Consider the following 110383-nt stretch of genomic DNA (forward strand, 5'->3'; position numbering starts at 1 on the left):
TCAGGAAATGGAGTCACGCGAGGATAGTCGCCGATCCCGTCGAAGGCGGCTTTCACGTCGCCAATGGCGCTTCCCGGCAGTTCAAGTAAGTGTTCGCCGTGGCGCGAATTGTTCTGTTGGCCAAACGACTGGCCCGCCGTTGCCTTCATCTCCACATGCCCACCGAGCAGCCAGTCGATCTGATGAGTCTCCGCAAAACTCGCGACACGGTCGATGGATGCCGCATACTCGCCAGCCTTTTCACATACAAAGAACAGCCGCCCCGGATAGATGGCGTCCCCCGAGAACAGGATGCGCGTCACCGCGTCATAAACCATGACGTGCGAGGCATGGTGCCCCGGCGTCGGCAGCACATCCACTTTGCGGCCGCCCAGATCAAAAGCGCCATTATCCACCGGCCACTGATCGATACCGAAGAACCCGGCCACATCCTCAGCCGTATGCCCGATGATAATTGTATCAGGTCGGTCGGCAAATTGTGCATCGCCACCAACATGATCGCCATGACCATGCGTGTGCATGACTACGAGTGGCATTCCGGCGCGTCCGCTGGCCGCAAGCAACCTGTCCACTTCGGCGCGAAGGTCCACGCCTTCAACGCCCGTGTCGATGAGTAACGCCTTGTCCTCTCCAAGGAGGAGGTAAAGGAATGGTGCCTCGAAACTGGTCCGCAGCGACTGACGCAGGACGAACGTGTCCGCAACTATCTCCTGAACCTGGACGGCGGGCTCATGCGGATCAATGCCGCTATTCCACGCGTGCGCGAACAGCACGGATGGCTTGGGCGATTCCTGCGTTTCACAGGCCGAGAGGCTGGCGAGCAGCATTGCAGACACGAAGAGGATTATCAGTCTGGTCATGTCAGTTGTCTTCCATGCGAGAGAGAAGTGAGGTGCCGAGAAGCGACTCTGTCGCGCGCTGGATGACGGCGGGAAGATCACACCCGATTTCGTCGAAGAGGGCTCCGAAGACCTGGCCGGCTTTCGCGAGCTTTGCCGTCAGAATCTGGAATTGGTTCTTACCCTGACGGGTCAGACGTAGTAGTTTTCGGCGGCCGTCGTCGGGATCGTCGACGCGCTCAACGATACCGAGACGGATCAGGATATCCACGCGCTGGGTGGCAACCTGATGGGGCTGGCCAAGGGCACGGGCGATGTCTGCCGTCGAGGTCGGCTGGTGTTCGCCGATATACAATACAGTCGAGACAGCGCGGGACGGGAATGTGATCCCGGCCGCGTCCAGCATATCGTTTCCCTGGGCGACGATCAGTTCGGTCAGTTGCTCAAGCTGGAACGCGATGAACGCTGAGCCCAGCATGTGTCTGTCGATAAAATCATCGTCGCTCATGTCCGTGGCGCCTTTTATGCAATTAATTGTACAATTGATTGTATTTTTGCTCCTGTCAAGCCGGACGCCGTGCTCTTCCAACAGATCTGGTTGTGCCGGTTGCCTGCGACAGGCTCGCGGATTAGGCTGGCACCATGACAGTCGTTGTGGAAATGGTATCGGATCTGGTTTGCCCGTGGTGCTGGCTGGGTCTTCGCAGGATCGAGGCGGCGCGGGAACTCGCCCCCGAGGTCGATGTTCAACTCATCTTCCGGCCTTTCGAGCTGGATCCGACAATCCCGGCGGCAGGTGTCGACTACAAGGAGTACATGAAAGAGAAGTTCGGCGGTTCGGATGAGAGCCGCGAACGATCCGGCCAGATGCGGCAGGCGCTGATCGACTATGGCGCGGCCGAGGGCATTCCCTATCAGTTTGACAGGATCACCCGCCGGCCGAGCAGTTTCGATGCGCACCGCGTGGTGCGCTGGGCGCAGGGCCAGGACAAGGGCGCGGCGGCCAAGGAGGCCCTGTTCAAGGCTTTCTTCGAGGACGGGCGCGACATTGGCGACCATAAGGTCCTGGTCGATATCGCCCGCGAGATCGGGCTTGATGCTGAGATCGTCGCAGACCTGCTGAAGACCGATGCCGATGTGGCGAATGTGCGCGAGGAGGCCGAGGCCTTCCGCCAGATGGGCGTCAGCGGCGTGCCGACCTATATCGCCAATCGCAAAGTGGCCGTGCAGGGCGCCGAGAGCGCAGAGAAACTGGCAAAATTCCTGAAGCATGCGGCGGCGCAACTTCCGCAGGAACGCAAGGCAGGCGACGCCTGAATGAGCGCCCTTGTCAGCGTCACGCGCGAAGGCCGGATTGCGACCGTCAGGTTCGATACGGGCAACCGCGCCAATGCGCTGAGCCAGGAATTGATGCGCCAGCTGACCGAGACGGCGCAGGGCTTCCATGACTGCCCGGATATTTCCGCCGTCATCCTGACCGGCCGCGACGACCAGTTCTGCATGGGCGCGGACCTGAAGGACCCCGACGGCACGGCGGCGGCGCAAGCCTCTCTGAGCCAGCGCCGGGTGATGCTGCGCCGGGGGCCGCGGATGTGCCAGGCGTGGGAGGATGTCGATGCCATCACGATCTGCGCGGTCGAGGGGTGGTGCGTGGGCGGCGGCGTGGCCCTGGCGACGGCCTGCGACCTGCGCGTGGCGGCGGACAATTCAACCTTCTACGTGCCCGAAGTCGAGCGCGGCATGAACATGAGCTGGGGCTCCATCCCGCGCTTCGTGGCGCTGGTAGGACCGGCGCGGACCAAGCGCATCGCGGCGCTGTGCGAGAAGATCACTGCAGGGTTGGCGCTGGACTGGGGCCTTGCCGACCATGTCGTTGCCGCAGGCACGGCCATGGCAAAGGCGCGCGAGATTGCCGAAGCGGCCGCGGCCCTGCCTCCGACCGCATTGAAAAGCGTCAAGCAGGACGTGAATGTCGCTGCGCTGGCACTGGCCCGGGCGACGGGGCACCGAGACCTCGAAGCGTTTGCCCTGCTGCAGCAGTCTGATGATTTCAAGGAAGGCGTCAGCGCGTTCCTCAAGGGCCGCAAGCCAGATTTTACCGGCGACTGAGCGGTGCAGCGCGTCGCATTGATCCTTTAGCTCAGCTGCAAGTCCACCAGCCGGCGATAGGCGCCGTTCCTGTCCATCAGGGCGGCGTGGGTGCCGTCTTCAACGGCGCGGCCATCTTCCATGACAATGATGCGATCAGCGGCGCGCACGGTAGACAGACGGTGGGCGATGATCAGTGTCGTGCGACCCGCGGAGAATTTCGCGAGCGCGTCCTGCACCTTGGCCTCGCTTTCGGCATCGAGGGCGGATGTTGCCTCATCCAGCAACAGGATCGGCGCGCCGCGCAGGATCGCGCGGGCAAGCGCCACGCGCTGGCGCTGGCCGCCGGAAAGGTTCCGCCCCATTTCGCCCGCAGGGGCATCATAGCCGCCCGGCAGCGCACGGATGAATTCGTGAGCATTCGCGAACCTGGCGGCAGCCTCGATCTCTTCATCGCTGGCGCCGAGGCGGCCAAGCGCGATATTGGCGCGGATCGTGTCATCGAACAGGGCCGCATCCTGGGCAACGATTCCCATGCTGGCCCGAAGGCTGGCTCCGCTGACATCGCGCACATTCGTTCCGTCTACGGAAACTGCGCCGCCGGTCGGGTCATAGAGGCGCAGGAGCAGGTTGAACACAGTGGACTTGCCCGCGCCCGACGGACCGACCAGTGCGATCGTCTCGCCGGGCGCGGCCGTGAAGGACAAGCCTTTCAGGGCTTCAGTACCATCGGGATAGGCGAAGCGCACATCGTCAAACGCGATGGCGCCGGTAACCTTCGCGATCGCCAGCGCGCCGGGCATGTCGGCGATCTCGGGCTCGGCGTCGGTGATCTCGAACACGCGGTCGGCTGCCGCGCCGCCTTCCTGCGCGACGGAGTTCAGCGTGCCAAGGGCGCGCAGTTCCGGGGCCGCAACAGCGATGGCGCCGACAATGCCGACAAAATTGCCGAGCGACGTATCGCCCTGTGCGATACGCCATGCGGTGAGTGCCAGGATGCCGACAAGGGCAAGCCCGCCGGTGATCTCGAGGATCGGATCGACGGCGGCGCGGTCTGTCAGCACTTTGAGGAACAGGCGCGAGCGTTCGCGGAATCCCTTCGCCGCGCGGGCCTTCTGGTAGTCTTCCAGACCATAGGCCTTGACCACGCGGGCCGACTGGAAGGCCTCGCCCAGCAAGGAGGTGACTTCGCCGATCTGCTGCTGCGACTGGCGCGAGCGTTTGCGCACCCGGTTGCCGAGGGCGAGGACCGGCGCAAAGGCGATGGGATAGATGACCAGCAGGATCAGGGTCAGCTTCCAGTCCATGACGAGCATGGTGATGAACACGCCGATGACGGTCAGCACGCCCTTGGTGAGATTGTTGGCGATGCGCAGGCCGGCATCGCGCAGGGCGTTCACATCATTGATGAAGCGCGAGACGAAGCCGCCGGAGGCTTCCGCCGCGATGCGCGCATAGTCGCCATCGGTCAGGGCGCCGAACTGGTCCTGCTGGATGTCGACAATCGCCCGTTGCACGCCGGTATTGTTGAAGATCGTCATGCCATAGAGGGCGAGCGAGCGGACAATGGCCGCGACGCCGATGATGGCGATCAGCCACCACAAGCTGACGGGAACGGTGACTTTGTCAGGCCCGGCAAGCGCTTCGAGCCCCTCGACGACGAGTTTCAGGAGGTAACCGTAGGAGGCCGCCGCAATCGAAGTCAGCGCGGCGCACAATGTGCCAGCCGCGAACCACCGCCAGTGCGCGGCGAACCGCTCCCTGCCAAGACGCGTCAGGGCGCCGGATCGGCGCACCGGTTTGGCCCGGTCAGACGTGATGGTGTTCCCCCGTCTCCGGGTCCAGCAGCCGGTGGGCATGGAGGATGAAATAGCGCGTTTCGGCATTGTCCACCGTGCGGTGGGCAGCAGCCTTCCACGCGTCATAGGCATCCTTGTAGCTGGCGAACGCGCCAACGAAATCGACTTTCGTGAGATCCTCGAACTCGACTTCCCGCACGTCTTTCAGTTCACCACCAAACACGATGTGAAGAAGCTGTTTTTGCGCCTTTGGGGCGTCACCCATTTTTTCTGGCTCCGTTTTTACTGTTGCTGCGACCGGGGCCGCCTTTTCCTGTGGGTCAGGTATAGCCACAAATCCTGACCGGCGCACTAACAGAGGATGCAGGCGTTTTCCAGACGCGATCATGCTGCGTTGTGCAGCAATCGGGCGATTGAAGTGCATGGGCTCACCCGTGTGCGTCGTCGCCATGCCGCCCGCCTCATTGACCAGGATGGTCCCTGCCGCCAGATCCCAGTCCGATTTATGGCTCAACACAAGGGTCGCATCCCATGCACCGGACGCGACAAAGGCCATGCGCAGGAGGGTGGAATTGGGCTTTGGGCGCGGTACGGTGACAACGGGCCACGGCTCGGGCCAGCCCTTGTGATTAAGCATCTCTTCAGCCGCGATCAGGCGGCATCCGGCCTCCGAATCGCATTCCGACACCCGGATCAGGTTTCCGTTGAGATAGGCCCCGCCGCCAATGCGCGCCTCATATAGCTGGCCGAGCGCCGGAGCATAGAGAACGCCCGCGACCGCCTGGCCGGCCTCGACGATTGCCAGGCCGACACACCAGTTCGGGTCGCCGCGCATGAAGGCACGCGTGCCATCTATCGGGTCGACCACCCAGCACCGGTCTTTCTGGCGAGCCGCCGGATCATCCAGCGTCTCCTCCGACAGCCAGCCATATTCAGGGCGGGACGCCGACAGGCGCTGGTCGCAGAGATGGTTGACCGCCATGTCGGCCTCAGTGACGGGACTGCCGCCGGTCTTCTCCCACGCGCGGGCCGACTGGCCTTCCAGCGTATAGGACAGCGCCAGATGCCCTGCCTCAATGGCAAGGCTGCGCAGGGTCACCAGGTCTTCGACCAGCGTGCGTTCAGCTGCCGGCAAGGCTCATGTCCTCGACGAGGATGCTTGGCGCATCGCGCGTCCCGCGAAATTCGAGGTCGGAGGCCGGGATCAGGCGTGCGAAAATGGCTGGCAGGTCACCTGCAATCGTCACTTCCGATACGGGATAGGCAATCTCGCCATTTTCGAACCAGAACCCGGCCACGCCAACGGAATAATCGCCCGTATTCGGATTGATCGAGGGGCCAAACATGTCGGTCACGAGCAGGCCCTCGCCCGCCTGGACCATCAGTTCAGCGGGTGTTTTCTCACCCGCCTGCAGGTAGAGGTTCGACGTGGTGACGCCCGGCGGATCGCCAAAGCCTAGGGCGGAAAAGCCATTGGGCCTGAGGCCGAGCTGGCGCGCTGACGGGCCATTCAGCAGCCATTCGGTCAGGCGGCCATCCTCGATCAGGTAGGTTTCCTTAACCGGCAGGCCTTCGCCATCATGGCAGCGCGATCCCATGCCCATGGGGCGGAACGGATCGTCAATCACATTGATGCCTTTCGCAAAGACCTGTGTGCCCATGCTGTCCTTCAGGAAGCTGACACCGCGCGCAATGGACGGGCCGGAAATCGCGCTCATCAGGGCCCCGAGAAGGCCGCCGGACACGCGCCGGTCATACAGCACAGCCGCTTTGCGGGTATTGAGCTTGCGGGCACCGAGACGCGCGATCGTGCGTTCGCCTGCCGTGCGACCGATGGTTTCGGCGCTCGGGCGGTTGCGCGTGCGGCGCACCGACCAGCTTTCATAATCGCGCTCCATCGCGCCGTCCTTTTCGGCAACCGAGGCGAGGCCGAGGCTGGTGCTCGTGCCGGTCTTGTAGGCGGAAAAGCCGTTCGATGCGGCGACCCAGCGCGAGGAGCGGTTCCACGAGGCGCCGCAGCCGGCCACCGTCTTGATACCCTTCACGGCCAGGGCCGCGGCCTCGGCGGCCAGCGATTCCTGCTCGAGCGTTTCGGCCGATATCTCCGGCTCGCCGGTCAGGTCCATGTCGAGCGGGCCCGTGGCCAGTTCGATGGCGTCCGGCAGGCCGCAATACCTGTCTTCCGGCACGGCTCGGGCCATGGCGGCGCACCGCTCGGCCAGGGCGTGGAGGCCTTCGGTCGAGAGATCGGAGCCTGAGACATGGGCCTGCCGCTTGCCGTAGAAGGCGCGCAGGGCCACGTTCGTGCTCTCTTCACGCTCAATGCTTTCCATCCTGCCGTCTCGGACAGAGACGTTGACGCCTTCTGTCGCGCCAATACGGGCATCTGCAGCGTCGGCGCCTGCTTTCAGGCACTGGTCGAGGAGGCCGGCGAGCAAATCAGCCGGTGGAGTCTTGAATTCAGCCATTCCGGCTAAATGGACCGCCCCGCCGGGCCGTGCAACTGCTCAAATCAGACAATGGCGTGATAAATCAGCATGCCTGCGGTCAAGGTCATGGCGATCCATGTCAGCAGCATGCCCGTCACGCGGGCTGGCAGGATTGTCTGTGACAGCCCGATCACGTGCAGAATGCGGCCAAAGGTGAACCCGGCGCCGAGAATGTGGATCCACAGCGCCGGGATGCCCATATAGGCCGCCGTCACGAGGCCGACCATCATGGCCGGGATGTATTCGGTCGCATTCCCATGCACGCGCGTACGCAGTTCCAGTTCGGCATTTCCGCCATGCCCGACCGAAATCTGGGCCGATCGGCGCACGAAAACGACACGCGATGACAGGTAGATAAGCAGTAAAATGTTGATGCCGATATAGACGGCAGCGGCTTCCAAAGGTGGCATGTCTCAGTCCTTCCAGAAAAAATGCCGCCGGTGATTCCCGGCGGCATTGCATGATTTTCTCGGTTTCATCGACCGGTCAGTCGTCGCGGCGCGCGTCCGGCAGGCGATCATTGATATCGTCGCGAATGTCCATCAGCGTGACGATCAGGCCGCAGACAAGGCTGGCAGCAATCCAGCCGGCTGCGGTGAAGATGGCGAAGTCTGCCACCTGGGACAGGCCACCAGCCAGGCCGAGCATTTCATTGCTGAATTCGCCCTTATTGTAGAGGCCGAGCGCAATGCCCCCGACAATGATTGCGATATAGGCCACGTAGACCATGATACGGAAACTGTTGATGATTAAGAACTTCATGGGTGTCCCCTTCCTGTTTCGAAGCCGAATTTAGGCGGATAAAGGCGCGCCGTCACGCGATTACACGTATGAAACGAAACTCACCTGCGGGCCGGTGCGGATTTGCACCAGTCCGGGCGGGCCCATTAGCTCTTTGGCGGCGACAGTTTGCAGGTGAACATGTCGGTCACGACGCTGGCAAACTGCATCTGCTCTTCTCCGGTCAGCGACGTGACGAACGCCTCGACATCGCGTTTTTCGCGCCCGATCGACTGGGCCGTCCGCTTGAACAGGTCCGGATCGAGCTTGGCCTCCATCGCGTCGGCAATGCACGAACAGGTCTCGGCGCTTTCACCATCGACCGTGCAGGCGGTCACGAGGGCCTTGTGATCGCTGTTGCCGCTACAGGATGCGAGCATGGTCAACGCCGCAACTGAAAGGATTATGTGGCGCATTCCGGCATCTCCGTGATCAGGTCAGGTGCCAAGGCAATCATGAATCTGGTGACAGGGGAAGCGCCTATTCCCGCCCGATAATCTTGTCGAACTGCACTTTGCTGCCGAAGGATTCGAGGAATTCGGCTTTTACGGCAACACGGTCATAGTCTTCCGCGACCCAGTCGAGGAAGGGTTTCCAGTCCGCTCGCGCCCGACCCGCATTGAACCGCGCATAGGCATCAAAAAACCAGTCCAGCATGCCGGTCTTGCCATGCTTGATGTGCAGGTACTTGAACGAGAGCTGCTCGCGCGCCTCCTCGAACGGCACCTTCTCGTGCAGCAATTTGTAAAGGACAGCCATCAGGCCGGCCCGGTCAGCGCCTGACTTGCAGTGCATCAGGGCCGGATATGCTATTTGCTCGAACAGGTCGCGGGCAGCGAAGATGGCTTCGCGCGTGGGCGTGTCGCGCGAAAAGACCTGGAAATCGACCAGTGCGATGCCCGCCGCCTCGCAGGCCTCCTTTTCCAGCAGGTAATACCCCTTGGTACTGGCCCCGCGCAGGTTGATGATGGTCCGGATGCCGCGTTCCCTGGCATGGGCCACGACCTGGCGCGGCGAGGGCTGGTTCGCGCGCCACATGCCGGGCGCAATCTGGTGCAGGTTGCTGAACCGCGTCCGCAGGAAGCCATGATCGCCCCATACAAGCTCGCGCCGCGCCCGTTTGCGCCCGGAAGGCGTGGCGAGATCAGCTGCCACATGCGGGCGCTTTTTGGCTTTGGGCGTGAGTTTCACCATGTCGCCACCGCGATTACAGGCCTGTTCCGGCCCCTGCAAGCAATCGCGGCAGGAGTTTTTTTTACCCGGCTGCATCCAAACGCCTGCCTCGCGGCATCTACCTAACGAAGCCGGGCAAAAGGATCCGGTGAAACTGTAAGAAAGATATCATCATGGAAGACGTCCTCGTCCCAATCGTCCTGTTTTCTGTCGTGCCGGTCTGCGTCTGGCTGGTCAGCTATTTCAATTATCGCAAGCGCCTGACGGCGCATGAAACCGTCCGCCATGCCATTGATGCCGGCCAGACCGTTTCACCGGAACTGATCGAAAAAATGTCGCTGCTGGTTGATCCGGTACGGGCTGACCTGCGCCGCGGCGTCCTGTTCATTGCCTTTGGCGCCGCCTTTGGCGTGCTCGGCACGATGATCAATTTCGAGGAAGGCGATGCCCTTCTGCCGATGCTTGGTGTGGCGTCATTTCCGGTTTTCCTCGGACTGGCCTATCTTGGTCTCTGGGCATTCGGTCATGGCCGCAAACCGGCCTGATCTCTGGATCGTCGCTGCGGGAGGCACCGACATGCGCACCGACCCTGACCTGGCAGCTGATGCCGCACGCGGCAGCGAAAGCGCCTTTGCCGAACTAGTGCGGCGCCACCAGGCCAGGGTGCGGGGCATGGCCCGGCGCCTGACGGGCACAGCCAGCGACGGGGACGATATTGCTCAAGCCACGTTCCTGACCGCCTGGCAGAAAATCGGCACCTATGCCGGGGGCACCTTCGCGGCGTGGATCTGCACGATCTGCTACCGCGAATTCCTGCAGGTCAGACGGCGCCAGAAGCAGGAGATCGTGTTCGATGAAACGGCCGAGATCATTCCGTTCGACCGATCCACGGCGGACACGGGTGACAAGATGGATCTGTCGCGCGCCCTCGCCAGGCTGCCCGAAGCCCAGCGCATATGCGTCACCCTCTGTGTCGCCGCCAGCCTGAGCCACCGGGAAGCCGCCGAAGCGACCGGATGGCCGCTTGGCACGATAAAATCCCATGTGACGCGCGGCGTGGCCGCACTTCGCAAAGACCTTGCCGCAACCCAAGTGGCGTGATGGAGTAAAAACCATGCGAGACGAAGACACTTACGCAGACCTGACAGCCCTGTTCACAGCCGAAGACCGCGAACAGGCGGCCAAGCCGTTCATGGATCAGGTGATGGGCCGCATCCAGGCACAAGCTCGCCTGCGCAAACTGCTGTTGGCCGTAACAGGCCTGGGCGGCGCACTTCTGGCCGCATCGCAAATGCCAAAATTGCTGGCCGATTCCGTAGGGCTTGATGCGTCGCTGACAACATCGATCATACAGGCGCAGGCAGATGTCAGCGCGCTCGCCAGTGCCAATCCGCTATGGCTTGGCGTCGGCGCTGTCGTGATGCTCAGCCTGATGGCCGTCGCCGCGATGGAGCGGACCTAGGACACAAGGGCGAGGGCGATCACATGATACACCTGCGTGACATGCAGACCGGTGAGTTCGCCGATTTCCTCGCCTATTTCATTCCCGACTACGCAGCAGAGATTTCTGCCAATTATGATGAAGACATGGCCAATGCCCGCGCGCGCGCCCAACGCGAGATCAAAGCGGATTTACCGTCCGGCGTGGATACGCCGGGTCAGACCCTGCTTTGCATGGTGAGAGACGGCGATGACAGCGACGCGCCGGTTGGATACCTGTGGTGCAAGCCCGAAGAGTCCGGAAAGACCGTTTTCATCAGCGAGTTTTACATACTGCCAGGTCACAGGGGGCAAGGGTATGCCAAATCCGCCTTGATTGCCCTGGAGGACATGTTCGCCAAAACCGGGCACCGGGAAGCCAGATTGCGCGTGGCCGCAGACAATGAAAAGGCGCAGCGCCTGTACCTGGCAGCAGGATATCGCGCGACGGGCATCAACATGAGAAAGTCCTTCGGCGGATGATCTGCGAACGCTGTAGCCGTAGCGCAATCACTCGCACCCTGGCCAGGACGGTGCGAGACTGTATGCGGCCATCCGGCGCCGGAAGAGCTAGCCAAGAAAGACTTCGCCTTCAGGATACTTGACCCGCGGTGGTGCCTTGGAGGCAAGAAAGAATCCGAGCGTCAGTGGCCCCAGCCGCCCCAGAAACATGATGGTGCATATCACCAGACGCCCGACATCGTTCAGCTCACCTGAGGCACCGCGACTGAGCCCCACCGTCCCGAATGCTGACGTCACTTCGAAGGCCGCGTCCAGAAAATCGATGTGGTGATGCGTTCCCACCAGAATGAACAACCCTATCAGGATCACGAACAGGCTGACGGTCAACAGGGCCATCACCTTCAGCCCCTGCTCCAGCCCGACGCTGTAACCAAAGGCCCGCATTCGTCCGGAATTCTTGAAGAAGGCGATCGTGGCCATCAACAGCACCACCGCTGTCGTGACCTTTATCCCGCCGGCCGTTGATGTGCTGCCCGCACCAATCACCATCAGGACCATTGTGTACAAGGTGGTGCTGTCATGCATTCCGGCCGTATTCATGGAATTGAAGCCTGCCGTGCGTGGCGTGACCGATTCAAACCAGATCGCCTGCAGTTTGGCCTGCATCGAGTGCAGTCCGCCAAGGGTCTCGGGATTGGACCATTCAAGAAGCCCGTAGACGACGCAGCTCGTGCAAATCAGCACCAGTGTTCCGACAAGCATGAGGCGTGTATGCAGCGAGAACCGCCCCCATTTCCGGAACAGCAAAACATCCGACAAGACGGCGAAGCCCAGCCCGCCAATAATGAACTGGACCGAGATCGTGAAGATGATGAGGGGATTGTCGACATACCCCATCAAGCTGTCGGGGAACAAAGAGAACCCGGCATTGTTGAAGGCCGATATCGAGTGGAACGCCGCCTGCCAGAGCCCTTCGCGCCAGCCAAATTCAGGAACGAACACGATTGCCATCAGCATCATGCCAAGCAGTTCGCAGACAAGCACAATTCGGAAGATGACCCAGACCAGGTCAATCAAACCGGAAAACGAAGCAAGCCCCATTTCCTGCCGCAGATAGCGCCGATGCGTCATGCCGATCTTGAGACCAAGAGATGACAGCACCATCACGGCGAAGGTCATCAGGCCCATGCCGCCCAGCTGAATCAGGAGCATCACAACGCCTTGCCCGAACAGAGTGTACGCGCTGCCAGTATCGACGACGACCAGCCCGGTCACCGTGACGGCGGAGGTCGACGTGAAAAGGGCTTCGGAGAGAGAGATGCCGTGTGTCGACGAAATGGGCAGCATCAACAATGCCGCACCGACGGCGATCCAGCTGAGATAGACCAGCACAAGCAAAGCGGGCGCCGGCAAATTCAGAAGCCACTTCATAGCGGGTTAGAACCCGTCAGCGAAACGGCGCAGGTCCGGCCGTTTCCCGTAGATCAGCAGTCTGTCGCTTGCGGCTAACTCGATGGTTTCCAGCTGAGCGTCCAGCAGGGCACCCGTTCTGAACACGCCAAGGCATCTCAGATCAAAGTGTGCGAGCTTTAGCTTTCCCACACAATGGCCAGAGAGCTGCTCCGGCACCTTCATCTCGGCAACGTATTGTCCACCACCGAGGGCGAGGTAGTCCGTAACGCGGGGATTGTGGATCACCTGCGCAATCCGCAGCCCGAAATCCTGTTCCGGTCGCACGATGTCCCGGATTCCGATGGCCGTCAGAATCTTGAGGTGCGCTTCACTCTGCGCCTTGACCCAAATCTGCCTGCATCCGATTTCCTGTACATTCATCGAAGCCAGAATGTTGGCCTGCATGTTCTCGCCAATCGACACGACGACGCTATCGCATGCGTCGAGGCCGCATTCCTTGAGCGCTTTCAGGTCGGTTGCATCAACCTGCATGGCCGAATCAATTTCGTCGGCCAGATTGCTCACACGCCTTGCGTCGCTATCGAGCCCGAGGACCCTGTCGCCCATCCGGGTCAGCTCGCGCGCCAGAACGGTTCCGAACAGCCCCAATCCGATAATGCCAACGGTTCTGCGTTTATTGGCCATTCTGTTCTCTTTATCTGTTTCGGATCAGCTGAGCGTTCAGATACTGGCCGCAAACACATTCAAAGTTCGACGGTTAGATCGCACAAATACCACCAATTCGGCATCGCGCAACACGTCACCCGCGCCAGCCCATCCCGTCGAGCAGCGACTTGGTTTCGTACAGCGGTAAGCCGACAATCGCCGAATAGCTGCCATTGATATGCGTGATGAAAGCGCCGGCCATGCCCTGGATGCCGTAGCCGCCCGCCTTGCCCTGCCATTCGCCGCTGGCGACATAGGCGGCAATTTCTTCATCGGTGAGGCGTTTCATCCGCACCCTGGCCAGGACGGTGCGCGACTGTACACGGCCATCCGGCGCCTTTACTGCGATCCCGGTGATGCACTGGTGCGACCGGCCGGACAGCCGGCGCAGAAAGGTCTCAGCTTCGGCTTCGTCCTCGGCTTTTTCCAGGTTACGTGTGCCCAGCGCAACGACCGTATCAGCCGCCAGAACGAAGCCGTCAGCCTCGCACGCCGCCGCCTTTTCCCGGGCGAGGCGTTCGGCCAGTACGCGCGGCGACTCGTCCTTGCGGCGCGTTTCGTCAATGTCGGTGGGGGCGATGCGGGCCGGGACAATCCCGATCTGCGCGAGCAGTTCCCGGCGGCGGGGACTGGCGCTCGCAAGGATGAGCGGCGCGTGTCCGAAGCTCGCCATGGGATACTACTTGAAGCGGTAGGTGATGCGACCCTTGGTCAGGTCGTAGGGGGTCATTTCAACCATGACCTTGTCGCCAGTCAGCACGCGGATACGGTTCTTGCGCATCTTGCCTGCCGTGTGGGCGATGATTTCGTGCTCGTTCTCGAGTTTGACGCGGAACGTCGCGTTCGGCAGCAGTTCGACGACCGTGCCTTCAAATTCGATCAGTTCTTCTTTCGACATGAAGTCTCCAAATTCAGAGCGGTCCGTTGCGCCGCCGAAACATATGTAGGGCGCGCCATAGCCCTTTGCACAGATTCCGGCAAGCTTGGAAGGTCAGATGGCTTAGTGGTTGTTCGGCGGGCCATGCAGGCTTACGACTGTCGGCCTTGGAGGATACCATGCTTGATCTTGATCGTTTCGTCGAAGATTGTCGCGCGGCGGCGCGTGCGGACCCAACTCACAGGGCGGTAACCGAGATTGTGGCACGCGCGCTGAACGAGCCGTCAAATGTGCTGGCGGCGGTCGGCGAACCGACGGCAGGGGGCATTTTCCCGATCTATCAGGCAGATGACCTCACGATCCTGAATGTGGTCTGGAAGCCGGGCATGACCCTGATGCCGCATAATCACGAAATGTGGGCGGTGATCGGCATCTATGGCGGCCGCGAGGACAATATCTTCTGGCGGCGAGTCAAGGATGATCCGGACGGCCGAATCGAGGCAGCTGGCGCCAAAGCAATGTCGACAGGCGATGTCACGCCGCTCGGCAAGAACATCATTCATTCGGTGACGAACCCTATTGAGAAACTGACCGGGGCTATCCACGTCTATGGCGGCGACTTCTTCGGCATCCATCGCAGCGAATGGGACCCCGGGGACCTGACCGAACGGGCTTATGACGTGGAAAGAGCCAAAGCCCTGTTTGCCACCTGAGCCGGATGCGGCCTACCGCGTCTGCCCGGCATGCAATGCGCAGATCAGGGTGAACAGGCGCCTCGCGGTGGTGAAATCGACCGCGACCTTGCCTTCCAGTCGCTCGGCGACGAGCTCCGAGCCTTCGTTGTGAACGCCGCGCCGCGCCATGTCGATCGCCTCGATCTGGTGCGGGGTCTGGTTGCGGATGGCGTCATAATAACTGTCACAGATCATGAAATAGTCGCGGATCACGCCCCGGAACGGTCCCATCGACAGGATGAACGTGTGCACGTCCTCGCCGGCCTCGTCGCGGACCGCAAAGACCAGCTTACGCTCGACCTGCGACAGGGTCAGTGCATACGGGCCCCGATCATGGTCCAGCAGGGCAAAACTGTTTTCCTCGATCAGGTCGAAAATCGCCACGCGGCGCTCGTGTTCGGCATCGGGGCTGGTCGCACCCAGCGTGTCTTCGTCAATACTGACCGATATCAGCCGGTTATCACCCATCGCCCTCCCCCCGATTGGTGCGGATCGAGACCGAGCGCGCGTGGGCCGGCAGGCGCTCCGCCTCTGCCAGCCTGATGGCGGCGGGCGCAAGCGCGGCAAAGCCCCTTGAGCTGACGCGCTGGACGCTCATCCGTTTGAGGAAGTCATAGAGGCCAAGGCCGGAACCGAACCGGGCCGCCCGGCTCGTCGGCAGGACGTGGTTCGAACCGGTGACATAGTCGCCGAGCGCTTCCGGCGTCAGGTGGCCGAGGAAGACTGCTCCGGCGTGCCGGATGTGCGGCAGGAGCGCGTCCGGATCACTGATGGCGAGTTCGAGGTGTTCCGCCGCGATCTGGTTGGCAATTCCTGCGGCGACATCAAGATCCGGCACCGTGATGATCGCGCCATGGCGTTCCCAGGAAACCCGGGCGCGTTCGCCGGTCGCCAATTCCTTCAACTGGTTTTCCACAGAGATTTCCACAGCCTTTCCCACAGCTTCGTCCACAGTGATCAGGATCGACTGGCTGGAAGGGTCATGCTCGGCCTGGGAGAGGAGATCGGCCGCGATCCAGTCCGGGTTGGCCGTGTGGTCTGCGATAATCAGGATTTCCGACGGGCCTGCAATCGTATCGATACCGACGCGGCCGAAAACCTGGCGCTTGGCCTCTGCCACGAAGGCATTGCCCGGGCCGACAATCTTGTCGACGGGTTTCAGCCGTCCGGCCCCGAATGCCAGCGCGCCAACGGCCTGCGCCCCGCCGATCGGGTAGAATTCATCGACGCCCGCTTTCAGCGCGGCATAGGCCACAGCCGGCGCCAGCTCACCGCCCGGTGCCGGCGCAACCATGACGATACGCTCCACACCGGCAATCTTCGCCGGGACCGTGTTCATCAGGACAGACGAGGGGTAGCTCGCCCGCCCACCGGGAACATAGACACCGACGCTTTCCAGCGCTGTCCATCGCCAGCCCAGCTCGACGCCTGCGCTGTCGGTAAAGGAATGGTCTGCCGGGCGCTGGGCCGCGTGATAGGCCGCAATCCGGTCATGCGCGAAATCGATGGCTTCACGAAGGTCTGCCGGGCAGTCGGCCGCCAGCGCATGCAGGTTCACATTGTCGGATTCCAGCGTGGTTGGATCGATCTGCAGCTCGTCATACTTGGCCGTGTAATCAGCCACCGCCTTGCCACCATGCCCTTCGACATCATTCAGGATCCTGGCCACGATGCTGGCCACGTCATGCCCCGTTCCCCGGTCTTCAGCGAGGAAAGCGGTAAACGCATCCCTGAATCCAGGTGCGTTGGAATCGAAACGGCGCGCCACCTAACGACGCCTCCGCTCATGGCTCGGCAGGTTGCGCGTCGGCCAGACATAATCGCTGTCGAGCAGGGTGGCGTCGAGCACTTCAGCGTCCAGCGTAATCTCGCCATCTCCTGCAAACAGCAGCGTGACGATGCCGCCCGGCGGCTCGTCTGCAGGGGTAAAGGTCACGTCAAGCAGGGACAGGATCAGTTCCGGATCGGCCTTGGTAACGGCCCGCGTCTTCGCGCCCAGAACGCCGTCAAAGGCGAGCAGTGAGCGCACGCGCGCGCCCTCTTTCGCGCGGGGCTGACCGGCTTCCCAGCGAAAGCGGTTGAGTTCCAGCGAGAAGCGGTTCTTGCGAGCTTCGTATTTCAGGCTGCCAGCCTTCACGACGGAGTCCTGGACAGCCGCCGCAATGACCTGAAGGTCCTCGGCCGTTTCGGCCAGGAGACGCAGCGCTTGTGGTTCAGACATCCCAGTCCCTTACTCGTCCTCGCCCGACAGGCGCTGGATAGTTGCGCCACAGGCATTCAATTTTGCTTCCAGCCGCTCAAAGCCACGGTCCAGATGGTAGATACGGTTCACCACAGTCTCACCCTCTGCGGCAAGCCCCGCAATGACAAGCGAAACCGACGCGCGCAAATCGGTTGCCATGACGGGTGCGCCTGTCAGGTGCGGCACGCCTTTGACCACGGCCTCCTGTCCCCGAACATTTATGTCGGCGCCAAGACGCGACAATTCGGGCGCATGCATGAAACGGTTCTCGAAAATCGTCTCGCGGATGATGCTGGTGCCGTCGGCAAGGCTCATCAGAGCCATGAACTGGGCCTGCAGGTCTGTCGGGAAGCCCGGATGCGGCTGGGTCGAGACACTGACAGCCTTCAGGCGCGTGCCATTGCGGCGAATGCGCAGCGTGTGGGCCGCCTCGTCAGCGTCCACCGTGACGCCCGCTTCGCGCAGCTTGGCGATCATCGCACCCAGCGCCTCGACCGGGCAACCGTCCAGCGTGACGTCACCACCCGCCGCCGCGGCCGCCATGGCATAGGTGCCTGCCTCGATACGATCGGGCATCACCGCATGGGTCGTACCGTGCAGTTTTTCGACACCCTGGATGCGAATCATGGACGTGCCAGCGCCGGATATCTTCGCGCCCATCTTGTTGAGGCAGTCAGCGAGATCCTCGATCTCGGGCTCGCGCGCTGCGTTTTCGAGGATCGTCTCTCCGGATGCCAGCGTCGCCGTCAGCATTGCGTGTTCGGTCGCCCCGACACTCGGCATCGAGAACACGATATGCGCGCCCTTGAGGCCCCGGATCGCAGCGGCCTTCACATAGCCCTGCTCCACTTTCAGGTCCGCGCCCATGGCTTCCAGCGCCTGCAGGTGCAGGTCTACCGGCCGCGCGCCGATGGCACAGCCGCCGGGCAGCGACACCGTCGCATGGCCCGACCGGGCGATCAGCGGGCCAAGCACGTTGAAGCTCGCCCGCATCTTGCGCACCTGTTCATATGGCGCGATCGTGCTTTTCAGCTCCGCCGCATTCAGGTGACAGGTCGACTCACCCTTCGGCCAGTAGACCTCGACGCCCAGTGTTTCCAGCAATTGCGCCAGGAACCGCGTGTCCGCGAGGCTTGGCATATTGGTGAGTGTGATGGGCTCGTCGGTCAGCAGGCATGCAACCATGAGCTTCAGCGCCGAGTTCTTGGCGCCGGAGACGGGAATGCGGCCATTCAGCTGAGCGCCGCCAATGATGTTCAATCTATCCATGGCGCGCACTTATAGTCTTGTTCACGGCGCGGGAAAGGCGTGATTGTGGAACCATGCGGCGCAAACGCAGCAGGTTCAGGGCGCCCCCGCCTCAGGACAGGCCGACGGGCAGAGTCTCAAGCCCCCGCAGACCGGATCGTTTGATCCATTTGAGCGCATCCGGCGGCGCTTGCAGCGTCATGTTCGGCGCCCGCCGGAACAGTTCGGCCAGCGCGATCTCGGCCTCAGCCCGGGCAAGGTGCAGGCCGAGACACATGTGCGGTCCGCTGCCCCAACCGAGATGACGGTTGGGACGCCGCGCAAGGTCCAGCGCCAGCGGATTGTCGAACACGTCCGGGTCGACATTTCCTGCGGCCAGCAGGCCCACAACCTTCCAGCCCTTTTTCAGCGCCCGGCCCTCGAATGCCATGTCCTGGCGCACGAAACGCGGCTTCGTCATCTGCACCGGACCAGTGAATCGCATCAATTCATCGACAGCGACCGACAGGGCCTCGCCCTCAAGGCTGCGAAAGGTCTCTGCGGCGCAGGGTTCGGTCAGCAGGGTATAGATGCTGGCCGAGAGCAGATGCGTGGTCGTTTCATGGCCCGCGACGAACAGGATGAACACCATCGTGACCAGCTCGTCCTCGCTCATCTGCTCGCCCGCGTCCCCGGCATGGACAAGCTCGCTCATCAGGCCGGGGCGCGGATTATCACGCAAGTCGGCAAGCTCGCTGCGCAGGGCCTTCAGCAGGGGGCTGAGCGAAAAGGCCGCGCGCAGCAGCATCAGGGGCGATTCGCCCCCGCTGAACGCGCCCATTGCAACATCAAACCGGGCGCGCGTCGTCTCGCTCATGCCCAGCACCGTATAGATCACCTGGAGCGGCAGTTTGCGGCAGAAACCGGCCACAAGGTCCGGGTCGCCGCTGGCCATGTGTTCCTCGAGCAGCCGGTCGACCTCGTGCTGGATCTGCGGCCGCATCGCCTCGATGCTGACCCGCCGGAACGGGCCGTCCGCCAGCTGCCTCAGCCGCCTGTGGTCCGGATCGTCGAGCGAGAGGACATTGTTCGCGAGCGTGCGGAAAACCTTTGGCAGGAACGGCAGGCCAAAGGCCGACCTGTGCCCCGCATTGCGCGCATCTACCGCGAAATGGTCTGCATCCTTCAGCAGGGCCTGAATGGCTGAATGACGCGTTGCGCACAGCACAGGCCCGAAAAAGGGCAGCCTGATTTCGCAAAATGGCCCATCTGCAACCAGCCGCGCCAGCGTCGCGTGGGGCGAGCGCCTGAACGCCTGCGACGACAGGTCCGGCCGGTTCACTCGCGCTTGCCGTCTGCCGGTGGCGGCGGCTCGTCCTTCGCCTTGCGCGCGGCGGCCTTGCGACGCTTCAGGTTCGCTCGCAGCGCTTCGGCACGACGGGCGGCTTTTTCAGGGTCTTTCGGCGTGTGGGACATTTCCAACAGCTTTTCGCGGCTAAACGGTCTTTTCATCTGGTAAGTCATAAGCTAAAGCCGCGATTTGCAAACGGCAACGCCGCGGTAGCTCAGTGGTAGAGCGCGTCATTGGTAATGACGAGGTCGGGAGTTCAATTCTCCCTCGCGGCACCAGTTTCCGGGTGTATCCTTCGCCTTGTGCCACGATGGCGGCTTTCATCAAAGTCCATGCGAACCTGCCCCTGCCTCGTCGTGAAGCGGGTCGTGGCGGCATTGGGCATGCTGTTCCAGCTCCTCCATGAAACGCAAAACGTCCCGATGCCTGGGCACCGGGACGTCTTTGAACTTGCATGGCCCAACGGGACACATGCCTTGGCCACTGACCTGACCTACATGTTGCACGTCGTGGTCAGGAACCGATCGATCTGTTTCAGGATGTCGCCCTTGTGCTCAGGCAGCCACTTGTTTCCCTGGTGACCCATCTGCTTGTAGACGATGAATTCGCTGTCAGGCTGACGGTCCTTGATCCCATTGTAGAAATCGCGGCTGTGGAAGATCGGCACCCGGACGTCATAGTCGCCGTGATAGATCAGGATCGGAATGTTCACCTTGTCGGTGTTCTGCTGCGGATCCATGCCCTTGACCGTGTCGCCCTGAACGATGCGCTGGATGCGATTGTCGCCCCATTCATTCGACAGCTTGGCCAGGTTGCCCACACCGGCACCGGCGATGGCACACTGGTAAGGGCTGTTCGGGCGGACGGACGCGGCAATCGCGGCAAACCCGCCATAGGAATAGCCGTGGATCGCAATCTTGTCGGCATCGACATAGCCCTGCGAGACGAGCCAGGCGGCGCCATCATCCTTGTCATCCTGCATCTTCTGGCCCCACTCGCCGTCACCGGCCAGCCAGAGTTCGCGTCCCCACCCGGCGCTGCCGCGATACTGGGGTTGCATGATGATATAGCCGCGGCTCGCAAAATACTGCGTCCAGCCGGACGAATCGAACCCGGCATAGTCGCGTGCCCACGGCCCGCCATGAGGCACCAGAATGGCGCCCTTCGCCTTGTCGCCTTCCTTGAAGCCGGCCGGATAGGTGATCAGGGCCGGAATTTTCATGCCGTCACGCGCCGGGTAGTAGACCAGTTCACCCTTGCCGAGCGACTCCTCGGAAATCCACGGACGCTCTGATCCGATGACCGCCACTTTCGACTTGTCCACGAGCAGGTAATAGGCTGGCGGTGAATTCGTGGCCGAGACCTGGAACAGGACGCGGTTGCGGTCTGCGGTATAGTCCGAAAGCGTGACATTCTTGCCCGGGAACGCCGCGTCGAGACCGTCCTGAATGCCCTTCATTTCAGGATCCAGCCAATAGGTGGTGCTTTGAGCGCCGTCATAGACGAAGCCGAGAAGCTCACCGAAATCCTGTTCGCGCTGCGAGAAGATCAGGTTGGTGATGTCAAATTCGGGATGCGCGAGCACGGCCGTGTCGCTGAACGTGTTGGCGCCCGCATCATAAAGGTAGACCGAGGTCTTGTCCGAGAACTTGTCGGTAATGACGAAATACTTGCCGGTTCCGTTCTGGCGGCCGACAACATTCATCGTGTAGCGATTGGAAATGTCAGTCGACAGGGCGTCCTCACGGCTGAACTTGCCATCGGCGTCCGGAAGGCTGATGTGCTGGCGCCAGGCGCCGCCCGAATAATCCAGTTCCGTGCGGGCAACCGGCATGCCGTCCTTGCTGGAGACAGCGATCGCCTGGGTATCGCTGGCCTTGTAGAGGAATTTCTCGCGGCCATTGGCCAGGTCATGCGAGAAATAGCTGGTGCCGTTCTTGGTCGAAGCGCGCGAAATGATGATCTTGCTCGGATCGAGCGGAAGAATCGTCTCGATCGCGGTTTCGCCCACGAGTTCGAAACAACGCAGCGTATCCTTGTTGGCGCCGACTTCCGCACGGCCCGAGGGAAGATCGTCAATCTCCGTGATCATCTCGTTGCCCATATAGGCCTTCTGGAGGTATTTCTTTGTCGCGCCCGTATCGCGGCCTTCACCGCAGCCATACAGCGCGCCGATATAGGGCTGGACGGTAAACCAGAGCGACTTCCTGTCCTTCAGCGCTGATGCCGCGAAGAACATGGTCTTGCCGCTGGAGGGCGTAATGGCCGAGGGGACGAGCGGCTTTGTCGTGTCAATCTTGCCGGAAATGTCCCAATAAGCTGCGGCGCGCGTTTCGCCTTTTTTGGACGGATCGGCGATCACACCGACCAGCATGTCGCCTTCAAGCGACATGGAAACACTTGAAACATTAGGATGTTTGGAAAAATCTTCGCTTGAAAGAGGCTTGGCTTGCGCGACGAGGGCGCTGGCGATTAGCGCGGCGGAACCCACCGCGACGAAGCGTTTCAACATCGTTTATTCCTCCAAAGTGAAGTAACTGCAGTATTTTCCGGGCTCGCCCACGTCAAGTGCGCCATGCACGCCGCAGCTGCGAATTCCGCCATAACGTTAAGATTAGGGCGCTCGGTACGCTGAGGCAAATTGTTGCCGAAAAATCACACCCTAAGGGTGGAAATGTCCACCTCATTAAGATTCTGTCACATAGGCCTTGTCAGGACCTATTCAAGCGGCTCAACCTGTTTTTGGGCCCGGAGAAATCTATCGGGGTTGCTGGCGTGTGCGCCAGCGAAGTAATCTTGAGGTCAATAGTTAGGGGTATTTTCAATGAAAAGACGATCCATTCGTCATTCTGTCTTCAGCAGCGTCGCAGTTAGCGCGCTGGTCCTGACAGGCGCAGCAAATGCGCAGGAAACAGATACAACGACCGAAGACGACGCCGTCATCTCGGTCATAGAGGAAGATGTAACAGAAGGCGAAGCGCGTCAGGAAAAGATTGTTGTTACCGGCTCGCTGCTCGCACGCGACAACTTCGCATCCTCGTCGCCAATTCAGGTTATCACCGCTGAGGTCGCGACCCTGGAAGGTCTCGTCGATACGGCTGCCATCCTGCAGGGCTCTTCGCTCGCTTCCGGTTCGACGCAGCTGAACAACACGTTCCAGAACTTCGTCACGAATGGCGGCATCGGTGCCCAGACCATCGACCTTCGCGGTTGCGGTGATACCCGCACCCTGGTCCTGGTCGACGGCAAGCGTCCCGGTCCGGCCGGTACGCGCGGTTCCATCGCCGCGCTCGACCTCAACGTTCTGCCACAGTCGATCATTTCGCGTATTGAAGTCCTGAAGGACGGCGCATCGACCATCTACGGTTCGGACGCTGTGTGTGGTGTTGTCAACATCATCACACGTGACTCGGTCGACAGCCTCGAACTGAACGCCCAGACGACCCGCCCATTCGACTCCGGCGGCGAGCAATATTCGCTCAGCGGTGCCTACGGTTTCCAGCTGGGTGATTTTGCTGACTTCACAATCTCGGCTGAATACCGTCTGTCCGAGGAGCTGGACACAAGCGAGCGCGACTATCTTGACTGTTCGCGCGACTATGTGAACAGCCCCGACGGTACGGGCCTGATTGATCGCCAGAATTTCTCGGCACAAGGCCTTCGCCCAACCCAGAACTGTAACAATCTGTACTACAATACGGTCATCGACGCATTTTCGGGTCAACGACTTGTCCCGTCACCTAACGGCACAACGATTGCCACCGTCAATGGCGTCAGCGTACCAGGCTACCGGCCGCGCGTTGGCACGGGTTACACGGCTGACGGCGTTGCCTTCTTCGAAGACTATCTGGACGGTGAGTTCCTCGACAACCGCGATTTCATCCCGCGCAACGAGAACATCTCGCTCTTCGGTACAGCTGACGTGGAACTGGGCGGCATCGCCTGGGACACGGAACTGCTGTTCAGCCGTCGCGAAACGAATGTCGAAGGCTGGCGCCAGTTCTTCCCGGTCGTCGGGTCTGGTTCCCAGTGTGGGTTCTGTGGCTACATCGATGATCCGGCTTATGATAACGCAGCAGGCGGATTGGTGCAGATCGTTGCGCCATTCCCAACGGTCGATGACATCAAGCTCGACTATTACTATGCAAGCTCTTCGCTTTCCGGCGGCTTTGCACCCGGTTTTCTCGACGACTGGTCGTGGAAGATCGATGGCAGCTATTCGCGTGGCGAAGGCAGCTATGGCGGCAACGAGATCCTTCTCTCGAAGTCGGGCGACTGGAACTTTGATGGCGTTGCAGACGTTGATGGCGATGGCCTTGCCGACACGATCGCTCCGCCAAGCATCGACTTCCTGAACCCTGACATTCTCTCAGGCGTCGCATCGAATGATCTCGTAGCCGCAATTGGCGGTTACCAGACCGGCAGCACCATTTACGAGCAAACGACCTTCACGGCCGTTCTCGCGGGTGAAGTGTTCGAACTGCCAGCCGGCCCTCTGGGTCTTGGTCTGGGTGCAGAGTATCGCGAGTTCTCGATTGACGATCAGCCGGGTGTTCTCACCCAGGGTGGCGACATCTGGGGCTCGTCAACTGCAGGCCCGACGAAAGGCACGAACAGCGTTTCGGAAGTTTTCGCCGAAATCAGCGTGCCGCTGCTTAAGGGCGCTCCACTCGCTGAAGATGTTGAATTCTCGGGCTCCGTCCGTGCATTTGACTACGACATCGGCGGATCGGGTTCGATCTACAAGGTCGGCCTGAACTGGCAGATCACGCCAACTTTCCGTGCGCGTTCCAGCTACGGTACATCCTACCGTGCACCGGCTCTGTTTGAGCTGTTCCTGGAAGACCAGACCGGCTTCCAGAGCCAGACGGTTATCGACCCGTGCATCAACTGGGCTGACAGCACCAACCCCAACATCCGCGCAAACTGTGCGGCTGCGGGTGTTCCGGACAATTACACCGGCGCCGGTTCTTCTGCGCTTGTGGTCACGTCCGGTGGCGGCGAGCTGCTTGAGCCAGAGACCGGTGACACGTTCACGGCTGGTCTCATCTGGACGCCAACCTTCGCTGACCTGAACATCGCTGTCGACTATTACGAGATCGAGATTCAGGACCAGATCACCAGCCTCTCGGCTGCTCAGATCGTTGGTGGCTGTTATGCAACCACAGTCTACCCGAACGATTTCTGTGACCTGTTCGAACGTGCCCCCGGCACGGCAACGATTGGTGCCTATAATGTTGACAACATTCAGGCCCCAACCCTTAACGTTGATGCCCAGTCGCAAGCGGGTATCGACCTTGAGGTCCGTTACACGAACGAGTTCAACTTCGGCACGGTGATCGCCGAGGGCTCCATCAACTGGGCACTCGAGCGTTACATCAACGTGTTCGGTTCCGACTTCGTTTCAGGCGTTACGGACAATGACTTCAACGGCACCATCGGCTTCCCGAGCGTCGTTGGTGATGCGTCCGTCCGCCTTGACCGTGGCGACTGGACTTACACCTGGTTCACCGATTTCATCGGTCGTCAGGATGACAACCGCTACTTTGCGGCCGACTATAACGACCCGCAGGCGTACTTCGCTCTGACAGGCCTCTACAAGGTCTACACTGAAGCACAGTTCACGCACGGTCTGTCCGTCCGCTGGACGGGTGACACGTGGACGATCACGGGCGGTGTCCGCAACATCTTCGACGAGCACCCACCACAAGTGTCTGACATCGTTCAGCTGAGCGCCGGTAACACGCCGGTCAATGCAACGGGTTACGACATCCGTGGTCGCCGTGCCTTCGTGAACGTGAGCAAGAAGTTCTAGTTAAACGAACGCCAGAAAACAGAGACCGGCGGAACACTGTTCCGCCGGTCTTTTTTTGTCCGAAGTCTGTTCGCTTTGCTGCCCCGCAGGCGGCGCACGTCTCAGGCCAGCGTCCTGCGCATCGCGTCCTGCCAGCCCCTGATCAGGGCGTCCCGCGCGCCGGTGCCCATCTTCGGCTCAAAGCGCCGGCCCTGCACGGGCCGCTCGGTCCATGCTTTCGCGTCCAGCCAGCCAAGCTGCATCGCCGCCAGGGCCGCCGCGCCGAGCGCCGTCATCTCGCGGTAATCAGGCCGCAGCACAGGCCGGTCGCAGATATCGGCCAGGAACTGCATCAGCCAGTCATTCGCCACCATGCCGCCATCGACCCGCAATTCGCGGATCTCCGCGCCATCGGCGGCAAAGGCGTCGAGCAGGTCCCGCGTCTGGTAGGCCGCCGATTCCAGCCCAGCGCGCACCAGGTGCGCCGCTGTCGTCGCCCGTGTGATGCCGCTTATCGTACCGCGCGCATCGGCGTTCCAGTGCGGCGCGCCCAGCCCGGTAAAGGCCGGCACGATATACACCCCGCCATTCCCCTTCAGGCCCGCCGCAACGCTTTCGGTCTCTTCGGCGGAATCGACAAGGCCGAGATCATCGCGCAGCCATTTCACCACCGTCCCGGCATTGAAGATCGAGCCCTCCAGCGCCATCGCCCCGCCGCCGGGCAGCTCGTAGCCCACCGTGCCCAGCAGGCGGTGCTGCGAATCGGGCCGCTCGGTGCCCGTATTCGCTACGAGGAAGGCGCCCGTGCCATATGTGATCTTTGCCATGCCCGGCGCGAGACAGCCCTGCCCCACAAGCGCCGATTGCTGGTCACCCGCCGCTGACAGGATCGGCAGCGCCGCGCCAAGCAGACTGTCATCGCTCATCCCGAAGTCCGCAGCGTTCGGCTTCACCTCCGGCAACAGGCCCGGCGGCACGTTGAACAGGCGCGTCATCGACTCGCTCCAGCCGCCCTGCGCGCCCAGTCCCAGGCGATAAAGCAGCGTCCGAGAGGCGTTCGTCACGTCTGTCGCGTGCACGTGTCCTCCGGTCAGCTTCCAGATCAGAAAGCTTTCCACCGTGCCGAAGGCAAGCTCGCCCGACTCCGCGCGCGCCCGACCGCCCTCGACAGAATCAAGGATCCAGCCGATCTTCGTACCGGAAAAGTACGGGTCGAGCAGCAGGCCCGTCTCGGCCTGCACCGCCGGCTCGTGGCCATCGGCCTTCATCGTCTCGCACACGCGGGCCGTGCGCCTGTCCTGCCACACAATGGCGGGCGCAATCGGCTTTCCGGTCGCCCTGTCCCATATCAGGGTCGTCTCGCGCTGGTTGGTGATGCCGATCCCGGCTATCTCGCCAACCCCGCCAGCCGCCGCGATCGCCTCGCGGCATACGGCCAGCGTTCGCGTCCAGATTTCCTCGCCATCCTGCTCTACCCAGCCGTCTTCGGGAAACCTGAGCGTCAGGTCCTGCTGGGCCAGCGCGACCTCGGCAAAGGCACGATCAAATACAATCGCCCTTGTCGAAGTCGTGCCCTCGTCAATCACTAACAGCTTGTCCGGCTTGGCCATGCCTCGCATCTCCCGCAAAGCCTGATCTTGGCCCAGCCCGCCGGGCCGCGCAATCACGCGCCACCTATCGCGTGAGTCCGGAAGATTCCATGAGCTGCGCCAGGGCCAGCGTCGTCCAGTCACCAAAGGGCGCACCGATTAGCTGCAGCCCAATCGGCAGGCTCCCGGAACTCTTCGCCACCGGCACGCAGGTTGCAGGCAGGCCGGGGAAGGTCGCCAGTCCCGCCCAGGCCAGTTGCGCGCCGTAGGGCTGCGGTACCCCATCGACCATCAGGGTCCGCTTGGCCCAGTTCGGGTCGGTCTGATAAGGAAAGGCCGGCGTACTGAACACGGGCGCAATCACGACATCATACTGGTCGAACACGGCGCGCCAGGCGCGGATGATCCGCATCTGTTCGTCCACCAGTTCCATCCATGTGTGCGCATCCATCGGCTCTGCGCCCGGCGTACCACGCGTGATCACGGTATTCAGCATCTTCACATAGGAAGAATGCATCGTGTCTAGGCGCGGCAGAATGCTGACATTGTCTGAAACCAGCGCGCCCGCTTCGGACAGGCTGTCAGCCAGGTTTGAAACGGCCGTCCGCGTATCGGCATCCGCTGCGACACCCGGCAACGCGTCCAGCACCAGAACGCGAAAGTCCTTCAGCGCACCATGCCGCGGCGGTGGCAGGTCCAGCCTGTAGCCAATGCCGTCTTCCGGGCCTGCGATCACGTCCATGGCCGTCACAAGGTCGCTCGCATTGCGCGCCATCGGGCCAACCACTGCCAGCGGCACATCCACCCCATCCGTTCCCGGAAAGCCATGCCCCTTCGTCGGCACGATTCCATAGGTCGGCTTGTGCCCGAACACGCCACACATATGCGACGGCACGCGGATCGACCCGCCAATGTCCGAGCCGATCTCCAGCGGCACCATGCCGGTCGCCAGCGCCACGGCGGCGCCGCCCGATGACCCGCCGGGCGACCGGCCCGGATCATAGGGGTTCAGCGTCCGCCCATAGACGGGATTCTCGGTTTGCCAGTCCGCCAGCGCCACCGGCGCGTTGGTCTTGCCCAGGATAACCGCCCCGGCGGCCTTCAGGCGCTGCACGACGACTGCATCGGCCTCTACCGGCAAGTCCCTGAAAGCCTCCATGCCCCATGTCGTCGGCAAGCCCGCGACATCATTGGATTCCTTCACTGTCATGGGAACGCCCAGCAGGGAGCGCGGGTCATCTGGCTGGCGCGACGTGTCGATCTGGCGGGCCGCCGCCAGCGCCCGGTCGAAATCCCTGACCACAACCGCATTGACGGGCCCGTTGAAATGCTCGATCCGCGCAATGGCCGCTTCGCAGGCCTCCTGCGCACTTACGATCCCTGTACGTACAGCCTTCGCCGTCTCTCTTGCGCTGGCTGAACCGAGGTCCACCATCTCCTGCGGTGCCATCACGGTTCTCCCTTTTCGGAGAAAGGATAGCACGCCACCGCAAAGGATCAACGCAGGTCACGTCTGGCTCGGCGCTGCGGCGCCGGACCCGGGAGACACCCACCCCCGGCATCAGCCACAATAAAAGCGCCAGGACAGGCCGCGTCAGCCCCCGCACGGCATTCACCCAGCGATACAGTGTCGCCGATGGGCTCCTCGGCTGCAAACCATGTGTTGGGGCCCTGCCGTCCGCCGGCGACATTGGCCGTCTGCAGCGCCCTCTCGCTTGCCTGCCAATCCGCCTGCATCTGCAGGTCCGGCAAGCGGAAGCCGTGCGCCCGGCGCGGTCCCGGTCGGATAGAAAAAGCCCGCCCGCCTCCAGTCAAAGGCGAACGGGCGACAGGATCAGCGGTAAAGCCCCGCCGAAATCAGGCAGTCGCGAACGCCGTGGCCGCCTTGTAGGCCAGGCGCTTGGCCAGTGCTTCGCGGGCGCCATCATACTCGCGCTCCAGCTGATCGACATATTCGGCGGTCGACATCCGGGTCCCAATTGCGCCAATGCCCTGGCCGCAGCCCCAGATGTCTTTCCAGGCCTTGGCTTCCTGATTGCCGCCGGAGCCGAAATTCATCGCTGACGGATCAGATTCCGGCAGATTGTTCGCGTCGAGGCCCGCCCTGGCAATTGATGGCGCAAGATAGTTGCCGTGCACGCCGGTAAACAGGTTGGAATAGACAATGTCGCCCGCCTTGGAATCGACGATCATGTCCTTGTAGCCTTCCACCGCATTGGCCTCGTGGCAGGCAATGAAGGCCGAACCGATATAGCCGAAATCTGCACCCATGGCCTGCGCGGCCGCCACCGCATTGCCCGTGGCAATCGAACCGGACAGGGCCAGCGGCCCGTCGAAGAACTGGCGGATTTCCTGGATCAGCGCGAAGGGGGACAGAGTGCCCGCATGGCCGCCCGCGCCGCTCGCGACCGCGATCAGGCCGTCTGCACCTTTCTCCAGCGCCTTGTGTGCGAAGACGATGTTGATGATGTCATGCATCACGATACCGCCATAGGAATGAATCGCATCATTCACTTCCTGACGTGCGCCCAGCGACGTGATCACGACCGGCACTTTCCACTTCACGCACATTTCAACATCATGATCGAGGCGGTTATTCGTCTTGTGGACGATCTGGTTGACGGCATAGGGTGCTGACTTGCGGTCCGGGTTTTTCTCGTCCCACTCGGCCAGTTCCGTCGTGATCTTGTCGAGCCATTCGTCCAGCACAGGGCCGGGGCGCGCATTGAGCGCCGGAAAGCTGCCGATCACGCCCGCCTTGCACTGGGCGATGACCAGGTCAGGGTTGGAGATGATGAACAGGGGCGAGCCGATCACGGGCACGCGCAGGTTTTGCAGGACGGGTGGCAGGGCCATGGAATTTCCTCACAAGATTGATGGACTTTGGTTTGAAACTAGGTGCCCCGGTCTGCGGGGCAAGCGGTCACGTAGGGACAGGTAGGCCAGGTCCGCCTATCCCAGTTTGAGGCTGTCGACGCTGATCACCTCATTGATCAATTGATCCACACCCTTCGGCGCGATCTGTCCGCTGAGGATCAGCATCGCCAGGCCATGCACCACCGACCATGCTCGCAGGATAGCCGCATGGCGCTGGCCGGGCGTCGCGTTCGGGCCGGCAAGGTCAGTCACTGTCTGGCGCAACAGCCAGCCAGGCGAGTCTTCCGGGTTCGCGCAATTGGGGTCTGCTGCCGGCGGCAGCGATGAATAGATCAGGCGAAACAGCGCCGGATTGTTCATCGCAAAGCGCACATACGCCCGGCCCATCTCCGCAAAGCCCTGCCTGCCTCCTGCCACGCCCGCCAATTTCTGCTCACGCGCGAGCTTGGCCAGCCCTTCGGCTGCCAGCGCCGCCAGCAGCGAGTCCTTGTCCGGGAAATGGCGATAGATCGCCGTCGCGCTGACGCCAATGTCGCGTGCGATCTCGCGCAGGCTCAGGCTTTCGGCGCTGCCTTGTTCGAGCCGCCTCAGACCGGTCTCGATCAGGGCAACCCGCAGGTCGCCATGATGGTACCCGCCCTTGGACGAACCCATGTTGACAGTGTTATCTTTCGCGTTCATGTTAGTGCTGTAAACATTATTTGCCTACGTTTCAACCCCGGAGTTTTCCCATGGCCAGTCCCGTCGAAACCGTCATCCGCGATAATGTCACCAAGGGCATCATGAAGATCGTTGCCTTCAACCGCACACGCCCCCGCCTCGGGCACACTGAGAACACATTCCTCACCGGCATCCACACCCCGGTCGATGCGGAAATGACCCTGGAAGACCTGGCAGTGACGGGCGAAATCCCCGCCGCCCTCAACGGCCGTTACCTGCGCATCGGGCCAAACCCCCTCGGCAACCCCAACCCGGCCACCTATCACTGGTTCTCCGGCGACGGCATGATCCATGGTGTCTGCCTCAAGGACGGCAAGGCGCTCTGGTACCGCAACCGCTGGGTCCGCTCGAATGCGGTCTCAGCCGCCCTTGGCGAGACACCCGCCCCCGGCCCGCGCCGAGGGAGGCAGGACAATGCCAACACCAATGTCATCGGCCACAATGGCAACACCTGGGCCCTGGTCGAGGCCGGCGCCTGGCCCGTGCGCCTGAATGACAGGCTCGATACGCTCGCGCACGACCCGTTCGGCGGGACACTGAAGAATTCCTTCTCCGCCCACCCGCACCTCGATCCGGAAACCGGCGAGATGCATGCCATCACCTATTACGCCATGGACCCGACCACCATCCACCACACCGTCGTCGATGCCAGCGGCAGGGTGATCCGCGAGGAACCGGTCAAGGTCGAACACGGCCCCTCGATCCACGACTGCGCCGTGACGAAACACTATGTCGTCATCATGGACCTGCCGGTCACTTTCTCGATGAAAACCCTGCTCGCAGGCCAGTCCTTCCCCTATCGCTGGAACCCGGCGCACAAGGCCCGCATCGGCCTGATGCCGCGCCACGGCACCAATGAGGATGTCATCTGGTGCGATGTCGACCCCTGCTATGTCTTCCACCCATGCAATGCCTATGAAGCCGAAGACGGCACAATCATCATGGATGCCAGCGTCCACGACACCATGTTCGCCGACAGCAAACAGGGCCCGGATTCTGAAAAAGTCACCTTCGAACGCTGGGCGATAGACCCCGCCGCCCGCAATGTCACCCGCACCATTCTGGACGCTGCGCCGCAGGAATTCCCCCGGCCCGACGAGCGCTATACCGGCAAGAAATACCGTTACGCTTACACAATGGCCCTGCCCGAAGATCACGGCTTCGAAGTGTTCGACCAGACGAAACTCTACAAGCACGATCTCGATTCCGGCACCCGCGAAACCCATGATTTCGGCCCCGGCCGCGTGCCTGGCGAATTCGTCTTCATCCCGCGCACCGATGATGCACCGGAAGGTGACGGCTGGCTGATGGGTTATGTCGTCGACACCAACACGGACACGACAGACCTCGCGATCCTCGACGCGCAGGCCTTCACCGCGCCCCCCGTCGCCCTCGTCCACGTCCCCCACCGCATCCCACCCGGCTTCCACGGCAACTGGGCCCCGGCCACTTAGGCCAGGACACGGCCACTTGCCGTGGCAGCTTGTGGCGGTAACATTCACGCATCGCCGCAAGGAGATGCCTCATGACTGATCTCGTCCTCACGACCTATGACTGGGTTCCCGATCTGCCACGGGGATATGTGCGCGACCTGCGGGTGCGGTGGGCACTGGAAGAAGCCGGATTGCCATATCGCGTCGAAAGCACGCCGTTCCGTGAACGGGGTGCCGGCCATTTCGCGCATCAGCCCTTCGGTCAGGTGCCTTGGCTGACCGATGGCGACCTGTCGATTTTCGAAAGCGGCGCGATCCTGCTCCACCTCGGCGAATTGAGCGACAAGCTAATGCCCGTCGATCCGCGCGGCCGCAGCGACGTCCGAGAATGGCTGATCGCAGCGCTCGCGTCTGTCGAGGCCGCGAGCCAGCCCTGGTCCTTCTTCATGTTCTCAGGCGGCACTGACCAAACGCCAATGCGAAAATTTTTCGATGACTTCCTCTTTCAGCATCGGCTCAAACACCTTGAGCCGGTCCTGTCAGACTGCCAATGGCTCGTCGGCATGTTCTCCATCGCCGATATACTCATGGCGGATGTCCTGCGCCTCGTTGATCGGTTCGACGGGCTCGCAGAATTCCCTGCTTGCCGCGCCTACGTCGCACGCGCCACTGCCCGTCCGGCTTTCGAGCAAGCACACGCAGACCAGATGGCTCACTTCGCAGCGGCGGACTGATCTCACACGGCCACGCCGCATCCACCCGGCTTCCACGGCAACTGGGCCCCGGCGGCGTAGCAGTGCCCGAAAGGCGCCCCAAGCGCCTGCCTCAGTTGCCCGGCTGAGGACCTTCAGAACGCGTGATCCCGGAAAACGCTGGCCACCGGTTCGTCAGGGTCAATACGGATAACAGAGCCCCTGTCAGTTCTCTGCGCGCTTCTGAATGTACCCTAGCAACAACAGAACTGTACCGACAATCATTGCGAGCGTCAGGGAAAGCAGCCCGACCGTGACGATGAGTTCCTGCCACGGCTGCGCAGTGGGGCTGGGCCCGTGAATGGGTGTCATGTCTCCCGTATTCCAGGCGGCGGCCAGCGTTGTCGATAACCAGTTCACGGTGGTGCCATACGCCAGAAGCCAAAATGTTGCGCGCGCGGCAGTCCTGCCAAGTTCGACAAATCGCCAGGTGGCACCGACAGCGAGCAAAAACGTGCCGTTGGTCAGGCCCTGCATATGGGCTGACAATCCCATTCGGGGATTTGCCATGACGCCCGTCGCAAGACCGGTCAGCAGTCCTGACAGGAAGAGTGCCGCACCAAGAACGAGAAAGGATTTCTGGACCTTCATGCCGCTCTCCCCCAACGATCTGCTGCAAAATGACAGTGCTTCGTTCTGAGATCAAGTCAGAGCGCATCGGGAGTTGAACCTGAACGACCGCTTTGGGCCGCCCCCTGATGATCACTGCACCTGAAAGAATGACCGAGATCGCGACGGCCACGCTGCAAGACCGGGGTGCTTCACCCGACCCGCGCGCTGCCGCCGCCATCCACCGGCAGCACCGCCCCGGTTATGAACCGCGCCTCGTCGCTCGCCAGGAACAGCGCTGCGTGCGCCGTGTCCCAGCCGGTGCCCATGAACTTCATCGGCACGTTCGCGGCGCGCTCCTCGCGCAGCGCTTCCTCGGAAATGCCCCGCGCCGCCGCAATGCCACCAATCGCCATCGGCGTGTCCATCAGGCCCGGCGTGATCGCATTGCAGCGCACGCCGCGCGATGCCCCGCTCATCGCCACACTGCGTGTCATCCGGTTCATCCCGGCCTTTGACACTTCATAAGCCATCTGGAATCCGCCCGCGATGGAGGCGAGCGAAGAGATGTTGATGATGGCGCCGCTGCGCTGTTCCAGCATGCCGGGCATCACAGCCTGCGTCACCAGCCATGCGCCCTTGAGGTTCACGCGCAGGATGCGGTCGAACGCCTCCTCGGTCAGCTTGTGCGGCGGCCCGTCGCCATGGCCGCCAATGCCGACATTGTTGACCAGTATGTCCACACGCCCGAACAAGGCCGTGCAGTCGGACGCAATCCGCGCAGCCTCCTCGGCTTTCGCTACATCGGCAACGCACAGCGCGGCGACGCCGCCTTCCTGCTCGATGTCTGCCACCGTCGCGGCGGCGCGGTCGCCATCGCGGTCGACACACAGCACGCCAGCCCCGGCCCGCGCAAACAGCAGCGCCATGGCCTTGCCATTGCCAATCGTTTCGCCCGGCGTCTGTCCGGCACCGCTAATGATCGCCACCTTGCCTGCCAGGCGGCCTGTGACATCGCCGAGGCTCACCGTTCCAGGTCCGGGTCCGCTTCCAGGTCATCGTCCAGCTGCACGCCAAACGTATTCAGCATCATCGACACCTGCGTGTACTGGCCGACCGTCATCACCAGGTCCATGCGCTGCTTCTCGCTCAGCCCGGCCAGCTCGTTCCATGTCCGGTCGGAAATGAAGGCGTCGCCTGTCAGCTCGTCCACGGCGCGTAGCATCGCGCTTTCCAGCGCAGACCAGCTCGGCGCCAGCGGCCCTTCCTTGATGTGCTGGATTTCGAGGTCGGTCATGCCGCATTCCTTGCCGATGCGCACATGCTGGGCCCATTCATAGCCGGATTTCCAGTTATAACCGGTGCGCAGGATGACCATTTCGCGCTCGCGCGGGGCGAGGCTGTTATTGTCCGACAGGATATATCCGCCCCAGCGCATGAATGACTTGAACGCCTTCGGCGCGCGCGCCAGCGTGCGAAAAATATTGTACACAGGGCGACCATTGAACGTCTTTTCAAGCGTCTCGCGCTGTTCGGCGTCCATCTCCGCGTCCGCCAGCGGGGCAATCCGCGCTTTTTCGAGTCTCATGTCATACTGCTTTCCTGCTTGGCGGCGCCAATGCGCTCGCGCGTTTCATCCCTGTGACTGCAGTAAATACGCTTCCTCAAAGGGCCACAAGCGCCATAACGGCCATCAGGCCGCACCCCTGCCGTTGCGCAAGGCCTTGACCTTACGTTGGCGTCAACTCCATTACCAAGGCACACTCGAGAATACAGGCACCGCATATCATGGCAGATGACATCCTCCCCCTCAGCAGCGCGTTCAAGGATGCGACCGAAGCCGAATGGCTGGCCGCCGTCGAAAAGGCCCTGAAGGGCAAGGGCATCGATACGATCACCCGCGTCACCGCTGACGGCCTCAAGGTCCATCCGCTCTACCGCGAAAGCGATTTCCCCTCGGCCACCGACCCGCTCGGCACGCCCGGCGCAGCGCCCTACCTGCGCGGCCCCACCGCGGCGCCCGACGCCTGGCTGCCATGGGACATCCGCCAGGCCTTCACCCACCCCGACCCCGCCACCACGAATGCCGAAATCCTGCGCGACCTCGAACGCGGCGTCTCCTCTGTGGAACTCACGCTCGACCCGGCCGGTGAAAATGGCGTCCAGATCCTCAGCCTCGCTGACCTGCAAGCTACACTCGCCGGCGTCGATGCCAGTATCGCCACGATTGCGCTGGACCCGGTCGACGAACCAGGCTTCGTCGCCGCTGGCCTTGTCGCCACCTGGGCCGAAGGCGCCGCCGACCCGGCCGCCCTCAAACTCGCCTTCAACCTCGATCCCCTCGGGGCCCTCGCCCGCACCGGCACCCTCGCGGCATCGCTTGACGACACGTTCGCCGCCCTCGCCGACACGCTCGCCCGCCTCGCTCCCTTCACCGGCGCCAGCCTGATGCGCATCGATGCCCGCATGGTGCACGAAGCGGGTGGCTCCGACGCCCAGGAACTCGGCGCCCTCATCGCCAGCGCCGTCGACACATTACGCCGCCTGCCCGATGCTGAGCTCACCGCCCTCGCCCCGCGCATCGGTTTCACGCTCGCCCTTGATGCCAATTACGGCCTCGGCGTCGCCAAGCTGCGAGCCGCCCGCCGCCTCTGGGCCCGCTGCCTTGAATTGCTTGACGTTACGCCCGTCCCGATGCGCATCCAGGCCACCACATCGGCCCGCATGCTCACCCGCTACGATGCCTGGACCAACATGCTCCGCTGCACCACGGCCGCCTTCGCAGGCGCCATTGGCGGGGCTGACATTGTCACCGTTCGCCCGTTCAATTCTGCCCTCGGCGTGCCCGAAGAGCTCGGCCGCCGCATCGCCCGCAACACCCAGATCATCGCCATGGAGGAAAGCCAGCTCGGCCGCGTCGCAGATCCCGCTGGCGGTGCCTGGTTCACCGAGACTTTCGCTGAAGACCTCGCCAAAGCCGCGTGGGAAGAATTCCAGAACATCGAGCGCGAAGGCGGCTATGCTACCTCGCTCCTCTCCGGCGCCTTCCAGGACCGTGTTATCACAGTCCGTGACGCCCGCGCCAAGGACATTGCCAAACGCAAGGTTCCGATCACCGGCGTGACAGAATTCCCGACGCTCGACGCCATTGACGCGCCGATTTCAGATGCCGCGACGCCCCGGCCAGCGCCTGCCGCCCCCGCCCCGGCCCTCACCTGCACACCGCTAGCCCCCGTGCATCTCGCCGCGCCCTTCGAATCCCTGCGTGACACGGCCCCCGCCGCGAAGAAAGCACCCACCATCTTCCTCGCCACGCTCGGCCCCGTCGCCGAACACTCGGCCCGCGCAGACTTTGCCCGCAACCTGTTCGCCGCAGGCGGCCTGGCCGCGAAAGAGCCGCCCGTCGCCCCCAAAACCGCCAGCGAACTCGCCTCCGCCTTCAAGGCCTCCGGTTGCCACATCGTCGTCCTCTGCGGCAGCGACACGCGCTACCCGGACGAAGCCGAAGCCGCCGCCACCGCCCTCAAGGCCGCTGGCGCCCGCCACGTCTGGCTCGCCGGAAAGTTCGAGGCGCCCGGCATTGATTCCAACATCTTCATGGGCTGCGATGTGCTCCACACATTAAAGCTCGCGCACGCAGAACTGGGGCTCTCCCAATGACCAAATTCCCTGACTTCACCAAGGCCGACCTCGGCACGCCCAGCGCCAGATCCGCCACGCCATCCCTCGGCACGCCATGGCACACGCCGGAAGGCATCGACGTCAAAACAGCCTTTACTGCCGATGACACGAAGGGCCTCGATTTCCTCGACGATTATCCCGGTCTTGCCCCGTTCGGCCGCGGCCCCTACCCCACCATGTACACCAACCAGCCCTGGACCGTGCGCCAGTATGCCGGCTTCTCCACGGCTGAAGACTCCAACGCCTTCTACCGCCGCAACCTTGCCGCCGGTCAGAAAGGCCTCTCCGTCGCCTTCGACCTTGCCACCCATCGGGGCTATGATTCCGATCATGTCCGCGTCTCCGGCGATGTCGGCATGGCGGGCGTTGCCATCGACTCCATCTACGACATGCGCACGCTCTTCTCGGGCATCCCGCTCGACAAGATGTCCGTCTCCATGACCATGAACGGCGCCGTACTGCCCATCCTCGCACTCTATATTGCGGCGGCCGAAGAACAGGGCGTCACACCGGACAAGCTGGCAGGCACGATCCAGAACGACATTCTCAAGGAGTTCATGGTCCGCAACACCTATATCTATCCGCCCAAGCCCAGCATGCGGATCATCTCGGACATTTTCGCGTACACGTCCCAAAACATGCCGAAATACAATTCCATCTCGATCTCCGGCTATCACATGCAGGAAGCTGGCGCGACCGCAGATCTCGAGCTGGCCTACACGTTGGCAGACGGTATCGAATACATCCGCGCGGGCGTCGCCGCTGGGCTCGATGTTGACAAATTTGCCCCGCGCCTCTCCTTCTTCTGGGCCATCGGCATGAACACGTTCATGGAAGTCGCCAAGATGCGCGCCGCGCGCCTCATCTGGGCAAAGCTCGTCGAGAAAGAGTTCAAGCCAAAGAACGTCAAATCCCTCAGCCTGCGGACGCACTCGCAAACCTCCGGCTGGTCCCTCACTGCGCAGGATGTCTACAATAACGTCATCCGTACCTGCCTTGAGGCCATAGCCGCCACTGGCGGCCAGACGCAGAGCCTGCACACGAACAGCTTCGACGAAGCTCTCGCCCTGCCGACAGATTTCTCCGCCCGCATCAGCCGTAACACGCAGCTTTTCCTGCAACAGGAAGCCGGCGCCTGCCAGACGATCGACATGTGGGGCGGCTCCTATTATGTCGAGCGCCTGACCCACGATCTCGCGGCGAAGGCCCTCGCCCATATCGAGGAAGTCGAAGCCATGGGCGGCATGCGCAAGGCCATCGAGGACGGCCTGCCAAAGCTGCGCATCGAGGAGGCTGCCGCCAATACGCAGGCCCGCATCGACAGCGGCACGCAGACCGTGGTCGGCGTCAACAAGTTCCACCTCGATGAAGACGAAGACGTGCCCGTACTGAAGGTCGACAATGCCGCCGTGCGCCGCATGCAGCTCGACAAGCTTGCCCGCCTGAAAGCGGATCGCAACCAGGCCGAAGTGGATGCCAAGCTGGATGCCATCGCAAAAGCCGCCGCCGGCACGGAGGGCAACTTGCTCGCCCTCGCCGTTGATGCTGCCCGCGCCAAGGCCACAGTCGGCGAAATCTCCGAAGCCGTCGAGCGCAGTCAAGGCCGCCACAGCGCGGTCATCCGCTCGATTAAGGGCGTCTATGGCGGCGGCGTCAAAGGCAACGCCAGGGCCGAAGACGCAAAATCACTCGCCGCAGTATTCGAGCAAAAACACGGCCGTCGCCCGAAAATCTACATCGCCAAGATGGGCCAGGACGGACATGACCGCGGCCAGAAAGTCGTCGCCTCAGCCCTGATGGATCTCGGCTGGGAGGTCGAGATCGGTCCCCTCTTCCAGACGCCTGAAGAGGCCGCCGCTGACGCCCGCAAGGCCGGGGTCGACATTGTCGCCGCCTCATCCCTTGCCGCAGGCCACCTCTCGCTCGTGCCGGAACTGAAACGCGCCCTGGGCAATGAAGGCGCCGCGCATACGCAGATCATCGTCGGCGGCGTCATCCCGCCCGGCGACTTTGATGCCCTCTACGCCGCCGGCGCCACCGCCATCTTCCCCCCCGGCACCGTCATCGCCGACAGCGCGATCAGGATGCTGGAAGTTCTGGACGGGGATGATACGACCGTCGCAGCGGAATAGGACACAAGACCATGATCGTCTCCACCACACCCACCATCCAGAACCGCGACATCACCGCCTACAAGGGCATCGTCTGCGGCGAGGTCATCATCGGCGCCCATCTCGGCAAGGATATCCTCGCCAGTTTCACCAATATCGTCGGCGGCCGCTCTGACGCCTACGAAAAGACGATCCGCGAAACCCGTGACGGCGCCCTCAGCGAGATGGTCCGCGAGGCCGAACGCCTTGGCGCAAACGCGGTTGTTGCCGTGAAGTTCGACTATCAGGTTATCGGCCAGTCCGGCTCGATGATGATGGTCGCCGTGTCCGGCACGGCGGTCACCGTCGCGTAAGCCCTTCCCATTCACCGCCACAGGTTCCAGACTGCGGCAAAAGCAGAGGGACGCACCGGATGGACGAGGCATTCAAGGATTATGACGCGCTGGGCCTTGCCCATCTTGTCCGCACGAAGCAGGTCAAGCCATCGGAATTGCTGGACGCGGCGCTCGCCCGCGCCGAAGGCGCGCAGGAGAAGATCAACTGTTTTTCCGCCCTCTTCCCCGAACTCGCCCACAAGCAGCTCGAACAGCCCCTCGGCGATGGCCCCTTCGCCGGGGTTCCCTTCGTTACCAAGGATCTCGCTGTCGACATCAAGGGTGCGCCGATCACGCAGGGCTCCGTCGCCTGGAAGGGCCATGTCGCCGCCGAGGACAGCACGCTCGCCGCACGCTACCGCAAGGCCGGCCTGGTCTTCTTCGGGGCCACCACCACACCTGAATTCGGCCTCACCCTGACAACCGAATCCACCCTGCACGGCCAGACACGCAACCCGTGGGATACGACCCGCACCTCCGGCGGCTCGTCTGGCGGCGCGGCGGCAGCAGTGGCCTCCGGGGTCCTTCCGCTTGCGCAGGCCAGCGACGGTGGCGGCTCCATTCGCATCCCGGCGGCCTGCTGCGGCCTGTTCGGTCTCAAGCCCTCACGCGGGCGCATCCCGATGGGCCCCGGCCGCACCGAAGGCTGGAACGGCCTCTCCACTGTCCACGCCGTCAGCCGCAGCGTGCGCGACAGCGCGGCCCTGCTGGACGTGTCCCACGGCCCGGAAGTCGGCAGCCGATACCATGCGCCGCCCCCGTCGCGTCCCTTTCTTGCCGAGCTCGACCATGATCCGAAACCCCTGAAGATCGCCCTTTGGCGCAATGCCCCGAATGACACCCAGCCTGATGCTGACGCAGAGGCCGGCCTGAAATTCACCGCCGAGCTGCTTGAACGCCTCGGTCACACCGTCGTCGAAGCCTCGCCCGAAATGGATGGCGCCGCGCTCGGCAAGGCGGCCCTGTTCACCATCTCGGCCAATATCGCCGCCATGGTGGATGAGCGTGCCAGAGCACTCGGGCGCGACATCCGCGAGGATGAGCTGGAACCGGTCACGTTCCAGATGGCCAATCTTGGCCGCACCGTGCCCATGGTGGAACTCGCCCATGCCAACAATACGTTCCAGACGGCCGCCATTGCCTATGAACGCTTCCTCGATGCAGGCGGCTTCGACATGACCCTGTCGGCCACGCTGGCCCGGGCGCCGGAAAAGCTGGGCGTCATGGCCCTTACCGCGCCGGACACGATGGGCGAAGCCGTGCAGACTTTTGCGCCGCATTGCGCCGTGTTCAACCAGATGGGCGCCCCCGCCATGTCTGTCCCTCTCCATTGGACACAGCCCACCTCCGCCGCGCCCTCCGGCCTGCCTCTTGGCATGATGTTCGGAAGTCGCTACGGCACGGAAAGCCTCCTGCTCTCGCTGGCCGGGCAACTCGAACGCGCTGCTCCCTGGGCGCACCGCAAGCCGCCTGTCTGGGTGGCATGACGCATTGTTTTGATTGCCATTACCCTGCGAAGTGTGGGAATCCTGATTCTCGCGCCAGTTGACCGCCGGAAGGACATCGCATGCTGAAACCCCTCGCCATTGCAGCAACAGCTGCACTTTTCGCCACCACCGCCTCAGCCGTCCCCGCCACGCCGGAAGCGGTCGAGGTGATGCTGACCGCCATGGACACGACGGAGATCCAAACCGAGCGCGTTGACGATACGATCGTCCGCATCGATGCGACCCGTCAGGGTTACAAATTCACGGTCCGTCTGATGGATTGTACCGACGGAACTGCTTGCGTTTCATCGATGATATTCGCGACCTTCAACGTGGACGCCCGCCCCACGCTGGCAGATTTCACACATATCAACGAATACAATGACAGCTACCCTTTCGGACGCGCATTCCTCATCGGTGACACCGAAACAGACGGCTATCTGATCGGCGTCGATTATGCATTCAGCATGGCCGACGAAAACGCGCTAGGTGCTGACGAAATCAACCTGTTCTTCGTTATCCTCGACTCCTTCATCGCACATATGCAGGAAGCTAGCTGATGACATCAAAGCCGCGTTCGGGCGGGTGCCATTGCGGCGCAGTCCGCTTCGAGGCCCAACTGCCGGATGCCTTTGAGATCGAGGACTGCAACTGTTCGGTCTGCGCCATGAGCGGCAACACCCATGTCATCGTGCCAGCCAGCCGGTTCCGTCTCCTGCAGGGGACTGAAAACCTGACGGAATACACATTCAACACCGGTCAGGCGCGCCACCTGTTCTGCAAGACATGCGGGATCAAGAGCTTCTACGTCCCGCGATCCAATCCTGACGGGTTCGCCGTCACATGGCGCTGTCTTGATGACTGGCAATCGCTGGATGTGACACGCAATGCCTTTGACGGGCAGAACTGGGAAGCCAATGCAGGTACGCTGGCCCACAAGTCCAGGGACTAGCCGAACGGCCTAATCGCGCGCGGGCCTGTCGTCTTCACGGTCACGCCCGCGATCCTTGCGCCGCCTGTGGCTACCCGGTTCCCGCGACAGCATTTCGGCCAGGGCCTTGCGCTGCGCGATGCCCAGCTCGTCCAGCCGGTCGACCAGCGTTTCATGAATTTCCGAATGCACCGCTTCATCAGAAGTCCGCAAGGTCACGAACGCCCGCCGCACGGCTTCCCGGTCATAGGGGTCGATCTGCAGCGCCTCACCCAGTGCAATGCGCGCGGCGCGCCGCTTTTCAACCTCGGTTTCAGCCGACAGAAACGCTTCCCTCATCATGCGGCGAACCAGAATACGATCTTCGGGGCTGGCCCCTTCAAGCATGGGCGGGCGGTGCCCCCGCATGCCATCGGACGGCGGTCCGGCAGGCTGGCCGCGCAGCAGCATCCCGGCTACCAGCCCGACCAGCAACAGGTTCGCCATGATTGACAGGGTCAGCCAGAAGGGAATCTGGCGCTTCGGACGGATCTCGCTCATTGAGCGGCCTCCTGGGTATAGGTGAGTGTGTCAAATCCAAGCGCGGCATACACAAGTGTATCAACGGCATCTTCCGGCGCATCATCGGCCACCGGCTGGGCCGTGCCAAGCCCGATCGCCAGGCCGATGGCCAGCGATGCCAGAGCTCCTGCAGCGGGCCAGCGCGGAATGGCGGCAAACCAGTTGCGCCGTTGCGGCCGTGGCCGGGGCGCAGAATCGATCAGCGCCGCCGTCAGCGCCGCCGATGGCAAAGATTCCGGCACGGTGCACAGCAGCGCGTCCATCTCGCGTGCGGCCGTCAGGTGGGTGGCAAAGCGTTGCGGCGCCTCAGCCAGCAAGGCAGCAGCCGCGTCGCGTTCCGCTTCAGGAAACGCCTTCACATCCGCGCCCCAGGCTTCGATCAGCGCGATCAGTCGTGCATCGGTCATCGTCTTGGTCATGCGTTACTCCTTTCCAGCAAGGCCCCGCGCAACGTGCGCCGCGCACGGGCCAGAAGGCTTTCCAGCGCCTCCACGCTGATCTCCATGATGTCGGCTGCCTCGGCCTGAGAATGGTCCTGCAGCGCGCACAGCGTCAAGGCCGCTGCCTGTCGCTCGGGCAGCGCGGCAATCGCCGTCTCCACCGCCTTCACGCGTTCCGACTGGTCCAGCGCCTCTTCGGGGCGCAGTGCCAGGTCCACCTGCTCCGGCGGCTCGGCCATGCTGGTCTCCCGGCGCTTGCGCAGCCGGTCATAGCAGAGGTTCAGCGTCACCCGGTGCAGCCAGGTCGAGAATTTCGCCCTTGGCTCCCAGTCCGGCAGCGCTTTCCAGGCCCGGATGAATGTATCCTGTGTCACGTCCTCGGCCTCCGACCTGTCGCCCAGCATGCGCGTGGCAAGCGCCAGCACACCGGGGCTGTAGCGGTTGACCAGCGCCGACACCGCCTGCCGGTCCCCGGCAGCCGCGCGTGTGATCTGATCGAGGTCTGACGAGAATGCCACGGGGCAATGTCTAGCGCGCGGTATGGCAAAGGGGAAATGCCTTCACCACAGGCAGCCAGCCGGGCCCCGGTCGCCAGACAGGTCGGACGCAACTGAAAGTGCCGAGAGGGGGGAAATTCTCGCATATCATGCATCCGGCCTGCCTGGCTTTCAGGGACGTGTCCCGGCTTATTCGGCGTCCGGCGCGTCAGGGGCCACGTCGCGGTTTTGACCACGCTTGCCCCACTTGCCATGACGCTCCTTCATCGCAGCCTTGGCCGCTGCGCGCTCTTCCTCGGTGACGACACCGTCGCCATCTGTATCCATGCGCTCCATGCCGCGCATCGGACGGCTGGCAAACTCGGCTGCAGTGATCTGGCCGTCACCATCAGTGTCCAGCTTCGCAAAATGGCGCGCCTGGCGTTCCGCCTTGCGCTGGGCTTGCTGCGCTTCGTGATGCGCCGTCATTTCGGCAAGCGACAGCGAACCGTCCTTGTTGGCATCAGCTGCGTTGAACATGGTGGCACGGAAAGCGTCGACTTCTTCCCTTGTGATGTCGCCATCACCATTGGTATCGACCGCTTTCATGTGCTCACCGCGAGATCCGTCATGCCAGCCATGACCGCGCTCGGCCTGGGCTGCAAAGGGTACGGCAACGACAATCGCCGCAGCGCCGATCAGGCTAGCAAGTGTTGTACGTTTCATTGGGGGAAATCCTCCGTTATCGTGATTGACCCATCACGCGTATAACGGTCCCGTCCCCTCAATCCGTCGCTGGCAACTGCAGTTTTTCTGCCGCGATGGCGTGGACACCAGATTTCAGCGCAGCCAGATGGCGCTCCAGCGCGCCGAAATCATCCTCGTGCACGGCGCGGCACAGCCGGTCCTTCAGTCCGTCCGGAATCGCATCCGCCGTCATTTCGCTGCCAACGGCAAGGCGCTGGACCTGCTGCAAGGCCTGAAGGTACGTCAATGCATCCTGCAGCGCAGTGCGCTCCTCTTCCGACAGGCTTCCCGCCTCGGCAATGCCTGCCAGCGCCTGGCCGACATTCGACCAGATACGCTTTGCTTCGCCCTTCAGCAGCATTTCCTGCTGCACGATGAATTCAATGTCGATCAGTCCGCCTTTTTCGGTTTTCAGGTCCCACAGGCCCTTGCCCGGTTTCTCCTGGTAGAGGCGCTGGCGCATGGCTGAAATATCCTGCGCGATCTGTCCCGTATCCTTGCGTGCCCGATCAGCAATCGCGGTCTTGCCAATGGTCAGCACTTTGGCGCCAAGACCGGCATCACCGGCAACATAGCGCAGGCGCGTCAACGCCATATGCTCCCAGGTCCAGGCGTCCTCATTCTGGTAGTGTTCGAATGCGGGAAGGCTGACCGCCACGGGCCCGCCCCGCCCGGACGGACGCAGCCGCATGTCGACTTCGTAAAGCGCGCCTTCTGCCGTCGGTGCCGTCAGCGCCGTGATCAGGCGCTGCGTGAACCGGGTGAACCAGTTCTGCGCTTCAAGCGATGGCGAATCATAGATGACAATAATGTCGAGATCGGAGCCTGCCGTCAGTTCCGCGCCGCCGAGCTTGCCCATCGCAAACACGCCCCATGTGCCCGGCGGCTCGCCATAGCGCCGCACCGTCTCCCGTTCGGCAACCGACGCCATCTCGCGGATCGTGTCATCGGCGAGGCGCGACCAGTGCTTGGCCGCATCCGAAGCATTGATCAGCCCGTGCAGCAACTGGTGACCGATCAGAAAACTCTGCTCACGGTGATACCGCCGCCATGCGTCAAGCGCCGCATCAAAACTCGTATTGTCTGCAATTTTCGGCACGTCCGGCGCCTGACCGCTGACCAGCGCCTCCAGCAGGTCAGGACGGCGCGACAGGATCTCGGCCAGGCGCGGTGCCAGCGCCAGCGTCGCCACAAGGTCGTCCAGCAGGGCAGGTTTCGCCAGCAGCATCGAAAGCGTCTGCACGCCCGATGACAGCCCGCTGAAGAACCGCGAGAACCAGCGGAACGCCTCATCCGGCTCCCCGGTCGCGCCCATCGCCGTCAGCATGCGCGGAAGGATGGCTGTCAGCAATTCCCGTCCGCGCACGGTTCGCGTCGCTGGCACGTTGCCCCTGTGCCAGTTCCGGATCGTGTCTATGGCCCTGGCCGGATCATCGAAACCGAGTCCCGACAGTGTACGAACCGTTTCCGGGTCATCATCAACACCAGTAAAAACGAGGTTGCCGATATCTGTGACATCGTCCTCACCGCTTTCATGCTCGAACAGCGTGTCATAGGCAGTCTGCACCATCTTGCGCGTTTCAAGCAGGTCGCGGTCAAATGCCTCAAGCTCGGGGTATCCGCACAATGCAGCAACGCCCGCGCGCTCATCCGCATCAGCGGGGATCGTATGGCTCTGTTCGTCGTGGCGCATCTGGATCCGGTGCTCCACGTCGCGCAGCACCTTGTAGGCCTGCGTTAGCGCTGCAGCCGTCCCGCCGGTCACGATGCCCGCATCGCGCAGCGCGGTCATGGCGCCCAGCGTGGAATTGTCCCGCAGCACCGGGTTGCGTCCTCCCAGGATCAGTTGCTGGGTCTGCACGAAGAACTCGATCTCGCGAATGCCCCCCGGGCCCAGCTTGATATCAGGCGCCGGATTCTCCAGGCCGACAGCGCCAATCTTCGTGTTGATCATGCGCTTGATCGCCTGGATGTCGTCGATGGCCCAATAGTCGAGATTGCGCCGCCACACATAGGCGCCCATCCTGTCGATGAACCGCGAAGCCGCCTCCATGTCACCTGCTGCGGCGCGCGCCTTGATCCAGACCATCCGTTCCCAGTTCTGGCCGACGCTTTCATAATAGGCTTCCGCCATGTCCGTGGAAACGGCGAGCGGTGTCGATGACGGATCCGGCCGCAGGCGCAGGTCCGTCCGGAAAACATAGCCGTCCGCCGTGACTTCATCCAGTAGCCGGACAACATCACGCAACACGCGCTGGGCGGCATCACCGGCGTCGCGTTCACCGCCATCAAACCCGCCACGCTCATAGAAGGCGGCGATGTCGATATCGCTGGAATAGTTCAGCTCGAACGCGCCCATCTTGCCCAGCGCAACGATAAACAATCCCGTATCCGTCAGGCCACGGCTGGCCAGCGCCACGCGCAGGGCGGCCTGCACCGATGCCGTCGCCAGTTCCGTCAGCGCCGCCGTCACGTCCATGACGCTGCGATGTGCAGAGAGGTCATCGGCGGCCAGCGCCAGATGCGCCGAGGCTTTCGCCTTGCGCAGAAGTGTCATCGCCTCTTCCATCGGCGTCTCGGCCTTCAGGCTGGTGATCACCGCCAAAGCATCCTCGAAGGGCCGGGCCTCGCAGCGTTCGTACAGGCGGCGCAGGTAAGGCGCATGGGCGAGGGCCGCCTCCAGGGCGGCATCCGGTGTCGCGGCAATGGGACGGATCTCAAGCATTCAGGTTCAGGCCCTTGGCAGGCGCAGTATCGCCTTGAGGCCAGGTTGCCCGGGCGGGCCGCCCGCGTCGAGCAGGATCAGCTTGCCGCCATGCATGTCGGCAACCGAATCCACCAGTGACAGGCCGAGCCCCGAACCTGGCTGCGTGCGCGCCGAATCCATGCGCTGGAACCGCTGCACGACAAGTTCACGCGCTTCTGCCGGCACACCCGGTCCGGAATCGACGACAGTGAGGTCAATCGTCCCGTCCGGCCCGCGCGCCACGGTGAAGGAGATCGCGCCCCCGGCCGGCGTGTACTTCACGGCATTGTCCAGCATGTTTGAAAGCGCCTGCCCGATCAGGTCGCGGTCGCCAAGCACCATCAGGTGACGCGCTATCTGGCTCTTGAACGACAGCTCGGCCTCCTCGCAGGCCGGGTCGAACAGTTCGGCCAGCTCCTCGGCCAGTTCGCTGACATCCATGCGCACCCGTTCGCCTTCGGCGCCCGCCTCAAGGCGCGCAAGCCGCAGGATCGCATTGAAGGTCGCCAGCACGCGGTCGACTTCTTCCACTGTCTCGTTCAGGGTTGCGCTGGCCGCCTCCTGCGACAGGGGCTTCGACAGGGCAATCTCCAGCTTGTTGCGCAGCCGCGACAGGGGCGAACGCAAGTCATGCGCGATGGCGTTTCCGGTATTGCGCGTTGCATCCACCAGTTTCTCGATCTGATCGAGCATGGCATTGATCCGCTGGCCCAGCCGGTCAAATTCGTCGCCCGATCCGCGCACCGGCACGCGCCGGCCAAGCTCGCCGCCCATGACCGCCTCGGCCGTGCGCGCCAGTTCGTCCGCACGGCTTGCTGCCCCGCGCGAGATCAGGACCCCGCCGAGCAGCGACAGGATCAGGCCAATCGGCGCGGCGATGAAGATCGCGCTCTGGATCCGCACCACGATGGCCGTCTGCTGCGCGGTATCGAAGGCCACAAGCAGCGCCCCGCCATTGTCGCGCAGGCGCACGAACTTTCCCGCAGCCGAGCGCACGATCATGGTGCCATCAGGCTCGGGCTGGTCAAAATCGAAATAGACGATCTTGGAGTCCACCTCCGGCGGCGCCACCGGCATGCGCCCGAAATGCCCGGCAATCTTCCGGCCCGAGGAATCCTCGAGATAATAGAAATAGGTCGAGCCGGTCCGCGTCATGCGCTCCAGCACGGACTGGCTAAGGCGTTCCATGCCGCCCGTATAATAGGCATTGCCCAGCTGCTCGAACTCAAGGTCCAGTCGCCGGTCGGATTCGGTGCGGATATAATAGACGGTCGAATAATAGAGATAGACCAGCAACGCCGCCGAAAACGCTGCAAACATGGCGCTGTAGAGCAGCGCCAGTTTGAACGTTGTCGTTCGCAGGAAGGTCGGCAGGCCGAGTTTCATGACTCGCCTCGTGCCAGTCTGCGGGCGGGCCGTCTAGCCCTGCAATCGATACCCGGCACCGCGCACCGTGTGCAGCAAGGGTTCTTCGAACTCCTTGTCGATCTTGGCCCGAAGGCGCGAGATATGCACGTCGATCACATTGGTCTGGGGGTCGAAATTATAGTCCCACACCTTTTCGAGCAGCATGGTGCGCGTCACCACCTGTCCGGCATGGCGCATCAGGTATTCCAGCAGGCGGAATTCACGCGGCTGCAGGTCGATCTTCTTGCCGGCCCGTGTCACCTTGCGCGTCAGCAGGTTCATTTCCAGATCGCCCGCCTTCAGCGACGTCACCTGCGGCTCGCCCACCTGGCGGCGGCCGAGGGCCTCCACCCGCGCGGCAAGTTCCGATGGCGCAAACGGCTTGGACAGATAGTCGTCGGCCCCGGCCTTCAAGCCCTGAACGCGGTTCTGGACATCGCCCAGCGCAGACAGGAAAAGGGCCGGCGTCTTGCCGCCCGCTTCCCGATATTCCTTGAGCAGGGTCAGGCCATCCTTCTCAGGCAGCATCCGGTCGACCACGAGCGCATCGAAATCGGTCGACCGCGCCAGTTCCAGGCCGCGTTCGCCATCAATGGCCATGTCCACGCTATGGCCCGCCTCGAGGAGGACCTTTTCGATGAAGCTCGCCATTTCGGCATCATCTTCGATCACCAGAACGCGCATGTTATCTCCCGCCAAGGTTTCAGCCATCATGGTACCCTATCCTTTTGCCGCGAGGTCGAGGGTGCGATAGTTCGTGATCTGGCCAATCCGCACTGCGACCAGCACCTTGCTGCGGCCAGACTTCTTCGCCTCGGCAACCGCCTTTTCAAATGCAGCCACCGTTGTTGCAGGCTGACTGTTCACCTCGAGGATGACCATGCCATCCTGCAGGCCGGCATCCTCGAAAATGCCCTTGCGGGTCACGTCCACAATGACAAGGCCCGCTTCGTCGCTGCGAAGGCCGAGCTTGGTGCGCGTCTCGTCATCCATCGGCTTGAACGTCACGCCCATATCGTCGAGCGCGGTGCCTTCCTCCTGAGACTTCGGCGGGGTCTCATCCGGCGCCTGACGGAAAGCAGCCGACAGGTCATCAGGGCGCTCGCCCACGGTCACGTTGACGGTCTGGCGCTTGCCGCCACGCAGCACTTCGAACTTGTTCGCCGTATTCGCGATCAGCTTGCCCACCAGACGGGTCGTCGTCGTGGCGTCGGTCACTTTCTGGCCGTTCACCGACAGGATGACGTCGCCGCGCTGGAGACCGCCCTTTTCCGCAGGGCTGCCCGTTGTGACGTCCGCGATGATAGAGCCTTCTTCATTCTTGAGGCCCTGGGCCTCGGCCATGTCGGCCGTCAGGTCCTGGATCGCAACGCCGAGCCAGCCGCGGGAAACACGGCCATCCTTGATCAGGGCCTGCGTCACTTCGCTGGCCAGTTCTGCCGGAATGGCAAAGCCGATACCGACGGATCCGCCGGTCGGCGAAAAGATCGCCGTGTTTACGCCAACCACATTGCCGTTCAGGTCAAAGGTCGGGCCGCCCGAATTGCCGCGATTGATCGAGGCGTCGATCTGGAGAAAGTCCGTATAGGGACCGGCGCCGATATTGCGTCCGTCAGCTGACAGGATGCCTGCCGTCGCCGTGCCACCCAGGCCGAACGGGTTGCCCAGGGCAACCACCCAGTCACCCTTGCGCATGCCCCGTGAATTGCCAAAGCTGACATAGGGATAGGTTCCCTTTTCGCGAATGCGCAGCACGGCAAGGTCGGTCTGCGGGTCCGTGCCGACCAGGTCGGCCTCCAGTTCGCGTCCGTCCTGCAGGGTCACCATGATCTCCGTGGCTTTCTCGACCACGTGATTATTGGTCACGACATAGCCATCCTTGGAAATCATGAAGCCGGACCCGAGCGATCGGGCTTCCTGCGTTTCGGGCTCTGGGCTTTGCTCTTCCTGTTCCCGGCGGTTCTCGAGGAATTCGTCAAGACCGGGCATGCCGCGGAACTGTTCGAAGAACTGTTCCATGTCGGCGAGCCTGCCGACTTCGCGCTCGCTGACCACGTTCACACTCACAACAGCTGGTTCAACCCGTTCGATCAGGTCGGCAAAACTCAGCGGCGCGCCTGCCGGTGCCTCAATGGCGATGGGCTGGGCGCCCGCGTCCTGGCTGAAGATGTTCGGCGTCAGCGCCAGCGTGCCGACGGCAGCTGCGCCAAAGACAGCTGCCACGAGGGCTTGTCTCGAAATGCCAAAATTCTTCATAAGTCTCTCCAAGTCACTGAAATTACGTCGGTTAGCCGATCATAGCCTAGATAAACATGTCACAGGCAATGTGGTCATTAAATGTCAGTTAGGTGGATTTGGGCGGCGTTTCCACTGTTCGCACATGTCCCCCGGCCTCAAGCGTCAGGTGCACCGGGCATTTATCCGCAATTTCCATCAGCCGGGCGCGCTGTTCACCGTCCAGATCACCCTCAATCGTGATCGCGCGATCAAATACGTCGATTCTACGCCCCTCCTCGCAATGCAGGCAGTCGTCGATATGGTCCTTGCTATGGGTAATCGCGACCGACACACGTGCCAGCGGCCAACCCTTTCGGTCGGCATACATGCGCAGCGTCATCGACGTACAGGCCCCGAGGCCAGCCCCCACATATTCATACGGATCCGGCCCGCGCCCGCCGCCGCCCACGTCCACCGGCTCGTCGGCAATCCCGACAAAATCACCGATCATGACCGCATTTTCGTATTTTCCGCCTCCCGTCTCCCTGACAACCACATCACGCGTCCCGCCGGTCTCCTGCACGGGCGCTGCAACACCGTCCTCGAAAATATAGGGTTCGGCCCATGCGGCGATCATTTTTCCGGCCCGCCGTGCATCGCCCGGCGCGCTCAGCAAATGGTCGGCCTTGTCGAGGCTGATAAAGGATTTCGGATGGCGCGCCGCCACGAACAGGCCCGTCGCATTGTCGATGCCCACTGTCTCATCCAGCGGTGCGTGCAGAACCAGCAGGGGCCGTTTCAGGCCGGCCGCCGCCGCTGTCACCTTCGCGCCGCGTACATCGTCCAGGAACTGGCGCTTCAGCACGAAAGGCCGCCCGGCCAGCTCGACCTCGGCCTCGCCTTCATCCTCGATTGTCTCGACATGGGTGCGGATTGCGTGGATCACATGCGCCGCGTCCGAGGGCGCCCCGATAGTCGCCACCGCCTTCACCTGCGCAATCTCATGCGCCGCAACGATCACCGCCGCCCCGCCCAGCGAATGCCCGACCAGCAATTGCGGCCCGCCATGCGCCGCCTCCAGCCACGCAGCCGCCGCGACCAGGTCCTGCACATTGGTCGAGAAATTCGTGTTGGAGAAATCGCCTTCCGAATTGCCAAGCCCGGTAAAATCGAACCGGAACACGCCGATGGACTGTTCCACCAGCGCCGCCGTGATCTCGCGTGCGGCATAAATGTCCTTTGAGCAGGAGAAACAGTGCGCAAACAGGGCCCAGGCGCGCGGCGGGGCGACAGGTACATCCAGCCGCGCCGCCAGCAGGCTGCCATCATGGCCGGCAAATTCAACGCGGTGTAATTGGCCCATGTCGGTTCCCTCAATGTGTCCAGCCAACAGAACTGGCGGAGACAGCCCCTCTGCGCAAGGCCGCGCCCCTCCCCTTTTGCGTGACCGAACATGTGTGCAGGCTTGACTTGCCAGGCCCGCATGCGGTTCGTGGCGGCCAGACCCAACCGCGCGGAAACCACCCGGAACGCCATGAAGCCCGCCTACATTTTCCTCGCGGTGGCCATACCGGCCATGATTGCCAGCGCCTGGCTCATGGCCCCGCCGGGCACGATCCTCCTGTCGCTCAGCCTCGGCGCGCTGCTCGTGGCACTGGCGGCAATCGACATCGCCACCCTGCGCCTGCCCGACGCGCTGACCTTCACGGTCCTGCTATTCGGCGTCATCATGGTGGCGCTCACAAGGCCGGACCTCTGGGTCCATCACCTGCTCGGCGCGGGGATAGGTTACTTCGCGCTGGTCGGGCTTGAGCTCGCCTACAGGCGCCTGCGCGGACGCGACGGCCTCGGCCGGGGCGATGCCAAGCTGCTCGGCGCGATCGGCATGTGGGTCGCCTGGCCGGGCCTTGCGCCCGTCCTGCTCGTCGCCTCCGTCACCGGCCTGGTGGCGGCGCTCATGGCCGGCCTCATCGGCAAACGCGGTCTCTCAGGTGAAACGCAAATGGCCTTCGGTCCGTGGATCGCACTTGGCGGCTGGATCATCTGGCTCGCCGGGCCGCGCATCGCGCTGGTCCCGCTCGGTTAAACGTCTTCCGGCGCCACCGGCTCGGCGCCCGTCTTGCGCCGCCGCGCCAGCACGAACACGATCAGCCCGCCGATCAGCAACAGGCCGAACGGCCCGCCCCACAGGATCACCCCGTCGACGCCCTTGCTGCTCGGCCGGAACAGCACGAACTCGCCATACCGGCTCTCGAACCAGTCGCGCACCTCATCATCGCTCGCGCCCTCGCTGACCATCGCCCGGACGCGCGAGCGCATGTCCTCGGCAATCGCCGCAGATGATTGCGAAATCGGCTCATTCTCGCACGCAACACAGCGCAGCTCGCGCATCAGCGCCTGCGCCCGCGCCTCCTCGGCAGGGTCGTCGAGAACCTGCGCCGCGCAAGCCATGGCCAGGAGGAAAGCCGTCAGGCCCATCAGCAGGGATCTAAGAAGCATCGGCAGTCCTCCGCCGCGTGGGCCACAGGCTCAACAGCGCCCCCAGTCCCATCAACAGGACACCAAGATACACCAGATCGATCAGCGGGTTGAGATACACCCGCAGCACCCAGCGGTCCTCGCCGCCGACATCCCTTCGGTCGCCGAGCGCAATATACAGATCGCCCGCTCCCGTCTTGTGGATGGCCGTTTCCGTCGTCGGCATCCGCGCGGCCGGATAGTATCGCTTGGTTGGCGCAAGCTCCGCCACGGTGCTGCCCTTGCGCGCCGTCAGATCGGCCTGGTCAGCATACCAGTTCGGCCCCTCGATGGCGTAAACATCCGTCAGGGTAATGGTCCATCCGGCCACGGTGCCCGTGCCTCCCACCGGCAGCGCCAGTGTCGCCTCATAGCGCTGTGTCGTTTCCACCACTGCACCGATGATGAACACGCCGAGGCCCATATGCGCCAGCGTCATGCCCCAGACCCGCAAGGGCAGCCGGAATACCCGGCCCGGCGTCACCGCCCGCCGCTTCAGCTCCCACACCGCCCCGAACATCAGCCACACGCCCAGCGCCAGCCCAAAGGCTGCGCCCAGCGGAATATCCCACAGGCCAACCCCCAGCAGCAGGAACACAGCGACCAGCGCCACACCGCCTGCCGCCCACTTCCACAGGCCCGACAGGTCCGTCTTGCCCCAGCTCCACACCTGCACCACAGGCAGGATCAGCAGCAGCAAAGCCAGCATCGGCACGAAGGTCAGCCGGAAATAGGGTTCACCGACAGAAATCGTCCGCCCGGCCGCCTCCGCGATCAGCGGGAACAGCGTGCCCAGCAGGACGGTCAGCGCCGCCACGACCAGAACCACATTGTTCGCAACCAGTGCGCCCTCGCGGCTGAACATCTCCCACGGCTTCCCGCCATCCAGCTTCGGCGCCCGCAGCGCGAACAGGCCCAGCGCAAATCCGCCATAGATCATCAGTCCGGCCAGCAGCAGCATGCCCCGCTTCGGATCGACGGCAAACGCGTGCACCGATGTCAGGATGCCCGAGCGCACGAGGAACGCCCCCATCACCGAGAACAGAAAGGCCAGCACGGCCAGCAAGGCGGTCCAGGCGGCGAAGCTGCCGCGCTTTTCCGTCACCACGACCGAGTGCATCAGTGCCGCCCCGATCAGCCACGGCATCAGCGAGGCATTCTCCACCGGGTCCCAGAACCACCAGCCGCCCCAGCCCAGTTCGTAATAGGCCCAGTAGCTGCCAAGCGCGATGCCGAGCGTCAGCGGGATGAAGGCAGCCAGCGCCCAGCGGCGGGCCTCCTTCGCCCAGACCCGGTCAATGCGGCCGTCCATCAGTCCGGCCGCCGCCAGTGCGAAGACAAAGGAATAGCCGACATAGCCGAGGTAAAGCATGGGCGGATGGAAGGCGAGCGCCGGATCCTGCAGGATCGGGTTCAGTCCCGACCCCTGCAGCGGCGCCGGGTCCAGCCGCAAATAGGGCGAGGATGCAAACAGCAGGTAAGCCAGCGCCCCACAGGCCAGCAGGCCCTGCACGCCCAGCGCGCGCGCCTCGAACTGGTCCCGGCCGGTGCGCATCCAGAATGCGCCCGCTGCGCCAAAGCCCAGCGTCACAAGGCACCAGAGCGCCATCGAGCCCTCATGGTTTCCCCACGCCCCGGCAATCTTGTAGATCATCGGCTTCAGCGTGTGGGAATTGTTAGCCGCCAGCGCCAGCGAGAAGTCAGACTCTGCAAAGGCCACCACCAGCGTCAGGAATGACAGGCCCATCACGCCGAACGCCACATGCGCAGACCGCCCCGCCAGCGCCCGCGCGCCTGTCAGGCCGAAAACGCCCTGCGCCAGCGATGCTGCCAGCGCCAGGAACGCCGCAAGGTGGCCAAGTTCGATCATGTCAGCTGGCACTTGCGGCCGGGCCAGCGCCCAGCGGTTTCAGCTCACGCGGCTGGTAATTCTCGTCATGCTTGGCCAGCAATTGCCGCGCCGTGAATGTGCCGCTTTCGTCAAACGTGCCGACAGCGACGACGCCCTGTCCCTCGCGGAACAGGTCCGGTGCAATCCCGGTAAAACGCACGCTGATCGTTGACGGGCTGTTGTCGATAACGGTGAAGGCCATTTCGCTGCCATCGCCCGGATAGGTCAGCGAGCCAGGCTCAACCCAGCCGCCGATCTTCACTTCCTTGCCTGCATCCGGCAGGCCGTTTTCCGCAAGAATTTCAGGCGTGTAAAACAGGTTCGCATTCTGCCGCAGGGCCACGAATGCCAGTGCCGCTGCGGCCAGAAGCAGGGCCGCTGCCACTCCAAAAGTCCACAATCTGCGGGTCCGCGCTCTCATGAAGCCATTCTATACTGGCATCCGCCCCATTTGACAGTGCGGCAGATACAGCAGGGACGAAAGCCCTACTCTTCCTGCGGCGCCTCCTGCCCGATCACGTCCAGCATCGGCTTGAACCGTTCGCGGCGCGGGTCATCCTCGGGCAGTTTGGCGAAAACGGCCCGCATCATATGCGCCGCCTTTTCCTGATCGCCCGCCTGCGCAGCGCCCATCGCCGCCCACATGCCCGCCCGCACCTGCGTATCGTCCAGTTCATAGGCCCGCGCAAACAGGCGCGCAGCGTCCGGCCCGACCTGTCCGTCATCCAGCTCGACCAGCACGCTCGCCAGCCCGACCAGGGCCGGCACATGGGCGTCGTCGCGGCGCAGCGCTGACTGATAGGCACGCACCGCATCGTCCGGACGGCTCTGACCGCGCAGTATTTCACCGATGAAATAGTGCGGCTCCGGCGCCTCAGGCTGATCGATGGCGGTCTGCTCGAGGCGCGCGAGCGTCTCGGCTGCTGTCAGGGTTTCCGGCGCCGTGCGGATCTTCTCCAGGATTTCGCTCTGGCGCTTGTCCATCGGCATGTCATCCATGCCCGGCCGCCCCAGCATCAGATAGCCGCCCACGCCGATAGCAAGGCATAGGGCCACAACAATCATCTGCATCCGGGTCATGTGCGGGCGCGTCATGATTTCGGAAACCGCAATCGCGCCCGCAGGCCGCCCAGCACACTCTCATCCAGCTCCAGATGACCCTTGTGCAGCTCCGCCAGCTCGGTGACGATTGACAGGCCAAGGCCTGTGCCCGGCGTTGTTTCGTCCAGCCGCACGCCGCGCTTGAGCGCGCCTTCGCGCTGCTCCGGCGACAGGCCCGGGCCGTCATCCTCGACATCAATGACCAGGTCCTGCGGCCCGTCGCTGATGCGCACCACGACTTCGGCCTTTGCCCACTTGCACGCATTGTCCATCAGGTTGCCGATCATTTCCTCGAAATCCTGTTTCTCACCGCGAAACACGGCCCCAGCGCCATCTTCGACACTCACATTGATGCCCTTTGCATCGAACAACCGGTTCAGCAAGCTGGCCAGCGACTCCACCACCGGCACCACATCCGTGCGCGCGCCCAGCGTTTCGGCCCTGGCCGCCATGCGGGCCCGTTTGAGGTAGTGCTCGACATTGGCATGCATCGTTTCGGTCTGGCGGCGCACGACATCATCAAGCAGGCCCTCTCCCTTGGCCTCATTCTTCAATACAGCGATCGGCGTCTTCAGGGCATGCGCCAGATTGCCCACATGCGTGCGGGCCCGCTCCACGACATCGCGATTGTGCCCGATCAGCTTGTTCAGCTCCTCCGTCAGAGGACGAACCTCGACAGGATATCCCCCGCGCAGTGTCTGGCGCGTCCCGGCCCGGATATCGGCAATGTCGCGCTCGATCCGCTTCAGCGGCTGCAGCGAGTAGCGAATGCCCACGACCATCGCGGCAAACACGCCACCGAACAGGGCGATCATCGTGCCCACCAGCATGCCACGAAACCGGACCGCAGCCTCGTCATTCGGCGTGCGGTCTGCAGCAGCCACCAGAACCAGCGGCGTCTCCCTGTTTTCCAGCAGGATCGCCCGGGCCGCCACCCGCACGCGCTGATCTGCCGGCCCCGCATAGTCGCCAAAATGGGTCGTTCCCGGATTGGCCACCGCACGCCCGATCTGCGCCTGTGTCACCGGCACAGGCTCGTCCCACAGGCTTCGCGAGCGCAGGTCACCCTGAATGGTCAGGTCAGGCTGCAGGCCGACAACGGCCCAATAGCGGCCGGAATACTGCGTCTGGAAACGGGGATCGTTGGACAGGAAATTGCGCTCTGTATCGGTTACCCGGCCATCGGCCAGGAAGGCACCTTCCTGGCTCATCTCGCGGGTCAGTGTCACCAGGGTCTGGTCGAGGTCTTCTTCCAGCAGGGAGAGCGTCTGCGCCCGGTACAGTGCCGACAATGCCAGTGCGCCGCCGATCAGGACAACCAGCCCCCACAGCGCTGCGGCCAGCATCATGCGCCGGGCCAGCGACACGTTCGGCCAGCGATCAATGAATCGGGTAACGGGGTTGCCGGAAGGGTCCATTCACACGGTCTGGCACGCCAGATGCCTATCCTGCAACGCGCGCCTCGTTTTCCGGCACGATCAGGCGATAGCCAAGGCCGCGCTCGGTCTGGATACGGTCAACGCCGATCTTGCGGCGCAGGCGCCCGATGAACACTTCAATCGTGTTGGAGTCGCGGTCGAAGTCCTGATCATAGATATGCTCGACCAGTTCGGTGCGTGGCACGACCCGCCCCTGATGGTGCATGAGATAGGACAGGACGCGGTACTCGTGGGCCGTCAGCTTGATCGGCTCGCCATTCACCATGGCCCGCGCCGCGCGCGTGTCGACCATCAGCTTGCCGGCTTCCAGCGTGGCGGCGGAATGCCCGGCCGCCCGGCGCAGCAGCGCCCGCAGGCGCGCCAGCAATTCTTCCGTCACGAAGGGCTTGGACAGGTAATCGTCGGCGCCGGCATCAAAGCCCGCCACCTTTTCGCTCCACTGGTCACGCGCCGTCAGGATCAGCACGGGGAAGGATTTCCCGTCGGCGCGCCATTTCTTCAGGATGCTCACGCCGTCCATCTTGGGCAGGCCCAGATCCAGGATCACCGCATCATAGGGTTCGGTATCGCCGAGAAAATGTCCGTCCTCGCCATCTGCCGCAAGGTCCACGGCATAGCCGGACTGGGACAGCACGTCTGCCAGCTGGCGACGCAGGTCAACGTCATCTTCAACGACCAGGATACGCATGGAGATTACCTTCCGTAGAACGGGTTAACATGAATCAGGCGCCGCGACGATCTGTGATCGCGCCAGACTGGGCATCCACAACAAAGCGCATCTTGCGCCCGTCCGCAGTCATCCAGTCAATGTGGTATTCCGCCCCGCCACTCCGTTTCGACACAAGGTCGGCGCCCAGCTGGTAGCCACCATATTGCTGCTTGAGCATGGAGAATATGCGGCTCAGCGGCACGGTCCTGCCGTCACGCACGGCGTCGCGCGCCTGCCCGGGCGAAAAGGAATCGCCCCAGCCCTGCGCAGCCGCAGGTCCGGTCGACAGCAGTGCCAAGGCTGCAAGAGAGGCAAAAATCCGCTTCATGGGCCCAGCGTATAGGCCGAAAGCCCTGAATGTGAAGTGAACGCGGACAGACAGTTTTATTCAGGTCGAAGGCGCCAGCCCGGGCTGGAAATCACGACGCGCGGGCCGAATCAGTTCGCGCGGGTCTGCTGTTGCGCCTGGAGTGTCACCTCCCAGCCCGACTTGCCGCCCCGCCCGCCTGTGAACCGGGAAAACATCATTTCCACGTAGAGGGGGTCTGCCTTGAAGTCGCCCACCTGTTCTTCCGGCACAACCGGCCTGAATGTCGTTTTACCATAGACCTCGTATTGCGCATTTTCCGACACGGCCTGGGTCGTCCAGGCGTCTCCCAGACACGCCTCAGCCGTGCTGACGGCCTCCTCATACGCAGCTCTGGCCAGTTCGCCGTCTGATTCCTGGTTCATCGTGCCCGCTTCAAACAGGGTGCAGGAATAGGTGAAGATATCCGTGTTGCCGCCAAAGAAGCCGCGCATGGCGCCCAGCCTGCAGGCGCTGTCCAGCAGGGTCTCGTTCGACTCCCACGCATCGGGCAGCGGCTCGTCTCCCAGCATGCGCGGATCGCCTCGCAGGCTGGTGAAGGGCTCATCCTCAGCCCGGGCCGCCATGATGGCGGAAATCTGCGCGCATGGGTCCTTTGGCTCAACGGCTTCACCTTCTGCGCACGCACCCAGCGCCGCCAGCGGCAGCAAGAACAGATATCGTTTCATCGTTTCCCCTCGAATCATCATGTCGGCCAGCAGCCTAGGGCCAGTCCGCCCTCTCATGCATCACCCCACGGGGGGGGGGCAGGCAGATCAGTCCCCAAACCGAACCTCCGTTTCAACCCTGAAGATCCAAGGACGACCGCACAGTCAACAGCCAGGTTGTCAATTTGGTAACCATCTAATCGTCTTCTGTATATAAATATACAGAACCGGATTGTTCACAGCCCCATGCGCCAGGTTTTCAACTGCATCACGAACGAGCATGATTTCGCGCACATGTTGATGGCCATGTTCGTATTGGGCTTTGGCACCTTGTGTACGCTTATCGTGTTCCACCGCAGCCAGGCCGCCATTTCGGTGCGCCTGCAGCGCATCTGGGTGACAGCTTCAGGCGTTGTGATGGGTCTTGGCATCTGGGCGACGCATTTTATCGCGCTGCTTGGCCATCGTCCGGGATTCCCCGTTGTCTTTGACGGCTGGATCACGCTTCTGACCCCCCTCATCTCCGTGGCCGGCTTCGTCGGAGTCACGCACCTTCTGTCCGTGAACAAGAGCACCAATAGCCGGATTGCCAGCGCCGCCATCGCCACCGTCACCGTCACCTGCATGCACTTCTTCGGCGTCAGCGCGCTCCACGCCTCAGCAGTGATCACATATGACCCCGCAACTGTCCTCGTCGCCATTGCGATGGGCTTCGTCAGCTTCTGCATGACCTATCTTCTCGTCACGAAAAGCGACCGGAACATGCGCAACCTCCTCGCATGGTTCGCCTGCATGGCCGCCGTGCTCTCAATTCACTTCGTCAGCGCCTCCGGAACGACCATGGTTCCGATTGACGGGTCCAGCGATCCTGCCTGGACACTCGGCACAGGCGGCGTAAGCCTCTTCATCGCCATCGGGTTCGGCGCCATCCTCATCGTGTCGGCGCTGGCTGCCGGGCTGGATACGGCCGTCCAGGACGTGCGCACCAGCGAGAACCGCAAACTTGCCCTTCTGGCGGATTCGGCACTCGAAGCGCTGTTCATCGTGTCCCCGGAAGGGCGCATCATCGATGCCAACAAGGCAGCAGAATCCATTCTCGGCACGTCGCGCGATGATCTGCGCGGCTCTGACATTTTCCAGGTCATGCAGCTTGAAGACGCCTGCGACATCCCGACGTGCGATAATCATGATTTCGGCGAGCGCCCGCTTCTCCTGTCCGATGGCCGCAAGATCATTGTCGATATCAACTGCCGCGCCTTCCACGACAAAGCGAGCGCCTTCAACGTCTTCGCCGTGCGCGATCTCACCCAGCGCCTGCGCAACGAAGCCCGGGTACGGGCCCTTGCCTATCAGGATCCGCTGACCGGGCTCGCCAATCGTGTGGCGTTCAATCTGGCGCTCGCATCCGCCATTCGCAAAAGTCCGGACCCGGCCGACAATCTCGCCGTGCTGATCATCGACATGGATGAGTTCAAGGAAGTGAACGACCAGTTCGGCCACAGGGCTGGTGACCTCCTGCTGAAGACCGTCGCCAAACGGATCAAGTCCAGCGTTCGTCACAGCGACCTGGTCGCCCGGCTCGGAGGCGACGAATACGCCGTCATCCTGCTGGGACGCCAGGGCAAGGCCGAGATCAGGACCGCAGCGGAATCCATCCTGTCGGCGATCTCAGCCCCGCTGCAGATTGGACAGCGCACACTCGGTGTCGGTGCCAGCATCGGTATCTCCGTCGGCGTTCCTGTAAGCGGCGGTCCGACACGAATCCTCACCTCAGCCGACCGGGCGCTTTACGCCGCCAAGGAGTCCGGCCGCGGCCAGGTCCGGTTCTATGATCTTCCGCTGCATCTCGAACTCGAGCAAAGACGGGGTCTTGAACGCGAGCTTCATCAGGCCCTGCTCCTCGGACAGTTCGAACTGTACTACCAGCCCAAGGTCTGCAGCAGCACACGAGCCGTCCTCGGACGCGAAGCCCTGATCCGCTGGAACCACCCGGATCGCGGCCTGGTCGATCCTGACCTTTTCATTCCAATTGCGGAGCAAAGCCTGCTGATCAACCAGATCGGCAACTGGACAATCCGGGCAGCTTGCGAAGAAGCCCGCAGCTGGGACGAAACCATCTCTGTCTCGGTCAATCTCTCCGCGCGGCAATTCCTTGACCCGGACCTTGTCGATCATGTCCGCCAGGCCCTGAGGGGAACCGGGATCACACCGTCGCGCCTTGAATTCGAGGTCACCGAGACAGCGCTGATCCAGAACCAGTCGCTCGCGATTGCCATCCTGAACGAACTCAAGGCGATGGGTGTCCAGATCGCCCTTGATGATTTCGGCACCGGCTATTCCTCGATGAGCTATATCCAGACCTTCCCGTTCGACCGGATAAAGATCGACCGCTCCTTCGTCAGCTCAATGAATGTCAATCGCAAATCGCGTGCGATTGTCGAGGCCATCATCCACCTCGCGCATGCGCTCCGGATCCCGGTCGTTGCTGAGGGTGTCGAAACCGAAGCCCAGGCGCTGGCCCTGGCAATGCTCGGCTGCGAGGAATTGCAGGGCTATCTCATCGCCCGGCCCGAACCGATGGCAGATCGCGCGGCAATGTCAGCCTTCGGTAATTCTCTTACCGCCGCCTGACACCGGTTGCTATTTTGACCGGCCTTCTGCCCACTTCCTGAGACCGGGGTCAGCCGGATCATCCAGGACGATTTTCAGCCGCGCGTAGAGGTTCCCGGGCGCACTTCCCTGCACGCCCTTGCCACGCAGGCGCAGTTGCGCGTCTGAATTGGATCCCGGCGGCACTTTCAATGTCACCGGCCCGGACGGTGTCCGCACTTCAACATTGCCGCCAAGCAGAGCCGTCTGCAGGCTGATCGGCACGGTCATGCGCAGGTCCTTGCCGTCACGTTCCCATATCTTGCTCGGCCGGATTTCCAGTTCCAGCAACGCGTCGCCCGGCGCGCCGCCATTCGGCGAAGGCTGCCCCTGGCTTTTCAGGCGCAGTGACTGGCCGGACTCTATGCCCGCCGGGATGTTCACGTCCAGCGCCGTGCCATCGGCCATAGTCATGCGCCGCCGTGCACCGGTTACGGAATCCTCGAAGGAAATCTCCACGCGGTATCGTATGTCCCGGCCCTTTTGCGGCCCGGGATTGCGCCGGCGCCCGCCGCCGAACATGCCACCAAGAATCTCCTCGAAAGGGTCGCCCTGCGCGCCATCGAACGGGCTGCGGCCCCGCGATTCCCAGCGATACGCATCGCCCGGTCCACCACCAGGTCCCCCGCCCGGAAACCCGGCCGGGTTGCCGTCGCCATCAATCTCACCCCGGTCGAATTTCGCCTTCTTTTCCTTGTCGCCAATAATGTCCCAGGCCTGGGACACGCGCTTGAACTCCTCCATCTTCTTGGCATCGTCGGGATGCAAGTCAGGATGCAGGGCTTTCGCCTTGTTGCGATAGGCTTTTTTGATCTCGGCCTCACTCGCGGTGCGCGGGACGCCAAGCACGCTATAGGGATCAAGGGCCAAGGGCGGATATTCCTTCCAGAACAGATTCAGTCAGCTTTGCACAGAGTTAGGATGTTCCGGTCCCGATTGAAAGCCACTGACCTGTGCGGCCATCCCGAATCCATGCCGCACCTCTTTTTCCGTGGAATGTGTTTCGATGCAGTGGACTTACCCCTGCCAGCATAACGGTCGAAAGAAAGAGATTTTTTCCAAGCAAACACCGGGCATTATACTGGAAACTTGAAGGAAATAGCGGTCCATGCCCTGTTTTTTTCCACTTCCGGCAATAGCCATGCCCGGCCAAATCTGCTTTGTGCCGCCCTTGTGACAGGGGCAAGAGGAGCTAGCAGAATGTCGGCACGCGTGATCTCGATCGCGAACTCGAAAGGCGGTGTCGGCAAGACAACCACCTGCGTCAGCCTGGCTGAAGCCTATGCGGCCTCGGGGCGCCGCACGCTCGTGGTCGATCTCGACACCCAGGCCAATGCGTCTCTCCTCGTTTACGGCCACGAAGGCGATGAACATCTTTTCCAGGCCATCACGGATTACGCCACAATATCCGACTGGCTGCTGGAGAATTTCTTCGCCGGCGAACAGAAGCGCCTCTCCGAATTCATCGTCACCAATGCCAGCGATGTCACCCATGATGGCAAGCCCCTGCCGCTGGACCTGATCCCGTCTTCCCCGCGCCTGCGCAAGACAGAGCGCGAGCTGATCTACGAACTCACCGCCAAGAAATATTCCATGCAGGCCCTTGAGGGCCAGGTCGGCCGCCGCCTGCGCGACGACTTTGACCTCATCAAATCGGAGTACGACATCATCATCTGCGATTGCCCGCCTGGCATCTCGGTGATGACTGAAAGCGTGCTCGCCGCCAGCCACCTCATCATTGTGCCCACCATCCCGGATTTCATGTCCACGCTCGGCCTCGATCTTTTCACCGGCGACATCATGAAAAACCTGCGCGACCGTGATATCAACAATTTGCCGGTCGTGCTCGCCACAAGGTTCGACAATACGCCCCACCAGCAGGTCGTGCTGCAGGCCATGCGCGATGCAGCCAATTCCAAGGAAGCCGAATTCGAGATGTTCGACACGGTGATCCCCCTGAAGACCGGCTTTGCCACCAACCCGATAGAGCTTGGCCCGGATCCGACCCTCAGCGCCAAATGGCCGGGCGAGGCGCTCGGCATTATCGACAAGCTCCTGAAGGAAGTGCAGGAGCGGCTGAAATGAGTGGACAGACCGGTTCCCGGGGTGCTGGCGCGCTGGCCGCCCTGCTGGAGAACAATGATCGTTTCGGCAAGCTCGCCGACAGGGATTTCGCTGCCGCGGCAGGCCTGCTCGTACGCAAGCTCATGATCTCCGCCGGGCAGACACGCGACGACATGATCTTCCTGCGCGGCGCCGTTGGCCAGGATATTTTCGAGAGCGAGCTGAAATCCCTCTCCGCCTATCATGCCCGCCTGCTCGCCCGCCGCCTCGACAAGCATGTCGACGATTACGAAGTCTCCACTGCCGGGGCCGCCGCGGCCCACATCCGCAAGATCATGTCGGGCGAGGCAACGGCAACAGAGGCCGCGCCCGATGCGCAGGAAGACCCGCCCGAAGACACACCGTCTACAGATGATGACGCACCGAAGAATACCTATTTCGGCCGAAAATCCTTCCGTACCGGGAATTAAGTCCCGGCCACAGCAACGAACAGTGCGCGGTTTTCGCGCATAATCATTGCCGTGTCCTCCGCGCTCGGCTCCAGTGACCAGTTGCCCTTCTGGAACGTGCCGCCCAGCACCACACCATCACGCCGCCCGAACATGTAGGCATGACCGCCAGTTAGGATGTTATAATCCACCTCCGCCTGCGGCTGCAGGATTACCAGCTGCCCCCGCGCAGGCATGATGCCCGTGTCCCCGAACAGCGCTCCTGCGCCCAGTCCCGTGCAGTTGAACACCACCGACTCCCGCAGCGCCACCACCTGCGACACATCGTCAAACGCCTTCACCGCGATACGGCCTCCGCGCAGGCGAATGTCGCGCTCCAGCACGCGCAGGTAATACGGCGTGTCGACCATCATCGTGTCAAAGCTGCGTGCATGGGGCGAGGCAAAGCTCAGCTCGCCTGGCGCATAGTCGCGCGCGTTGACCACGAATTCGTGCAGCGGATGGCCGACCGGCGCCGGCGTGTTCGGCTTCGGCTCATTCGACAGGACGTAATTAATCTCCCAGCTCACACCATATTCCGGCCCGGCCAGCAGCTGGAAGCGCCGGAAAGCAAACCGCGCCGCCGCCACATGCCGCGCCATATAAGCCGCGTCCACCAGGCTCTCCTGGTAGACCGATGCCGGCCACCATTGCCCGCCTGCAACGTTCGATGTCGTCTCCGGCGACAGGGCCTTGGCATAGATCGTCACGTTCGCACCGCGCTCCAGCAGCAGCATGGCCGTCGACAGGCCGACAATCCCTGCCCCCAGCACGGCATAGTCTGACACGTCAGGGTTCCAGCCCTCCTCCACGGCCTGGTGGGCCGTGCCCCATGAGAGGCTGATCCCGCCTCCGCCATGGCCATAATTATGGATAATTGCCGTCTCGCCCAGCATCTCTCGCTCGACCCGAAAGCCGGTCGGCCGGTAGGGCCGCAGTCCGACATCCACCCGCGCAATCCGCCCTGGATCCACCCGCACCGGCGGCACATGCCTCATCGCCACTTTCCGCTGGGCCGTCGGCACGCCCGCACACCCTGCTGCGAAAGCCGTCAGGCCGGTTGCGGCAAATGCCCGGCGCGTCATACATGTCATGGCCTGTATCTCCTGCGGCCCCGTCCAGAGCGCACCCTTGCCGTCGCCGCGCGCCAGATCAAGTCCAATCCTGCGGCCCGCGCCAAGCCACTCGCGCGGCCCCTGCGCCTGTTCCGTCATGAGTACACACACGGCGCAGACCGCGCGTCCACCCTGTCCGGCGATCCGGCAAGCCTCTATGCTCCGAAACCGGTACATCTGGTCCTCGGGCATCAGCAGAAGGGCCGACGCCCGGCAGCATCTGGCGCACCAACACGTCCCGCTGACTTGCCAGGGCTATGATCATGCTCGCCTCCACCTCCCCGGCCAGAGTCGCAGCCTGGCTCACGGTGTCCACCGGGCGCACGCCCGGTGCCCAGGCATAGCCGCGTAAGAAACCGCGTCGGCTAGACCCACCAACTTGACCACACCGACCGCAACGATCCTGCAGCCCTCCCAACGTGGCCCGCTTGCCGCGGGCGGGTCTCCCGCCCTTCAGGCCACCCGCCGTTTGCTGGGCCTTTTGATGAGCCATAACATATACGCGCAGCCACTCCGGTCGGAGCGGACCCGTCCGGTCCCTGCACCAAATCGCCCCAAACAAATCCCGTCCCGGCCTGAAAGCCTCTCCTTTCCCGCCGCATTCGGGGCGCAGCCTCTATTCATTGCAGACACGCAGTGAAAGGAGCCCGCAATGTACGCCGCAGCCAGGAACACAGCCCCTGCCGAAACCTCCCTGGTCCCTGCCTGCGCGCTCACCCTGCCCGATCCACAACCGCACGCCCTGATGCAGCTCGGCCGCGCCCTGCCGGAAACGGCCACGCTGTCAGACCTGAAACGCCTCGCGTTCATCATCCTTTTCCTGACAGGTTGCATGCTGAAACTCATATTCCGACGCATCCGGCAGGATATGACGACGCAGAACCACGCCACGCATCTGAATTGAAAGGGAAGACCTTGGAGCGGGTACACGGGATCGAACCGAGATAGCTAGCTTGGAAGGCTAGTGCATTACCATTATGCTATACCCGCAACCGGTATGTCGCTCATCCATAGCACAGACAGTGGTGGAGGGGACAGGATTCGAACCTGTGTACGCTATGCGGGCAGATTTACAGTCTGCTGCCTTTAACCACTCGGCCACCCCTCCAAGGGCTGCCTGCGACTCACGATAATTGACGCCGTCGCCCCGAACCGCCTAAAGGCACGGGCAGACCCGTCTCCTCCACCCGCTTCGGGAGACGGCCTTATAGGGACGAAAGAAATGGCGCGCAACCATCCAAAACGCCGAAACACACACGGGCCTGCCGGACAGGACGGATCGCCGCGGCCACGCCAGGATCGCCCGCGCGAACGCTCTGGCGGCGGCGACGGTGAAGGCTGGCTATGGGGCACCCATGCCGTCATGGCCGCGCTCGCAAACCCCTCGCGCACGATCCACAAAATGCTGGCCACCGAAAACGCGGCCGCCCGGCTCGGCCCCGCACGGATCACGCCGGAAATTTTGCCTGGCAAGGATCTCGATAATCGCCTGCCGCCCGGCGCCGTGCATCAGGGCCTCGCCATCAAGGTCGCCCCGCTCAACGCGTCCAGCCTCGAGGACCTGATCGACAGAGGCGTCTCCCGCATCTGCGTGCTGGACCAGGTCTCCGACCCGCACAATCTCGGCGCGATCTACCGGTCGGCCGCGGCATTCGGCTTCAACGGCCTTGTCCTGCAGACCCGCCATGCCCCGCCCGTCACCGGCGTCGTCGCCAAGGCCGCCGTGGGCGCTGTTGAAACCGTGGCAGAGGCCCGCGTCGTCAATATTGCCCGCGCGCTCGAACAGCTCGGCGAGGCCGGCTACCACACGGTCGGGCTTGACGGCGGCGGGCGGCGGAAACTCGCGGATGCTGTTGCGAACACAGTGAAAGTGGCCATCGTGCTCGGCGCCGAAGGATCCGGCCTGCGACCTGCAGTTGCCAAGGCATGCGCCGAACTCGCGCACATCCCGATTTCCCCCGCCATGGAAAGCCTGAACGTGTCCAATGCTGCCGCAATTGCGTTCTACGAAGCGAGCCGGGAAGGTTTCCCAGCCGCGTAAAGCTCTGCTAGGGTTAACGCGAGGAATCGCCATTCGGGAGCACGTGCGATGCTAAGACTGATCTCCATCCTGTTGCTGCTCGGCGGTATCGCAATCGCCGGTATTGGCGGCGCCGCCCTTATGGAAGAATTCCGCCCGCGCGAACCCGTGGCCATGTCGGTCGAAAGCGAACCTGTGCTGATGAGCGAGGCCCCTGAAGAGGCCGCGCCTGCGCCTGAAGTCATGACGGATTCCGCGCCGCCCCCGCCACCGCCTGTGGCCGCAATGGAAGCGCCGCCTGAAGTGGACGCCGCGCCCATCAGGCCAACAGCCCGCGCGTCGGGCCCGCGCACGCGCTCCCTGGCCAGCGGACCAGCCGAAGACGACCTCGCGTCCGTTGCTTCGGCCGACGATGGCTTCTCTGCAGCCGACACCGAAGAGGCGTTCGATGCATTTTCCGACACATCAGAGGCCTTCGCCGAATCCGCCGGCGTCGCAGCGCCAGAGCCGCAGCAGTCGCGCGCCGCCGCCTTCCTTGAAACCCTGCAGACCGTACCGGTGGCCCACGAGACGCCAACGTCCGCTGAATACAAGCGCGCCTTTGACGTGACCCTCGCCATTGATGCGACGGGCGATGACACCGCCGCCGATGCCCTGCCGGGCCGCGGCAATGTCGTCACTGGCGAAGCCAGGGTGTCCGACCGGGTCGAGGCCCGCGTCAGCGGCGCCAATTTCGAAATCGTCCCCATGTCGCCCGGCATCCAGTCCCTGTCGCCCCTGACCGAAAATGTCTGGCGCTGGTCCGTCATGCCCCTGTCGGCAGGCGACCATGACCTCGTGTTCGAGATCTATGCCATTGACCAGGACTCGGTCGTGCCGCTGCGCACGTTTCGCGACACGGTCACGGTGCAGGTATCGGGCATCAACCGCGCAATCGCCTTTGCCGATCAGGCCAATCCGCTGTTCGTGCTGCTCGGCGGACTTGGCTCGGCGATTGCCGGCCTCCTTGGCGCGGTCAAGTTCTTCGGCCGCCGCTAGGCTCTAGCAGTTTCTGCTGAGGCAGGTCTGCAGGTCTGTTGCGCAGGCGCGGGCGTGCTCTTCGTCGGCGTCCGACAGGTCGTCCCGGTTGCGCACCACGGCCGGTTTGCCCTCGCGCCAGTCGACCCCGTACAGGTCGCCCACGCTGCGCGCCGTCAGGCAGGCCGATGCCGTCTGGTAGCATTCATCATCCGTGCGGATGCGGCAGACAGGCGGCTGGGAAATCACGTTATGGCTGGCAGCCGGGCTTTGCGAGACGACTGGTGCGGGCGAAGGCTGTACGATGGATGAGGCCGGTCGGGCCGAACCGAGTATCTGGTCCATCGCGCCAACTGCTGGCTGCCCTGTTGTTGGCGCAAAGGCCACAGCAAGGCTGGCGGCCAATGCCGTCAATGTGCCCATCGCTTCAATATCCATCTACACTTGCCCCTATGCCGGCACCTTACTGATACGACATATCGGTGGATTGTGCCACACGCGACAGGCAATCCGGCCGCAAAACCTGCAGCCTGCCTTGCGCTTATGCAGGTCTCGTCTGCTTTGACATCGCCGCCAAAGGCGTCTTTGTGGTGAACACATGACTAACGCAGCGTCCACTCCTCTCTCCCTGGCTGCCGCGCAGGACTTCCTGCGGGCGCAATCGGAGCGAATCGCGGTCGATCCGATGACGAATTCTGTCTTCGCCTTCGCCCAGTCCCTGTTCCAGGATCTCGAATCCGGCCGCACCAGGGTGGCAGACCTGGAGAAATTCGCCGGAGACCTGCACCTGACCCTGATCGAGGAGCGCGCAGACCGTTTCCGCGAACAGCATTATGATGCAGACCCGAAAGCGGGATGGTCGCTTGTCCGTGCCGCACTGGAAACGCATGCGAAACAGGACTTTGACACCTACCGGGATGCAGTCCAGCAAAATACCGGCGGCATCGTCTTCACGGCCCACCCGACCTTTGCCCTGTCGCGCGCGCTGCGCCAGGCATTCACCTCGCATGTCAGCCGGCCCAGCAAATCCAGCCGCGCCGCGCTTCTGAAGCACATCCGCGAGGACAGCCGGGCGTGGAACCAGTCGATCAACCTGGTCGGCGAACATGAGGAAGTGCAGGACGCGCTGCGCAATGCGGCGGGCGCCCAGCAGGCCTATGCCGCCCTGGTCATGCAGGTGGCCCGCAAGGCCTTTCCGGACCGCTGGCGCGACCTCAGGCCTTACCTGCCCACTCTGGCCAGCTGGGTCGGCTACGATCTTGACGGGCGCACCGATATTCACTGGTCGCAATCGCTGACCTTCCGCCTGCGCGAAAAGGCCGACCAGCTCGCCCGCTATTGCGACAGGCTGGAGGCCATGTCCGGTGCGAGCAAGATCGCCCCGCTCGCCCGCCTCATCATCCGGCTGCGCGCTGCAGCAAAGGACGCGGACGCAGACGCAGGCCTTTTCGCGCAGGACCTGACAGATCCCGAACACCTCGTGCGTGCGGCGAACGCGCTGACGGACCACAGCAAGCGCATGATCCTAGATGCGGCAGAGATCACCAGCGTGCTCGATGAGGCGATCCCGGCAGCCGATGACGCCCTCGCTGCCGCGCTGATCGCCTTCCGCGCCGAAGTGGAATCGCTCCAGCTCGGCACGGCCCGTATCCACTTGCGGGTCAATGCCGCGCAGGTGCGCACCGTCATCAACCGCGACCTTGGCCTTGAGACCGAAGACCGCGAACTCGGCCGCCTCGCCCTTGCCGAACTGTCGCAGAAGGCGCGCCAGTCAACGCCGGTCCAGGTCAATTTTGCCGACCTCTTCCTTGAGCAATCCACGGCCCGGCGCCAGTTCATGATGTGCGCCCAGATCCTGAAACACATCGATTCCGGCTCAGTCATCCGCTTCCTGATCGCCGAGAGCGAGAACCCCGCCACCGTCATGGGCGCGCTGTATCTCGCCCGCCAGTATGGCGTGGCCGACAAGCTCGACATTTCGCCCCTGTTCGAAACGCCCGAGGCGCTGGAAACCGGTGGGCGCTTCATCGAACGCCTGCTCGATGAACCGGAATTCCTGCGCTACGTGCAGGAGCGCGGCTATCTCTCGATCCAGCTCGGCTTCTCCGACGCCGGCCGCTTCATCGGACAGGTCGCCGCCGACATGGCCATCGAGCGCATTCACAACCTGATCGCCCGGGCCCTCGCCGCCAAGACCGATGGCGTGGCCCTGCTGATCTTCAACACGCATGGCGAATCCATGGGACGGGGGGCCTGGCCGGGCAGTTTCGGCCAGCGCCTCGATCACGTGCTGACACCCTGGACACGCAATGGCGCAGCGGCCCGCAACCTGCGCCTGATGCACGAGGTCAGCTTCCAGGGCGGTGACGGCTTCCTGCACTTTGCCAGCCTGCCGATTGCCGAGACCAGCTATGCGGCCTGGTGCCACCGGGCCCTGTCCAGCCCGCCCGACACATCCAAGGACCCGTTCTACACGCGCACCGACCTGGTCTGGGATTTCTACCGCTCGCTGCGCGCCTGGCATGAGCGCCTGTTCGTCAACCGGGATTATGGCCGCCTGCTTGGCGACTTTGCGGCGGGCCTCGTGGTCAAGGCCGGCTCGCGCCAGAAACGCCGCACCGGCGGCCCGACCGGCCCGCGCGCGCTGCGGGCCATCTCGCACAATGCGACGCTGCAACAGCTCGGCGTTCCGGCCAATACGGCCGCTGGCATCGGCTCGTCCCTGCAACGCGAGAATGACCGCCTTGTCGACCTGATCAATCGCAGCCCGCGCATGCACGGCCTCATTCTTCTGGCCCTGCGCGCCCGCGTGATGACAAGCCTGCCGGCCCTGCGCGCCTATGCCAACGTCTTCGATCCGTCGGTCTGGATTGCCCATTCCCGCCTCGCCGAAACGGACCGCACGGCGGCCTATCGGGCCGTCTATTACGGCCTGCGCGACAATGACAATTCGGTGTCGATCAACCGGATCGCCAATGTCCTGGCGATTGACCTTGGCAAGTTCGACCGGCTACTTGCCCAGCTTGATGATGCGCCTTCGGCCGAGGAACGCCATGAAGGCCGGCTGGACCTGCACGCGCTGCACGCCATCCGCCAGGCGTTGATGATGCGCGCCTTCATCCTGGTCGGTCAGGTGCCACGCATCTCCGAGCGCCATGATGCCGACGCGCGCGACCTCATGCACATGGTGCTTGACCTGCGCATCGGCGAAGCCGTCGACCTGCTGATGGATATCTTCCCCCGCGCCCGCGACGAGGACACCCCTTTCAAGACCCTCACCGAGACCGGGTCCGAGGCCAAATCCGCTGCCTATGGCTATGACCGTATCCACCGGGACATCATCGCCCCGCTGGACGAGATCGACCGCGCCCTGCATGGCATCAGCCTGGCCATCACCCACGCATACAGCGCGTTCGGCTAGGCCATTCCCCTCGGGAGGCTTGTGGCGATTTGATCGCCTTTCCCAACGTCATCCCTTCCCTTGACGCTTACGTGCGCGTAAACCTCGCTAACACCATTCAACAGTGATGCGAACCGGGAGATACCCTCATGGCTGAAGCCTATATCATCGACGCCTGCCGCACGCCGCGCGGCATTGGCAAGCAGGGCAAAGGCGCCCTCGCCCACATCCACCCACAGCAACTGGCAGCCACGGTCCTCAAGGCCCTCGCCGAGCGCAACAAGCTCGACACGGCCACCGTCGACGACATTATCTGGGGCACCAGCAGCCAGCGCGGCGCGCAAGGCGCTGACCTTGGCCGCATGGCCGCCCTCGATGCCGGCTATGACATCAAGGCCTCGGGCGTCACGCTCGACCGTTTCTGCGGCTCGGGCATCACGTCCGTCTCGCTCGCCGCGGCGCAGGTCATGTCCGGCATGGAAGACTGCGTCATCGCAGGCGGCACGGAAATGATGAGCTACACGTCCGCGACTGCTGACCCGAAAACCCCGCCTGTCATGGATGCCGGCAACCTGCGCCTGCGCGCCAGCCACCCGCAGACCCAGCAGGGTGTCTGCGCCGATGCCATCGCCACGCTGGAAGGTATTGACCGCGAGGCCGTCGACCGCCTCGCCTATACAAGCCAGCAGCGCGCCGCCCGCGCCATTGAGGAAGGCCGTTTCGACAAGTCTGTCGTACCGGTCTATAACGAAGACGGCTCGCTCGCCCTCGACCATGAAGAGTTCCCGCGCCCGTCCACCACGATGGAAACGCTGGCTGGCCTGAAGACCGTGTTCAACATGTACATGGACATTCCGATCGACGATCAGGGCAACACCTATGGCAACCTGATGACGCGCAAGTATCCGCAGCTTGAAGGCAAGGTGAACCACGTTCACCATGCCGGCAACTCGTCCGGCGTCGTGGACGGCGCCGCCTGCCTGCTGATCACCTCGAAGGACTATGCCGACAAGCATGGCCTGAAGCCGCGCGCCCGCATCGTTGCGACGGCGAACATGGGTGACTGCCCGACACTGATGCTGAACGCCCCTGTGCCTGCAGCCAGGAAAGTGCTCGAAAAGGCCGGCCTGACCAAGGACGATATCGACGTCTACGAGATCAACGAGGCTTTCTCGGTCGTGGCCGAAAAGTTCATCCGCGATCTCGACCTTGACCGTGAGAAAGTGAACATCAATGGCGGCGCCATGGCGCTCGGCCACCCGATCGGCGCCACAGGTTCGATCCTGATCGGCACCGCGCTGGACGAGCTTGAGCGCTCGGGCGGCCGCTACGGCCTGATCACAATGTGCGCCGCCGGTGGCATGGCCCCGGCCATCATCATCGAGCGTATCCAGGCCTGATCCGGCCCCTTGCGGCTAAGGAATAATACAAAATGCCCGGCTTGCGAGCCGGGCGTTTTTCGTTTCCAGAGGCAATAGGTGAGCAGGAACCAAAAGCGCGATGGACCGCTAGTTCGGATGTTTTTCGTCTTCGTGGCCGCCCCAGAAGCGTTTGATGCGACCGAGGAAGCCTTCGCTTTCCGGGTGGCAGTCGGCGCCGGAGCATTCGCAGAACTCGCGCAGGATGTCTTTCTGGCGGGATGTCAGGTTCTGCGGCGTCTCGACGAACATTTCGACATAGAGATCGCCGGTCTGGCCGGACGAGCGCACGCTGGGCATGCCCTTGCCGCGCAGGCGCAGCTTGCGGCCGGTCTGGGCGCCTTCAGGAATGGCAACGCGAGCGCGGCCACCGTCAATGGTGGGAATTTCGATTTCGCCACCCAGGGCCGCCGTCGCCATCGGAACGGGCGCGCGGCAATAGAGATTGGGCCCGTCACGCTCGAAAATGTCATGCTCGACAACATCGACGAAAATATACAGGTCGCCCTTCGATCCGCCCGCCATGCCGGCCTCGCCTTCGCCTGACAGGCGGATGCGCATGCCGCTCTCCACGCCTGCCGGGATCTTGACCGACAGCTTGCGCTCTTCGCGGACCTGTCCTGCGCCGCCGCATTCCTTGCAGGGCTTGCGAATGACCTTGCCCTTGCCCGAACAGCGCGGGCAGGTGCGTTCCATGGTGAAAAAGCCCTGCTGGGCGCGTACGCGACCATGGCCATCGCACATGTCGCATGTCTCAGGCGTGCTGCCTTGCGCCGCGCCGCTGCCGGAGCAGGGCTGGCAGGGCACGGCCTGCGGCACGTGAATGTTTTCGTCCTTGCCGAAATAGGCTTCGGCCAGCGTGATCTCGAGATCATAGCGCAGGTCTGCGCCGCGTTGTGGTCCGCCGCGCCGGCGTCCGCCAAAGCCGCCTGCGCCAAACACCTGGCTGAACAGGTCCTGGAAGATGTCTTCGGGATTGGCCCCGGCGCCAAATGGGCTGCCACCACCGCCGCCATTTTCGAACGCGGCATGGCCAAAGCGATCATAGGCGGCGCGCTTGTTCGTGTCGCTCAGAACGGCATAGGCTTCGCCGACTTCCTTGAATTTCTCTTCAGCCTCGGCATTGCCGGCATTCTGGTCCGGATGGAACTTCATGGCGAGTTTGCGGTAGGCCGATTTCAGCTGCTTCTCGTCCGCATCGCGAGCGACGCCGAGCACTTCATAATAGTCGCGCTTGCTCATGATTTACTGCTGTCTTCCCGAATTCCCTGCTGTGCGCAGACATGTGGGGCGAACTTCCCCTGCCCGCAAGGGAAAGCTGCAGATTACACAGGGTCAGCTTGGGCCGGGACCAAAGGCGGAAAGGCCTTTTTCGACAACACTGGCACCGGATGCCTGAATTTGCATCACGGCAAGCCCGCGCTGCGAAGTGCCATCGATGCGGAAACGGAACAGGCCATTCACGCCCATGAAGCCGTCAGGATCGGTGACGCCATTATAGCGCATGTTGTCTTCGGCCCCGAGCCGCACCGACAGCGCCGCGGCGTCATAGGCGACGGCGGCCAGATCGGTCGGATTGCGGCCGTAAATGCGATTATAGGTCTGCCGGAAACCGGCAAGGTTTGCCGGGTCCGGCGCCGCATAGACGCCGCCGGCAAGGGTCGGTTCGCGCCAGATGCTGGAATCGTCCCACAGGCTGGTGCCCATCAGCATGACCTGGCGCATGTCGACACCATTGTAGGGCAGCAGCGGCGCGACAGAGAGCAGCTTCACGCCGCGTTCGGGGATCATCACGGCGACCTTGCCGCGTGCGATCTCTGACTGCAGAACTGTCGCAATCTGGCGGGCCTCGTCTGCAGCGCCGGAGCCGGCATCATAGAAGGCCGATGCCACGACGACACCGCCCTGAAGCGAAGCCTGATAGCGCATCGCCGCCTCGACCTGACGTCCGTAAGGCGTGCCGGGGCCAAGGAAGACGAACGAGCGCACGCCGCGCGCACCGGCATATTGCATCACCCGCGACACTTCCTCTTCCGGCGAGATCGAGGCGAGGTAGGCACCGCCGCCAGCGGCGCTGCGGTCATTCGAAAAGGCAATGATCGGCACCTGCTTCTGGTTGGCGACCTGCTTGACCGCCTTCACATTGTCGCCGAACAGCGGGCCCAGGATAATGTCAGCGCCTTCCTGCAGGGATTCATCGACCCGTGCCTCGGTGACCGACTGCTTGCCGGCCGTATCCTTGGGCATGATCAGGAAATCCTCGCCGGCATATTCGAACAGAGCCAGCTCGATACCGGCCAGCATGCTCTCGGCTTCGGCGCGCACCTGTGCATTGGGATGCGAGAAGGGCAGCAGCACGGCGGCGCGCTTCACATCGCGCCCGTCCATGAAGGGCGGGATCAGGCCGCCATCGCCGCGCACCGGTTTCTGCGGGGTCAGCTCGCCCAGCCGTGTCTCATCCACGTCGCCGGGCTGCAGCACCTCACCGGTCACCGGATCGACCCGGGGTTCGCCAGTGCCGATCTGGACTGGCGGACGCGGAGGCGCCGTGGCACAGGCCGTGGCCAGAAGAAGGGAAGCGAGAACAAGGCTTGGCGCTTTGAGCTTCCTGAGCAATGGTTGAAGCAATGTCATCTCCTGATCCTTCCGAGCCCGAGGCAATTCACGCACCGGGCGACTCTACGGGCAGCCGCCGTGCCGGGCAACCGGCACAGGCACTTGGTCCCGGGCTTTATGTTGTCTCCACTCCGATCGGCAACCTGAGGGACATCACGCTGCGGGCGCTCGATGTCCTGGGCGGTGTCGAGGAAGTGCTGGCCGAAGACACCCGTGTCGCCGGGAAACTGATGTCTGCCTATGGGCTTAGGGTCCGGCTGAGCCCCTACCATGACCACAATGGGGCGGAACGGCGGCCGGGCCTTGTTTCGCGCATGCAGGAGGGTGCGAAAATTGCGCTGATCTCCGATGCCGGCACGCCACTGGTCTCCGATCCGGGCTGGAAGCTGACCCATGACGCCCTTGAAGCGGGCGTGAAAGTCTTCCCCATTCCCGGTGCGTCCGCCATGCTGGCCGGGCTCGTCGCCAGCGGACTGCCGAGTGACCGGTTCATGTTTGCGGGCTTCCTGCCGCCCAAGAGCGGGGCGCGGCGCGCGTCTGCCGAGGCGCTGAAAGCGGTGCCCGGCACGCTGATTTTCTATGAAAGCGGCCCGCGCCTTGCCGCCTCGCTCGAAGACCTTGCCGCCTCGCTCGGCGGGGACCGGCAGGCTGCGGTCGCGCGCGAACTGACCAAGCTGTTCGAGGAGACCCGCCGGGGCAGCCTGTCGGACCTGGCCGCCCATTATGCTGAAGCCGGACCGCCGCGCGGCGAGATCGTGCTGCTGGTCGGCCCGCCGCTTGAAACCGAGATCACGCAGGCCTCGCTGGATGCTGCCCTGCTGGACGCCCTGAAGGATCAGCCGACCAAGGCCGCAGCCAGCGCGGTTGCCGAGGCTCTTGGCCTGCCCAAGCGCGACGTCTACCAGCGCGCCCTGCAACTGAAGGCCAATGGCTGAACGTGCCCGCCAGCGGGCCGAAAGCCGTCGCCGGTCGGCGAGATAGACCTCATCGCATTCGTGGACGTGAAAGCCCTCGCCGGCCGCGAACATGCCCTGGGCGCTGTCGCGGCGGCCATCTGGCACCCTATTGCCCGCGCGGCGGATTTCCGGATGGCCCGGCACGTCCGATATGCCGATCATGGCTGGCGCTATGACCTGATTGCCGTCCCGCCGGGCCGCCTGCCGCAGCATGTCCGCAACGCGTGACTGCCGGGAATGGCGTGACGCCCTATTCCTCTGCGGGCGGTTCCTGCTGGATCGATACGATATAGGCCAGCAGCACTTCAGCACCCAGCGGGCCAAAGACGAAATCAGGCATTTTCTCGTGCCCGACATGCAGACCGGCCTGGAAATCCTCCGACAACGTATAGGGATTATACTGCGCCAGCAGGTAACGCATTGGCGGCGGATCCTCAGGCCGCTTTTTCGCGTCAGTGTCCAGCGCATGGCAGTTGGCGCACTGCGTTTCGGCAATCTTGCGGCCATCGGCGATGGATTGCGCGTCGGTCTTGATCACGGTCATCGCGGGCGCGTCCTGCACGGCTCTGTCGCAGGCCGCAGTGCCCATCGCGAGGATCAGGGCAAGGGCGGCAGGGTGAAGGAAAGGTCTGTACATGGCAACTGGCACTCCTGAGCTGCGCCAGCCACGCACCTCGCTTGGACGACGATCCCCGTGTCTGGCGGTTTGACGGACATCCGCAGGCGCAACCATACACGGCCCTGCATTTGCGGCCATACGCAATGTCCCGGGGTCGCGCGGCCTGACGGGCACTGTAAGGCACATGAACCACGCCTTCACCCTGCCGTAATCAAATCGCATGTAAATTACGCCCTTGATTCGATGCACAGGCTGACATGGCGAAATCTGCACCCCCCTCGAACACGCCGCGAACGGTAAAGGTGCCGCGCGAGCCGATCTTCCGGTGGCCATCGACATGGCGCGGATGGATCATCCTTATCGTTGTGGCCGCCATCCTGCTGGCGGGCGGTTATGCCCTCTTCAAGTGGCGCTCGCTCTATTTCGGCATGCCGAAACTGCCTGAGACCGCCGAACTGTGGGAAGTACATCGCGAACCGGCCATGGAATTTGTCGACCGGGATGGCAACACACTGGCCGTGCGCGGGCCGCGCTATGGCCGCTCCACGGACGTGTCGACCCTGCCGGCCTATGTGGCCCAGGCCTTCATCGCCGCCGAGGACAAGCGGTTCTATGAGCATGATGGCGCCGACGACGCAGCCATTGCCCGCGCGGCACTCTCAAACCTGCGCGCCGGTGAAACCGTGTCCGGCGCCTCGACAATCACGCAGCAGCTGATCAAGAATCTCGTGCTCGACAACCGCCAGACGCTGAAGCGCAAGGCGCAGGAAATGAAGCTCGCCCGCGAGTTGGAAAAGCGGCTCAGCAAGGATGAAATCCTCTCCCTGTATCTCAACCGGGTCTATTTCGGCGCGGGCCTCTACGGCATTGATTCGGCCGCGCGCAACTATTTCGGCAAGCCGCCGCAGGATCTCGAAATCCACGAAGCCGCCCTGCTGGCAACCCTGCCCAAGGCGCCGTCGAAACTTAACCTGCGCGAAAACCTCGCTGGCGCGCGTGATCGCCAGCTTTATGTCCTGTCGGAAATGGTCGATCTGGGGTTCATCACCAGGGCGCAATCCGAGGCGGCGCGCACAGCAGACATCAGGATCATCGACCCGCCCGTCTTTGACCCGCAGCTCGGCTATGTGCTCGATGCAGCGGCGGAACGCGTCCGGGCCATGCTGCCGCGTCTTCCGGGGGATCTTGTCGTTACAATCTCGATTGATCCGAAGATGCAGACCGGTATCGAGAAACTGCTGATTGAGCGCATGGCGAAGGATGGTCAGGCTCAGGGCGCGACCCAGGTCGGCGCGCTGGTTCTGGCAAAGGACGGTCGCGTGGTCGCCATGGTCGGCGGCACTGATTATGCGGCGTCCGAGTTCAACCGCGTCACGCAGGCCAGGCGCCAGCCCGGCTCCAGCTTCAAGCCCTTTGTCTACGCGGCCGCCCTCGAAGACGGGTTCTCGCCTTATGACGTGATGATCGATGCGCCGATCACGATCGAAAGGTGGCGACCGGAGAATTATGGCGGCGGCTATCTGGGCCCGATGACGCTGAGCGAGGCGCTGACACGCTCGACCAATACGGTCGCAGCGCAGCTGGGTCAGGAAACCAGCGAGGAGCGCATTATCGCGCTTGCCAAGCGCTTTGGCATGACCAGCGCGATGCAGCCCTTCCCGTCGCTTGCCCTCGGCAGCCAGGAAGTGACCATGTGGGAGCTGGTGCGGGCCTTTGGCGCGTTCCAGTCCGGCGGCCTGCGCATGGATCCCTATCTCATCGACAAGATCGAGGATTCACGCGGCATGGTACTGTACCAGCGCCCTGAATATGAGCGCGAACGCGTCTATCCGCATGACCTTGCCGAAGACATGAACGCAATGATGACGCGCGTGGTCAACGCGCCCATCGGCACGGGCGGACGGGCAAAGGTGAAGAACTGGACTGTCGCCGGCAAGACGGGCACGTCACAGGATTCGCGCGATGCCTGGTTTGTCGGCTTCACGGCGGCCTATGTCGGCGCGGTCTGGGTGGGCAATGACGATGACAGCGCAATGAAGCGGGTGACCGGCGGCGGCCTTCCTGCTGACCTCTGGTCGGACATGATGGCGCTGGTCCATGCCGGCAAACCGTCCGAAAGCCTGATCGGAGCGGAGGGCGGCGTGGTGGTGAGCGAGTCCGCAGAGCAGCGCATCACCTTCTATCGCGGCCTCAGCCAGGCCTTCAGCGTGGCCGCGGCAAACCGGGCGGCCGCCCGCTCACCGCAGTAAAACCGGGCTTCCCAGAGGCTGCCAGACCGCTTAACACGCGTGCGCATGGATACTGACGTTCTCGACACATTGAAACTCGCCCTTGATGGCGGCGGCGTAACCGTTCCCGAATCCGGAACGGTGCTTTTCCTGCGGGCAGAACCGGGGCCGGTGCTGCCTTTGCTGCCAAGGGACCGGCTGACCTGCCAGCAGACATTCAAGCCGCCGCATGATGCGCTCAAGGCGGCTGGATACACGCTGCTTGCCCCCGGCACGGAGACGTTCGAACCCGCCGAACTGACGCTGATCCTGCCGCCACGGCAGAAGGACGAGGCACGGGGCCTGTATGCCCGGGCCATGCTGGCGGCGCCGGAAGGCGGGGTCGTGCTCGCCTGCCTGCCGAACACGCTGGGCGCAAAAACCGCCGAGAAGACGCTGGGCGAAATTGCCGGGGAAACCGAGAGCCTGAGCAAGAACAAGTGCCGGGCGTTCTGGGCGCGAAAAGACTCGTCCGTGTTCAACACGGCGCTTGCCGAGACGTGGGTCGCCGCCGACCAGCCCCAACCTGTTGCCGACGGGGCCATGTGGAGCCGGCCGGGCCTGTTCTCATGGGACCGGGTGGATGCCGGGTCGGAGTTGCTGGCCGAGTGCATTCCCGAGGATATCAAAGGCATGGGCGCCGACCTTGGCGCAGGCCAGGGCTATCTCACGAAAGAAGTGCTGACGCATTGCCCGAAGATCAGCCACATGGACCTTTACGAGGCCGAGCACCGCGCCATTGTCTGCGCCACGCAGACGCTGGAGGCCTTCAGCCATGTTACGATCAGCTGGGCAGACGTGGCCCGTGATGTGCCGAACAACCGCTATGATTTCATCCTGATGAACCCGCCTTTCCATGTCGGACGGGCGGATGCGGCAGGCCTGGGGCAGGCCTTCATCCAGGCCGCGTCGCGGGCGCTGAAGCCGCACGGGTCGCTCTACATGGTTGCCAATCGGCACCTGCCCTATGAGGCGACCGTGGCGGCCTGCTTCAAGCAGTATGAAATCATTGAGGATTCCGGCGGCTACAAGGTGATCCGGGCGGATCGTCCCAAGCGGCCAAAATGAAGGATCTGCGCGCCCTCACGAAATACCTGGCCGGGCTTGGCTATGGCAGCCGCAAGGAGGTGGAGGCCGCGGTGCGGCGTGGGCGTGTGGGAGGCATTGAGAGGCGTGGCGGGGGTGTGGCGTGGCCGTTCGAGGGGGTTACGATCGATGGTGAGCCGCTGGACCCGCCGCCCGGCATGGTCCTCCTCATGCACAAGCCTGCAGGCTTCACCTGCTCGCGCGCCGATGGCGGGTCGCTGGTCTATGAATTGCTGCCGCCGCGTTTCCTGAAGCGCACGCCGACCCTGTCCAGTGTCGGCCGGCTCGATGCGGCAACCACGGGCCTCTTGCTGTTCACCGATGACGGGCAGTTGCTGCACCGGCTGATCTCGCCGAAGTCGGAGACGGAAAAAGTGTATGAGGCCATGCTCGCCCGGCCGCTGGAGGGGCATGAGGGCGCAGCCTTTGCCAGCGGCACGCTGGTGCTGCGCGGCGAGGACAAGCCGCTGAAACCGGCTAGGCTCGAGGTAACGGGGGAGCGCAGCGCGCGCGTCACCCTCACCGAAGGGCGCTACCACCAGGTGCGCCGCATGTTCGCTGCCATGGGCAACCATGTGGAGACGCTGCACCGCGCCCGCTTCGGCTCGCTGACGCTGGACGGGCTGGCCGAGGGCGAATGGCGGGCGCTGGGGGACGAGGAGGTGGCGCGGCTGGGGTGACGCCCATTTGCGGTGAATGCATCGAGTTAATCGGCCTGAAACGACTGGAGGTGGACTGCACGACGGTGAAATGTGCCGCCTTCGCGGGGCAGCAGCGCGTGAGGCGCGGCGGTGATGCCAGCCGGGAAATCGTATAAGGTCAGTCATCGGATCGATTACACCCTGAGAGAAGACAAGATTTCCATCCGCGAGCAAACGCGGCGCTAGGACCGCCCGACCTGCTTCTCGTAGCGGGCGGTAGCCAGTACGCGCTTGCCTCCGGGGAGTAGTGCGCCCGGAATAACGTGGACGTTCGCGCCTGTCAGTACAGCGGGCGCAATACGGCGCTGCAGCGTCAGGACCTGCTGCGCGGCATCGGGGTCATCAAAATCAAAATACTCGTCATCCGCGAATTCGCGAAGGCCGGCGGCCTCATCCGATATCCATACTGTTTCGATGCGCCCGTTCTGGCCGGCAGTCTCGACATCACCATCAACCACCAGGCCGGAGGGCGGCATATCCTTGAGTGTATCAGATCCCAGCTGACGTCTTTCAGTCTCAAGCTCGTTCCTCAGCGCCTCGGCCAGGCGCTCTGCATCAGAGCCATCGCCTGCGGATGTAAGATAATCCGTATCGAAAGTAACGTCTCCGAGGAGGGCGCGCACATGGCCTGCACCGCGCTCGTCACCGACGAAGAAAACCTTGCGGGCCGTTCTGGGTAGTCCATCCTTCAGGGCGTCTGCGATGCGGCGGTGGAAGACCTCTTCGGTCTTTTCCTCTTCCTGTTCCTGCGTTGTGCCAAGCGAGTGAAATTTTGCAAAGCTGCCATGGCCCTGTGTGCGGCGGCCGCTGGACGCGGAATGGAACAGGACATCGAGTTGCGGCTCGCGGCGCGCTTCAATCTCGTCATAATCGGGAACCGACATCGTGTCGGAGAAGTCTTCAAGGCCGCGAGCGGTCGCCCGATAGATTTTCGGCTGGTCACGATCAACGATGACCGCCCATGCCGAGTTGCGGCTCGAGGCGTCAACGAGGACCGGCAACCACATCGCCTCCTGATCGCTGGCGACCATGGCCACGGGTGGATTGTTCAACCTGACCTCATGAAAGTCGCCGCCCGCAGAGAAGAAAGCCGAGCCTGCACTTTCCATGTCAGACATTTCCAGCGCGGTCAGGCGGTCGATGAGCTGAGTGTGGTCGCCAGGACAGCCGGCAATGGCCTGCGCGGCGTTCTTGGTCGCGATGCGAAGTTTCTCGCCACCTGTCTGCATATGCGGACGCGGGAGCAGCACCGAGACCACATTGTCGCCAAGGCCCGTGAGGGCCTCGTGAATATTCGCGGGTGAAAACCGATTGGTCATGACAGTGTCCCTTCATCTTTGCCGTTACCAACAGAACGGCATGGCAGGCGTTAAGTTCCTGAGCGTCCGCGCCGCACAGCATCAGCCCTTCCCCTTGCCGCCTGCACACGCTATCTGCGGCGCATGGCTCAACCTCCCCTGATTTCATTATCTGATGTGCGTCTCTCGCTTGGCGCCAAGCCCCTGTTCGAGGGGGTGACGCTGAGCCTGTCCAAGGGCGAGCGGGCGGCATTGGTCGGGCGCAACGGGGCGGGCAAGTCCACCCTGATGCGCATTATCAGCGAACAGGCGGAGGCTGATAGCGGGCAGGTCTGGCGCCAGCCGGGCACGACCTATGCCACGGTGGTGCAGGAACCGCGCTTTGACGGGTTCGACACGGTGCTCGACTATGTCAGCGACGGACTGGAATACACCTATATGGCCGAGGCCGAGCTGATGGAATTCGGCGTCGATCCGGCGGCCGATCCGAAGACCCTGTCAGGCGGGCAGCAAAGGCGTGCCGCGCTGGCGAAGGCGTTTGCGGCCGAGCCTGACGTCATCCTGCTGGACGAGCCGACCAACCATCTCGACGTGCCGATGATCGAATACCTGGAGGGGCGCCTGAAGGCGTTCAACGGCGTTGTCCTGGTGGTCAGCCACGACCGGCGTTTCCTTGAGACCGTATCGACCAACACGCTGTGGCTGCGTCAGGGCGTCGTGCTGAAATCGCCGGAAGGCTATGTCAAGTTCGACGAATGGGCCGAGGCCATCGAGGTGGAGGAAGAACGCCAGCTCAAGCGCGTGACCACGCAGCTGAAGGCGGAACAACACTGGCTGGCGCGCGGCGTGACCGGGCGGCGCAAGCGCAACCAGGGGCGCCTTGCAAAGCTCCACGACATGCGCGCTCAGCATGGCGCGATGCGCGCGGCGCTGAATGACCGAAAGAACGCGGCCGAATTCAGCGCAGGCGTCGGCGATTCGATGAGCAAGAAGGTGATCGAAGTGAAGGGCCTGTCGAAGGCGTTTGATACAGCCGCCGGACCGCTGGTGATCGCCACGGACCTGTCGCTGAAGATCCTGCGCGGCGACCGGATCGGCATTATCGGGCCGAACGGCGCGGGCAAGACGACGCTGGTGCGCCTGCTGCTGGGCGAGATCGAACCGGACGAAGGCAGCGTACGCCACGCCAAGACGCTCGACGTGACCTACCTCGACCAGACACGCGACACGCTGGACCCGAAGGACACGATCTGGGAGGCGCTGGCCCCATCAGGCGGGGACTCGCTGATGGTGCAGGGTCAGCAGCGCCACATTGCCGCCTATGCCAAGGATTTCCTGTTCAAGCCGGAACAGCTGCGCCAGCCCGTCGGCGCGCTGTCGGGCGGGGAGCGCAACCGGCTGGCGCTGGCGATTGGCCTTGCCAAGCCTTCGACCCTGCTGGTGATGGATGAACCGACCAATGACCTCGACCTGCAGACGCTGGACCTGCTGGAGGACATGCTTCTGGCCTATGAGGGTACGTTGCTGCTGGTGAGCCACGACCGGGCCTTCCTGGACTCGACGGTGACGAGCTGTCTCTGTCCGCTGGGCGATGGCAAATGGGTGCAGACGGCCGGCGGCTGGAGCGATGCGCAGGATCAGCTGGCGCATGCACGCCGCAATGACGAGGCCAATGCGCGAACTGAGAAGGCGAAAGCGGTTGAGGCCCCGAAGGCCCGGCCGCAGACAAAGCTGTCATTCAAGGACGAACACCGGCAGAAGGAAATCGACGCGCTGATCCCTGCGCTGCATGCCGAGATCACGAAGCTGGAGAAGGACCTCGCCGACCCTGCCCTCTATGCCCGCGACCCGAAGGCGTTCAATGCCAAGTCCGAACGTATCGGCGCGGCGCGCGAAGAAGCCGAAGCGGCCGAGATGGAATGGCTGGAAATCGAGGAAAAGCGCGAGGCGCTGGCGACCTGAACATAAAAGCTTCGTTAACCGGCGCGTCCTAGATTCCGGCTCTGGATATATGGGAGTTCAGCTGATGCGCCTGTCATGGATGCTTGCGATTGCCGCCTGCCTGGTGGCGCCTGCCTTTGCCGATGCGCCAATGTCGCTGAAGGCTGATGCCATGGCGACGCCGGAGACGGCCGGCGCGGAACACGGCCTCTACCGCTTTGGCGCCACCTACAGCGTGACACCGTCAGACAACGCATCGAGTTGCCAGACTGCCTGCGCAGACGATGCCAGATGCGTTGCGTGGAGCCATGTTGAAACGACCGGCGAGCATGATGCCTGGTGCGAACTGAAACGCGGCGGCGGCCGCATCGAGCGCAATCCGCTTGCCACATCCGGCATCTCGCCGCGCCATGAGGCAATCTTCGCACCCGTCTTGGAAGCGCCTGTGGACGAACTGCTCGGCGACGCGGATGATATCAGGGCGATTACGGTCGAGATGGAAAAGGTTGATGTCGACGGACCCACGGACCTGACGCCGACCAATGACTAGATCAGAGTGCTGATTCCAGGAATCAGCACTCTGATCGCGAATTCCTTATTGGTCGCAGCGTGTCCCCGAAAAACGGGTCCACTTTCCGGCACGCCGCTCTAGAGCGCGCGCTCCTTGGTCGACGTGAACCGGATCGCCGGGTTCTTTTCCTGTGCATAGCCGACATCCCAGGCGTTCTTCGCAAGGTAGACCGGCGCGCCATCCAGGTCCGTGCCGGAAGCTGACTTGTTCCGCTCAAGGAATTCTTCGAGCTTGACCGGATCGTCGCAGGCCATCCAGCGGGCGACATTGTAGGGTGCCGGCTCAAACACGACTTCAAGATTGTATTCGGCTGCCACGCGCTCGATCATGACTTCAAACTGAAGCTGGCCGACGGCGCCGACGATCATGTCGGAGCCAATGGCAGGCTTGAACAATTGCGTGACGCCTTCCTCGGCGAGGCTTTCGAGCGCCTTGCGCAGGTGTTTCGCCTTCATCGGGTCTTTCACGCGGGCCCGGCGCAGGAGTTCGGGCGCAAAGTTCGGGATGCCGGCAAACTGGATTTCGCCGCTTTCCGACAGGCTGTCACCGACACGCAGCTGGCCATGGTTGGGCACGCCGATCACGTCGCCCGCATAAGCCGTCTCTGCGATCTCGCGGTCCTGCGCGAGGAACATCAGCGGGTTGTGGATATTCAGCTGCTTGCCGCTGGCGCTCTTCAGGCGCATGCCGCGCCGGAACTCGCCCGAGCACAGGCGCAGGAACGCGACGCGGTCGCGATGGTTGGGGTCCATGTTCGCCTGGATCTTGAAGACGAAGCCGGAGACGTCATTGTCCGAAGGCTGAACATTTATCACTGCGCCCTTGCGTTCGGCTTTCTGGATACGCGGCGGCGGCGCATAATCGCGCAATGTGTCGAGCAGTTCTGCAACGCCAAAATGGCGCAGAGCCGAGCCGAACACGACAGGCGTCATGTTGCCAGCCTTGAAGGCCTCCTCGTCAAATTTCGGCAGCAGGCCGGTGACCATTTCCACGCCTTCGACGAGGTCGGCATGGACATAGTCATCGAGCTTGCCGATCAGGTCTTCGTCACTGCCGGGAATGCGGGTCGCCGGGCCGATATGGGGCGGCTCGCCCGGGCGGCGGTCGAACTGCAGAAACTCACCCGATGCAAGATCCTTCATGCCGGCAAAGCGCTGACCGGACGCGGCCGGCCAGTAGAGCGGCGCAGTGTCGAGCTGCAACTTGTCCTGCACTTCGTCGAGCAGTTCGATGGGTTCCAGCGCCTCGCGGTCCATCTTGTTGATGAAGGTGACAATCGGAATGTCGCGCATGCGGCAGACTTCGAACAGCTTCAATGTCTGCGGCTCGATCCCCTTGGCGGCATCGAGTACCATGACGGCGCAATCGGCCGCCGTGAGCGTGCGATAGGTATCCTCCGAGAAGTCTTCGTGGCCCGGCGTATCGAGCAGGTTGAAGACCAGGTCGCTATACTCGAATGTCATCACCGAGGCCGACACCGAGATGCCACGGTCCCGTTCGATCTTCATCCAGTCCGACCGGGTGCGGCGCTGCTGGCCGCGCGCGGCGACTTCGCCTGCCGCGCGTATGGCACCGCCTGCGAGCAGGATGTTCTCGGTGAGAGTCGTCTTGCCCGCATCCGGGTGCGAGATGATGGCAAAGGTGCGCCGGCGGGCGGCTTCCTGGACGTGGGACATTGCGGTTCCGGACAATTCTGGTTTCAGCCGCCAGCCCCTAGCCGATTTGGCGGCAGGAATGAAGGGCTTGTTCGCGGCTTCGCTTTGGCTCACGATTTATGTATCGTGGATGGGGAACGCAAATCCATGATGAAGGGGACATTTGTCATGACCAATCGACACCTCTTGCTGGCCAGCTGTGCCACGCTCGTCCTGCTCGTGGCGGCCTGTGGCCCGCGAGAAGCCCCGATCCCGGAAGTGCCAGAAACCATAACACCGGCAACAGACGCCGTCGAAGCGGGGGATGAAGCGATCGAGGCGGCCACAACCGCCCTGGACGCGGGCGATGATGCCGCAGACGTCGTGGCAGCCAGCCTGGAGGCCCCTGCCAATACGGCAGATGCCGTGATTGAAACCCCGAAGGGCCCGATGACGGTCATGGTAGTGATGGACTCCTCCGGCTCGATGTGGGGCCAGATCGATGGCCGCTCGAAGCGCGATATCGCGCGCGAGGCGGTGCGGGCCATGGTGGACAGCAATCCGGACCTCGGCTCGGCCGGGTTGATTGCCTATGGTCACCGGCGCAAGGGCGACTGCAAGGATATCGAACTGATGCGCAGCCCGGGCGCGAGCGTGCCGCTGGCCGATGCGGTCGACACGCTGGTGCCGGTGGGCAAGACGCCGCTGACTGCAGCGGTCGAAACCGCTGCCAATGCGCTCAGGATCGAGGAAACCCGCGCCACGGTGATCCTCGTCACCGACGGTATCGAAACATGCGATGCTGACCCTTGCGCGGCGGGCGTCTCGCTCGAACAGCGCGGCATTGATTTTACGGCCCATGTCATCGGCTTTGGCCTCAGCGCCGATGAAGGGCGCCAGGTTGCGTGCCTCGCCGAGGAAACCGGCGGACGCTATATCGAGGCATCCAATGCGGGCGAATTGTCCGAGGCACTGGAATCGGTTGCCGAGGCGGTCGAGTCCGGTCCACCAGAAGCTGCGACGGCGACCGCGTCGATCGACGGGCCGGAATCCGTTGAGATCGGCGCCAGCTTCACCGTCAGCTGGGATGGACCCGGGACAGAGAGCGACTATGTCGACATCGTGCCGAAAGGTTACACACGCACAAATGGCGAACTCTCCTATGGCTATACTCGCGAGGGCAAGCCGGCGACGCTGCGCGCACCGGGCGAGCCGGGCGATTATGAGCTTCGCTATGTCTGGACTGCGCCGCAGGGCCGCACCGTGCTCGTGACGCGCCCCATCGAGGTCACCGAAGCTGAGGTCGCGCTGATCGCCGCCCCGTCCATCGGCATAGGCGAACCGCTGACCGTCGACTGGCACGGACCTGACAATCCCGGTGACTATGTCGATATCGTGCCGCGCGGATATGCCCGCACCAATGGCGAGAAAGCCTATGCCTATACCAAGGGCAATCCCGATACGCTGACCGTGCGCGTGCCCGGCACGCCGGGGCCATATGACCTGCGATATGTGGCGCAGGCCGGGGATGGCCGGACGGTGTTAAAGGTCCTGCCCCTTGATGTGACGGAAACAAGTGTCGACCTGGCATTCAATCCGGCTGTTTCGCTGGGCGGTGTGCTGGAGGTCGACTGGTCGGGACCGGGAACCGAGGGCGACTATATCGACATCGTGCCGCGCGGATACACGCTCAGGAGCGGCGAGAAGTCCTATGCCTACATATCCGGCGGCAATCCGCTGGAGCTGAAACTGCCGGGCGAGCCTGGCAAGTATGATGTGCGCTACGTCCTGCAGTCGGCAGACGGCCGCACTGTTCTGAAGACCGTGCCCCTGACGCTGAACGCCATCGACTTTGCTGTCGAGCCGTCGACCGCCAGCGGCGTGTCGGGCGACACGATCAGCGTGACCTGGACCGGCCCTGCCAATGATGGTGACTATGTTGATATCGTGCCGCGCGGATACACGCAGACCAGCGGCGAAAAATCATACACCTACATCAAGGCTGACAATCCGCTGGCGATCAGACTGCCGGGTGCGGCGGGCGATTATGATCTTCGCTATGTTTTCGTGTCATCGACCGGGCGCGCGGTGAAGGCCGTCAGGCCAATCAGGGTGACACCGGCTGAGGTGGTGCTGGACGTGCCTGCGAGCGTTGTGGCCGGGGCACAGTTCGATGTCAGCTGGACCGGGCCGGGCCACGCCAATGACTATGTCGATCTTGTCCCCGAAGGCCATACCCGCACCAGCGGTGAACTGTCCTATGCCTACACGAGGACGGGCGAAACACTGACGCTGAAGGCGCCGGACAATGCCGGGACGTTCTTGGTGCGCTACATTCTTCAGGGGCCTGACGGACGCCAGGTGGTGACCAGCAAGCCGGTCAGGGTAGACTGAGCGGGATCAGGCCGCGAGCGGCCAGATCTCTGCAATGTCGGGCAGCGTGCCTTCCTGTTCGGCACGCTGTTTCAGCGCACGCAGGATGGCTTCCGGCAGGATGGTCAGGCGCGGCTCGCCGACGCTGCCATTCTGTGCGGGAAACAGGGCCGCATTTGCTCCCGTCTTGGCAATGATCAGTGAACCGAGGTCCTGGATCAGGACGGCATCAATCGGCATGCCCTCGCGGACATGGTCTGCGACAACCCGCGTGACAAAATCGAGCGCATCGCGCGCCCGCATGCCGTAAGGGTCGCCACACCCGAGGCTTTTCCAGCGTTTCGAGAGATGGATCTCCGGGATGTCTATCTCGGCGATCATGTCGTTGAGAAGAAATAGCATGGTCTGCTCGCCCCCAGCAGTGGTTACGCCCGGAAGCTGCCTTGGTCGGGTTAACAGGCGGTTTACCTGAAAACACGCGCCGGGAAATCACACGGCGATGCGCTATTGGCTCTCGATGTCCTCGGTGAGGAAATGCCGACCGTGACGGTCCTCGATCTCGATGATCCAGAGGTCGCTGTCGCGCTGACGGGCGCGCTGGACATAGGCATCCACATCCGCCTCATCCGGGCCCACGCCCTGGACCGAAAGATCGCGGAATACCCGGTCGCCATCGAGATTGGTCGAAGGCGTATAGGCGGTCGCCGTGCCGTCCAGGCGGGCGACCTTGATCAATGTATCGCCGCGGTCTGCATCGCCTTTCTGGACGACGAATGCCGACGCGCCTGCGACCTCGGCGCGGCGGATCAGGGCTTCAACCCAAAGTCTGGAAGGCAGGCGAACCATGGCCGCGACCTTTGCGCTTTTTCCGGCAGGCAGCAAGCGCCGCCAGCCTATTCGGCCGCGTCTTCAAGCGGTGCAATATCGGTCATGTCGGCCAGCGGAAGCGTCACTTCGGCGCGTGTGCCCCTGCCGGGCTGCGACAGCAGGGTCAGCTGGCCGCCATGCAATTCGGCAAAGCTGCGCACCACGGCGAGGCCAAGGCCTGTGCCTGCCCGGCCGCGCGAATTGCCGCCCTGGGAGAAAGGCTCGGTCACCCGTCTGAGATCGTCTTCGGACATGCCTGCCCCCTTGTCGATGACGCTGAGCACGGCCGCACCTCCGGCCTCAACGGCATCGAGCGTGACCGTGCCGCCCTTGTTGGAATACTTGATCGCATTGGACACAAGGTTCTGCCAGATCTGGCGCACGGCGCGCGCATCGGCGTGTGCCCAGACTTCACTGTCCGACTTGATTTTCAGCTTCACGCCTGCCCGCTCTGCCTGGTTATCAAGCTGGCGCACGATGGACTGGGCCGAGGCGATGAGGTCCACCGGTTCCGGCTCGAGGCGCTGGCGATCGGCATTGGCCTTGGCGAGGTCAAGAATATCATCGACCAGCAGCAGAAGGTCCTGGCCGCTTTCGTGGATGATGCCGGGATAGTCGGCATAGGCTTCCGGCAGCGGGCCGCGTATCTGGGCGCGCATCATGTCGGCATAGCCCAGAATGGCATTGAGCGGGGTCTTCAGGTCATGGCCGAGCGAGGCGAAGAAGGCCGTGCGGTCCTGCAACTGGCTGGCCGCCGCTTCGAGCGCCACGGAAGCCTCTTCGGCCTGCCGCTGGGAGGCGCTTATATCCTGCACCAGTAGGCGCGTGCCAGCCGGGCTGGCCTCTGCGGCAAAGGCGGCAAGGCGGCCATCGGCAAGCCTGATTTCGCCCCGCGCATGGCCGCTCTCGGGGCTAAGCCCCGATACGTCGGCATCCGGCTCGAACAGGTGTGCCAGTGCAGCGCCCTGTTTGGCTGAGACGAGCCCGAGCGTATCGCCCGACAGGCTTCGCACGCGCCCTTCGGGGGTCACATCCATCAGCAAAATGCCCGACGCTGCGGGCAGGATAGGCATTGGTGGCGCCGCAGGCGGGGTCTCTTCGATGGCGGTGTCACCGGCCACGCTGCCACGCCCGGCATACCGGTCGCGCACCAGCACCCAGACAAGCAGGCCCGCCAGGACAAGCCCGGCAAAGGCAATGGCAACGGTCAGCGCCTGATAGGCGTCAGCACCTGCGGGCAGCAGCCCGAAGCGTCCCATTAGCAGGACGGCAAAATAAGCGAGGACGCCGAAGATGGCGGCCTCGGCGGCCATGTCCGTATCTTCGAGGTTAAGCGCGATCAGGGGCGCCAGCGCGAACAGGATGGTCAGCGGCGACGATGCCCCGCCTGTCAGGGCCACGCCGAGAACAGCCAGCAGGGTCCAGCAAATGACCAGAAGCGGCGGCGCGATGGGGTATGCGGCCCTGTCCGGGCGGAGGAAGACCAGCCCGACAATGGCCGGCAACGCCGAGATCACCGCGCCCCCCAGAAGCGGCACGAAAGTGATTCCCCGCAACACAGCAATCAGCGCCGCTGCAGCGACCAGCGCCAGCCAGGCTACATTAACAAACTGTAACCGCTTCTGTGTCATGAGGGGGGACATATTAACATCCCATAGAGATTCCTTAGGCATTCTCGCCCCTGTACCCATCGTTTGCTGTATTTGTAATGTTATCTACAGGCAAGGCGAGGTTCCCCAAGGGGGGAAGATGGGGCAAGAGTATCGCGTGTCGCGTGAGGGAGAGTTGATACCATGAAATCCATCAGAATGATTGGGGCAGCACTAGTCGGGTTCGGCTTGGTCGCTGGCGTAAATGCTCAGGGAAAAGACCCGATTTCCGATACGGCGGCAGTCTATGCCACCTATCAGTCCGACGTTACAGACGTAAAAGACAAACCGCTGTCGTCCGCCGGAGACATCGACGACGCGCTGAATTCGCTGGGGGGTCACAATCCGGACCAGCTGTCGAAAGGCTGGATCGCCTATTCCGCGCTCATCGCCTCGCAAAACCCCGAATATCGCGCCGCCGTGCGTGACATTGAAAGTTTCTACGGCCGCGAAGCGCTAGAAACAGGCATGCGCAATGATGTGCGCTATGCCCGCACGCTGCATGGCGGTGATATAGCCGTCAGCTCTGCCCTTTCAGCCACCGAAGCCGACAGCCGCCGCCTGAGCACAACAGCCGCCTATGTCAAGGAGCAGGCCTATTCCCTGCAGGCATCAGGCTGGGCGAAAGCCAAGATTGGCAATTCCGGATCCAAGGCCAGGAAACTTGATTCCATCCAGGCGACCGGCATCCCGGCCAAGCTCGGCCTGCTGACCGCCATGAATGCTCCGGACTTCGATGCCGTGCTCGTTCAGGCTGGTAATACGGGTGCACCTTCCCTGTGGGACAATGTCTCCGGTGCAGCCGGTGCCATCAAGATCCCGGCCGCTGTGACATCCGGCCTGACCGGCAACCGAAAGCGCGTGAAATTCGGCAAGGAACCTGTTGCCGACCAGATCGCGACACTGGCTGCCTATCGCGTGCTGGGCGCCAGCACCGAGAAGAATGCCAGCCAGATCAATTCCGCCATGGCCGAGCGTGAGACCAAGGGCTGCCTCAATATGGCGAACCTGAACCTCCAGCAGTGCGTCGCAGCCGCCAACCAGCAGTATGAAGTGCCATTCTGCATCGGCGAACATGCCCTGTCCGATGTCGGCAAGTGCATCGGCGGCGTCTATCAGTAGGTGCTGCGCACACGCCTGAAATCAAACCCCCGGTACCGGTTGCGGCGCCGGGGGTTTTCTTTTGTGCGGCAATGCCCCATTTCAGGCGGATGAGCATCGAAACAGCCGCCGCCGAGATACGTGAAGAGTTTTCCTGGCTTGAAGACTGGGAAGCGCGCTATGCGCACATCATCGATCTGGGTAAGGCGAACCCTGCGCTGGCCGATTCCGAGAAAACAGCGCAGAGCGTTGTCAGGGGCTGCGCCTCCCAGGTCTGGATGGTGACAGACGTTGACGATGGCCACCTAGTCGTCCGCGCGGAATCGGATGCGATGATCGTATCCGGCCTGATCGCACTGCTCGTGCGGCTCTATTCCGGTGCACCCTTGCAGGACATCGAGACGTTTGATGCCAAGGCGCTGCTCGACGAAATCGGCGTGTCCGGCGCGCTGACCGCGCAACGCTCGAACGGGCTTGCGTCCATGCTTGAGCGGATCCGGCAGGACGCGCGCCAGGCTCTGGCCGCCTGACACCAGCCCGCGTCAGGCAACCGCCATTGCCGCGCTCAGCAGCACCCCGGGCGACCGGCCGCTGCCGACGGCCCGGGCGACAGGATGCTCTCAAGCTTCAGGCCCAGCGCGCAGGCGGTCAGGGCCGCGCCGAGACAGGCCGGGTCTTCATGTTTCTGTGGATCGAATTTCGCCATCACTGTCTCCGTCTGTTCTGGCAGGCAGAAAACGACCCGGCATCAGAGCGTGATAACTGTCCTATACCATCAAGCTGGCACCGGGGACTGCGGGCGATTCAGGCAGCCGCGCGCGGAGAAGAATTGTGGACAGCGCTGGTCTGGCCGTCCTTGGGGAACAGCATGCGGCGGCTCGGAAGCATCTCGTCATGGCAGAGGACCATTGTCAGCTGGCCATTTGAATCAGCCAGAGGCAGGCGCAGCCAGGCATGCATGCCGTCTTCCTGTTCGATCACACCGCCGACAGGCCCCCGGCGTTCGAGCGCGACGGAGAGGCCAAGCGAAAAGGCCTCACCATGGGCGCCGACGACTTCCGCAATACGGCGACCACGCGCCTCCATGCCGAATATGTCTCGCAGGCGCGACCCGGCGATTCGGAACCGGCCATCACCGGACTCATCGAACTGGACGATGGAAATGCTGGCCAGCATGCTGCGCAGTGCGCCGGGATCAATTTCGTCACGCGGAACGCAGCCCGAACGATCGCGCAGCCGCTTCCAGTAATTGATCAGTTCTTGTTGGGCAATTGTGACGCCCTGGAATAGGGTTTTGTTTGACATCGGTTGCACCCCCAGGTGATTCGATAGAATCACCTATCGCGCGAGTAGACTCCGGGATCAAGAGTCAACAACAGACATTCTTAACCTTTGTTACCGAATTATTTCGTTGCAAAGGCGTAACGACAAGTATTCGTGCCAGGTGACTAGGCCTTGTCGCCCTTGCCGAGCCCCATCTTCTTCGCAAGCATTGAGCGGTGCTTTGAATAGCCGGGCGCGACCATGGGATAGTCCGGCGGCAGGTTCCATTTCTCGCGGTATTCGTCAGGCGACATGTCGTATTTGGTACGAAGATGACGCTTCAATGACTTGAATTTCTTGCCATCTTCGAGGCAGACGAGAAAATCCTCGCCCAGGGATCGCTTCACCGATACGGCTGGTTTGGGACGGGCGGTTTCGGCGCCATTGCTGCCCAGGCTTGCCAGCGACGCATGCACGTTGCGGATCAGCTCAGGCAGGTCGGTCGACTGGACTGTGTTGTTACCGACATAGGCTGCAACGATTTCACTTGCGAGTTCGATGAGCACGCCGTCGCGCGGCGCAGCAGTCATGACATCGGGCATTTTCGTGGCTCCCCAGCTCCATTTCCACTCTGGGGTAAATGAAGACACGGAAGTGTAAATACCTAAATGGCAGCATTTACACCCACAGGTTGATCTTCGGCCCCGCTTGATGGCAGGCTGCTCGCAGCCATAATTAGCCGACTGCGATGAATCCGAGCAGGAGCACAAGGCCCAGCAAGGCCGCCGTCCATATGGCCATCGCGCCCGTCAGGGCGCCGCGCGCCAGCTCGCCCCGCGGGCTGAACGCATCCTCGATACGCTCATAGGCCCGGCCCGAGATGCCGAAGAACACCGCCGTCATGGCTGGGCCCACCTTGCCCCATACCGTGCCGAGCCACTTTGCCATGCCAAAGCCGACCTTGCGGTAGACCCAGTCGGTATCGAGGATGGTGCCGGGCTTCTCTGGCGGATAGAGGCCAAAGCGCTTGAGCATGACAAAGGCGAAGATGGCCAGGACCAGCAACTGCATTTGCGTCAGGATATGGTCAAACGTGAACGGCTGGTAGTTCATCGCCTCTTCGCGGAACGGCAGGAGGTTGTAGAGCCATTCATAGCCGAGGCCGGGAATGATGGCCGGAATGCCGACCGCGATGCAGATAAAGGCGCCCATGCCCATGGCGAGGAGCATGTTGAAGGGCGCCTCCTTCACACGCCGGCCGCTGTCATGGCCGAAGAAGGCGAAATACGGGATCTTGATGCCGGAATGCTCCAGCACACCGGCCGAGGCGAACAGCAGCATCAGCCAGACGATTGTCAGGCCTTCATACGATACCGCACTCATGGTGAGGGACTTTGCCACGAAGCCCGAGAAGAGCGGGAAGGCCGAAATCGACATGGCGCCGATGATGCAGAAAAGGGCCGTCCACGGCATCGAGCGGTAGAGACCGCCCAGTTCGGAGGCCTTGGTTGTGCCGGTGCGGTAAAGCACGGCGCCCATGCTCATGAACAGGAGGCCCTTGTACATGATGTGGACAAAGGCGTGCGCCGTTGCGCCATTGAGCGCCAGCGCATTGCCGACTCCGGCCGTGCCAAGCCCGATGGCGCAGATCATGAATCCGACCTGGTTGTTCAGCGAATAGGCGAGCACCTTGCGCAAATCATTCTCGATCACTGCGAAGAAGACCGGGAACACGGTCATCACGGCACCAATCCAGATCAGCGCATCCTGGCCCGGGAACATGCGGATGAAGGCATAGACCGCGAGCTTTGTGGTGAAGGCCGACAGGACCACGGCGCCGACAACGGTGGCCTTGGGATAGGCGTCCTGCAGCCAGTTGTGCATGAACGGGAAGGCCGCCTTTATGCCGAGGGCGATGAAGATCAACAGGGCGCCCGGCTCACTGAGGCTGACAAAGGCCCTGATGCTGAGGCTGCCTGTATTGTTGTAGACATAGGCTGCGCCTGCCAGCAGCAGGACGCCCGACAGGATCTGTATGCCGAGATACCGCATCGAGGCGAAATACGCGGCGCGCGTGCCCGCCGCCAGAACCATGAAGACAGATGTGACGGCCGTGATCTCCCAGAAGATGAACAGGGTCATCAGATCGCCGGAGAAGGTGGCGGCAATGGCCGCACCGGCATAGGCCAGCGCCATGCCGTCCTGCACCCGGTCGTCGGTATGCCACGCATAGATGGCGTTCAGCAGGGCCGCGAGGAGGAAGGCGAGACCGAAGACAAAGCTGAGCCCGTCAACGCGGTAGAGGACAAGATCATGTCCGAGTACGCTGGCGGTCAGGTGGTTCACATTCTGGTCGGCCAGCACAAGCAGCATTATGCCAACCAGCGGCGCGGCGATGGTGATGCCCTGACGGACACGCCGCATAGGCAGGAAGATGGCAATGATGCCAGCGATGATCAGCAGCCAGCCGGGGTTGAGGACAGTCAGGAAGGCGGGCATTACTCGTCTCCCTCATAGGTCGTGTGTGCGTCTTCCGGCGGCTGGGGCAAGTCGGGGTCGACATCGGCAGGCGGCCCGCCAGCATCGCGATAATAGTTCTCGTCCCGGCGCAGCAGGTTGCCGAGCGGCCAGCCCATCAGCACCACGAAGGCGAACGCGGCAAATCCGTACAGCCCGTAGAAGCCAGTGGCGTTGGCGAAGGAGAAATAGTCATGCCGGTTCACGAACAGGTCGATCACGATCAGCAGCGCGCTGAGCAGGCCGATGCCCCAGAACATGATCGCGCCGATATGCTTTGCTTCGGTCCATCCAAACAGGATTTTGGCCATCGGGTGCACACCCTCATTCGAGACAGTGTGGAGATCGTGCGCTTTTTCTGCCGCGCGTTTCAGGAAGCGGCCCGACTTGTCGCGCGTTTCGGGGGTCTCATTGCTCATGGCTGGCCTCCGGTCACAATCACAGCAGCGCCGCCGCCAACAGTGGGCGCCAGGAAATCGGCGAGTGGCCCGATCAGAAAGAACAGGACGATGCACAGCGCGGCGGTGAAGACCGGCGCGGCAACGGTCAGGGCCGGTGCGCCGCCCGGACGCTTGAACGCCCTCGGCTCGCCCGAGCCGGGCGGCGGCATCAGGGCCAGTATGGGGATCGGCAGGAGGTAGGCAATGTTCAGCAGCGACGAGCCGATCAGCACCCATGGCACATAGCCATTGCCGCGATCGACCGCCCCCTGCAACAGCTCGTACTTTGCCCAGCTGCCAGCCATGGGCGGAATGCCGATGATTGACAGGGCGGCAACGAAGAAGGCGATGAAGACCAGCGGCATGCGGCGGCCGAGGCCACGCATGTCGGATATATTGGTTGCGCCCGTGGCCACATAGATCGCACCGGCACACATGAACAGGGTTATCTTGCCGACCGCGTGAGCCGCAATCTGAACGCTGCCACCGAGGAAGCCGGCTTCATTGGCCAGCATGGCACCGGCGGTTACATAGGCGAGCTGCGCAACGGTCGAATAAGCGAGACGCGCTTTCAGATTGTCCTTGGTCATGGCGACAAGCGAGGCCACGATAATGGTGAAGCACGCGACCCCGAGCAGGAATTCACGTCCCGGCGTGGCATTGAGCAGGTCTTCGCCGAAGATGAAAATCGACACTTTCATCACCGTGAACACACCGGCCTTCACAACAGCCACGGCGTGCAGGAGCGCGGACACAGGCGTCGGCGCCACCATGGCGTTCGGCAGCCAGAAATGGACTGGCATGAGCGCCGCCTTGCCGATACCGAACACGAACAAAAGCAGCAGGCTGGTCGAGACGGCCGGGCTGAGTTCAACGCTTGCAAGCAGGCCGCCCTGCACGAAGTCAAGATTCTGTCCCGCAAGGGTCCACGTCCACATGAGGGCGGTCAGGAACAGGCCGATGGACGTGCCCAGCAGGGTCAGCAGGTAGATGCGCGCGCCGCGCTTGGCGGCCGCATCGCCCTTGTGCGCGACCAGCGGATAGGTCGACAGGGTCAGCACTTCATAGAACACGAACAGCGTGAACAGGTTGCCAGACATGGCGACGCCCATCGCGCCAAAGATCGCGATGGCAAAGCAGATATAGAACCGCGTCTGGTTGCGCTCGCGATTTCCGCGCATGTAGCCGATTGAATAGAACGAGTTGACGATCCACAGCCCGCTGGCGACCAGCGCGAAGAGCGCACCAAGCGGTTCCAGCTTGAAAGTGAAGGACAGTCCGGGCGCAGCCGCGCCAAGATCCAGCAACGGCACATTGCCCTGCGACACGGACACGGCCAGCGCGATCACGACAGCGAAAAGAATGACCGATCCCACGAGCGTGACGCCTTCGCGGATGTTCGGGAACCGCCCGGTCGCGGCAATGCCGGCGGCGATCAGCAGCGGAATGCAAAGGGCGGCAAGCATCAGCATATCGGGGCTCATCGGAACATCTCCAGTCCGAAGGCCGCGGCGGCTGCATCACGGGCGAGGCCAAGCGGAATCTCTGTCGCGATACCGAAAAAGATGTTCGCCAGGGCCAGGATCCAGAGTGGCACGAGCAGCACGATGGGGGCTTCCTTGCGGGTCTTGCGCGGATTCACAGGCGGCTGGAAGAACACGGCCTCAAGAACGCGGCCAATATAGATCACGGCCAGGAAGCTGGAGAATACGACAAGGATGACGGCCCACCACCAGCCATTGTCAAACAGGGCGTAGCCAAGCTGCATCTTCGACTGGAAGCCCGCTGTCAGCGGCACGCCGATCAGCGACAGGCCGGCAATGGCAAAGGCCGTCATCGTCCAGGGCGCCGAGCGGCCGAGGCCGGCAAAATCGCGAATATTGGTGCCCTTGTACGTCAGCACCACGCCCGCAACGGCCATGAACAGCGCGCCCTTGATCATTGCGTGGTTCAGGAGGTGGAACAGGCCCGCGCTGAGGCCGGCCGCCGTGCCGACCGAGACGCCGAGGATCATGTAACCCACCTGCGCGACCGACGAATAGGCCAGCATGCGGCGCACATCGGTCTGGAAGACAGCCTGGAAACTGCAGGCAATCATGGCCGCAATGCCGAGCGGCATCAGCAGCGCAACGAATGCCGCGCTCTCGAACACGAATTGCGGATTGAAGACCGAGAACAGGAAGCGGATCAGCGCATAGAGCGCCACCTTGGTCGCCGTCGCCGACAGGAACATGGTGACAAAGCTCGGGCCGTAGGAATACGCGTTCGGCAGCCATTGGTGCAGCGGCCACATGGCCGCCTTCAGACCGAGGCCCACGACGATAAAGGCAAAGCCCGCCTGAACCGTCCGGCTGCCTTCAAGGGCCGGGAGCTTGGACGCAATATCGACCATGTTCAGGGTGCCGGTTGCCGCATAAAGGAAGCCGACACCGATGATGAAGAAGGTCGCGCCGATCGTGCCCATGATCAGGTAGTTGAAAGCCGCGTGCAGCGCGCGACGGTCTCGCGATGCCCCGAGCGCCACCAGCACATAGGTCGACAGCGAACTGATCTCGAGGAAGACGAACAGGTTGAACGCGTCCCCGGTGATTGCCACGCCGCACAGGCCCGCAAAACAGGCCAGAAAGGCGGAGTAGAAAAGCGACGTCTTTTCCTTCGGGATCTCTGCGACGACCGTCGGGTATGACATGATCGATGCCAGGACACCCATTGCCGATACCAGCACCAGGATCATGGCGTTCAGCGCGTCGACACGGAACTCGATGCCCAGGGGCGGCAGCCAGTTGCCGAGCGCATAGCTGACCACACCCGATGTTTCGGGCGTCTGCACGATGGCCAGCAGGATGAGGGAGAAGACCAGTGAGGCAGCGGTGCCCGCGATGCTGATGAACCAGGCAACCCGGCCGCTCGGCACAAGGGTCAGCACAGGGGCCAGCACCAGTGGCACCATGACGAGCAGGGGCGCAGCATGGGCCAGCGCCCAGTCCGGCGCAGAACGCAACAGGAGATCGATCATGCGCCCGCCTCGCTGAGCCATTGGTCAATTTCGGCTTCCTGCGCGAGAGCGGTCTCAAGGTCGATCTCGCGCACTTCGTCGCTCTCGATCGAGCCATAGGCCTCACGAATGCGGACGATAAGCGCCAGGCCGACCGACAGGGTGGCCACGCCGACGACGATCGCCGTCAGCATCAGGACGTGCGGAAGCACGTTGGAATAGGTGTTGACCAGCTCGACCGGCGCACTGGCATTGCCAAGCGCCTGCGCGCCCGGAACCGTCACCGCATGATGCGCCTCTTCGGCGCCGTGGCCGCCGCCATGATAGGGCGCGTCTGCGCCGAACAGGATCGGCGCCGTTCCGCCGGCCACCTTGCCGAGCGTTACGTAGAACAGGAATACTGAGGTCTGGAACAGCGAGAGGCCGACCAGCCGCTTGATCAGGTTACCACTGGCAAACGTGATATAGAGCCCGATCATCATCAGTCCGATGATCGCCCAATAGTTTGCCCGTTCGAGAATGAATTCCAGCATTGTCTACCAGTCTTTGTCGCGAATTTCGGCAACGCGGCCTGCAAACGCATAGAAGATCGTGAGCATGGCGCCTGCCACAGCGAACAGGACGCCCAGCTCGATCAGGATGATGCCGACATGCTGGCCCTTGTGTTCGCCGGGCGGCTCCTGGAAGAGCGCCTGATACTCAAGGTAATTGCCACCCTGCAGCAGGGCCCAGTAACCGACACCCGAATAGAGCAGCACGCCAATCGCCGCGAGCGCGCGCGTGAACACGGGCGGTACGGCGCGCATCGCAGACGGCACGCCAAAGACCAGCGCGTAGAGAATGACCCCGACGGCAAAGATGATGCCGGCCTGGAAGCCGCCGCCAGGGCCGTACTCACCATGGAACTGCGTGTAGAACGCAAACATCACAATGACGGGAATCAGCATCTTGGAAATAACACGCAGGATGACATGGTGATCATTGTTCATGACGCGTCCTCCTCTGGCCTGGCTTCCTGGGCTGCACCCTTGCCCTGGCCGGGAAGCTTGCCGCCACGCCGGATGGACTCCGCCAGCGACCGTTCGCCGAAGCCCAGCAGCAGGGCTACGGAAAGGCCTGCCAGGAATACGACAGCCGTTTCGCCCAGCGTATCGAAGCCCCGGTAGCTGCCGAGCACAGAGGTCACGACATTGGGGATGCCCGTATCAGCCCAGTTGATTTGCACATATTGCATCCCGACGCCCGCATTGACCGGCGAATTGGGATCGCCCAGTGCCGGCAGGTCAACCGTTGCATAGATCAGCATCACACCGGTGGCGATAACGACCAGAAGCGGGCCAAGGCGCGCGAATTTCTTGTCCGGCTTTGCCGTGCGTGACGTCAGCAGCATTGCGCCGAGCAGTACGACCGTCGACATGCCCGCGCCCACGGCTGCTTCAGTGAACGCAACATCCACGGCATCTACAACGACATACCAGGTCGCTGAAACCAGCGAGTAGATGCCTGACAGCATCACAATGGCAAACAGGTTGCGCAGACGCGCGATTGCAATGGCAACCACGAACAGGACCGCCAGCAGGAGGATGTTCACGAGCGCAATGCCGATATTGCCGTCAAGTACGCCGGTCATGCGGCATCCTCCTCATCGTCACGGCCCGGCTTCACGCGGCCGATCAGCGGCTGAAGACCGGCCGTGTGCGCCGCATTGGCGACCGCATGGGACGCGGCCGGGCTGGTGAGGAATAACAGCCAGAAAATCACGCCCAGCTTCACGACGACGCCCCAGGCTGGCGCCATCAGCGCCATGCCAACCAGAATGACCGCTGCGCCGGATGTGTCGGTAATGCTGGCTGCGTGCATGCGCGTATAGAAATCCGGGAAGCGCATCACGCCAATCGTGCCGATGACGCACAGGATGGCGCCAGCCAGGCAGAGCGCCGATCCGGCCGGATAGCGCACCAGTTCGAAGAATTGATGGAGGTTCGCCAGGAAATCAGCCATTGCGCCCGCCTCCCTGTCCACCACGCCGGACCAGCGGAACCTGGAAAGAGCGGTAGCGGAAGAATTTGAGGATGGCGATGGTCGAGACGAAGTTGATCATCGCGTAGAGGATGGCGATGTCGAGGAATTCCGGACGTCCCATGACAAAGCCCAGCAGGCCAAGGGCAAGCACGGTTTTCGTGCCGAACGAGTTCACTGCGAGGACACGGTCATACAGCGTCGGCCCCAGCAGGGTGCGGATCAGCAGCAGGATCATGCCGAGCAGGATGGCGATGAGGGCAGCGGCAGTCATGCGGCAGCTCCCTTGCCGTCAATGGCGCGTGCAGACCGCCTGTCCATTTCAATGAAGGCTTCCGGCTGGGAATCCTGTTCGTACAGGCCGTGCACCAGCAGCTTGTCGCCCTCGATCTCCACTGTCACCGTGCCCGGCGTCAGCGTGATGGAATTTGCAAATGTCACCTTGGCGAGATCCGATTTGCAGACTGTCTTGAGCTTGACCAGCGTCGGTGCGATATCAAGTTCGGCGCGCAGGCAGGCCCGGATGACGGTCCAGTTTGCCTTGACGATTTCCTTGGCGAGCCACGGAAAATACAGTGCGAAACCGACAATCCGGACATAAGGCACGCCTTCCCGGTCAAGCAGGTCGAGGCGGTAAGCGAGAATCAATGTGAGAGCCAGCGACACAGCGCCAAGGCCCAGCAACAGGGGTGTGAAATGACCGGACATGCCCAGCCAGAACCCAACCAACGCAATCAAAAGCCCTAGAAAGTACGCCACAATGCGCCTTCTCTCCCAATACAACCCAAATCACGAACGCCTGACCTAAAGGCAGTGAGCGGGCTTGGGAAGGCTATTTCGGCGTTTTTCGATCGCTAACTGCCAAAAACCAGTCGGGCCGTGCGTTGGGAGGTCGAGAATGCCGCTTCCTCGTTCGCCGGCTCGCCGCCCTCCTGCGCCTCGCGCAGTGCCTGCGAGGAAAAGGCCGCTGACAGCGACCAGTTCCAGTAGCGCAGGGTTGTCTGGGCCTTTGCGACTGTCAGGATTTCATAGGTTTCGGCGACCATTGCGAATTGCGGATGGATCCGGCCTTCCTCGATCTCGAGCGGGCGTCTGAGGGCCGCCCAGAATACCGGCAGGAACTCACGTTTCACGCCTGTCGCCTTGCACAGCACGGCAACACCTTCACCGCCGGGGTCGGACAGGATCTTGGCAATCGTGACAGGCCGGACGCCGCAGAGATACCCGATCTCCTGGGCCAGTTCCGACGTCATGCCTTCCAGCGCGGCTGTATTGATGGCGCTTTCCAGGCTGTCGAACTCGCTGCGCTCGAGTGCTTCGCGGTTGCGCTGGCGCCGTTCGATCAATTGCAGGGCCTTGCGGGCGACCGGGTCGGCCCATTTTTCCTCAGCCATGATCTCGAACACGTCCTTGCAGGTTTCAATGACTTCGAGACGGTCAGCGGAATGGCGCTGGAGAATCTTGCGGCGGGTGATGCCGTCAGACCACCAGAACATCGCCATCGCCTGAGACGGGCGCAATTCGAGCCGTTCGACCAGCAGCTCGCACAACTGTGACTCGTCGCGCGAGCGCATGACCAGCTTGTCGACAGCTGTTTCCGACAGGACGGCCCCGTTATTGGTCACCATTTCGCGCACGACATGGGTTTCTCCATGCTCGGCGAGCGCAACACAGACGCTGGGCGCCACAACCTTGCGGCGGGCGATGGCCAGCCTGTGTTCGGTCGACGTCGCCTCGACGATTTCGCTGAGGTCGCAGGCATCAAACGCTTCGTTCTGTTCCAGCAGGGGCTGGGCGATCTCGAATGAACTCTGGGCCAGATAGCGCAACAGGCGGCGCGGAGCTTCGCGGCTTTGCGCCAGCCGGCTCGCGCACATCTTGCGTTCGCGTGTATTCGCGTGAAACAGCATATCCAGCAGGATATCGCCCACCATGTTGCGATCCTGATGGGCCAGTCGGGTTGCCGGCATCGCCACAAGGTCAAGCAGGCGCCGGAACAGTGCGTCCCGTGCGCGGCCGATTGGCGGCGTATTCATTGACTCTTCGAACTCGTCCATCTCTGTGCCCGCGTCGCAATGGCAGTAGAGTGACCTGAAACCGTTAACGAGCCGTACAGACGCGCGCCGGAATCAACCGTCTCAGTCGCGGGCGCGTGGATGCACGACCAGCACCAGGAGGCTGGCAACGAGCATCACGATGGCCAGCATGAACAGCATCCCGCCATCGGTCTGGGCCGTGCCCGCCTCAAGTGACACGGGAATCTCGCGGCCGAGCAGCGGTGACAGGTGAAACGCCACCGCGCCGCCCAGCACAATGGATGCGAGAACTGCGCCCAGCCGCCGCGTGTACGGCAAGAGCAGCAAAAACGCCGCGACCAGTTCAAGCACGCCCGTCAGCACCCGGCCAGCAGGCTCGAACAGGGTCTGCCCGGAACGCTCGGCAATGGTCTGGAACACGATATTGCTGCCGGGCGGATCAAAGAATTTGACCGATCCGGCTGGCGGGTTGGGCAAGGGATGGATCGTCGCCTGGACAAACATGGCAACCAAAAAGAGCGCGAGGGCCCAGCTGACGAGTTGCCTGAACAGTCTCATGATAATCCACCCGTGGCTTGTAACTGGAACACAGCCTTATTGAGAGGGTACAAACTGGGCAGCTCAAAGGCAACTGACCGTTCGCTGGCACGGCCAGTCCAAGGTCCCCAAGCGTCGAATTCTTCAGGAAAACCACCCATACCTTCCCGCCACATGGCTGAAATCTGGAGGAAAGCTGATCATGGGATTTTACATTCGATGATCCGGCGCTCTACATACTGTCGCTATCGCCGACGGGAGCAGGCATGAGCGACAAGATCGAAGACATTGTCGACGACATGGCCGAAGATGCTGTGGGCGACGTCACTTCGCCCGTCAGCGGAGTCAGCGAGGCGCTCGGCGCCGGCGCCTCCTTCCTGTCGACCGCAACCCATTGGCGGGCCCGGCGTCTGCGTCGCGGCGTGGGGATCGAGCTGCCCGCCTACCTGATGGTCCAGTGCAGCTGGTTCATGGCCTTCGGACTGCAGATGGTGCTGTTCCCCTACCTGATCACGGGCAGGGACCACCTCCATCTCGGCGGCCTTGAACTGGGTCTGGCCAATATGGCGCTTTCCGCGCCGTCCGTGATCTTCCTGCTGATTGGCGGCGTTGTGGCCGAGCGGGCAGACGGGCGACGCCTGTTGATCGTCCTCCACCTGCTGGCAGCGGTCCCCGCCTTCATCCTCGCCACGTCCGTTGCCCGGGGTCAGCTCTCCTATCCCGTCATGATCGCCTATGGCCTGACCATCGGCACGGTGGGCGCCTTCATGATGCCAGCCCGCGATTCCATCGTGAATGAAATCGTTGAACGCCGCATGCGTGTCGGCTCCAATGTCACGCTTCAGCTTGGGGTGACGCTGGCCACGATGGCGCAATTCCTGGCCCAGATCGCGGGCCTGATCGTGGCGGGCTATGCCGACAAGATGACCCGCATGCCGCAATGGATGGGCGGGTTCGGCATCGGCCCCATCGCCGCCGAGAAACTGCTGCTGGCGCAGGGCATTGTGCTCGCCTTTGGGGCGCTGTTCGCGCTCAACCTTGCAAAGGGACGCCAGGTCCGCACTGGCCGCAGCGGGTTCGGGGCAGCTTTCGGCGACATTGCCGAGGGTTTCCGGGCCGTCCGCGCAGACGGGCGGCTGTGGGCCATGACCGCCCTGATGTTCGGTGTCGGCATTTTCGTGATCGGCGCCTTCCTCGTGGTCCTGCCCATTGTGAACCGCGACGTTTACGGCTTCGGTTCTGACGGTATCAGGGACATGTTCGTCACGTTCTGGCTCGGCGCCTTCGTGTCGTCAGTTGTCCTGTCGATCTTCCGGCGCATCAAGCGGCAGGGTCGCCTCTTGCTGATCGCCCAGTTCCTTGGCTCCAGCAGCATTCTCGCCATGATGTGGTCGATCCCGCACTGGGCCTTCCTTGCCATCGTCTTCATCTGGGGCCTGGCCGCCGGCATCTCGATCGCGATGAGCCGTTCGATCGTGCAGGATGCGGCCCCGAAGAAGAAGCTCGCCCGCGTCCTGTCGATCTACCAGCTGGGTTTCATGGCCGGTGCCCCGTTCGGCGCTGCCCTGATGGGCGCGCTGGTCGACATTTTCGGACCGCAGAAGATCGCCATTGTCCCGGCCGGCGGCATGACCCTCATCATCCTGTGGATGGTGTTCTTCACGCCTGTCTGGAACATGAAGGGGCAGGCCTGGAAAGAGCATGCCGCGAGGAAGTGACACCGGCTGCGAAGCATCCTAAATCGCTGCCCATGAAACAGCTTCCGCGCGCCACAATCCATCTGACGAGCATCGTCTCCAACTGGCAGGCGCTGGACGGTCTGCACCCGGGCGCAACCACGGCGGCCGTGGTCAAGGCCGACGCCTATGGACTCGGCGCGGTTCCCGTGTCCCGCGCCCTGCTGCGCGCCGGATGCTCCACTTTTTTCGTTGCCTACCTTGAAGAGGCACTCGCCGTGCGCAAGGCGCTGGGGCTCGGCCCCCGCATTTTCGTGCTGAACGGCCCGGCGCGGGCGGAAATGTCGGCCTATGTCGCTGCGGGCATCACGGCGGTGCTGTCCTCGCCGGACCATCTGAAAGCGTGGGCCAGTGCGCCCAAGGGCACCTGCGCCCTGCATTTCGATACCGGCATGAACCGGCTGGGCCTGAAGACCACGACCCTGGCCACCACGCTGGCGGCCCTGCAAAGGCTGCACCCTGTCCTGGTCATGAGCCATCTCGCCTGCGCAGACGAGACCGGCAACCCGATGAACAGTGCCCAGCGCAAAGCGTTTGACGACATCACCTCGGCCTTTGCCGACACACCGGCCAGCCTGTCGAATTCGGCAGGATGCTATCTCGGCAAGGCATTCGGCTATGATCTCACCCGGCCGGGCATTGCGCTTTATGGCGGGTCACGGCCGCCGAAGGGCGTGCGCATCAAACCGGCCGTAACGCTCGATGCCGCCATTCTCAGCGTGTTTGAGGGCAAGGCCGGCGAAACCGTCGGCTACGGCGCCACGCAGACCCTGCAACAGGATACGCCGCTCGCAACCGTCGGCATCGGCTATGCTGACGGCCTGCCCCGAACCGGCGGAAACAACCTCATTGCCTATCTCGATGGCCTGCAATGTCCGGTCGTGGGGCGCGTTTCGATGGACCTGGTGACGATTGATGTTTCTGGGGCACAGGCGAAGGCAAAAACAGGCGCACGCGTTGAATTCATCGGCGAGCATGCCAAACTCGAAGATCAGGCCGCCCGCGCGGGCACGCTTGGTTACGAAATCCTCACAGGGCTCAACAATCGTGTCGAACGTGTCTACGCATAAAAGCGGCTTCCCCAATCCCCTGCGCTGGATCGGCGCCAGCCTTCTCGGCTTCTTCGCCGAGATCGGCCGCCTGTGCATATTCGCCGGGCGGGTCAAATTCGCCGCGTTCACGCCGCGCTGGTTCCTGGGCGAGATCTGGCGCCAGATGATCAGGATCGGTTTCTACTCCTTCCCGGTTGTCGGCCTGTCTGCCGTATTCATCGGCGCGGCCCTGGCGCTCAACATCTATGAAGGCGGCAGCCGCTACGGCGCAGAACAATTTGTCCCGAGCATTGTCGTCCTTGGCATCACGCGCGAACTCGGGGCCGTGATTACCGGCCTGATGCTCGCGGGCCGCGTTTCGGCAGGCATCTCGGCAGAGATCGGCGCCATGCGCGTGACCGAACAGATCGACGCGCTGGAAACCCTTTCTGCCTCTCCTTATCGCTACCTTTACGCCCCCCGCTTCCTCGCCGCACTGGTCACCCTGCCCGTGCTGGTCGCCGCGGCTGACATTATCGGCGTGATGGGCGGCTGGCTGGTCAGCGTTTACAGCCTCGGCTTCGATTCCACCGTCTACCTGCGCAACACGCTCGATTTCGTCACAAGGAACGACATCATTGTCGGCCTCGTCAAGGCGGTGGTCTTCGGCGGCGTCATCGCGATCATGGGCTGTTACCAGGGCGACCGGTCAAAGGCAGGCGCGACGGGCGTTGGCCGGGCCGCTACCCTGTCCATGGTCGGCGCGGCCGTGCTGGTGCTGGCAACCAATTTCGTCCTGTCCAACCTGTTCGTGGAGATCGGCCTGTGACCCAGCCCATCCTGAAACTGGAAGGCATCGAAAAATCGTTCGGCCGGAATGATGTCCTGCGCGGTGTCGATCTGGACGTCGCACCGGGCCAGAGCCTTGTCGTGATCGGCGGCTCGGGATCGGGCAAGTCGGTCATGCTGAAGGTTGCCCTCGGCCTGATGACGCCCACGGGCGGCAAGGTGCTGTTCGATGGCCAGGACGTCACCAATTCCACGGGCAAGACGCGGGAATCCATGCGGGCCCGCATCGGCATGCTGTTCCAGTCCGGCGCGCTGTTCGACAGTCTCACCGTGTGGGAAAACGTGGCCTTCCGTCTGATCAATGCCGACGGCGTGAAGCGCAGCGACGCGAAAGAGCGCGCGATTGCCACGCTCAAGAAGGTTCGCCTCGGAGCCGATGTTGCGGGTCTCTACCCGGCCGAAATTTCCGGCGGCATGCAGAAGCGCGTCTCGCTCGCCCGCTCGATCATTTCCGAACCGGACCTGATCTTCTTCGACGAACCGACGACCGGTCTCGATCCGATCACGGCAGATGCCATCAATGACCTGATCGTTGAACAGGTACGCGGCCTCGGCGCGGCGACCGTGACGATCACCCACGACATGAGCTCGGCCCGCAAGATTGCCGACGAAGTGGCCATGCTGTTCGAGGGCAGGATCATCTGGCGCGGCCCCGCCAGCGAAGTCGATCATTCCGGCCATGACCATGTCGACCAGTTCGTCCACGGCCGCGCCGAAGGCCCGATCCAGCCGGCGCTTTAAGAGCCTTTCCGCCTGCCCGCATCTTGACCTCGCGGCAGAGGTGCGCCCCTATCCGCGCCAACACGGCACTCGGGGGTGACACGTCATGATGGAATTCATCAAGTACATATCCGTGGCGTTTACCGCGCTGTCGCTCGCCTTCACCGGCTGGCTGCAATACGAGAAATTCCGGCTCGACGGCGAATGGCACATCGACACGTGCACGCTCGAGGCTGACATGAAGGCCTATGAGGGCCTGCATCTTGCCTGGCGCGTCTTCCTGTCGGACGACCCGCTGTCGGCCCCGGTGGTCGGCGATGGCGAGAAAGTGGAGGAGGCGTTCAAGCCGATCCCACCCGTCGGCCGGTTTCCCGTGCGCCTTGTCGGCACCAAGGAAATCAACACGGTCAGCCTGACCGGCCGGTTCGAAGGCGCCCGCCGCGCCTCGACCGGGCGGTTCGAGTTCCACCCGACCCTCTCCAAGCGGCTGTTCTCCGGCTATATCCCGTTCTACCAGCGCAATGTCGACGTGCTGGACGGCAGCTTCGCCTTCACGGCGGGCAATGCACGCGGCCCGGCCCGCGCCGTGCGCCTGACCGATGGCGAACCGCCAGCAGACCTGCCCCCTTTCGTCTGCAAGGCGCCTGACACGGTGCAGACGCCGGAATAGAGCGGCATTTCTTGCCGCGCCGGATCAGGATATGGATCTGGAGTCCTGTCCGGAGATTCCCACATGCCTTCGCTTCTGTCCTGGCCCGCGCTCGCGCCTGTCGGCCTCCTGCTTGTATCCAACGTGTTCATGACCTTTGCCTGGTATGGTCACCTCAAGTTCACCGACAAGGCCCTGTGGCTGGTCGTGCTCGCCAGCTGGGGCATTGCCTTCTTCGAATACTGCCTGGCGGTGCCGGCCAACCGGATCGGACATACGGTCTGGTCTGCGGCGGAACTCAAAACCATGCAGGAAGTGATCACGCTGGTCGTGTTTGCCGTCTTCTCGGTGCTGTATCTGCGCGAAAGCTTCACGCTGAACCACGCCGTCGGCTTTGGCCTGATCGCAGCTGGCGCCTATTTTGTGTTCGCTGGGCCGTTTCGCTGAACGCCAAACCCCGCTAGGGCTGCGCCATGGCCAAGACACCCACTTCCGCATTCGTTTGCCAGTCCTGCGGCGA

Annotated in this window: 112 protein-coding genes and 3 tRNA genes (2 of these 115 cut by a window edge); 43 read left to right on the top strand and 72 right to left on the bottom strand. The window is 62.9% G+C overall.

Annotated elements, in window-relative coordinates:
* Both ACQ66M_RS02600 and ACQ66M_RS02605 read right to left on the bottom strand, forming a co-directional pair.
* Nucleotides 1-860, bottom strand: partial view of an MBL fold metallo-hydrolase gene (locus ACQ66M_RS02600; RefSeq protein WP_350171232.1) — the 5' portion only. 70 nt of this gene lie to the left of the window's left edge; the window shows 860 of its 930 coding nt (coding positions 1-860); it begins with the start codon at nt 858-860; the stop codon falls past the left edge of the window.
* 1 nt (nt 861) lies between these two features.
* On the bottom strand, nt 862-1347 hold the full coding sequence (locus tag ACQ66M_RS02605; RefSeq protein ID WP_350171231.1) for a MarR family winged helix-turn-helix transcriptional regulator: 486 nt from the start codon (nt 1345-1347) through the stop codon (nt 862-864).
* Nucleotides 1348-1481: 134 nt separating this feature from the next.
* On the opposite strand from ACQ66M_RS02605, the gene ACQ66M_RS02610 reads away from it, so the two are divergent.
* Together ACQ66M_RS02610 and ACQ66M_RS02615 are read left to right on the top strand one after the other, a co-directional pair.
* Nucleotides 1482-2156, top strand: a complete 675-nt coding sequence (locus tag ACQ66M_RS02610) for a DsbA family oxidoreductase (protein ID WP_430401657.1) — start codon at nt 1482-1484, stop codon at nt 2154-2156.
* Nucleotides 2157-2948 (top strand): enoyl-CoA hydratase/isomerase family protein, encoded by a 792-nt coding sequence (locus tag ACQ66M_RS02615; protein WP_430401659.1) that lies wholly within the window; start codon nt 2157-2159, stop codon nt 2946-2948. It begins immediately after the preceding gene.
* A gap of 26 nt (nt 2949-2974) precedes the next feature.
* Here ACQ66M_RS02615 and ACQ66M_RS02620 read toward each other — a convergent pair whose 3' ends face one another.
* The 7 genes from ACQ66M_RS02620 to ACQ66M_RS02650 all read right to left on the bottom strand — a co-directional run bounded on the left by ACQ66M_RS02620 (nt 2975) and on the right by ACQ66M_RS02650 (nt 9189).
* Nucleotides 2975-4786, bottom strand: coding sequence for an ABC transporter ATP-binding protein (locus ACQ66M_RS02620; protein WP_430401661.1), 1812 nt, complete (start codon nt 4784-4786; stop codon nt 2975-2977).
* The gene (locus ACQ66M_RS02625; protein ID WP_350171227.1) at nt 4737-5861 is read right to left on the bottom strand and encodes an inositol monophosphatase family protein; all 1125 of its coding nucleotides are present in this window, start codon (nt 5859-5861) and stop codon (nt 4737-4739) included. Before ACQ66M_RS02625 ends, ACQ66M_RS02620 begins: the two co-directional genes overlap by 50 nt.
* Nucleotides 5848-7194: a TldD/PmbA family protein gene (locus ACQ66M_RS02630; RefSeq protein ID WP_430401663.1), complete on the bottom strand. Its 1347-nt coding sequence runs from the start codon at nt 7192-7194 to the stop codon at nt 5848-5850. The genes ACQ66M_RS02625 and ACQ66M_RS02630 overlap by 14 nt, the downstream gene beginning before the upstream one ends.
* A gap of 44 nt (nt 7195-7238) precedes the next feature.
* Entirely contained in the window at nt 7239-7625 is a 387-nt protein-coding gene (locus ACQ66M_RS02635; protein WP_430401665.1) for an MAPEG family protein, read from the bottom strand.
* Nucleotides 7626-7701: 76 nt separating this feature from the next.
* Nucleotides 7702-7977, bottom strand: coding sequence for a hypothetical protein (locus ACQ66M_RS02640; RefSeq protein ID WP_350171224.1), 276 nt, complete (start codon nt 7975-7977; stop codon nt 7702-7704).
* Nucleotides 7978-8102: 125 nt separating this feature from the next.
* Nucleotides 8103-8411, bottom strand: a complete 309-nt coding sequence (locus ACQ66M_RS02645) for a hypothetical protein (protein ID WP_430401667.1) — start codon at nt 8409-8411, stop codon at nt 8103-8105.
* Between the two features lie 64 nt (nt 8412-8475).
* Nucleotides 8476-9189 (bottom strand): fused DSP-PTPase phosphatase/NAD kinase-like protein, encoded by a 714-nt coding sequence (locus tag ACQ66M_RS02650; protein WP_430401669.1) that lies wholly within the window; start codon nt 9187-9189, stop codon nt 8476-8478.
* A gap of 152 nt (nt 9190-9341) precedes the next feature.
* Between ACQ66M_RS02650 and ACQ66M_RS02655 the strand changes: the two genes are divergently transcribed.
* Genes ACQ66M_RS02655 through ACQ66M_RS02670 form a run of 4 tightly spaced genes read left to right on the top strand, consistent with a single transcriptional unit; the run spans nt 9342 to nt 11130 of the window.
* Nucleotides 9342-9713, top strand: coding sequence for a DUF6249 domain-containing protein (locus tag ACQ66M_RS02655; protein WP_350171221.1), 372 nt, complete (start codon nt 9342-9344; stop codon nt 9711-9713).
* A 31-nt stretch (nt 9714-9744) separates the two neighbouring features.
* Nucleotides 9745-10269 carry an RNA polymerase sigma factor gene (locus ACQ66M_RS02660; RefSeq protein ID WP_430401671.1) on the top strand — a complete coding sequence of 175 codons (525 nt, stop codon included), beginning with the start codon at nt 9745-9747 and terminating at the stop codon, nt 10267-10269.
* A gap of 13 nt (nt 10270-10282) precedes the next feature.
* A complete protein-coding gene (locus ACQ66M_RS02665) occupies nt 10283-10630 on the top strand; it encodes a hypothetical protein (RefSeq protein ID WP_430401673.1) in 348 nt (115 codons plus the stop codon).
* A gap of 23 nt (nt 10631-10653) precedes the next feature.
* Nucleotides 10654-11130 carry a GNAT family N-acetyltransferase gene (locus ACQ66M_RS02670; protein WP_430401675.1) on the top strand — a complete coding sequence of 159 codons (477 nt, stop codon included), beginning with the start codon at nt 10654-10656 and terminating at the stop codon, nt 11128-11130.
* A gap of 87 nt (nt 11131-11217) precedes the next feature.
* On the opposite strand, the gene ACQ66M_RS02675 is transcribed toward ACQ66M_RS02670, so the two are convergent.
* The 4 genes from ACQ66M_RS02675 to infA all read right to left on the bottom strand — a co-directional run bounded on the left by ACQ66M_RS02675 (nt 11218) and on the right by infA (nt 14125).
* Nucleotides 11218-12540, bottom strand: a complete 1323-nt coding sequence (locus ACQ66M_RS02675) for a TrkH family potassium uptake protein (RefSeq protein ID WP_350171217.1) — start codon at nt 12538-12540, stop codon at nt 11218-11220.
* Nucleotides 12541-12546: 6 nt separating this feature from the next.
* Nucleotides 12547-13206, bottom strand: coding sequence for a potassium channel family protein (locus tag ACQ66M_RS02680; RefSeq protein WP_350171216.1), 660 nt, complete (start codon nt 13204-13206; stop codon nt 12547-12549).
* A gap of 115 nt (nt 13207-13321) precedes the next feature.
* Nucleotides 13322-13900, bottom strand: coding sequence for a Maf family protein (locus tag ACQ66M_RS02685; RefSeq protein WP_430401677.1), 579 nt, complete (start codon nt 13898-13900; stop codon nt 13322-13324).
* Nucleotides 13901-13906: 6 nt separating this feature from the next.
* Nucleotides 13907-14125 (bottom strand): translation initiation factor IF-1, encoded by a 219-nt coding sequence (gene infA / locus ACQ66M_RS02690; protein ID WP_045654549.1) that lies wholly within the window; start codon nt 14123-14125, stop codon nt 13907-13909.
* A 158-nt stretch (nt 14126-14283) separates the two neighbouring features.
* Here infA and ACQ66M_RS02695 point away from each other — a divergent pair, with 158 nt between their 5' ends.
* On the top strand, nt 14284-14817 hold the full coding sequence (locus ACQ66M_RS02695; protein ID WP_350171214.1) for a hypothetical protein: 534 nt from the start codon (nt 14284-14286) through the stop codon (nt 14815-14817).
* 12 nt (nt 14818-14829) lie between these two features.
* Here the strand turns inward: ACQ66M_RS02695 and ACQ66M_RS02700 are convergent, their stop codons facing one another.
* The 6 genes from ACQ66M_RS02700 to ACQ66M_RS02725 all read right to left on the bottom strand — a co-directional run bounded on the left by ACQ66M_RS02700 (nt 14830) and on the right by ACQ66M_RS02725 (nt 19819).
* Entirely contained in the window at nt 14830-15306 is a 477-nt protein-coding gene (locus ACQ66M_RS02700) for a UPF0262 family protein (RefSeq protein WP_430401679.1), read from the bottom strand.
* On the bottom strand, nt 15299-16606 hold the full coding sequence (gene hisD, locus ACQ66M_RS02705; protein ID WP_430401681.1) for a histidinol dehydrogenase: 1308 nt from the start codon (nt 16604-16606) through the stop codon (nt 15299-15301). Before hisD ends, ACQ66M_RS02700 begins: the two co-directional genes overlap by 8 nt.
* Complete coding sequence (locus tag ACQ66M_RS02710; protein WP_350171211.1) at nt 16607-17059, bottom strand: DUF2948 family protein; 453 nt, start codon at nt 17057-17059, stop codon at nt 16607-16609. It abuts the gene before it with no gap.
* Between the two features lie 9 nt (nt 17060-17068).
* Entirely contained in the window at nt 17069-18349 is a 1281-nt protein-coding gene (gene murA / locus ACQ66M_RS02715) for a UDP-N-acetylglucosamine 1-carboxyvinyltransferase (RefSeq protein ID WP_350171210.1), read from the bottom strand.
* A gap of 91 nt (nt 18350-18440) precedes the next feature.
* Complete coding sequence (locus tag ACQ66M_RS02720; RefSeq protein WP_430401683.1) at nt 18441-19649, bottom strand: cytochrome P450; 1209 nt, start codon at nt 19647-19649, stop codon at nt 18441-18443.
* Nucleotides 19646-19819 carry a hypothetical protein gene (locus ACQ66M_RS02725; RefSeq protein ID WP_430401685.1) on the bottom strand — a complete coding sequence of 58 codons (174 nt, stop codon included), beginning with the start codon at nt 19817-19819 and terminating at the stop codon, nt 19646-19648. The genes ACQ66M_RS02720 and ACQ66M_RS02725 overlap by 4 nt, the downstream gene beginning before the upstream one ends.
* A gap of 42 nt (nt 19820-19861) precedes the next feature.
* Between ACQ66M_RS02725 and ACQ66M_RS02730 the strand changes: the two genes are divergently transcribed.
* Nucleotides 19862-19936: transfer RNA gene (locus tag ACQ66M_RS02730), tRNA-Thr, on the top strand.
* Nucleotides 19937-20151: 215 nt separating this feature from the next.
* Here the strand turns inward: ACQ66M_RS02730 and ACQ66M_RS02735 are convergent.
* The gene (locus ACQ66M_RS02735; protein WP_430401687.1) at nt 20152-22170 is read right to left on the bottom strand and encodes an alpha/beta hydrolase family protein; all 2019 of its coding nucleotides are present in this window, start codon (nt 22168-22170) and stop codon (nt 20152-20154) included.
* 312 nt (nt 22171-22482) lie between these two features.
* Between ACQ66M_RS02735 and ACQ66M_RS02740 the strand changes: the two genes are divergently transcribed.
* Nucleotides 22483-25473: a TonB-dependent receptor plug domain-containing protein gene (locus ACQ66M_RS02740; RefSeq protein ID WP_430401689.1), complete on the top strand. Its 2991-nt coding sequence runs from the start codon at nt 22483-22485 to the stop codon at nt 25471-25473.
* Between the two features lie 101 nt (nt 25474-25574).
* On the opposite strand, the gene glpK is transcribed toward ACQ66M_RS02740, so the two are convergent.
* The 4 genes from glpK to ACQ66M_RS02760 form a co-directional block, all read right to left on the bottom strand.
* Nucleotides 25575-27062, bottom strand: coding sequence for a glycerol kinase GlpK (glpK, locus tag ACQ66M_RS02745; RefSeq protein ID WP_430401691.1), 1488 nt, complete (start codon nt 27060-27062; stop codon nt 25575-25577).
* A 64-nt stretch (nt 27063-27126) separates the two neighbouring features.
* Nucleotides 27127-28491 (bottom strand): amidase family protein, encoded by a 1365-nt coding sequence (locus tag ACQ66M_RS02750; RefSeq protein ID WP_430401693.1) that lies wholly within the window; start codon nt 28489-28491, stop codon nt 27127-27129.
* A gap of 407 nt (nt 28492-28898) precedes the next feature.
* A complete protein-coding gene (locus ACQ66M_RS02755) occupies nt 28899-29897 on the bottom strand; it encodes an NAD(P)H-dependent flavin oxidoreductase (RefSeq protein WP_430401695.1) in 999 nt (332 codons plus the stop codon).
* 96 nt (nt 29898-29993) lie between these two features.
* A complete protein-coding gene (locus ACQ66M_RS02760) occupies nt 29994-30599 on the bottom strand; it encodes a TetR/AcrR family transcriptional regulator (RefSeq protein WP_430401697.1) in 606 nt (201 codons plus the stop codon).
* Nucleotides 30600-30649: 50 nt separating this feature from the next.
* On the opposite strand from ACQ66M_RS02760, the gene ACQ66M_RS02765 reads away from it, so the two are divergent.
* Nucleotides 30650-32092, top strand: a complete 1443-nt coding sequence (locus tag ACQ66M_RS02765) for a carotenoid oxygenase family protein (protein ID WP_430401699.1) — start codon at nt 30650-30652, stop codon at nt 32090-32092.
* A gap of 71 nt (nt 32093-32163) precedes the next feature.
* A complete protein-coding gene (locus ACQ66M_RS02770) occupies nt 32164-32805 on the top strand; it encodes a glutathione S-transferase family protein (RefSeq protein WP_430401701.1) in 642 nt (213 codons plus the stop codon).
* A 183-nt stretch (nt 32806-32988) separates the two neighbouring features.
* Here ACQ66M_RS02770 and ACQ66M_RS02775 read toward each other — a convergent pair whose 3' ends face one another.
* The 3 genes from ACQ66M_RS02775 to ACQ66M_RS02785 all read right to left on the bottom strand — a co-directional run bounded on the left by ACQ66M_RS02775 (nt 32989) and on the right by ACQ66M_RS02785 (nt 34960).
* Nucleotides 32989-33414, bottom strand: a complete 426-nt coding sequence (locus ACQ66M_RS02775) for a hydrogenase (protein WP_430401703.1) — start codon at nt 33412-33414, stop codon at nt 32989-32991.
* A gap of 170 nt (nt 33415-33584) precedes the next feature.
* Nucleotides 33585-34400 carry an SDR family NAD(P)-dependent oxidoreductase gene (locus tag ACQ66M_RS02780; RefSeq protein ID WP_350171198.1) on the bottom strand — a complete coding sequence of 272 codons (816 nt, stop codon included), beginning with the start codon at nt 34398-34400 and terminating at the stop codon, nt 33585-33587.
* Nucleotides 34397-34960, bottom strand: a complete 564-nt coding sequence (locus ACQ66M_RS02785) for a carboxymuconolactone decarboxylase family protein (RefSeq protein ID WP_350171197.1) — start codon at nt 34958-34960, stop codon at nt 34397-34399. The genes ACQ66M_RS02780 and ACQ66M_RS02785 overlap by 4 nt, the downstream gene beginning before the upstream one ends.
* A gap of 200 nt (nt 34961-35160) precedes the next feature.
* On the opposite strand from ACQ66M_RS02785, the gene ACQ66M_RS02790 reads away from it, so the two are divergent.
* The 6 genes from ACQ66M_RS02790 (at nt 35161) to ACQ66M_RS02815 (ending at nt 41977) form a co-directional block, all read left to right on the top strand.
* Complete coding sequence (locus ACQ66M_RS02790) at nt 35161-37032, top strand: methylmalonyl-CoA mutase family protein (protein WP_430401705.1); 1872 nt, start codon at nt 35161-35163, stop codon at nt 37030-37032.
* Entirely contained in the window at nt 37029-39185 is a 2157-nt protein-coding gene (scpA, locus tag ACQ66M_RS02795) for a methylmalonyl-CoA mutase (RefSeq protein ID WP_430401707.1), read from the top strand. The genes ACQ66M_RS02790 and scpA overlap by 4 nt, the downstream gene beginning before the upstream one ends.
* Nucleotides 39186-39196: 11 nt before the next feature.
* Entirely contained in the window at nt 39197-39517 is a 321-nt protein-coding gene (locus tag ACQ66M_RS02800; protein WP_350171194.1) for a YbjQ family protein, read from the top strand.
* A 59-nt stretch (nt 39518-39576) separates the two neighbouring features.
* Nucleotides 39577-41025: an amidase gene (locus ACQ66M_RS02805; RefSeq protein ID WP_350171193.1), complete on the top strand. Its 1449-nt coding sequence runs from the start codon at nt 39577-39579 to the stop codon at nt 41023-41025.
* Nucleotides 41026-41105: 80 nt separating this feature from the next.
* Nucleotides 41106-41585, top strand: a complete 480-nt coding sequence (locus ACQ66M_RS02810; protein ID WP_350171192.1) for a YbjN domain-containing protein — start codon at nt 41106-41108, stop codon at nt 41583-41585.
* Entirely contained in the window at nt 41585-41977 is a 393-nt protein-coding gene (locus tag ACQ66M_RS02815; protein ID WP_350171191.1) for a GFA family protein, read from the top strand. Before ACQ66M_RS02810 ends, ACQ66M_RS02815 begins: the two co-directional genes overlap by 1 nt.
* Nucleotides 41978-41986: 9 nt before the next feature.
* Here ACQ66M_RS02815 and ACQ66M_RS02820 read toward each other — a convergent pair whose 3' ends face one another.
* The 9 genes from ACQ66M_RS02820 to ACQ66M_RS02860 form a co-directional block, all read right to left on the bottom strand.
* A complete protein-coding gene (locus ACQ66M_RS02820) occupies nt 41987-42496 on the bottom strand; it encodes a periplasmic heavy metal sensor (protein WP_430401709.1) in 510 nt (169 codons plus the stop codon).
* The gene (locus ACQ66M_RS02825) at nt 42493-42936 is read right to left on the bottom strand and encodes a hypothetical protein (protein ID WP_350171189.1); all 444 of its coding nucleotides are present in this window, start codon (nt 42934-42936) and stop codon (nt 42493-42495) included. The genes ACQ66M_RS02820 and ACQ66M_RS02825 overlap by 4 nt, the downstream gene beginning before the upstream one ends.
* Nucleotides 42933-43475: an RNA polymerase sigma factor gene (locus tag ACQ66M_RS02830; protein ID WP_430401711.1), complete on the bottom strand. Its 543-nt coding sequence runs from the start codon at nt 43473-43475 to the stop codon at nt 42933-42935. The genes ACQ66M_RS02825 and ACQ66M_RS02830 overlap by 4 nt, the downstream gene beginning before the upstream one ends.
* Before the next feature lie 168 nt (nt 43476-43643).
* Nucleotides 43644-44159 carry an EF-hand domain-containing protein gene (locus tag ACQ66M_RS02835; RefSeq protein WP_430401713.1) on the bottom strand — a complete coding sequence of 172 codons (516 nt, stop codon included), beginning with the start codon at nt 44157-44159 and terminating at the stop codon, nt 43644-43646.
* Between the two features lie 58 nt (nt 44160-44217).
* A complete protein-coding gene (locus ACQ66M_RS02840) occupies nt 44218-46905 on the bottom strand; it encodes a bifunctional [glutamine synthetase] adenylyltransferase/[glutamine synthetase]-adenylyl-L-tyrosine phosphorylase (protein WP_430401715.1) in 2688 nt (895 codons plus the stop codon).
* Between the two features lie 6 nt (nt 46906-46911).
* Nucleotides 46912-48312, bottom strand: coding sequence for a sensor histidine kinase (locus ACQ66M_RS02845; protein ID WP_350171185.1), 1401 nt, complete (start codon nt 48310-48312; stop codon nt 46912-46914).
* Nucleotides 48313-48345: 33 nt separating this feature from the next.
* Entirely contained in the window at nt 48346-49017 is a 672-nt protein-coding gene (locus ACQ66M_RS02850) for a response regulator transcription factor (protein WP_350171280.1), read from the bottom strand.
* 36 nt (nt 49018-49053) lie between these two features.
* On the bottom strand, nt 49054-50589 hold the full coding sequence (locus ACQ66M_RS02855) for a Do family serine endopeptidase (RefSeq protein ID WP_350171184.1): 1536 nt from the start codon (nt 50587-50589) through the stop codon (nt 49054-49056).
* Between the two features lie 88 nt (nt 50590-50677).
* Nucleotides 50678-51913, bottom strand: a complete 1236-nt coding sequence (locus tag ACQ66M_RS02860) for a bifunctional alpha/beta hydrolase/OsmC family protein (protein WP_430401717.1) — start codon at nt 51911-51913, stop codon at nt 50678-50680.
* A 120-nt stretch (nt 51914-52033) separates the two neighbouring features.
* Here ACQ66M_RS02860 and ACQ66M_RS02865 point away from each other — a divergent pair, with 120 nt between their 5' ends.
* Entirely contained in the window at nt 52034-52636 is a 603-nt protein-coding gene (locus ACQ66M_RS02865) for a prepilin peptidase (RefSeq protein ID WP_430401719.1), read from the top strand.
* Here the strand turns inward: ACQ66M_RS02865 and ACQ66M_RS02870 are convergent.
* The 8 genes from ACQ66M_RS02870 to ACQ66M_RS02905 all read right to left on the bottom strand — a co-directional run bounded on the left by ACQ66M_RS02870 (nt 52633) and on the right by ACQ66M_RS02905 (nt 59242).
* The gene (locus tag ACQ66M_RS02870; RefSeq protein ID WP_350171181.1) at nt 52633-53049 is read right to left on the bottom strand and encodes a cytochrome c-type biogenesis protein; all 417 of its coding nucleotides are present in this window, start codon (nt 53047-53049) and stop codon (nt 52633-52635) included. The two genes, ACQ66M_RS02865 and ACQ66M_RS02870, sit on opposite strands and share 4 nt — an antisense overlap.
* Nucleotides 53039-54937 carry a heme lyase CcmF/NrfE family subunit gene (locus tag ACQ66M_RS02875; RefSeq protein ID WP_350171180.1) on the bottom strand — a complete coding sequence of 633 codons (1899 nt, stop codon included), beginning with the start codon at nt 54935-54937 and terminating at the stop codon, nt 53039-53041. Before ACQ66M_RS02875 ends, ACQ66M_RS02870 begins: the two co-directional genes overlap by 11 nt.
* Nucleotide 54938: 1 nt before the next feature.
* Nucleotides 54939-55379 carry a cytochrome c maturation protein CcmE gene (locus tag ACQ66M_RS02880; RefSeq protein ID WP_350171179.1) on the bottom strand — a complete coding sequence of 147 codons (441 nt, stop codon included), beginning with the start codon at nt 55377-55379 and terminating at the stop codon, nt 54939-54941.
* 65 nt (nt 55380-55444) lie between these two features.
* Complete coding sequence (locus ACQ66M_RS02885; protein ID WP_430401721.1) at nt 55445-56053, bottom strand: tetratricopeptide repeat protein; 609 nt, start codon at nt 56051-56053, stop codon at nt 55445-55447.
* On the bottom strand, nt 56050-57477 hold the full coding sequence (locus tag ACQ66M_RS02890; protein ID WP_350171177.1) for an ATP-binding protein: 1428 nt from the start codon (nt 57475-57477) through the stop codon (nt 56050-56052). The genes ACQ66M_RS02885 and ACQ66M_RS02890 overlap by 4 nt, the downstream gene beginning before the upstream one ends.
* Nucleotides 57478-57502: 25 nt before the next feature.
* The gene (locus ACQ66M_RS02895; RefSeq protein WP_350171176.1) at nt 57503-58186 is read right to left on the bottom strand and encodes a response regulator transcription factor; all 684 of its coding nucleotides are present in this window, start codon (nt 58184-58186) and stop codon (nt 57503-57505) included.
* Between the two features lie 34 nt (nt 58187-58220).
* On the bottom strand, nt 58221-58535 hold the full coding sequence (locus ACQ66M_RS02900; RefSeq protein WP_350171175.1) for a PepSY domain-containing protein: 315 nt from the start codon (nt 58533-58535) through the stop codon (nt 58221-58223).
* Nucleotides 58536-58645: 110 nt separating this feature from the next.
* Nucleotides 58646-59242 carry a hypothetical protein gene (locus ACQ66M_RS02905; RefSeq protein WP_430401723.1) on the bottom strand — a complete coding sequence of 199 codons (597 nt, stop codon included), beginning with the start codon at nt 59240-59242 and terminating at the stop codon, nt 58646-58648.
* Nucleotides 59243-59467: 225 nt separating this feature from the next.
* On the opposite strand from ACQ66M_RS02905, the gene ACQ66M_RS02910 reads away from it, so the two are divergent.
* Entirely contained in the window at nt 59468-61852 is a 2385-nt protein-coding gene (locus ACQ66M_RS02910) for a bifunctional diguanylate cyclase/phosphodiesterase (RefSeq protein ID WP_430401725.1), read from the top strand.
* A 9-nt stretch (nt 61853-61861) separates the two neighbouring features.
* On the opposite strand, the gene ACQ66M_RS02915 is transcribed toward ACQ66M_RS02910, so the two are convergent.
* Nucleotides 61862-62740 (bottom strand): DnaJ C-terminal domain-containing protein, encoded by an 879-nt coding sequence (locus ACQ66M_RS02915; protein WP_430401727.1) that lies wholly within the window; start codon nt 62738-62740, stop codon nt 61862-61864.
* A gap of 330 nt (nt 62741-63070) precedes the next feature.
* Between ACQ66M_RS02915 and ACQ66M_RS02920 the strand changes: the two genes are divergently transcribed.
* Both ACQ66M_RS02920 and ACQ66M_RS02925 read left to right on the top strand, forming a co-directional pair.
* The gene (locus ACQ66M_RS02920) at nt 63071-63955 is read left to right on the top strand and encodes a ParA family protein (protein WP_430401729.1); all 885 of its coding nucleotides are present in this window, start codon (nt 63071-63073) and stop codon (nt 63953-63955) included.
* Entirely contained in the window at nt 63952-64404 is a 453-nt protein-coding gene (locus ACQ66M_RS02925; protein ID WP_430401731.1) for a hypothetical protein, read from the top strand. The genes ACQ66M_RS02920 and ACQ66M_RS02925 overlap by 4 nt, the downstream gene beginning before the upstream one ends.
* Here the strand turns inward: ACQ66M_RS02925 and ACQ66M_RS02930 are convergent.
* Nucleotides 64401-65729, bottom strand: coding sequence for an FAD-dependent oxidoreductase (locus ACQ66M_RS02930; RefSeq protein WP_430401733.1), 1329 nt, complete (start codon nt 65727-65729; stop codon nt 64401-64403). The two genes, ACQ66M_RS02925 and ACQ66M_RS02930, sit on opposite strands and share 4 nt — an antisense overlap.
* Before the next feature lie 460 nt (nt 65730-66189).
* Here ACQ66M_RS02930 and ACQ66M_RS02935 point away from each other — a divergent pair, with 460 nt between their 5' ends.
* Nucleotides 66190-66441: a hypothetical protein gene (locus ACQ66M_RS02935; protein WP_430401735.1), complete on the top strand. Its 252-nt coding sequence runs from the start codon at nt 66190-66192 to the stop codon at nt 66439-66441.
* Nucleotides 66442-66453: 12 nt separating this feature from the next.
* On the opposite strand, the gene ACQ66M_RS02940 is transcribed toward ACQ66M_RS02935, so the two are convergent.
* Nucleotides 66454-66527, bottom strand: a tRNA-Gly gene (locus tag ACQ66M_RS02940).
* Nucleotides 66528-66560: 33 nt separating this feature from the next.
* Nucleotides 66561-66645: transfer RNA gene (locus ACQ66M_RS02945), tRNA-Tyr, on the bottom strand.
* A 114-nt stretch (nt 66646-66759) separates the two neighbouring features.
* Between ACQ66M_RS02945 and ACQ66M_RS02950 the strand changes: the two genes are divergently transcribed.
* Both ACQ66M_RS02950 and ACQ66M_RS02955 read left to right on the top strand, forming a co-directional pair.
* A complete protein-coding gene (locus ACQ66M_RS02950) occupies nt 66760-67578 on the top strand; it encodes a TrmH family RNA methyltransferase (protein ID WP_430401737.1) in 819 nt (272 codons plus the stop codon).
* 48 nt (nt 67579-67626) lie between these two features.
* A complete protein-coding gene (locus ACQ66M_RS02955) occupies nt 67627-68595 on the top strand; it encodes a hypothetical protein (protein WP_430401739.1) in 969 nt (322 codons plus the stop codon).
* 3 nt (nt 68596-68598) lie between these two features.
* Here the strand turns inward: ACQ66M_RS02955 and ACQ66M_RS02960 are convergent, their stop codons facing one another.
* Nucleotides 68599-69012, bottom strand: a complete 414-nt coding sequence (locus ACQ66M_RS02960; protein WP_430401741.1) for a hypothetical protein — start codon at nt 69010-69012, stop codon at nt 68599-68601.
* A 160-nt stretch (nt 69013-69172) separates the two neighbouring features.
* Here ACQ66M_RS02960 and ACQ66M_RS02965 point away from each other — a divergent pair, with 160 nt between their 5' ends.
* Together ACQ66M_RS02965 and ACQ66M_RS02970 are read left to right on the top strand one after the other, a co-directional pair.
* Entirely contained in the window at nt 69173-71995 is a 2823-nt protein-coding gene (locus ACQ66M_RS02965) for a phosphoenolpyruvate carboxylase (RefSeq protein WP_430401743.1), read from the top strand.
* Between the two features lie 128 nt (nt 71996-72123).
* Complete coding sequence (locus ACQ66M_RS02970; protein ID WP_430401745.1) at nt 72124-73374, top strand: acetyl-CoA C-acetyltransferase; 1251 nt, start codon at nt 72124-72126, stop codon at nt 73372-73374.
* A gap of 108 nt (nt 73375-73482) precedes the next feature.
* On the opposite strand, the gene dnaJ is transcribed toward ACQ66M_RS02970, so the two are convergent.
* Nucleotides 73483-74634: a molecular chaperone DnaJ gene (gene dnaJ, locus ACQ66M_RS02975; protein WP_350171162.1), complete on the bottom strand. Its 1152-nt coding sequence runs from the start codon at nt 74632-74634 to the stop codon at nt 73483-73485.
* A 93-nt stretch (nt 74635-74727) separates the two neighbouring features.
* The gene (locus ACQ66M_RS02980) at nt 74728-76026 is read right to left on the bottom strand and encodes a penicillin-binding protein activator (protein WP_350171161.1); all 1299 of its coding nucleotides are present in this window, start codon (nt 76024-76026) and stop codon (nt 74728-74730) included.
* Here ACQ66M_RS02980 and rsmI point away from each other — a divergent pair.
* On the top strand, nt 76020-76943 hold the full coding sequence (rsmI, locus tag ACQ66M_RS02985) for a 16S rRNA (cytidine(1402)-2'-O)-methyltransferase (protein ID WP_430401747.1): 924 nt from the start codon (nt 76020-76022) through the stop codon (nt 76941-76943). The two genes, ACQ66M_RS02980 and rsmI, sit on opposite strands and share 7 nt — an antisense overlap.
* 60 nt (nt 76944-77003) lie before the next feature.
* Complete coding sequence (locus ACQ66M_RS02990; RefSeq protein ID WP_430401749.1) at nt 77004-77192, top strand: hypothetical protein; 189 nt, start codon at nt 77004-77006, stop codon at nt 77190-77192.
* Nucleotides 77193-77214: 22 nt separating this feature from the next.
* Here ACQ66M_RS02990 and ACQ66M_RS02995 read toward each other — a convergent pair whose 3' ends face one another.
* Nucleotides 77215-77601, bottom strand: coding sequence for a hypothetical protein (locus tag ACQ66M_RS02995; RefSeq protein WP_430401751.1), 387 nt, complete (start codon nt 77599-77601; stop codon nt 77215-77217).
* 239 nt (nt 77602-77840) lie between these two features.
* On the opposite strand from ACQ66M_RS02995, the gene ACQ66M_RS03000 reads away from it, so the two are divergent.
* From ACQ66M_RS03000 to ACQ66M_RS03010, 3 genes are read left to right on the top strand one after another with little or no spacing between them, the layout of a single operon-like run.
* Nucleotides 77841-79832, top strand: a complete 1992-nt coding sequence (locus tag ACQ66M_RS03000) for a transglycosylase domain-containing protein (RefSeq protein WP_430401753.1) — start codon at nt 77841-77843, stop codon at nt 79830-79832.
* 45 nt (nt 79833-79877) lie between these two features.
* Complete coding sequence (locus ACQ66M_RS03005; RefSeq protein ID WP_430401755.1) at nt 79878-80918, top strand: class I SAM-dependent methyltransferase; 1041 nt, start codon at nt 79878-79880, stop codon at nt 80916-80918.
* Entirely contained in the window at nt 80915-81616 is a 702-nt protein-coding gene (locus ACQ66M_RS03010; protein WP_430401757.1) for a pseudouridine synthase, read from the top strand. The genes ACQ66M_RS03005 and ACQ66M_RS03010 overlap by 4 nt, the downstream gene beginning before the upstream one ends.
* A gap of 203 nt (nt 81617-81819) precedes the next feature.
* Here ACQ66M_RS03010 and ACQ66M_RS03015 read toward each other — a convergent pair whose 3' ends face one another.
* The gene (locus ACQ66M_RS03015; RefSeq protein WP_430401759.1) at nt 81820-82956 is read right to left on the bottom strand and encodes a hypothetical protein; all 1137 of its coding nucleotides are present in this window, start codon (nt 82954-82956) and stop codon (nt 81820-81822) included.
* A gap of 123 nt (nt 82957-83079) precedes the next feature.
* Here ACQ66M_RS03015 and ACQ66M_RS03020 point away from each other — a divergent pair, with 123 nt between their 5' ends.
* Together ACQ66M_RS03020 and ACQ66M_RS03025 are read left to right on the top strand one after the other, a co-directional pair.
* The gene (locus ACQ66M_RS03020; protein WP_430401761.1) at nt 83080-84897 is read left to right on the top strand and encodes an ABC-F family ATP-binding cassette domain-containing protein; all 1818 of its coding nucleotides are present in this window, start codon (nt 83080-83082) and stop codon (nt 84895-84897) included.
* Nucleotides 84898-84961: 64 nt separating this feature from the next.
* Nucleotides 84962-85426 carry a PAN domain-containing protein gene (locus tag ACQ66M_RS03025; RefSeq protein WP_350171152.1) on the top strand — a complete coding sequence of 155 codons (465 nt, stop codon included), beginning with the start codon at nt 84962-84964 and terminating at the stop codon, nt 85424-85426.
* 98 nt (nt 85427-85524) lie between these two features.
* On the opposite strand, the gene ACQ66M_RS03030 is transcribed toward ACQ66M_RS03025, so the two are convergent.
* Nucleotides 85525-87123 carry a peptide chain release factor 3 gene (locus tag ACQ66M_RS03030; protein WP_350171151.1) on the bottom strand — a complete coding sequence of 533 codons (1599 nt, stop codon included), beginning with the start codon at nt 87121-87123 and terminating at the stop codon, nt 85525-85527.
* Between the two features lie 147 nt (nt 87124-87270).
* Here ACQ66M_RS03030 and ACQ66M_RS03035 point away from each other — a divergent pair, with 147 nt between their 5' ends.
* Complete coding sequence (locus tag ACQ66M_RS03035; protein ID WP_430401763.1) at nt 87271-89475, top strand: vWA domain-containing protein; 2205 nt, start codon at nt 87271-87273, stop codon at nt 89473-89475.
* A gap of 6 nt (nt 89476-89481) precedes the next feature.
* Here ACQ66M_RS03035 and ACQ66M_RS03040 read toward each other — a convergent pair whose 3' ends face one another.
* The 3 genes from ACQ66M_RS03040 to ACQ66M_RS03050 form a co-directional block, all read right to left on the bottom strand.
* A complete protein-coding gene (locus ACQ66M_RS03040; RefSeq protein ID WP_430401765.1) occupies nt 89482-89856 on the bottom strand; it encodes a hypothetical protein in 375 nt (124 codons plus the stop codon).
* A 102-nt stretch (nt 89857-89958) separates the two neighbouring features.
* Nucleotides 89959-90300 (bottom strand): DUF1491 family protein, encoded by a 342-nt coding sequence (locus ACQ66M_RS03045; RefSeq protein WP_350171148.1) that lies wholly within the window; start codon nt 90298-90300, stop codon nt 89959-89961.
* A gap of 47 nt (nt 90301-90347) precedes the next feature.
* Nucleotides 90348-91952 (bottom strand): sensor histidine kinase, encoded by a 1605-nt coding sequence (locus ACQ66M_RS03050; RefSeq protein WP_430401767.1) that lies wholly within the window; start codon nt 91950-91952, stop codon nt 90348-90350.
* Between the two features lie 162 nt (nt 91953-92114).
* On the opposite strand from ACQ66M_RS03050, the gene ACQ66M_RS03055 reads away from it, so the two are divergent.
* Together ACQ66M_RS03055 and ACQ66M_RS03060 are read left to right on the top strand one after the other, a co-directional pair.
* Nucleotides 92115-93092 carry a hypothetical protein gene (locus tag ACQ66M_RS03055; protein ID WP_350171146.1) on the top strand — a complete coding sequence of 326 codons (978 nt, stop codon included), beginning with the start codon at nt 92115-92117 and terminating at the stop codon, nt 93090-93092.
* Between the two features lie 89 nt (nt 93093-93181).
* Nucleotides 93182-93601, top strand: a complete 420-nt coding sequence (locus tag ACQ66M_RS03060; protein ID WP_430401769.1) for a SufE family protein — start codon at nt 93182-93184, stop codon at nt 93599-93601.
* Nucleotides 93602-93636: 35 nt separating this feature from the next.
* Here the strand turns inward: ACQ66M_RS03060 and ACQ66M_RS03065 are convergent, their stop codons facing one another.
* The 15 genes from ACQ66M_RS03065 to ACQ66M_RS03135 form a co-directional block, all read right to left on the bottom strand.
* A complete protein-coding gene (locus ACQ66M_RS03065) occupies nt 93637-93777 on the bottom strand; it encodes a hypothetical protein (protein ID WP_430401771.1) in 141 nt (46 codons plus the stop codon).
* Nucleotides 93778-93875: 98 nt separating this feature from the next.
* On the bottom strand, nt 93876-94376 hold the full coding sequence (locus ACQ66M_RS03070; RefSeq protein WP_430401774.1) for a PAS domain-containing protein: 501 nt from the start codon (nt 94374-94376) through the stop codon (nt 93876-93878).
* Between the two features lie 143 nt (nt 94377-94519).
* Nucleotides 94520-94936: a MucR family transcriptional regulator gene (locus tag ACQ66M_RS03075; RefSeq protein ID WP_430401776.1), complete on the bottom strand. Its 417-nt coding sequence runs from the start codon at nt 94934-94936 to the stop codon at nt 94520-94522.
* A 133-nt stretch (nt 94937-95069) separates the two neighbouring features.
* Nucleotides 95070-96833, bottom strand: a complete 1764-nt coding sequence (locus ACQ66M_RS03080; RefSeq protein WP_430401778.1) for a Na(+)/H(+) antiporter subunit D — start codon at nt 96831-96833, stop codon at nt 95070-95072.
* The gene (locus ACQ66M_RS03085) at nt 96833-97270 is read right to left on the bottom strand and encodes a hypothetical protein (protein ID WP_430401780.1); all 438 of its coding nucleotides are present in this window, start codon (nt 97268-97270) and stop codon (nt 96833-96835) included. Before ACQ66M_RS03085 ends, ACQ66M_RS03080 begins: the two co-directional genes overlap by 1 nt.
* Nucleotides 97267-98775, bottom strand: coding sequence for a proton-conducting transporter membrane subunit (locus ACQ66M_RS03090; protein ID WP_430401782.1), 1509 nt, complete (start codon nt 98773-98775; stop codon nt 97267-97269). Before ACQ66M_RS03090 ends, ACQ66M_RS03085 begins: the two co-directional genes overlap by 4 nt.
* Entirely contained in the window at nt 98772-100307 is a 1536-nt protein-coding gene (locus ACQ66M_RS03095) for a monovalent cation/H+ antiporter subunit D family protein (protein WP_430401784.1), read from the bottom strand. The genes ACQ66M_RS03090 and ACQ66M_RS03095 overlap by 4 nt, the downstream gene beginning before the upstream one ends.
* Complete coding sequence (locus tag ACQ66M_RS03100) at nt 100304-100819, bottom strand: cation:proton antiporter subunit C (RefSeq protein ID WP_430401786.1); 516 nt, start codon at nt 100817-100819, stop codon at nt 100304-100306. Before ACQ66M_RS03100 ends, ACQ66M_RS03095 begins: the two co-directional genes overlap by 4 nt.
* A 3-nt stretch (nt 100820-100822) precedes the next feature.
* Nucleotides 100823-101275 carry a Na(+)/H(+) antiporter subunit B gene (locus tag ACQ66M_RS03105; protein WP_350171137.1) on the bottom strand — a complete coding sequence of 151 codons (453 nt, stop codon included), beginning with the start codon at nt 101273-101275 and terminating at the stop codon, nt 100823-100825.
* Nucleotides 101272-101916, bottom strand: coding sequence for a DUF4040 domain-containing protein (locus ACQ66M_RS03110; RefSeq protein WP_430401788.1), 645 nt, complete (start codon nt 101914-101916; stop codon nt 101272-101274). The genes ACQ66M_RS03105 and ACQ66M_RS03110 overlap by 4 nt, the downstream gene beginning before the upstream one ends.
* Nucleotides 101913-102287 carry a monovalent cation/H(+) antiporter subunit G gene (mnhG, locus tag ACQ66M_RS03115; RefSeq protein WP_430401790.1) on the bottom strand — a complete coding sequence of 125 codons (375 nt, stop codon included), beginning with the start codon at nt 102285-102287 and terminating at the stop codon, nt 101913-101915. The genes ACQ66M_RS03110 and mnhG overlap by 4 nt, the downstream gene beginning before the upstream one ends.
* On the bottom strand, nt 102280-102579 hold the full coding sequence (locus tag ACQ66M_RS03120; protein WP_350171134.1) for a monovalent cation/H+ antiporter complex subunit F: 300 nt from the start codon (nt 102577-102579) through the stop codon (nt 102280-102282). Before ACQ66M_RS03120 ends, mnhG begins: the two co-directional genes overlap by 8 nt.
* A complete protein-coding gene (locus ACQ66M_RS03125) occupies nt 102576-103064 on the bottom strand; it encodes a Na+/H+ antiporter subunit E (RefSeq protein WP_430401792.1) in 489 nt (162 codons plus the stop codon). The genes ACQ66M_RS03120 and ACQ66M_RS03125 overlap by 4 nt, the downstream gene beginning before the upstream one ends.
* Before the next feature lie 95 nt (nt 103065-103159).
* The gene (locus ACQ66M_RS03130) at nt 103160-104341 is read right to left on the bottom strand and encodes a DUF2336 domain-containing protein (RefSeq protein ID WP_430401794.1); all 1182 of its coding nucleotides are present in this window, start codon (nt 104339-104341) and stop codon (nt 103160-103162) included.
* A gap of 102 nt (nt 104342-104443) precedes the next feature.
* Complete coding sequence (locus tag ACQ66M_RS03135) at nt 104444-104899, bottom strand: hypothetical protein (protein WP_430401796.1); 456 nt, start codon at nt 104897-104899, stop codon at nt 104444-104446.
* 245 nt (nt 104900-105144) lie between these two features.
* On the opposite strand from ACQ66M_RS03135, the gene ACQ66M_RS03140 reads away from it, so the two are divergent.
* From ACQ66M_RS03140 to radA, 7 genes are all read left to right on the top strand, one after another.
* Nucleotides 105145-106596 (top strand): MFS transporter, encoded by a 1452-nt coding sequence (locus tag ACQ66M_RS03140; protein WP_430401798.1) that lies wholly within the window; start codon nt 105145-105147, stop codon nt 106594-106596.
* Between the two features lie 32 nt (nt 106597-106628).
* Nucleotides 106629-107684, top strand: coding sequence for an alanine racemase (gene alr, locus ACQ66M_RS03145; RefSeq protein WP_430401800.1), 1056 nt, complete (start codon nt 106629-106631; stop codon nt 107682-107684).
* Nucleotides 107662-108474, top strand: a complete 813-nt coding sequence (locus ACQ66M_RS03150; RefSeq protein WP_350171279.1) for an MlaE family ABC transporter permease — start codon at nt 107662-107664, stop codon at nt 108472-108474. Before alr ends, ACQ66M_RS03150 begins: the two co-directional genes overlap by 23 nt.
* A complete protein-coding gene (locus tag ACQ66M_RS03155) occupies nt 108471-109235 on the top strand; it encodes an ABC transporter ATP-binding protein (protein ID WP_350171128.1) in 765 nt (254 codons plus the stop codon). Before ACQ66M_RS03150 ends, ACQ66M_RS03155 begins: the two co-directional genes overlap by 4 nt.
* 85 nt (nt 109236-109320) lie before the next feature.
* Nucleotides 109321-109884: a hypothetical protein gene (locus tag ACQ66M_RS03160; RefSeq protein ID WP_430401802.1), complete on the top strand. Its 564-nt coding sequence runs from the start codon at nt 109321-109323 to the stop codon at nt 109882-109884.
* A 63-nt stretch (nt 109885-109947) separates the two neighbouring features.
* Nucleotides 109948-110310: a DMT family protein gene (locus ACQ66M_RS03165; RefSeq protein ID WP_430401804.1), complete on the top strand. Its 363-nt coding sequence runs from the start codon at nt 109948-109950 to the stop codon at nt 110308-110310.
* A 26-nt stretch (nt 110311-110336) separates the two neighbouring features.
* Nucleotides 110337-110383: the 5' end (the start) of a DNA repair protein RadA gene (radA, locus tag ACQ66M_RS03170; RefSeq protein WP_430401806.1), read on the top strand. It continues 1336 nt past the right edge of the window; 47 of the gene's 1383 nt are visible here — the first part of the coding sequence; it begins with the start codon at nt 110337-110339; its stop codon lies beyond the right edge, outside the window.

Source organism: Hyphomonas sp., from assembly GCF_965284475.1.
GTDB lineage: Bacteria > Pseudomonadota > Alphaproteobacteria > Caulobacterales > Hyphomonadaceae > Hyphomonas.

Bases quoted from the DNA above. Each gene is read 5' to 3' on its own strand.
- ACQ66M_RS02785 (WP_350171197.1), bottom strand. From the start codon at position 34,960: ATGAGACTCGAAAAAGCGCGGATTGCCCCGCTGGCGGACGCGGAGATG.
- ACQ66M_RS02925 (WP_430401731.1), top strand. From the start codon at position 63,952: ATGAGTGGACAGACCGGTTCCCGGGGTGCTGGCGCGCTGGCCGCCCTG.
- murA (WP_350171210.1), bottom strand. From the start codon at position 18,349: ATGGATAGATTGAACATCATTGGCGGCGCTCAGCTGAATGGCCGCATT.
- ACQ66M_RS02920 (WP_430401729.1), top strand. From the start codon at position 63,071: ATGTCGGCACGCGTGATCTCGATCGCGAACTCGAAAGGCGGTGTCGGC.
- ACQ66M_RS03130 (WP_430401794.1), bottom strand. From the start codon at position 104,341: ATGAATACGCCGCCAATCGGCCGCGCACGGGACGCACTGTTCCGGCGC.
- ACQ66M_RS02845 (WP_350171185.1), bottom strand. From the start codon at position 48,312: ATGAAACTCGGCCTGCCGACCTTCCTGCGAACGACAACGTTCAAACTG.
- ACQ66M_RS02680 (WP_350171216.1), bottom strand. From the start codon at position 13,206: ATGGCCAATAAACGCAGAACCGTTGGCATTATCGGATTGGGGCTGTTC.
- ACQ66M_RS02800 (WP_350171194.1), top strand. From the start codon at position 39,197: ATGATCGTCTCCACCACACCCACCATCCAGAACCGCGACATCACCGCC.
- ACQ66M_RS02770 (WP_430401701.1), top strand. From the start codon at position 32,164: ATGACTGATCTCGTCCTCACGACCTATGACTGGGTTCCCGATCTGCCA.
- ACQ66M_RS03050 (WP_430401767.1), bottom strand. From the start codon at position 91,952: ATGACACAGAAGCGGTTACAGTTTGTTAATGTAGCCTGGCTGGCGCTG.
- ACQ66M_RS02660 (WP_430401671.1), top strand. From the start codon at position 9,745: ATGCGCACCGACCCTGACCTGGCAGCTGATGCCGCACGCGGCAGCGAA.
- ACQ66M_RS02860 (WP_430401717.1), bottom strand. From the start codon at position 51,913: ATGGGCCAATTACACCGCGTTGAATTTGCCGGCCATGATGGCAGCCTG.
- ACQ66M_RS03070 (WP_430401774.1), bottom strand. From the start codon at position 94,376: ATGTCAAACAAAACCCTATTCCAGGGCGTCACAATTGCCCAACAAGAA.
- ACQ66M_RS02735 (WP_430401687.1), bottom strand. From the start codon at position 22,170: ATGTTGAAACGCTTCGTCGCGGTGGGTTCCGCCGCGCTAATCGCCAGC.
- ACQ66M_RS02910 (WP_430401725.1), top strand. From the start codon at position 59,468: ATGCGCCAGGTTTTCAACTGCATCACGAACGAGCATGATTTCGCGCAC.
- ACQ66M_RS03140 (WP_430401798.1), top strand. From the start codon at position 105,145: ATGAGCGACAAGATCGAAGACATTGTCGACGACATGGCCGAAGATGCT.
- ACQ66M_RS03165 (WP_430401804.1), top strand. From the start codon at position 109,948: ATGCCTTCGCTTCTGTCCTGGCCCGCGCTCGCGCCTGTCGGCCTCCTG.
- ACQ66M_RS02675 (WP_350171217.1), bottom strand. From the start codon at position 12,540: ATGAAGTGGCTTCTGAATTTGCCGGCGCCCGCTTTGCTTGTGCTGGTC.
- ACQ66M_RS03120 (WP_350171134.1), bottom strand. From the start codon at position 102,579: ATGACTGCCGCTGCCCTCATCGCCATCCTGCTCGGCATGATCCTGCTG.
- ACQ66M_RS02605 (WP_350171231.1), bottom strand. From the start codon at position 1,347: ATGAGCGACGATGATTTTATCGACAGACACATGCTGGGCTCAGCGTTC.
- ACQ66M_RS02870 (WP_350171181.1), bottom strand. From the start codon at position 53,049: ATGCTTCTTAGATCCCTGCTGATGGGCCTGACGGCTTTCCTCCTGGCC.
- ACQ66M_RS02840 (WP_430401715.1), bottom strand. From the start codon at position 46,905: ATGCTTGAGATCCGTCCCATTGCCGCGACACCGGATGCCGCCCTGGAG.
- ACQ66M_RS02950 (WP_430401737.1), top strand. From the start codon at position 66,760: ATGGCGCGCAACCATCCAAAACGCCGAAACACACACGGGCCTGCCGGA.
- ACQ66M_RS03045 (WP_350171148.1), bottom strand. From the start codon at position 90,300: ATGGTTCGCCTGCCTTCCAGACTTTGGGTTGAAGCCCTGATCCGCCGC.
- dnaJ (WP_350171162.1), bottom strand. From the start codon at position 74,634: ATGAGCAAGCGCGACTATTATGAAGTGCTCGGCGTCGCTCGCGATGCG.
- glpK (WP_430401691.1), bottom strand. From the start codon at position 27,062: ATGGCCAAGCCGGACAAGCTGTTAGTGATTGACGAGGGCACGACTTCG.
- ACQ66M_RS03105 (WP_350171137.1), bottom strand. From the start codon at position 101,275: ATGAACAATGATCACCATGTCATCCTGCGTGTTATTTCCAAGATGCTG.
- ACQ66M_RS02765 (WP_430401699.1), top strand. From the start codon at position 30,650: ATGGCCAGTCCCGTCGAAACCGTCATCCGCGATAATGTCACCAAGGGC.
- ACQ66M_RS02885 (WP_430401721.1), bottom strand. From the start codon at position 56,053: ATGACGCGCCCGCACATGACCCGGATGCAGATGATTGTTGTGGCCCTA.
- ACQ66M_RS02610 (WP_430401657.1), top strand. From the start codon at position 1,482: ATGACAGTCGTTGTGGAAATGGTATCGGATCTGGTTTGCCCGTGGTGC.
- alr (WP_430401800.1), top strand. From the start codon at position 106,629: ATGAAACAGCTTCCGCGCGCCACAATCCATCTGACGAGCATCGTCTCC.
- ACQ66M_RS02635 (WP_430401665.1), bottom strand. From the start codon at position 7,625: ATGCCACCTTTGGAAGCCGCTGCCGTCTATATCGGCATCAACATTTTA.
- ACQ66M_RS02695 (WP_350171214.1), top strand. From the start codon at position 14,284: ATGCTTGATCTTGATCGTTTCGTCGAAGATTGTCGCGCGGCGGCGCGT.
- ACQ66M_RS03075 (WP_430401776.1), bottom strand. From the start codon at position 94,936: ATGCCCGATGTCATGACTGCTGCGCCGCGCGACGGCGTGCTCATCGAA.
- ACQ66M_RS02810 (WP_350171192.1), top strand. From the start codon at position 41,106: ATGCTGAAACCCCTCGCCATTGCAGCAACAGCTGCACTTTTCGCCACC.
- ACQ66M_RS02775 (WP_430401703.1), bottom strand. From the start codon at position 33,414: ATGAAGGTCCAGAAATCCTTTCTCGTTCTTGGTGCGGCACTCTTCCTG.
- ACQ66M_RS02725 (WP_430401685.1), bottom strand. From the start codon at position 19,819: ATGAAAAGACCGTTTAGCCGCGAAAAGCTGTTGGAAATGTCCCACACG.
- ACQ66M_RS02905 (WP_430401723.1), bottom strand. From the start codon at position 59,242: ATGAAACGATATCTGTTCTTGCTGCCGCTGGCGGCGCTGGGTGCGTGC.
- rsmI (WP_430401747.1), top strand. From the start codon at position 76,020: ATGTCATCTCCTGATCCTTCCGAGCCCGAGGCAATTCACGCACCGGGC.
- ACQ66M_RS03020 (WP_430401761.1), top strand. From the start codon at position 83,080: ATGGCTCAACCTCCCCTGATTTCATTATCTGATGTGCGTCTCTCGCTT.
- ACQ66M_RS02995 (WP_430401751.1), bottom strand. From the start codon at position 77,601: ATGTACAGACCTTTCCTTCACCCTGCCGCCCTTGCCCTGATCCTCGCG.
- ACQ66M_RS02615 (WP_430401659.1), top strand. From the start codon at position 2,157: ATGAGCGCCCTTGTCAGCGTCACGCGCGAAGGCCGGATTGCGACCGTC.
- ACQ66M_RS03060 (WP_430401769.1), top strand. From the start codon at position 93,182: ATGAGCATCGAAACAGCCGCCGCCGAGATACGTGAAGAGTTTTCCTGG.
- ACQ66M_RS02965 (WP_430401743.1), top strand. From the start codon at position 69,173: ATGACTAACGCAGCGTCCACTCCTCTCTCCCTGGCTGCCGCGCAGGAC.
- ACQ66M_RS03085 (WP_430401780.1), bottom strand. From the start codon at position 97,270: ATGAGCAATGAGACCCCCGAAACGCGCGACAAGTCGGGCCGCTTCCTG.
- ACQ66M_RS02820 (WP_430401709.1), bottom strand. From the start codon at position 42,496: ATGAGCGAGATCCGTCCGAAGCGCCAGATTCCCTTCTGGCTGACCCTG.
- ACQ66M_RS02955 (WP_430401739.1), top strand. From the start codon at position 67,627: ATGCTAAGACTGATCTCCATCCTGTTGCTGCTCGGCGGTATCGCAATC.
- ACQ66M_RS02960 (WP_430401741.1), bottom strand. From the start codon at position 69,012: ATGGATATTGAAGCGATGGGCACATTGACGGCATTGGCCGCCAGCCTT.
- ACQ66M_RS02855 (WP_350171184.1), bottom strand. From the start codon at position 50,589: ATGAAGAATTTTGGCATTTCGAGACAAGCCCTCGTGGCAGCTGTCTTT.
- ACQ66M_RS02970 (WP_430401745.1), top strand. From the start codon at position 72,124: ATGGCTGAAGCCTATATCATCGACGCCTGCCGCACGCCGCGCGGCATT.
- ACQ66M_RS03000 (WP_430401753.1), top strand. From the start codon at position 77,841: ATGGCGAAATCTGCACCCCCCTCGAACACGCCGCGAACGGTAAAGGTG.
- ACQ66M_RS02835 (WP_430401713.1), bottom strand. From the start codon at position 44,159: ATGAAACGTACAACACTTGCTAGCCTGATCGGCGCTGCGGCGATTGTC.
- ACQ66M_RS03135 (WP_430401796.1), bottom strand. From the start codon at position 104,899: ATGAGACTGTTCAGGCAACTCGTCAGCTGGGCCCTCGCGCTCTTTTTG.
- ACQ66M_RS02850 (WP_350171280.1), bottom strand. From the start codon at position 49,017: ATGCGCGTTCTGGTGATCGAAGATGATGCCGAAATGGCGAGCTTCATC.
- ACQ66M_RS02630 (WP_430401663.1), bottom strand. From the start codon at position 7,194: ATGGCTGAATTCAAGACTCCACCGGCTGATTTGCTCGCCGGCCTCCTC.
- ACQ66M_RS02875 (WP_350171180.1), bottom strand. From the start codon at position 54,937: ATGATCGAACTTGGCCACCTTGCGGCGTTCCTGGCGCTGGCAGCATCG.
- ACQ66M_RS03015 (WP_430401759.1), bottom strand. From the start codon at position 82,956: ATGACCAATCGGTTTTCACCCGCGAATATTCACGAGGCCCTCACGGGC.
- ACQ66M_RS02825 (WP_350171189.1), bottom strand. From the start codon at position 42,936: ATGACCAAGACGATGACCGATGCACGACTGATCGCGCTGATCGAAGCC.
- ACQ66M_RS02760 (WP_430401697.1), bottom strand. From the start codon at position 30,599: ATGAACGCGAAAGATAACACTGTCAACATGGGTTCGTCCAAGGGCGGG.
- ACQ66M_RS03090 (WP_430401782.1), bottom strand. From the start codon at position 98,775: ATGAGCCCCGATATGCTGATGCTTGCCGCCCTTTGCATTCCGCTGCTG.
- ACQ66M_RS03025 (WP_350171152.1), top strand. From the start codon at position 84,962: ATGCGCCTGTCATGGATGCTTGCGATTGCCGCCTGCCTGGTGGCGCCT.
- scpA (WP_430401707.1), top strand. From the start codon at position 37,029: ATGACCAAATTCCCTGACTTCACCAAGGCCGACCTCGGCACGCCCAGC.
- ACQ66M_RS02645 (WP_430401667.1), bottom strand. From the start codon at position 8,411: ATGCGCCACATAATCCTTTCAGTTGCGGCGTTGACCATGCTCGCATCC.
- ACQ66M_RS03080 (WP_430401778.1), bottom strand. From the start codon at position 96,833: ATGCCCGCCTTCCTGACTGTCCTCAACCCCGGCTGGCTGCTGATCATC.
- ACQ66M_RS02880 (WP_350171179.1), bottom strand. From the start codon at position 55,379: ATGAGAGCGCGGACCCGCAGATTGTGGACTTTTGGAGTGGCAGCGGCC.
- ACQ66M_RS02865 (WP_430401719.1), top strand. From the start codon at position 52,034: ATGCGGTTCGTGGCGGCCAGACCCAACCGCGCGGAAACCACCCGGAAC.
- ACQ66M_RS02670 (WP_430401675.1), top strand. From the start codon at position 10,654: ATGATACACCTGCGTGACATGCAGACCGGTGAGTTCGCCGATTTCCTC.
- ACQ66M_RS02650 (WP_430401669.1), bottom strand. From the start codon at position 9,189: ATGGTGAAACTCACGCCCAAAGCCAAAAAGCGCCCGCATGTGGCAGCT.
- ACQ66M_RS02700 (WP_430401679.1), bottom strand. From the start codon at position 15,306: ATGGGTGATAACCGGCTGATATCGGTCAGTATTGACGAAGACACGCTG.
- ACQ66M_RS02750 (WP_430401693.1), bottom strand. From the start codon at position 28,491: ATGGCACCGCAGGAGATGGTGGACCTCGGTTCAGCCAGCGCAAGAGAG.
- ACQ66M_RS02930 (WP_430401733.1), bottom strand. From the start codon at position 65,729: ATGCCCGAGGACCAGATGTACCGGTTTCGGAGCATAGAGGCTTGCCGG.
- ACQ66M_RS02790 (WP_430401705.1), top strand. From the start codon at position 35,161: ATGGCAGATGACATCCTCCCCCTCAGCAGCGCGTTCAAGGATGCGACC.
- ACQ66M_RS03040 (WP_430401765.1), bottom strand. From the start codon at position 89,856: ATGCTATTTCTTCTCAACGACATGATCGCCGAGATAGACATCCCGGAG.
- ACQ66M_RS03095 (WP_430401784.1), bottom strand. From the start codon at position 100,307: ATGATCGATCTCCTGTTGCGTTCTGCGCCGGACTGGGCGCTGGCCCAT.
- ACQ66M_RS02805 (WP_350171193.1), top strand. From the start codon at position 39,577: ATGGACGAGGCATTCAAGGATTATGACGCGCTGGGCCTTGCCCATCTT.
- ACQ66M_RS02640 (WP_350171224.1), bottom strand. From the start codon at position 7,977: ATGAAGTTCTTAATCATCAACAGTTTCCGTATCATGGTCTACGTGGCC.
- ACQ66M_RS02710 (WP_350171211.1), bottom strand. From the start codon at position 17,059: ATGTCTGAACCACAAGCGCTGCGTCTCCTGGCCGAAACGGCCGAGGAC.
- ACQ66M_RS02815 (WP_350171191.1), top strand. From the start codon at position 41,585: ATGACATCAAAGCCGCGTTCGGGCGGGTGCCATTGCGGCGCAGTCCGC.
- ACQ66M_RS02980 (WP_350171161.1), bottom strand. From the start codon at position 76,026: ATGACATTGCTTCAACCATTGCTCAGGAAGCTCAAAGCGCCAAGCCTT.
- ACQ66M_RS02900 (WP_350171175.1), bottom strand. From the start codon at position 58,535: ATGAAGCGGATTTTTGCCTCTCTTGCAGCCTTGGCACTGCTGTCGACC.
- mnhG (WP_430401790.1), bottom strand. From the start codon at position 102,287: ATGGCTGATTTCCTGGCGAACCTCCATCAATTCTTCGAACTGGTGCGC.
- ACQ66M_RS02665 (WP_430401673.1), top strand. From the start codon at position 10,283: ATGCGAGACGAAGACACTTACGCAGACCTGACAGCCCTGTTCACAGCC.
- ACQ66M_RS02895 (WP_350171176.1), bottom strand. From the start codon at position 58,186: ATGCGTATCCTGGTCGTTGAAGATGACGTTGACCTGCGTCGCCAGCTG.
- ACQ66M_RS03160 (WP_430401802.1), top strand. From the start codon at position 109,321: ATGATGGAATTCATCAAGTACATATCCGTGGCGTTTACCGCGCTGTCG.
- ACQ66M_RS03055 (WP_350171146.1), top strand. From the start codon at position 92,115: ATGAAATCCATCAGAATGATTGGGGCAGCACTAGTCGGGTTCGGCTTG.
- ACQ66M_RS02935 (WP_430401735.1), top strand. From the start codon at position 66,190: ATGTACGCCGCAGCCAGGAACACAGCCCCTGCCGAAACCTCCCTGGTC.
- ACQ66M_RS03035 (WP_430401763.1), top strand. From the start codon at position 87,271: ATGACCAATCGACACCTCTTGCTGGCCAGCTGTGCCACGCTCGTCCTG.
- ACQ66M_RS03100 (WP_430401786.1), bottom strand. From the start codon at position 100,819: ATGCTGGAATTCATTCTCGAACGGGCAAACTATTGGGCGATCATCGGA.
- ACQ66M_RS03005 (WP_430401755.1), top strand. From the start codon at position 79,878: ATGGATACTGACGTTCTCGACACATTGAAACTCGCCCTTGATGGCGGC.
- ACQ66M_RS03065 (WP_430401771.1), bottom strand. From the start codon at position 93,777: ATGGCGAAATTCGATCCACAGAAACATGAAGACCCGGCCTGTCTCGGC.
- ACQ66M_RS02620 (WP_430401661.1), bottom strand. From the start codon at position 4,786: ATGCCCACCGGCTGCTGGACCCGGAGACGGGGGAACACCATCACGTCT.
- ACQ66M_RS02755 (WP_430401695.1), bottom strand. From the start codon at position 29,897: ATGGCCCTGCCACCCGTCCTGCAAAACCTGCGCGTGCCCGTGATCGGC.
- ACQ66M_RS03110 (WP_430401788.1), bottom strand. From the start codon at position 101,916: ATGACCGGCGTACTTGACGGCAATATCGGCATTGCGCTCGTGAACATC.
- ACQ66M_RS03010 (WP_430401757.1), top strand. From the start codon at position 80,915: ATGAAGGATCTGCGCGCCCTCACGAAATACCTGGCCGGGCTTGGCTAT.
- ACQ66M_RS03030 (WP_350171151.1), bottom strand. From the start codon at position 87,123: ATGTCCCACGTCCAGGAAGCCGCCCGCCGGCGCACCTTTGCCATCATC.
- infA (WP_045654549.1), bottom strand. From the start codon at position 14,125: ATGTCGAAAGAAGAACTGATCGAATTTGAAGGCACGGTCGTCGAACTG.
- ACQ66M_RS02890 (WP_350171177.1), bottom strand. From the start codon at position 57,477: ATGGACCCTTCCGGCAACCCCGTTACCCGATTCATTGATCGCTGGCCG.
- ACQ66M_RS02655 (WP_350171221.1), top strand. From the start codon at position 9,342: ATGGAAGACGTCCTCGTCCCAATCGTCCTGTTTTCTGTCGTGCCGGTC.
- ACQ66M_RS02740 (WP_430401689.1), top strand. From the start codon at position 22,483: ATGAAAAGACGATCCATTCGTCATTCTGTCTTCAGCAGCGTCGCAGTT.
- ACQ66M_RS02685 (WP_430401677.1), bottom strand. From the start codon at position 13,900: ATGGCGAGCTTCGGACACGCGCCGCTCATCCTTGCGAGCGCCAGTCCC.